This is a genomic window from Dorea sp. AF36-15AT (assembly GCF_003477705.1).
Classification (GTDB): domain Bacteria; phylum Bacillota; class Clostridia; order Lachnospirales; family Lachnospiraceae; genus Claveliimonas; species Claveliimonas ammoniilytica.
The window spans coordinates 57,672-173,014 of record NZ_QUDV01000004.1 but is presented as its reverse complement, the minus strand read 5'-3'; the positions used below and the strand labels follow the sequence as shown (position 1 = coordinate 173,014).

The 115,343-nt window shown below is 43.1% G+C and carries 103 protein-coding genes, 3 tRNA genes, 3 pseudogenes and 1 other annotated feature (2 of these 110 cut by a window edge); of the genes and pseudogenes, 17 read left to right on the top strand and 92 right to left on the bottom strand.

Annotated features, from left to right (window positions below; genetic code table 11):
* The 6 genes in view from DWZ93_RS08195 to DWZ93_RS08170 are tightly spaced (at most 14 nt apart) and all read right to left on the bottom strand, a layout consistent with a single transcriptional unit that may run on beyond the window.
* Positions 1–75, bottom strand: partial view of a V-type ATP synthase subunit I gene (locus DWZ93_RS08195; protein ID WP_118452543.1) — the 5' end (the start) only. It extends 1,767 nt beyond the left edge of the window; 75 of the gene's 1,842 nt are visible here — the first part of the coding sequence; it begins with the start codon at positions 73–75; the stop codon falls past the left edge of the window.
* Entirely contained in the window at positions 72–686 is a 615-nt protein-coding gene (locus DWZ93_RS08190; protein WP_118383988.1) for a V-type ATP synthase subunit D, read from the bottom strand. The genes DWZ93_RS08195 and DWZ93_RS08190 overlap by 4 nt, the downstream gene beginning before the upstream one ends.
* A gap of 12 nt (positions 687–698) precedes the next feature.
* Entirely contained in the window at positions 699–1,994 is a 1,296-nt protein-coding gene (locus tag DWZ93_RS08185; protein WP_118383989.1) for a V-type ATP synthase subunit B, read from the bottom strand.
* Between the two features lie 12 nt (positions 1,995–2,006).
* A complete protein-coding gene (locus tag DWZ93_RS08180; protein ID WP_118452542.1) occupies positions 2,007–3,737 on the bottom strand; it encodes a V-type ATP synthase subunit A in 1,731 nt (576 codons plus the stop codon).
* 14 nt (positions 3,738–3,751) lie between these two features.
* Positions 3,752–4,273: a hypothetical protein gene (locus DWZ93_RS08175; protein ID WP_118452541.1), complete on the bottom strand. Its 522-nt coding sequence runs from the start codon at positions 4,271–4,273 to the stop codon at positions 3,752–3,754.
* A gap of 12 nt (positions 4,274–4,285) precedes the next feature.
* On the bottom strand, positions 4,286–4,846 hold the full coding sequence (locus DWZ93_RS08170) for a hypothetical protein (RefSeq protein WP_118383991.1): 561 nt from the start codon (positions 4,844–4,846) through the stop codon (positions 4,286–4,288).
* A gap of 310 nt (positions 4,847–5,156) precedes the next feature.
* Positions 5,157–5,396 (top strand) — a binding site (T-box leader).
* 81 nt (positions 5,397–5,477) lie between these two features.
* On the opposite strand from DWZ93_RS08170, the gene DWZ93_RS08165 reads away from it, so the two are divergent.
* Positions 5,478–6,503: a bile acid:sodium symporter family protein gene (locus DWZ93_RS08165; RefSeq protein ID WP_118452540.1), complete on the top strand. Its 1,026-nt coding sequence runs from the start codon at positions 5,478–5,480 to the stop codon at positions 6,501–6,503.
* A 233-nt stretch (positions 6,504–6,736) separates the two neighbouring features.
* Here DWZ93_RS08165 and DWZ93_RS08160 read toward each other — a convergent pair whose 3' ends face one another.
* The 5 genes and pseudogenes from DWZ93_RS08160 to DWZ93_RS14720 form a co-directional block, all read right to left on the bottom strand.
* Positions 6,737–8,359: a phosphotransferase gene (locus tag DWZ93_RS08160; RefSeq protein WP_118452539.1), complete on the bottom strand. Its 1,623-nt coding sequence runs from the start codon at positions 8,357–8,359 to the stop codon at positions 6,737–6,739.
* Between the two features lie 11 nt (positions 8,360–8,370).
* Positions 8,371–11,586 (bottom strand): carbamoyl-phosphate synthase large subunit, encoded by a 3,216-nt coding sequence (gene carB, locus DWZ93_RS08155; protein WP_118452538.1) that lies wholly within the window; start codon positions 11,584–11,586, stop codon positions 8,371–8,373.
* Between the two features lie 190 nt (positions 11,587–11,776).
* Entirely contained in the window at positions 11,777–12,940 is a 1,164-nt protein-coding gene (locus DWZ93_RS08150; RefSeq protein WP_118452537.1) for an RNA-guided endonuclease InsQ/TnpB family protein, read from the bottom strand.
* Positions 12,870–13,209 (bottom strand): annotated as a pseudogene (locus DWZ93_RS08145) (MerR family transcriptional regulator). The gene DWZ93_RS08150 and the pseudogene DWZ93_RS08145 overlap by 71 nt, the downstream one beginning before the upstream one ends.
* Before the next feature lie 579 nt (positions 13,210–13,788).
* Entirely contained in the window at positions 13,789–13,947 is a 159-nt protein-coding gene (locus DWZ93_RS14720) for a hypothetical protein (RefSeq protein ID WP_158574298.1), read from the bottom strand.
* A 108-nt stretch (positions 13,948–14,055) separates the two neighbouring features.
* Between DWZ93_RS14720 and fliB the strand changes: the two genes are divergently transcribed.
* A complete protein-coding gene (fliB, locus tag DWZ93_RS08140) occupies positions 14,056–15,159 on the top strand; it encodes a flagellin lysine-N-methylase (RefSeq protein WP_118452536.1) in 1,104 nt (367 codons plus the stop codon).
* A gap of 81 nt (positions 15,160–15,240) precedes the next feature.
* On the opposite strand, the gene DWZ93_RS08135 is transcribed toward fliB, so the two are convergent.
* The 27 genes and pseudogenes from DWZ93_RS08135 to DWZ93_RS08005 form a co-directional block, all read right to left on the bottom strand.
* Positions 15,241–16,767 (bottom strand): sel1 repeat family protein, encoded by a 1,527-nt coding sequence (locus DWZ93_RS08135; protein WP_118452535.1) that lies wholly within the window; start codon positions 16,765–16,767, stop codon positions 15,241–15,243.
* Positions 16,768–17,058: 291 nt separating this feature from the next.
* Positions 17,059–18,297 carry a nucleotide sugar dehydrogenase gene (locus tag DWZ93_RS08130; RefSeq protein WP_118452534.1) on the bottom strand — a complete coding sequence of 413 codons (1,239 nt, stop codon included), beginning with the start codon at positions 18,295–18,297 and terminating at the stop codon, positions 17,059–17,061.
* 45 nt (positions 18,298–18,342) lie between these two features.
* Entirely contained in the window at positions 18,343–19,368 is a 1,026-nt protein-coding gene (locus tag DWZ93_RS08125; RefSeq protein WP_118452533.1) for an AbiH family protein, read from the bottom strand.
* A 498-nt stretch (positions 19,369–19,866) separates the two neighbouring features.
* Positions 19,867–20,583, bottom strand: coding sequence for a hypothetical protein (locus DWZ93_RS08120; RefSeq protein ID WP_118452532.1), 717 nt, complete (start codon positions 20,581–20,583; stop codon positions 19,867–19,869).
* Positions 20,584–20,690: 107 nt separating this feature from the next.
* Entirely contained in the window at positions 20,691–21,308 is a 618-nt protein-coding gene (locus tag DWZ93_RS08115) for a VanZ family protein (protein ID WP_330421746.1), read from the bottom strand.
* Positions 21,309–22,211, bottom strand: coding sequence for a sugar phosphate nucleotidyltransferase (locus DWZ93_RS08110; RefSeq protein ID WP_118452531.1), 903 nt, complete (start codon positions 22,209–22,211; stop codon positions 21,309–21,311).
* 16 nt (positions 22,212–22,227) lie between these two features.
* Positions 22,228–22,659: pseudogene (locus DWZ93_RS08105) on the bottom strand (glutamine--fructose-6-phosphate transaminase (isomerizing)); the annotation flags it as partial.
* Positions 22,604–22,921: pseudogene (locus DWZ93_RS08100) on the bottom strand (phosphoglucosamine mutase); the annotation flags it as partial. The pseudogenes DWZ93_RS08105 and DWZ93_RS08100, both read right to left, overlap by 56 nt.
* Positions 22,922–22,995: 74 nt before the next feature.
* On the bottom strand, positions 22,996–24,150 hold the full coding sequence (locus tag DWZ93_RS08095; protein ID WP_118452530.1) for a Coenzyme F420 hydrogenase/dehydrogenase, beta subunit C-terminal domain: 1,155 nt from the start codon (positions 24,148–24,150) through the stop codon (positions 22,996–22,998).
* 31 nt (positions 24,151–24,181) lie between these two features.
* The gene (locus tag DWZ93_RS08090; RefSeq protein ID WP_118452529.1) at positions 24,182–25,285 is read right to left on the bottom strand and encodes a polysaccharide pyruvyl transferase family protein; all 1,104 of its coding nucleotides are present in this window, start codon (positions 25,283–25,285) and stop codon (positions 24,182–24,184) included.
* Between the two features lie 6 nt (positions 25,286–25,291).
* On the bottom strand, positions 25,292–26,791 hold the full coding sequence (locus DWZ93_RS08085; RefSeq protein WP_118452528.1) for a lipopolysaccharide biosynthesis protein: 1,500 nt from the start codon (positions 26,789–26,791) through the stop codon (positions 25,292–25,294).
* Between the two features lie 268 nt (positions 26,792–27,059).
* On the bottom strand, positions 27,060–28,169 hold the full coding sequence (gene wecB, locus DWZ93_RS08080; protein WP_118452527.1) for a non-hydrolyzing UDP-N-acetylglucosamine 2-epimerase: 1,110 nt from the start codon (positions 28,167–28,169) through the stop codon (positions 27,060–27,062).
* 14 nt (positions 28,170–28,183) lie between these two features.
* Positions 28,184–29,440 (bottom strand): hypothetical protein, encoded by a 1,257-nt coding sequence (locus DWZ93_RS08075; protein WP_118452526.1) that lies wholly within the window; start codon positions 29,438–29,440, stop codon positions 28,184–28,186.
* A 58-nt stretch (positions 29,441–29,498) separates the two neighbouring features.
* Positions 29,499–30,653 carry a glycosyltransferase gene (locus DWZ93_RS08070; protein ID WP_158574297.1) on the bottom strand — a complete coding sequence of 385 codons (1,155 nt, stop codon included), beginning with the start codon at positions 30,651–30,653 and terminating at the stop codon, positions 29,499–29,501.
* Between the two features lie 38 nt (positions 30,654–30,691).
* Positions 30,692–31,867 carry a glycosyltransferase gene (locus tag DWZ93_RS08065; RefSeq protein WP_118452524.1) on the bottom strand — a complete coding sequence of 392 codons (1,176 nt, stop codon included), beginning with the start codon at positions 31,865–31,867 and terminating at the stop codon, positions 30,692–30,694.
* A gap of 30 nt (positions 31,868–31,897) precedes the next feature.
* Positions 31,898–32,821, bottom strand: a complete 924-nt coding sequence (locus tag DWZ93_RS08060) for an ATP-grasp fold amidoligase family protein (protein WP_118452523.1) — start codon at positions 32,819–32,821, stop codon at positions 31,898–31,900.
* Between the two features lie 2 nt (positions 32,822–32,823).
* Positions 32,824–33,909 (bottom strand): glycosyltransferase family 4 protein, encoded by a 1,086-nt coding sequence (locus DWZ93_RS08055; protein ID WP_158574296.1) that lies wholly within the window; start codon positions 33,907–33,909, stop codon positions 32,824–32,826.
* Positions 33,906–35,078, bottom strand: a complete 1,173-nt coding sequence (locus DWZ93_RS08050) for a glycosyltransferase family 4 protein (RefSeq protein WP_118452521.1) — start codon at positions 35,076–35,078, stop codon at positions 33,906–33,908. Before DWZ93_RS08050 ends, DWZ93_RS08055 begins: the two co-directional genes overlap by 4 nt.
* A gap of 18 nt (positions 35,079–35,096) precedes the next feature.
* A complete protein-coding gene (locus DWZ93_RS08045) occupies positions 35,097–36,347 on the bottom strand; it encodes a nucleotide sugar dehydrogenase (protein WP_279220009.1) in 1,251 nt (416 codons plus the stop codon).
* Positions 36,348–36,397: 50 nt separating this feature from the next.
* Positions 36,398–37,471, bottom strand: coding sequence for a GDP-mannose 4,6-dehydratase (locus tag DWZ93_RS08040; RefSeq protein WP_199665909.1), 1,074 nt, complete (start codon positions 37,469–37,471; stop codon positions 36,398–36,400).
* 145 nt (positions 37,472–37,616) lie between these two features.
* On the bottom strand, positions 37,617–39,068 hold the full coding sequence (locus DWZ93_RS08035; RefSeq protein ID WP_118452519.1) for a sugar transferase: 1,452 nt from the start codon (positions 39,066–39,068) through the stop codon (positions 37,617–37,619).
* Positions 39,069–39,360: 292 nt separating this feature from the next.
* Complete coding sequence (locus tag DWZ93_RS08030) at positions 39,361–40,008, bottom strand: LPXTG cell wall anchor domain-containing protein (RefSeq protein ID WP_118452518.1); 648 nt, start codon at positions 40,006–40,008, stop codon at positions 39,361–39,363.
* Positions 40,009–40,034: 26 nt separating this feature from the next.
* Positions 40,035–40,796 carry a class B sortase gene (gene srtB / locus DWZ93_RS08025; protein ID WP_118452517.1) on the bottom strand — a complete coding sequence of 254 codons (762 nt, stop codon included), beginning with the start codon at positions 40,794–40,796 and terminating at the stop codon, positions 40,035–40,037.
* 14 nt (positions 40,797–40,810) lie between these two features.
* Positions 40,811–41,788 carry an LCP family protein gene (locus DWZ93_RS08020; RefSeq protein ID WP_118452516.1) on the bottom strand — a complete coding sequence of 326 codons (978 nt, stop codon included), beginning with the start codon at positions 41,786–41,788 and terminating at the stop codon, positions 40,811–40,813.
* Between the two features lie 3 nt (positions 41,789–41,791).
* Positions 41,792–42,475 carry a polysaccharide biosynthesis tyrosine autokinase gene (locus DWZ93_RS08015; protein WP_118452592.1) on the bottom strand — a complete coding sequence of 228 codons (684 nt, stop codon included), beginning with the start codon at positions 42,473–42,475 and terminating at the stop codon, positions 41,792–41,794.
* Between the two features lie 37 nt (positions 42,476–42,512).
* Positions 42,513–43,235, bottom strand: coding sequence for a YveK family protein (locus tag DWZ93_RS08010; protein WP_118452515.1), 723 nt, complete (start codon positions 43,233–43,235; stop codon positions 42,513–42,515).
* Entirely contained in the window at positions 43,236–43,991 is a 756-nt protein-coding gene (locus DWZ93_RS08005; RefSeq protein ID WP_118452514.1) for a CpsB/CapC family capsule biosynthesis tyrosine phosphatase, read from the bottom strand. It lies immediately after the preceding gene.
* Positions 43,992–44,425: 434 nt separating this feature from the next.
* Here DWZ93_RS08005 and DWZ93_RS08000 point away from each other — a divergent pair, with 434 nt between their 5' ends.
* The 3 genes from DWZ93_RS08000 (at position 44,426) to DWZ93_RS07990 (ending at position 47,441) form a co-directional block, all read left to right on the top strand.
* Complete coding sequence (locus tag DWZ93_RS08000; protein WP_118452513.1) at positions 44,426–45,565, top strand: glucose-1-phosphate adenylyltransferase; 1,140 nt, start codon at positions 44,426–44,428, stop codon at positions 45,563–45,565.
* A 1-nt stretch (position 45,566) separates the two neighbouring features.
* Entirely contained in the window at positions 45,567–46,679 is a 1,113-nt protein-coding gene (gene glgD / locus DWZ93_RS07995; RefSeq protein ID WP_118452512.1) for a glucose-1-phosphate adenylyltransferase subunit GlgD, read from the top strand.
* Between the two features lie 105 nt (positions 46,680–46,784).
* Entirely contained in the window at positions 46,785–47,441 is a 657-nt protein-coding gene (locus DWZ93_RS07990) for a YkgJ family cysteine cluster protein (RefSeq protein ID WP_118452511.1), read from the top strand.
* A 46-nt stretch (positions 47,442–47,487) separates the two neighbouring features.
* Here the strand turns inward: DWZ93_RS07990 and DWZ93_RS07985 are convergent, their stop codons facing one another.
* The 5 genes from DWZ93_RS07985 to DWZ93_RS07965 form a co-directional block, all read right to left on the bottom strand.
* A complete protein-coding gene (locus DWZ93_RS07985) occupies positions 47,488–48,477 on the bottom strand; it encodes a hypothetical protein (RefSeq protein ID WP_118452510.1) in 990 nt (329 codons plus the stop codon).
* Positions 48,478–48,986: 509 nt separating this feature from the next.
* On the bottom strand, positions 48,987–49,187 hold the full coding sequence (locus tag DWZ93_RS07980) for a hypothetical protein (protein WP_118384539.1): 201 nt from the start codon (positions 49,185–49,187) through the stop codon (positions 48,987–48,989).
* 10 nt (positions 49,188–49,197) lie between these two features.
* Complete coding sequence (locus DWZ93_RS07975) at positions 49,198–50,076, bottom strand: phosphoribosylaminoimidazolesuccinocarboxamide synthase (RefSeq protein ID WP_118384540.1); 879 nt, start codon at positions 50,074–50,076, stop codon at positions 49,198–49,200.
* 181 nt (positions 50,077–50,257) lie between these two features.
* A complete protein-coding gene (locus DWZ93_RS07970) occupies positions 50,258–51,400 on the bottom strand; it encodes a mannitol-1-phosphate 5-dehydrogenase (RefSeq protein WP_118384542.1) in 1,143 nt (380 codons plus the stop codon).
* A gap of 58 nt (positions 51,401–51,458) precedes the next feature.
* A complete protein-coding gene (locus DWZ93_RS07965; protein WP_118452509.1) occupies positions 51,459–53,327 on the bottom strand; it encodes a PTS mannitol transporter subunit IICBA in 1,869 nt (622 codons plus the stop codon).
* Positions 53,328–53,550: 223 nt separating this feature from the next.
* Here DWZ93_RS07965 and DWZ93_RS07960 point away from each other — a divergent pair, with 223 nt between their 5' ends.
* Positions 53,551–55,614 (top strand): PRD domain-containing protein, encoded by a 2,064-nt coding sequence (locus DWZ93_RS07960; RefSeq protein ID WP_118452508.1) that lies wholly within the window; start codon positions 53,551–53,553, stop codon positions 55,612–55,614.
* Between the two features lie 97 nt (positions 55,615–55,711).
* Here DWZ93_RS07960 and galE read toward each other — a convergent pair whose 3' ends face one another.
* The 10 genes from galE to DWZ93_RS07910 all read right to left on the bottom strand — a co-directional run bounded on the left by galE (position 55,712) and on the right by DWZ93_RS07910 (position 65,273).
* Positions 55,712–56,728 carry a UDP-glucose 4-epimerase GalE gene (gene galE / locus DWZ93_RS07955; protein WP_118452507.1) on the bottom strand — a complete coding sequence of 339 codons (1,017 nt, stop codon included), beginning with the start codon at positions 56,726–56,728 and terminating at the stop codon, positions 55,712–55,714.
* A 19-nt stretch (positions 56,729–56,747) separates the two neighbouring features.
* On the bottom strand, positions 56,748–57,668 hold the full coding sequence (locus DWZ93_RS07950) for a sugar phosphate nucleotidyltransferase (protein ID WP_118383029.1): 921 nt from the start codon (positions 57,666–57,668) through the stop codon (positions 56,748–56,750).
* A gap of 41 nt (positions 57,669–57,709) precedes the next feature.
* The gene (locus DWZ93_RS07945; RefSeq protein WP_118452506.1) at positions 57,710–58,888 is read right to left on the bottom strand and encodes an aspartate aminotransferase family protein; all 1,179 of its coding nucleotides are present in this window, start codon (positions 58,886–58,888) and stop codon (positions 57,710–57,712) included.
* Positions 58,889–59,088: 200 nt separating this feature from the next.
* A complete protein-coding gene (locus tag DWZ93_RS07940) occupies positions 59,089–61,218 on the bottom strand; it encodes a hypothetical protein (RefSeq protein ID WP_118452505.1) in 2,130 nt (709 codons plus the stop codon).
* Positions 61,219–61,725: 507 nt separating this feature from the next.
* Positions 61,726–61,992 carry a 30S ribosomal protein S18 gene (gene rpsR / locus DWZ93_RS07935; protein ID WP_118383032.1) on the bottom strand — a complete coding sequence of 89 codons (267 nt, stop codon included), beginning with the start codon at positions 61,990–61,992 and terminating at the stop codon, positions 61,726–61,728.
* A gap of 44 nt (positions 61,993–62,036) precedes the next feature.
* Complete coding sequence (locus DWZ93_RS07930) at positions 62,037–62,486, bottom strand: single-stranded DNA-binding protein (RefSeq protein ID WP_118383033.1); 450 nt, start codon at positions 62,484–62,486, stop codon at positions 62,037–62,039.
* A gap of 18 nt (positions 62,487–62,504) precedes the next feature.
* Positions 62,505–62,792: a 30S ribosomal protein S6 gene (rpsF, locus tag DWZ93_RS07925; RefSeq protein WP_118383034.1), complete on the bottom strand. Its 288-nt coding sequence runs from the start codon at positions 62,790–62,792 to the stop codon at positions 62,505–62,507.
* A 153-nt stretch (positions 62,793–62,945) separates the two neighbouring features.
* On the bottom strand, positions 62,946–63,134 hold the full coding sequence (locus tag DWZ93_RS07920; RefSeq protein WP_118383035.1) for a DUF951 domain-containing protein: 189 nt from the start codon (positions 63,132–63,134) through the stop codon (positions 62,946–62,948).
* A gap of 29 nt (positions 63,135–63,163) precedes the next feature.
* The gene (gene srtB, locus DWZ93_RS07915) at positions 63,164–63,955 is read right to left on the bottom strand and encodes a class B sortase (RefSeq protein WP_118452504.1); all 792 of its coding nucleotides are present in this window, start codon (positions 63,953–63,955) and stop codon (positions 63,164–63,166) included.
* Between the two features lie 37 nt (positions 63,956–63,992).
* Complete coding sequence (locus DWZ93_RS07910; protein WP_118452503.1) at positions 63,993–65,273, bottom strand: L-cysteine desulfidase family protein; 1,281 nt, start codon at positions 65,271–65,273, stop codon at positions 63,993–63,995.
* Positions 65,274–65,448: 175 nt separating this feature from the next.
* Between DWZ93_RS07910 and DWZ93_RS07905 the strand changes: the two genes are divergently transcribed.
* From DWZ93_RS07905 to DWZ93_RS07895, 3 genes are read left to right on the top strand one after another with little or no spacing between them, the layout of a single operon-like run.
* Complete coding sequence (locus DWZ93_RS07905) at positions 65,449–65,844, top strand: hypothetical protein (RefSeq protein ID WP_118452502.1); 396 nt, start codon at positions 65,449–65,451, stop codon at positions 65,842–65,844.
* An 11-nt stretch (positions 65,845–65,855) separates the two neighbouring features.
* Complete coding sequence (locus tag DWZ93_RS07900; RefSeq protein ID WP_118452501.1) at positions 65,856–66,704, top strand: DUF5685 family protein; 849 nt, start codon at positions 65,856–65,858, stop codon at positions 66,702–66,704.
* Positions 66,701–67,459, top strand: coding sequence for a DnaJ domain-containing protein (locus DWZ93_RS07895; protein WP_118452500.1), 759 nt, complete (start codon positions 66,701–66,703; stop codon positions 67,457–67,459). Before DWZ93_RS07900 ends, DWZ93_RS07895 begins: the two co-directional genes overlap by 4 nt.
* Here DWZ93_RS07895 and DWZ93_RS14715 read toward each other — a convergent pair.
* The 13 genes from DWZ93_RS14715 to DWZ93_RS07835 form a co-directional block, all read right to left on the bottom strand.
* Positions 67,456–67,602: a hypothetical protein gene (locus tag DWZ93_RS14715; RefSeq protein ID WP_158567092.1), complete on the bottom strand. Its 147-nt coding sequence runs from the start codon at positions 67,600–67,602 to the stop codon at positions 67,456–67,458. The two genes, DWZ93_RS07895 and DWZ93_RS14715, sit on opposite strands and share 4 nt — an antisense overlap.
* A 2-nt stretch (positions 67,603–67,604) precedes the next feature.
* Positions 67,605–68,210, bottom strand: coding sequence for a protein adenylyltransferase Fic (gene fic, locus DWZ93_RS07890; protein WP_118383040.1), 606 nt, complete (start codon positions 68,208–68,210; stop codon positions 67,605–67,607).
* Positions 68,211–68,376: 166 nt separating this feature from the next.
* Positions 68,377–69,441, bottom strand: a complete 1,065-nt coding sequence (locus tag DWZ93_RS07885; RefSeq protein ID WP_118452499.1) for a sugar-transfer associated ATP-grasp domain-containing protein — start codon at positions 69,439–69,441, stop codon at positions 68,377–68,379.
* Positions 69,410–70,432, bottom strand: coding sequence for a sugar-transfer associated ATP-grasp domain-containing protein (locus tag DWZ93_RS07880; protein WP_118452498.1), 1,023 nt, complete (start codon positions 70,430–70,432; stop codon positions 69,410–69,412). The genes DWZ93_RS07885 and DWZ93_RS07880 overlap by 32 nt, the downstream gene beginning before the upstream one ends.
* A gap of 5 nt (positions 70,433–70,437) precedes the next feature.
* Positions 70,438–71,514, bottom strand: a complete 1,077-nt coding sequence (locus DWZ93_RS07875; protein WP_118452497.1) for an NAD/NADP octopine/nopaline dehydrogenase family protein — start codon at positions 71,512–71,514, stop codon at positions 70,438–70,440.
* A gap of 9 nt (positions 71,515–71,523) precedes the next feature.
* Complete coding sequence (locus DWZ93_RS07870; RefSeq protein ID WP_118452496.1) at positions 71,524–72,399, bottom strand: ATP-grasp fold amidoligase family protein; 876 nt, start codon at positions 72,397–72,399, stop codon at positions 71,524–71,526.
* Positions 72,396–73,271 (bottom strand): glycosyltransferase family 2 protein, encoded by an 876-nt coding sequence (locus DWZ93_RS07865; RefSeq protein WP_118452495.1) that lies wholly within the window; start codon positions 73,269–73,271, stop codon positions 72,396–72,398. Before DWZ93_RS07865 ends, DWZ93_RS07870 begins: the two co-directional genes overlap by 4 nt.
* Positions 73,268–74,146 carry a glycosyltransferase family 2 protein gene (locus DWZ93_RS07860; protein WP_118452494.1) on the bottom strand — a complete coding sequence of 293 codons (879 nt, stop codon included), beginning with the start codon at positions 74,144–74,146 and terminating at the stop codon, positions 73,268–73,270. Before DWZ93_RS07860 ends, DWZ93_RS07865 begins: the two co-directional genes overlap by 4 nt.
* 31 nt (positions 74,147–74,177) lie before the next feature.
* Positions 74,178–75,017 (bottom strand): polysaccharide pyruvyl transferase family protein, encoded by an 840-nt coding sequence (locus tag DWZ93_RS07855; protein WP_118452493.1) that lies wholly within the window; start codon positions 75,015–75,017, stop codon positions 74,178–74,180.
* A gap of 22 nt (positions 75,018–75,039) precedes the next feature.
* A complete protein-coding gene (locus DWZ93_RS07850) occupies positions 75,040–76,095 on the bottom strand; it encodes a sugar-transfer associated ATP-grasp domain-containing protein (RefSeq protein ID WP_118452492.1) in 1,056 nt (351 codons plus the stop codon).
* A gap of 24 nt (positions 76,096–76,119) precedes the next feature.
* A complete protein-coding gene (locus tag DWZ93_RS07845) occupies positions 76,120–77,202 on the bottom strand; it encodes a sugar-transfer associated ATP-grasp domain-containing protein (RefSeq protein WP_118452491.1) in 1,083 nt (360 codons plus the stop codon).
* Between the two features lie 68 nt (positions 77,203–77,270).
* Positions 77,271–77,831, bottom strand: coding sequence for a nuclear transport factor 2 family protein (locus DWZ93_RS07840; protein WP_118383052.1), 561 nt, complete (start codon positions 77,829–77,831; stop codon positions 77,271–77,273).
* Between the two features lie 2 nt (positions 77,832–77,833).
* A complete protein-coding gene (locus DWZ93_RS07835) occupies positions 77,834–79,756 on the bottom strand; it encodes an oxidoreductase (RefSeq protein ID WP_118383053.1) in 1,923 nt (640 codons plus the stop codon).
* A 459-nt stretch (positions 79,757–80,215) separates the two neighbouring features.
* Between DWZ93_RS07835 and DWZ93_RS07830 the strand changes: the two genes are divergently transcribed.
* The 7 genes from DWZ93_RS07830 to DWZ93_RS07800 all read left to right on the top strand — a co-directional run bounded on the left by DWZ93_RS07830 (position 80,216) and on the right by DWZ93_RS07800 (position 89,749).
* The gene (locus DWZ93_RS07830) at positions 80,216–82,210 is read left to right on the top strand and encodes an oxidoreductase (protein ID WP_118383054.1); all 1,995 of its coding nucleotides are present in this window, start codon (positions 80,216–80,218) and stop codon (positions 82,208–82,210) included.
* A 222-nt stretch (positions 82,211–82,432) separates the two neighbouring features.
* Positions 82,433–83,677, top strand: a complete 1,245-nt coding sequence (locus tag DWZ93_RS07825) for an AraC family transcriptional regulator (RefSeq protein ID WP_118452490.1) — start codon at positions 82,433–82,435, stop codon at positions 83,675–83,677.
* A gap of 61 nt (positions 83,678–83,738) precedes the next feature.
* A complete protein-coding gene (locus DWZ93_RS07820) occupies positions 83,739–84,341 on the top strand; it encodes a hypothetical protein (RefSeq protein WP_118452489.1) in 603 nt (200 codons plus the stop codon).
* Positions 84,342–84,680: 339 nt separating this feature from the next.
* Positions 84,681–85,448, top strand: a complete 768-nt coding sequence (locus tag DWZ93_RS07815; protein ID WP_118452488.1) for an SDR family NAD(P)-dependent oxidoreductase — start codon at positions 84,681–84,683, stop codon at positions 85,446–85,448.
* Positions 85,449–85,500: 52 nt separating this feature from the next.
* On the top strand, positions 85,501–87,066 hold the full coding sequence (baiB, locus tag DWZ93_RS07810) for a bile acid--CoA ligase BaiB (protein ID WP_243061205.1): 1,566 nt from the start codon (positions 85,501–85,503) through the stop codon (positions 87,064–87,066).
* Positions 87,056–88,336, top strand: a complete 1,281-nt coding sequence (locus DWZ93_RS07805; RefSeq protein ID WP_158567094.1) for an MFS transporter — start codon at positions 87,056–87,058, stop codon at positions 88,334–88,336. Before baiB ends, DWZ93_RS07805 begins: the two co-directional genes overlap by 11 nt.
* A 48-nt stretch (positions 88,337–88,384) precedes the next feature.
* On the top strand, positions 88,385–89,749 hold the full coding sequence (locus DWZ93_RS07800; RefSeq protein ID WP_158567095.1) for a CaiB/BaiF CoA transferase family protein: 1,365 nt from the start codon (positions 88,385–88,387) through the stop codon (positions 89,747–89,749).
* Positions 89,750–90,002: 253 nt separating this feature from the next.
* Here DWZ93_RS07800 and DWZ93_RS07795 read toward each other — a convergent pair.
* The 16 genes from DWZ93_RS07795 to ilvD form a co-directional block, all read right to left on the bottom strand.
* Positions 90,003–90,073, bottom strand: a tRNA-Cys gene (locus tag DWZ93_RS07795).
* 54 nt (positions 90,074–90,127) lie between these two features.
* Positions 90,128–91,087: a carbohydrate kinase family protein gene (locus DWZ93_RS07790; protein ID WP_118452486.1), complete on the bottom strand. Its 960-nt coding sequence runs from the start codon at positions 91,085–91,087 to the stop codon at positions 90,128–90,130.
* 71 nt (positions 91,088–91,158) lie between these two features.
* Positions 91,159–91,797, bottom strand: a complete 639-nt coding sequence (locus DWZ93_RS07785; protein ID WP_118452485.1) for a lactate utilization protein — start codon at positions 91,795–91,797, stop codon at positions 91,159–91,161.
* Between the two features lie 9 nt (positions 91,798–91,806).
* The gene (locus tag DWZ93_RS07780) at positions 91,807–92,937 is read right to left on the bottom strand and encodes a PucR family transcriptional regulator (RefSeq protein WP_118452484.1); all 1,131 of its coding nucleotides are present in this window, start codon (positions 92,935–92,937) and stop codon (positions 91,807–91,809) included.
* A gap of 490 nt (positions 92,938–93,427) precedes the next feature.
* Positions 93,428–94,621, bottom strand: coding sequence for a bifunctional phosphopantothenoylcysteine decarboxylase/phosphopantothenate--cysteine ligase CoaBC (gene coaBC, locus DWZ93_RS07775; RefSeq protein WP_118452591.1), 1,194 nt, complete (start codon positions 94,619–94,621; stop codon positions 93,428–93,430).
* 23 nt (positions 94,622–94,644) lie between these two features.
* Complete coding sequence (locus DWZ93_RS07770; RefSeq protein WP_118452483.1) at positions 94,645–95,184, bottom strand: nitroreductase family protein; 540 nt, start codon at positions 95,182–95,184, stop codon at positions 94,645–94,647.
* 155 nt (positions 95,185–95,339) lie between these two features.
* The gene (locus tag DWZ93_RS07765) at positions 95,340–96,239 is read right to left on the bottom strand and encodes a zf-HC2 domain-containing protein (protein WP_118452482.1); all 900 of its coding nucleotides are present in this window, start codon (positions 96,237–96,239) and stop codon (positions 95,340–95,342) included.
* A 2-nt stretch (positions 96,240–96,241) separates the two neighbouring features.
* Positions 96,242–96,751, bottom strand: coding sequence for an RNA polymerase sigma factor (locus tag DWZ93_RS07760; protein WP_118452481.1), 510 nt, complete (start codon positions 96,749–96,751; stop codon positions 96,242–96,244).
* 96 nt (positions 96,752–96,847) lie between these two features.
* On the bottom strand, positions 96,848–98,626 hold the full coding sequence (locus DWZ93_RS07755; protein WP_118452590.1) for a glycoside hydrolase family 2 protein: 1,779 nt from the start codon (positions 98,624–98,626) through the stop codon (positions 96,848–96,850).
* A gap of 172 nt (positions 98,627–98,798) precedes the next feature.
* Positions 98,799–100,184 carry an SLC13 family permease gene (locus tag DWZ93_RS07750; RefSeq protein ID WP_118383066.1) on the bottom strand — a complete coding sequence of 462 codons (1,386 nt, stop codon included), beginning with the start codon at positions 100,182–100,184 and terminating at the stop codon, positions 98,799–98,801.
* A gap of 70 nt (positions 100,185–100,254) precedes the next feature.
* Complete coding sequence (locus tag DWZ93_RS07745; RefSeq protein ID WP_118383067.1) at positions 100,255–101,034, bottom strand: sulfite exporter TauE/SafE family protein; 780 nt, start codon at positions 101,032–101,034, stop codon at positions 100,255–100,257.
* Between the two features lie 368 nt (positions 101,035–101,402).
* The gene (locus DWZ93_RS07740; protein ID WP_118383068.1) at positions 101,403–102,386 is read right to left on the bottom strand and encodes an ornithine cyclodeaminase family protein; all 984 of its coding nucleotides are present in this window, start codon (positions 102,384–102,386) and stop codon (positions 101,403–101,405) included.
* A 48-nt stretch (positions 102,387–102,434) separates the two neighbouring features.
* Positions 102,435–103,469, bottom strand: coding sequence for a proline racemase family protein (locus DWZ93_RS07735; RefSeq protein ID WP_118452480.1), 1,035 nt, complete (start codon positions 103,467–103,469; stop codon positions 102,435–102,437).
* An 18-nt stretch (positions 103,470–103,487) separates the two neighbouring features.
* On the bottom strand, positions 103,488–103,715 hold the full coding sequence (locus DWZ93_RS07730; RefSeq protein WP_118383069.1) for a tautomerase family protein: 228 nt from the start codon (positions 103,713–103,715) through the stop codon (positions 103,488–103,490).
* Between the two features lies 1 nt (position 103,716).
* Positions 103,717–104,598: a sulfite exporter TauE/SafE family protein gene (locus DWZ93_RS07725; protein WP_118383070.1), complete on the bottom strand. Its 882-nt coding sequence runs from the start codon at positions 104,596–104,598 to the stop codon at positions 103,717–103,719.
* Positions 104,599–104,648: 50 nt separating this feature from the next.
* Positions 104,649–106,328, bottom strand: a complete 1,680-nt coding sequence (gene ilvD, locus DWZ93_RS07720) for a dihydroxy-acid dehydratase (RefSeq protein WP_118452479.1) — start codon at positions 106,326–106,328, stop codon at positions 104,649–104,651.
* 287 nt (positions 106,329–106,615) lie between these two features.
* Here ilvD and DWZ93_RS07715 point away from each other — a divergent pair, with 287 nt between their 5' ends.
* Positions 106,616–107,491: a LysR family transcriptional regulator gene (locus DWZ93_RS07715; RefSeq protein WP_118452478.1), complete on the top strand. Its 876-nt coding sequence runs from the start codon at positions 106,616–106,618 to the stop codon at positions 107,489–107,491.
* Positions 107,492–107,570: 79 nt separating this feature from the next.
* Here DWZ93_RS07715 and DWZ93_RS07710 read toward each other — a convergent pair whose 3' ends face one another.
* The 10 genes from DWZ93_RS07710 to DWZ93_RS07665 all read right to left on the bottom strand — a co-directional run.
* Positions 107,571–108,578: an ATPase P gene (locus DWZ93_RS07710; RefSeq protein WP_118383073.1), complete on the bottom strand. Its 1,008-nt coding sequence runs from the start codon at positions 108,576–108,578 to the stop codon at positions 107,571–107,573.
* Positions 108,579–108,612: 34 nt separating this feature from the next.
* On the bottom strand, positions 108,613–110,058 hold the full coding sequence (locus tag DWZ93_RS07705; RefSeq protein WP_118452477.1) for a carbon starvation CstA family protein: 1,446 nt from the start codon (positions 110,056–110,058) through the stop codon (positions 108,613–108,615).
* Positions 110,059–110,143: 85 nt separating this feature from the next.
* The gene (locus DWZ93_RS07700) at positions 110,144–111,331 is read right to left on the bottom strand and encodes an MFS transporter (protein WP_118452476.1); all 1,188 of its coding nucleotides are present in this window, start codon (positions 111,329–111,331) and stop codon (positions 110,144–110,146) included.
* A 129-nt stretch (positions 111,332–111,460) separates the two neighbouring features.
* A tRNA-Cys gene (locus tag DWZ93_RS07695) sits at positions 111,461–111,531 on the bottom strand.
* A 26-nt stretch (positions 111,532–111,557) separates the two neighbouring features.
* Positions 111,558–111,629 (bottom strand) — tRNA-Glu (locus tag DWZ93_RS07690).
* 103 nt (positions 111,630–111,732) lie between these two features.
* Positions 111,733–112,722 carry a DUF3810 domain-containing protein gene (locus tag DWZ93_RS07685; RefSeq protein WP_118452475.1) on the bottom strand — a complete coding sequence of 330 codons (990 nt, stop codon included), beginning with the start codon at positions 112,720–112,722 and terminating at the stop codon, positions 111,733–111,735.
* A gap of 5 nt (positions 112,723–112,727) precedes the next feature.
* Positions 112,728–113,114, bottom strand: a complete 387-nt coding sequence (locus DWZ93_RS07680; RefSeq protein WP_118383075.1) for a hypothetical protein — start codon at positions 113,112–113,114, stop codon at positions 112,728–112,730.
* Positions 113,111–114,079 (bottom strand): alpha/beta hydrolase, encoded by a 969-nt coding sequence (locus DWZ93_RS07675; protein WP_158574295.1) that lies wholly within the window; start codon positions 114,077–114,079, stop codon positions 113,111–113,113. Before DWZ93_RS07675 ends, DWZ93_RS07680 begins: the two co-directional genes overlap by 4 nt.
* Before the next feature lie 88 nt (positions 114,080–114,167).
* Entirely contained in the window at positions 114,168–115,016 is an 849-nt protein-coding gene (locus tag DWZ93_RS07670; RefSeq protein WP_118452473.1) for a carbohydrate ABC transporter permease, read from the bottom strand.
* A gap of 3 nt (positions 115,017–115,019) precedes the next feature.
* Positions 115,020–115,343 carry the end of a carbohydrate ABC transporter permease gene (locus tag DWZ93_RS07665; RefSeq protein ID WP_118452472.1) on the bottom strand. Its footprint extends 558 nt past the window's final position, so only the last 324 of its 882 coding nucleotides appear in the window; the start codon falls outside the window, past its right edge; it ends in the stop codon at positions 115,020–115,022.

The following is a 115,343-nucleotide window of genomic DNA, read 5'->3' as shown; positions in this document are numbered from 1 at the left end:
ACGAAGTCCTTCGAGCATCTCGTCTTTTCTGGAGACGGATGACACGACATAGACCATTTGCATCTTTTCTATCATTGTGCCGCCTCCGTTAATTTTTTCTTTGAAATCTTTCCGCGTACAACTGCCGCTGTCTGCTGATCTCCGAGGAATACACCGATCACGCGGATATTCTCCTTGGCTTCCGGAATCTTGACCTTCTCAAACAGATTCACTCGCTGTGAGGTAGAACGAAGTTCCTTCTCAAGGAGTGCCTCCTGCTTGCGGAGCGTCGATACCAGAGCATCCAGACGGGCAATCTCGCGAAGCTTTATAATCGCAGTATCAACCCACAAAGGATAGTCGTCAACGTCATAGCTGATATCTTTGAATGTCAGCTCCTGAAATGCAGGAACTGTCACGCCGGCGATATTCTCATTCTTACAGATAACGGTATCCGGCTGCACCAGGTAATCAAGCTTCATGTCCTCATCGAAGATTTCATTCTCCGCGAACACTGCTACCCAGTCATCCAGATCTCCGATCATCTGAGCACGTTCGACTTCCTTCTCATCCAGTTCAGCCTTGGTCTTCATGATCACTGACTGCAGCTGCTGCTTCTTAAGCTGCAGTGTCGGAAGATAACGCTGATACTGTTTCAGGCGGTCTTTCTGCACCTTCTGCTCATTTTTAGTAAGTTTGATAGCCATTAGCTGCTCCTTTTATTTTAATGCATCCTTATCCGGCCATCTCTCCTGCAGAAGACTTGTCTTCAAACCGGTCTCATTTGGCTCAAAGCACTCTGCAAGGATCTCCCAGCCAAGATCAAGTGCATCTTCAAGTGGAATGTTCACACTAAGATCCATTAATTTCGTCTCAAATAACTCGCCGTACTTCAGAAGCTTCTCATCCCATTCACTCATCAGGAATCCCATGGATTTCTTCTCAAGTGCTTCCTTATACTGAGAATACAGACGGATCATACCATCCATCAGTGCACGGTGGTCATCTCTCGTCTTACCATTTACATTCTGTTTCAGACGTGACAGAGATCCAAACGGTTCAATGTGTCCATTCTTCAGATAATACTGACCTTCTGTAATATAACCTGTATTATCAGGTACCGGGTGCGTAACATCATCACCAGGCATCGTCGTAACACCAAGGATCGTGATAGATCCGGCTCCCTCGATATCAACGGCCTTCTCATAACGGGATGCAAGACAGCTGTACAGGTCTCCAGGATAACCTCGGTTCGAAGGTACCTGTTCCATAGTGATCGCCATTTCCTTCTGTGCATCTGCGTAGTTCGTCATATCGGTAAGAAGTACCAGTACTTTCTTACCGTTAAGCGCAAACTGCTCTGCAACAGCAAGTGCCATATCCGGCACCAGCGTACACTCTACGGTCGGGTCAGATGCGGTATGGATAAACATAACCGTATGGCTCATAGCGCCACCTTTTTCCAGTGTATCACGGAATGCAAGGTAATCGTCATATTTTAGTCCCATACCTCCAAGTACGATCACGTCTACTTCCGCCTGCAACGCAATACGCGAAAGCAATGCATTGTAAGGTTCTCCGGAAATAGAGAAGATCGGAAGCTTCTGGCTCTCTACCAGTGTATTGAACACATCGATCATCGGAATACCGGTACGGATCATATTCTTTGGAAGAATACGCTTCGCCGGATTAAATGACGGTCCGCCGATCGGAATCATGTTCTCAGTAAGTGCCGGGCCGTGGTCTCTCGGTACACCGGCTCCGTCAAATACACGTCCGAGCAGGTGATCTGAGAAGGATACCATCATCGGTCGTCCAAGGAAGCGTACCGGATCGCTGGTTCCTACACCCTGCGCACCTGCAAATACCTGCAGAGATACCACATCTTTATCAAGTTTAATTACGTTCGCATAACTGTCGCCTACCAGAGCCAGGTCGCCAAGGCGCACATCCTTCGCTCTGACAGTAACAACGTTACCGACGATTGATTCAATTTTTGTATATACTTTCTGCACGCTAACATCCTCCTACTCAACAGCTTTTGATTTGTAGAATTCTGAGATTTTCTTTTCCTGTGCGTAGAATTCCGGTGATTCGAATTCTGTACCATGCCAGTCAAGGAACTCCTGTCTCAACTGATTGAAGAAACCTCGGATCTCGTTTTTGTCATCCAGATCATAGGATGCCATCAATGCATCGTAAAGGACGCCAAACTCTTCCCGCTGTCTGTCTGGAGAGCATGCCGCATCAATCGGATCGAATGAGTTCTGCTGCAGATATACGGAATCAAGAAGCTCACCCTTCTGATAAATGATATAATCTTCTGCGGAAGTTCCTTCCTCACCAACAACCTTCATCATCTGGTTGATCTCATTTCCTCTGTGCAGAATAGAACGTGCTTCCTCCACACGAGCCATATCTACAACTCCATCGTATTTGGACCATGAATCCATCGGATGGATCGCAGGGTACTTACGTGCATCGGAACGCTCTCTGGAAAGTCCGTGGAATGCGCCGACTACCTTCAGTGTTGCCTGTGTTACAGGCTCTTCAAAGTTACCACCGGCAGGTGATACGGTACCACCGATCGTAACGGATGCAATCTTGCCATCCTTAAGTCTTACCTTACCGGCACGCTCATAAAACGATGCGATCGTAGACTCCAGATATGCCGGGAATGCCTCTTCACCAGGAATCTCTTCCAGACGTCCTGACATCTCACGCATGGCCTGTGCCCAACGGCTGGTAGAGTCTGCAAGAAGAAGTACATCCAGTCCCATCTGTCTGTAATACTCAGCCAGTGTTACAGCCGTGTAGCAGGAAGCCTCTCTGGCAGCTACCGGCATAGAAGATGTGTTACAGATAATGATGGTTCTCTCCATCAGAGATCTTCCGGTCTTCGGGTCTTCCAGTTCCGGGAACTCTTTTAAGATCTCTACAACCTCACCGGCACGCTCTCCACAAGCTGCCACGATAACAATATCTGCCTCACCATTCTTAGCTTCCATGTGCTGAAGTACGGTCTTACCTGCTCCGAAAGGTCCAGGTACACAGAATGTTCCGCCCTTCGCTACCGGAAGGAACGAATCGATACAACGGATCTGTGTTACCAGAGGCTCGTCCGGGCGAAGTCTCTCTTCGTAGCACTTAACAGCCTTTTTGATCGGCTGGGTAATAACCATGCTGAGTTCTTTTTCTTCTCCATTGCCATTTTCAATGACACAAATTGTCGCTCTTACATGATAAGAACCTTTTTCTTTGATTGATTTAACTTTCCAGTCACTGCCTTTCAGCGTGAATGGAACCATAATCTCATGTGTAAATAATCCTTCAGGAACACTGCCGATTGAATCTCCTGCTTCTACAGCATCTCCCACTTTTACAGATGGTGTAAATTCCCATTCTCTGTCCGGAATCGGATCAAGATATACACCTCTCTCAAGGAAGAAACCACACTGCTCTGCAAGATCCGGCAATGGATTCTGAAGTCCGTCAAATACCTGGGTCAACAGACCTGGTCCGAGTTCTACGCTCATCAGTTCACCGGTGAATTCTACCGGATCTCCAACCTTGATACCGTTGGACATCTCGTAGATCTGCATGCTGGCAACACCGTTGTTAATACGGATAACCTCTCCTTTCAGACGTTTTCCATCAACAAGGATATAACCCACTTCATTCTTATGAACTGAACCATTAAAGCTGACATTCGCCAGATTTCCATTAATACCAGTTACATATCCTGTTACTGTTTCCATCAAATTCTCTCCTGTTATAAGCTATAGACGCGCTGCTGCACCTGATCAAAAAGACGTTTGAATTCCTTCTGTCCCTTTGACTGAACAAAACAGCTCTGGCGCTCAAGCAATTTTAGTTTAATCGCATACCCGAATAAATATCTGTCATCGAAAGTATGCAGGCCTACCAATGAATCAAGATTATCAAATTCGCACTCCAGCAGGATCTTCTCTGCCTCCAGCGGATTCTTCGCAGCCATTGCAGCTCCTGCGACCTGTGCGATCACTGAATCCTTATCATAGGATGTCAGATACGGTCTTCCCAGACTCACGCTCCTCTGATAATTAAGCTCACCCATAAGATTCTTATAAAAAGCTGACCACTCTTTTAACAACGGTCCCTCTTCAGACGAAAGGGTGAGATTCTTCAACAATTCATACTTTGATTCACTTACATTTGACTGGCACATGTCAAGAAACTCATCGTAAGTCATCGGCATGTCACCATCTGTTCTCAGGTCCGGCAGGCTGGATATCAAATAATAATATGAAGCCATAAGCACCTCCTGCTAGAAATCAAGATTTCTGAAATATGGCATCAGCATCTGCATGATCTCTTCGTCAGAACAGTCGAAATAACCCGAACCATCTTTAGCTGCCAGGCGGAATCCCGCACGCACACTCTTGGTCGGTTTGATCTCAAGACCATTCTTAATTTCTTCTGCAAGTTCTGCTTTGAGCGAATCACTCACCTCAGCAACTTCAACGGAATAATTCTGTACATCTTCATCTGCCACAACAGCCTGGATCAGCTTGCCAAGTGCAGCATCTGAAAGGTTATTCTTAATCTTTGCAGAAAGGATCTTTTCAAATTCAGCCTGGACCTCATTCTTAAATGCAAGCATAGCATCGCGCTTTGCCTGCTCAGCACTAAGTGCTGCACTCTCTTTCAGAATGTTGATCTCTTTTTCTGAAGTCTCCTGAATATTCTTAGCCTCAGCCTTCGCATCCGCAATAATCATTTCAGCCTTTTTCTTAGCTTCTGAAATAATTGCTTCTGCTTCCGCATTCGCCGCATCAATGCCGTCCTTGCGGATTGACGAAACTAAGTCTTGAATCTGTAACTCCATAATTTCACTTCCCTTCATTTTTCAATTGTACTATTTAAGAAACAATTCACGTTTAATTATAATACATACTTCTTATATAAACAAGAATTATTTCCAAGCATTCTGACACATTTAATATTTTGTCCAGATTTTGGGAAATTGTCTAACAATTGTCATTTTCCATCTTGTTAGTTTCTCCTGTTTTGTCATTTAAATTCATGTTCACCCCATTTCCGATTTATTTTCATGGATTTATAATTCCACAAAAAAATGCTTGACATTTGAAATAGCAGGTCTATAATAATTTTTTGTAAAAAAGAATATCGTTCACCGAAATTCATTGATGAGAACAACGCCTTGTTTATCGCTCATTCACAGAGAGCCTGCGGCTGGTGGAAGCAGGTAATGGCAGAATAAGGATATCCTCTCTAAGAAGCGGGTTGAAAGTAATATCAGTAGACCTCGCCGTCATCCCACGTTACAGGGAACGCGTATATTAGTACGTAAGAAAGTGTTGCAGGAGTATTTCTGCAGAATCAGGGTGGTAACGCGGATAGATTTCGTCCCTTTTCAGTTTGTTCTGAGAAGGGATTTTTTATTTCTTTCATATCGAATCCGGTGAGCAGTAATTACCAAAAGGAGGAAACACGTAATGAAAGCATTACAGAAAGCAAGCAAATTTTTATCAGACTACACCTCGGTCGTCGTAATCGCAATCGCAGTAGTCACATTTTTCCTTCCATCTATGATGGGATGGGTGAATCTGGCACTATTCACGGATATGGTGGCAAATAAATTCACCTGCCAGTCTATTATCATCGGAATCATCATGTTCAGCATGGGGCTTACCCTTACAACAGAAGACTTTAAAATTCTGGCACAGCGTCCATTTGACATCTGCGTCGGTGCGATTGCCCAGTACCTGATCATGCCATTCCTGGCATTTGCAATTTCAAAAGCATTAAATCTGCCAGACGGAATCGCACTTGGACTGATTCTCGTAGGATGCTGTCCTGGCGGCGTATCTTCAAATATCATGTCATATCTGTGCGGCGGCGATGTAGCATTCTCCGTAGGAATGACAACCGTATCCACATTGCTTTCACCAGTCATGACTCCGCTGTTGGTATCTTTCCTGGCAAGTGGTACACAGATTACGATCAAAGGTCTTCCAATGTTCGTATCTATCATCGAAACGGTAATCCTCCCTGTAGGTGTCGGATTCTTATTAAATTATCTTCTCGGAAAGAAACAGACATTCCGCGAACTTCAACAGGTAATGCCTGGAATCGCAGTACTTGGTCTTGCATGTGTAGTAGGAGGCGTTGTATCCTCACAGGGAGCCAAATTCTTCCAGTCAGGTGTTGTAATCTTTGTTGCTGTACTGCTTCACAATGGATTCGGATATCTGTTGGGATACGGAGCCGGAAAACTGGTTGGAATGAACACATCAAAGAAGAGAACCATCTCCATCGAAGTTGGTATGCAGAATGCAGGTCTGGCAACAAACCTCGCAACAACAACCGCACAGTTTGCATCCACACCGGAATCCGCAATCATCTGCGCTGTATCCTGCACATGGCACTCCATCTCAGGAACCTTACTTGCCGGAATGTTTGCAATGCATGATAAACACAAAGAGAAAGCTGCTGAAAACGTAACAGTTGCAGCACATTAATTCAAGAATGCCTCGGCATTCTTGCTGCGAGGTGCGCGTCATGCAATTGCATGACATACTTCTACTGCGCACCTCTGCAATCCTGCCGGAGGCTATATCAGCTGGGGGATTGACTCCCGCCGCTGATACCAGCTTGTTTCTCACCACCTATAGAGGTGGGAGTCATCTCCCATCTGATATATCTATTATAAAGAAGGCTCTCAGTTCATCTAAACACTGAGAGCCTTCCTGTATTAAATATATTTTTTCAATATCTCGTTCATCTGATCAAACTGTTCTTCCATCTCTTTCACCAGTCGGAACTGCGTTCTCGCACGTACCAGGTTGTGCTCCGGATAAGCCGTTTTAAAATATACATCTCCCTGCAGATAATCTGCCAGGAAACGCATACCGCACTCCAGCGTCATAAGTCTGGCGCCCCATGGAAGACTCGCGATCTCAGCCGGTGTCAATACATCCTTTGCCATCTCCAGATATCCCTTGGTATAAATATCGTAAAGATTGATATCAAAATGTACTTTATCCAGATCCGGCTCATCCTCTTCCGCCGTAGACGCACCGAATCGAATGGAATCACCAAAATCATTAGCTGCAAGTCCCGGCATGATCGTATCCAGGTCAATAATGCATAATCCTTCATCTGTATCTGCATCAAACAGAATATTATTCAGCTTGGTATCGTTATGCGTTACACGAAGCGGAAGCTTTCCTTCCTCCAGCTGCTTCATCAGTACGCCGCAGTCGTCTTCACGTGAAAGCACAAATTCAATCTCCGGCTTGCACTTGCGCGCTCTGTTCTTCACATCTTTGCGCTGTGCATCCTTAAAATCTCTGAGACGTTTTACCGTATCGTGGAACTGTGGAATGGTCTCATACAGACTCTCTGCCGGATAATCACCCAACTGCTTCAGAAAATGTCCGAAGCTTAATGCTGACTGATAGAACTGCTCCGGTCTCTCCACCTGCTGATGGCAAATGGAATTCGCCACATAATGCAGGCATCGCCACGGCTGTCCGTTATCATCCTCAAAGTAGGTCTCGCCGGATTTGGTCTTAATGTAAGACAATGCCTCGCGATCCAGATCTCCGCCTTCCTGACGGATGATATTACGCAGATATTCGGTTACGCCAAAGATATTGTCCATAACCTGATCCGGATTCTTAAATACATTTACATTAATACGCTGAAGCACGTATAACGGCACATCGTTGCCATTCTGATCCGGCATATACACCGCATATGTCTCATTGATATGTCCTTCTCCAAACGGCTTCACATAGCTGCACAGTGGTCCAAAACCGAATGCATACACTGCATCTTCCAGACTCCGGCTGTCCACACCTTCGATCTTTCTTCTTGTAGAGAAGATGACCTCTCCTGCTTCTACTTTGCGTCCGGATTCAATCGTACAATTTGCTTTGACCACACTGCCAAGTCCGACATGCGCGCCCGCACATACAACGGAATTATGATCTACAACCGCGCCGCTGTTCACCAGTGCCGCGCGTTCAATCTTTGTATTCGTATTCACTACCGATCTCTGCATGATAAAACAGCCTGGCTCCAGAGTCACACTCGGACTTACCACTGCTGACGGATGCACAATCGCAGGAACTTCATATCCCTCTTCCAGCAATTTATCCGTCCAGAACAGACGCGTCTTATTATTGCCAAATGCAGCAACCGCAACCGGATAGTCCTCGTGCTTAATCACATAGTCACAGCACATGCCGATCACATCGTCTTCCTTTACCATATCATCCAGAAACACTATCTCTTCGTATCCCAGTGCCTGTGCAGTCTCCTTGATCATATGACCAAAGCCGCCGGCTCCAAGGATTAATAAACTCTTCATATGTCTTGCTCCTATTTAATCCTACCATGCAACTCCTGCAGGGATGCAATCTTGCCGCCGTCATGATTATTGACTGCATGGATTCCTGTTGCCGCTGCCATAGCCGCTGCCATTGTCGTGCAGTACGGAATCCTTCCCTTAATCGCAGCTTTTCTCAGGTAGCTGTCATCATATACACTGTCTTTTCCAACCGGTGAGTTCACGATGATATCCACCTTTCCATTCGTGATCTCGTCGAGTACATTCGGGCGTCCCTCACACAGCTTCTTTACTTTTTCAGCCGGAATGCCAGCTTCATTGATCAGCTGACATGTGCCTTCTGTTGCAATGATGCGGAAATTATTCTCATGGAACAGTTTCGCAACCTCTACAACTTCTGCCTTATCTTTGCGGTTTACAGAGATCAGCACAGTTCCTGACAGCGGAAGTTTGGACTGAACTGCTTCCTGTGCCTTGTAAAATGCCTCTCCGTATGATTCAGAAAGTCCCAGTACTTCTCCGGTAGATCGCATCTCCGGTCCTAACAGCGGGTCTACTTCCGGGAACATGTTGAATGGGAATGCTGCCTCTTTTACTCCGTAATATGGAATCACTTTCTCTTCCAGTGCAGGTACCGGACTCTCCTTACCGGTCAGCTCACGCGTAATGATCTCCGTTGCGATCGGCACCATACGCACATTACAAACCTTTGACACAAGCGGTACGGTACGGGATGCTCTCGGGTTCGCCTCAAGCACAAATACCTTGCCATTCTCGATGGCGTACTGCATATTCATCAGTCCCTGTACATGCATTTCTTCTGCGATCTTTCTTGTATATTCCTTAATGGTCTCCACATTTTCCCTGGAAATGTGTACCGATGGGATTACACATGCAGAGTCTCCGGAATGTACACCTGCAAGCTCGATATGCTCCATAACCGCCGGTACAAATGCGTTGGTTCCATCACAGATCGCGTCAGACTCACACTCCAGTGCATGATTCAGGAAACGGTCAATCAGGATTGGACGGTCAGGTGTTACACCAACTGCTGCCTTCATGTAGTCAGCCATTGCCACATCATCGTAGACTACTTCCATTCCACGTCCGCCAAGTACGTAAGATGGGCGAACCATAACCGGATAACCGATCTTGCCTGCGATCTCTACTGCCTCTTCTACGGTTGTAGCCATTCCCGCTTCCGGCATCGGAATCTCCAGTTTATCCATCATTGCACGGAACTGATCTCTGTCCTCTGCAAGATCGATAACAGACGGTGCGGTTCCAAGAATACGAACACCATTCTTCTCCAGATCTGCTGCCAGATTCAGCGGTGTCTGTCCACCGAACTGTGCGATCACGCCAAGCGGTTTTTCCTTTTCGTAAATGCTCAGCACGTCTTCCAGTGTCAGCGGCTCAAAGTATAACTTGTCAGAAGTATCGTAGTCTGTCGAAACCGTCTCCGGGTTACAGTTCACGATGATCGTCTCAAATCCAAGCTTCTTCAGCGCCATTGCCGCATGTACACAACAATAATCAAACTCAATACCCTGACCGATACGGTTCGGTCCACCGCCAAGGATCATAATCTTACGGTTATCAGATACCGGATTGGCATCCTCTGCATTATATGTAGAGTAGTAATATGCACTGTCCTTCGTACCGCTTACATGTACACCTTCCCACGCCTCTACGACACCAAGTGCTTTTCTCTTATTGCGGATATCAGCTTCCGGAACTTCCAGAATCTGGCTGAGGTATTTGTCAGAGAATCCGTCTTTCTTAGCCTGTGTCAGTGCTTCGTCTGATGGCAGAGCCCCTTTGGATTCCATCAATGCATTTTCTTCCTCCACCAGTTCCTTTATCTGCTCCAGGAAGTAATGTTTTATTTTCGTGATCTCATGAATCTCCTCTACAGTCGCACCTTTTCTGAGTGCTTCGTAGATCAGGAAATAACGCTGGCTGGACGGAGTGATCAGCTGTTTCAGCAGGTCTTCCTTCGTGCGAGAATCAAAATCCTTCGCATGACCCAGACCGTAATTGCCATTCTCCAGGCTTCGGATTGCCTTCTGGAATGCTTCTTTGAAATTCTTACCGATACTCATAACCTCGCCGACTGCACGCATCTGTGTGCCAAGCTTGTCCTCTACACCTTTGAACTTCTCAAACGCCCAGCGTGCAAACTTGATTACCACATAGTCGCCGTCCGGAACGTATTTGTCCAGAGTGCCGTATTTGCCACATTCAATATCCTTCAATGTCAGTCCGCATGCAAGCATCGCAGATACAAGCGCGATCGGGAATCCGGTTGCCTTGGATGCCAGCGCAGAAGAACGGGATGTACGCGGATTGATCTCAATAACGATAATTCTGTCTGATACCGGATCATGCGCAAACTGCACGTTCGTTCCACCGATCACCTGTACAGAATCTACGATCTTATACGCCTGTTCCTGCATTCTCTTCTGACATTCTTCCGAAATCGTCAGCATCGGAGCAGAACAGAAGGAATCTCCTGTATGCACGCCCAGTGGATCAATATTCTCAATAAAGCATACCGTGATCATATTGCCTTCTGCATCACGAACCACCTCAAGCTCCAACTCTTCCCATCCGAGAATAGACTCCTCTACAAGCACCTGTCCCACAAGACTTGCCTGCAGTCCTCGTGCACATACAGTCTTCAGTTCTTCCTTATTATAGACAAGTCCGCCGCCGGCACCGCCCATAGTATAAGCCGGACGCAGTACCACCGGATAGCCCAGATTATCAGCAATCGCAAGTGCTTCGTCTACAGAATACGCAACCTCGCTTCTCGCCATTTCCACGCCAAGCTCATTCATCGTCTTCTTAAACTCGATGCGGTCTTCCCCACGTTCGATTGCATCCACCTGCACACCGATAACCTTTACATTATATTTGTCAAGAATTCCTTCTTTGTATAATTCAGAGCAGAGATTCAATCCGGACTGTCCTCCCAGATTCGGAAGCAGCGCATCCGGTCTTTCTTTTGCAATAATCTGTTCCAGACGATTCACATTCAATGGCTCAATATAAGTAACATCCGCAATCTCCGGATCCGTCATGATCGTTGCCGGATTAGAATTCACCAGCACAATCTCATATCCCAGTTTTCGAAGGGCCTTACAAGCCTGTGTTCCAGAATAATCGAACTCGCACGCCTGACCGATGATGATCGGGCCGGAACCAATAATCAGTACTTTCTTAATATCTTCTCTCTTTGACATAGTATCTGCCACTCAAAATATGATTAAATATACTCACATCGAGATAATGTAAGTTCTCACGAACATTACTTACTATTTCATCGTGTATGCTTTGGATTGACCGAAATCATATCTACTCACAAGTTCTTGTACACTCCATAGTCGTAAATTCCCGAAATAGCCTTCGGTACATACCTACGTTTGCGTTTATTTATGCAACTTCGTAAGTTGTAGCATCTCGCAAATTAAGTGCAGCATTGAAATCTCTGTCTTCGATATAACCACAATCACATTTGAAAATTCTATCTGAAAGCTTTAAATCTTTTTTGATATTTTTGCAACAATGACATGTTTTAGATGATGGAAACCACCTATCTACAACTCGAAGCTCAATTCCGTTTTCATTGCATTTAGCTTGAAGCTTTGTTCTAAATTCATTAAACTTCTGCGAAGCAACTGCCTTTGAAAGATGTTTGTTCTTCATCATTCCTGATATATTTAAATCTTCAATCGTTATATAAGATGGTTTGGTTTTCACTATCTCTGCGATTGTTTTATTTATGTAATCAGTACGAATATTGTCAATTCTATGATGAAGTTTCTGTACCTTAAGCCTTTGTTTTTGTATATTTGGTTTTTGAGCGGACTCTCCTTTCTTTAAATTTTCATACTTTCGAGAAAGACTTCTCTGTTCTCGAATAAGCTGTTTTTCAAGTTTCTTTAATTTTGCAGATTTGTTAATGTTCTTATAAGTTTTACCATTAGAAACAATGGCAAAATCCTTCAATCCAAGGTCAATGCCAATTCCTGCATTGGAATTATTGGCTATCTTGACATTTGGGATTTCTATAAGAACTGACACATAGTATCTGTCAGCTTTTATTGAGACATGACCGCTTTTAATTACGTATCCATCTTTTGTTGTGGGAATATATCCTTTTTCTTTGATGCGAACCCAACCAAGTGACGGGATATTGATTCTGTGTCTTTCACAACGACAATCTTTTGGATTATTCTTTACGAAATACATTTTTACATCAGATTTGCCTTTCTTTTTAAAATTTGGAAAGGAGCTCTTGTGATTAAAGAATCTTGTAAATGCGGTTTGTCCGTTATTTACTGCCTGTGTTACCGCTTTTGAATAAGCTTCCTTAATCCAAGAATATTCTGGATGGTTCGGAAGATACTCATTGTTAAGCCAGACTCTAAATTTGTTACTGCTCATAAACTTTTCCCCATTTTTATGAAGTTCCTTATTATGAGCAAGATAGAAGTTATAGATAAATCTACAAGTACCTATTGTTTTACGGATTTTGACTTTCTGTTCCTCTGTCGGATTTATTTCCGTTTTGAAGCTCTTTAGCAATTTCCTCATCTCTTTCTATTTGTTTCTTATACTTACGAAACCCATACAGCCTACAAGAGAACACATGGCGTATTGAAACAATGTCCTGCATGAGTTCTTTTTGTGGTGATAGTTCTTCATTGTTTGCTACTGAATTGTAGATACTGATCATAAGTGTAATAACACCTATTAGTTGGAGTTCGGTTTGCTTTTAAAGTTCCTTCTCTGTCCCAACGTTGTAATGTCTTAACAGATACGCCTAAAAGTTCGGCAAAATCTTTTGGTTTATAATTTTTGATGTTTGATGTGTTCATTTTAATGCTCTCATTTGAGTATGTTGAAACACATTTAATCACAATAGTCAATATATTCAGTTACTTATGTTTTCCTCCTCTCCGCTGAAGCAGTAACATTTTTTCACAATATAATTTACCATAAAAGCATGGGGTGACGCAATCCTTTCTATTCCATCTTTTCCTGTCCATCCAGCAAATCTATATGTTTTATAAGTAAGAAAATGATACTTACAATTTTTCTATTAGCTCTTTCAAACTATTACATCCCCGTTGTTGAAGCAATTTCATCTATAACTCAACAAAAAAGGATCCTACTTAAATTTGGAAATAATTCTTTGGATACGAGACGAGGGATTCTGAGGTTCGTTTAATGGAGGCAAGATTGCCGACATTAATCGGTTCTCAGAATCCATTGGCTCGACTCTAAACATCGACGTATGTCGACCAAATTTAACCAAATCTAACTACCTTATCCTCAAACGCTGAGGAGGCTGTATGCCGTACTAGGATCCTCTTTCATGTTATCATAAAACTCCTAAGCTTTCAAACGCTTTGCAGCTCATAAAATATTATCTCTTTTCATCACGCTTTGCAGTTGTATACATCCTGCTTATTTGTCAGCACCTGCTTGTCTTCTACCTTATCAAGTGCAAAAAGCATATATTGACTCTGCCCTATTCTAATATAATACTGCTTTTTTTGTTCTTCATAATATGCTTTTATCAAAGCTTGAATTTTCATCTCTTCATTGCGCTCCACTATTCAGAGTGCTATACTCCATATCGACACATCATATAAACACTAACATCTATCAGGCATACCATTTTGCCTGACAACAAAGGAGCACACATGCAATACAGCATCCCTGATTATTATAAAGAATTTCACTGCATCGCCGGCCAATGCGAAGAAACCTGCTGCGCCGGCTGGCAGATTATGATCGATAAGAAATCCCTCAAGAAATATATCCACACGAAAAGTCCATACAGATGGACACTGCTTCGTGGAATTGATTTTCTCCACGGCGCATTCCGTCAAAAAAAGGAAAAACGCTGTTTCTTTTTAAATGAGAACAATTTGTGTAATCTGTATTCGAATCTTGGGGAATCTGCGCTTTGCAAGACATGCAAGAATTATCCAAGACACATTGAAGAATTTGAGGATGTACGCGAGATCACGCTGTCCGTTTCCTGTCCGGAAGCAGCAAGGATTCTGTTGTCCAAAACAGAACCGGTTCACTTCCTCACCTATGAGAAGCCAGGCACGGAAGAATACGATAACTTCGATCCATTTCTCTACTCCATGCTGTTAGACTGCCGCGAAGAAATGTATCGCATTTTGCAGAATCGTTCTCTTTCCCTCTGGGCAAGAACCGTGCTTATCCTCGGAATGACACACGATATCCAGACACGTATTGATCAGGAAAATGTATTCGACTGCCAGAACGTAATAACCCGCTATCAGAATCCGGGTGCTGCAAAAAAAGCAGCCTCCATTCACTTTGGCGAAGCTGCATTCTCTTTCCGGCACAGTATGTTAAAATCACTTCACCGATTAGAAGTATTAAACGAACACTGGCCGAATCTCCTGTTAGAAACTGAAGCCATCCTCTACATGAACGGAACCGGACATTACAAAGAAGCCTGTCGCGCATTTCTGGATAACAAAGTCATGATCCAGCTCGAACAGCTTCTTGTATACTTCATCTCCACCTATTTCTGTGGAGCTGTATATGACGGTGAAGTCCTCGCCAAAGCACAGATGTCCGCCGTCTGTACCGGACAGATCTTCGACCTGTGGCTCGCACGCTACATTGAAAATGGGAATGTCATTTCCGAAGAAGAAAAAATCGAATTGTTATATCGATACTCCAGAGAAATCGAACATTCCGATGAGAATTTAAAAATGATAGAAAAGATTATGGTCGGGCATAAGGTGCCGTGGCTACAATGAAATACGCCGGAATATGATATGTACCCTCTTTACTGGACAACCAGTAAGGAGGGTACATATCAATATCATCCGGCATTTTAATTACATATGAAATTTTCCTACGATCATCCCCAATGGTGAGCATGTCTCCTCCGGATATAACGGATTTGCATATTTTGAGAAAAATGAAAATTCCACTAATTCCCAGGCTCTTCCCACATCTTCTATAAAGACATCCACTAATTCCGGATCCCACTTCGTAAATACTATCTCATCATCCAATAATTCTTCTATGACACGACGCTCCATCGTTGCTGCAAAATATGCTTTTCCCTGCCATAAACATACCTCAACCGGAGCTTCAGAACGCAACTCGTCCAGTTCTGTCACATTCGACCCAAATATCGGAATCTTATACAGCTCGTACGTCTTCCAATCCTGAAATGTGTCAATGCTCTCGAAATAACACAGCCTTAACTCGCAATCAGAGCCTGTATACGCTATATTATACGCAGTGCATTGCAGATCAAGATAACACTCCGCATGATCCGGACCTTTTATCTGACGATCCGCATATCTTTCTGCGATCACTTTTTGCTCCAGGAATTCAAAGTCTTCTTTCTCCGGCCAGTAACCTGAAAAATAAGAAGAAACAAAGGTCAGCTTTTCATCCTGCGGATTCCATCCGACCGTCAATATACCAGACTCGCTAGTTTCAAGTTCACGCACAAACATTTCCACCCATCTTCGCCCCGGCACGTTTTTCACTAATTTGCGAGATAATACTAAAAAGGCACTGTCACGTATATGAATGACTTTTCCCAACTCAGGAATGTACGGATTATTACGGATAAATGCTTCCTCTTTCGCATCGTTTTTAATCTGCTCCGCAGTCTCCGCCAGATGTTCCGGGTCATCCTTCATCCCCTTTCCGATCCAGTAGAGCGCCTTTTCATAACTCTGTGGCACCTCTTTTCCCTGTGCATAGCATAGTGCTATCGCTTCCATAGCCAACGGGTTGCCCTCTTTAGCTGCCTGATAATAATAATGAACCTTTGCAAATTCATTTTTCTCTTCCAAAGCATCTAATCCTTCTTTCAGACATCTCCGGGCAGTCTCATACGAATATTCTGATTCACTGCTTTTATCATTTGTCAACATCCCGTCTGTATTTGGGGCAGATAAATTCTCCTCCCCGGTTCCCAATATAAGCTTCAATGCAGTCACCAGAAATCCTGTATAAATAGACCCACACACGCTCTCTCTGCGTCCATCTTTATAACATAAGCACATATAATCTGCCGAATCCCCTACAACAGATACATCGCTCAACTCATCATAACATATCGGCTGCGGGATTGGATTTTTCTTTCTCAAATAATCAAACATGCTGCCATATAGCCCTTTTTTCGAAAACAGGAATCCCTTTTTACCATTTGAAAATGCACCTGTATTGCAATAAGCCTCTATATCCTCCTCCGCACACCCTGTTGCAAATCCCCGAAGCGCATTCTCAATCTGCTTTGTTTTCATCTCCTGACGGCTCAATACATGATTGGGCAATGTATGATGCTTGTAATCCTTTACCGACTCCTGTGTAATTCCCGCTACTTTTGTATAAATATCCATGACCCATCTCCTTCACCGAATAATAATTACATCTCTGAATTCTTCTATTTTTCTATCAGCTGCATATAATTTATTATACCATTTTATAGGAGTATTGCTATGTTAACTATTCTTTTTCTATTATATTGTGCCATAAAGACGAATACCCTCTATGATCTGTACACAAGTGACGAGGAACAACTACAATTTATCCGCCAGTGGAATCGTGAACATTCTATATAAATAAACACAGAAGCCACGGTCTCCCGTAGCTTCCCTTACAAATCTGCAAACAGATCTGCTTTCTATCTTCTAATCTCTACCATACAAATCTCTTGTATATACCCTATCCTTCACATCATCCAGACAGCTATCGTATCGATTGGCAATGATCGCCTGGCTCTGTTCTTTAAACTTTTCCAGATCATTCACTACCTTGCTGCCAAAAAATGTGCTGCCATCTTCCAATGTCGGTTCGTAAATGATCACTGTTGCACCTTTGGCTTTGATACGCTTCATTACTCCCTGAATCGATGACTGACGGAAGTTATCGGAGTTGGACTTCATGGTAAGGCGATATACGCCAATCACTACATTCTTCTCCATAGATGCATCATATGTATTTTCATCGCCATATGCATAGTATCCGGCTTTCTGCAGTACACGATCTGCAATAAAATCTTTTCTGGTCCGATTGGACTCCACGATTGCATTAATCATGTTCTGTGGCACGTCTTCATAATTAGCCAACAACTGCTTGGTATCCTTCGGCAAGCAATATCCACCATAACCAAATGATGGATTATTATAATGTGTTCCTATACGCGGATCCAGACATACACCATTGATAATCTGCTGTGTATTCAGACCTTTCATCTCCGCATACGTATCCAGCTCATTGAAATAGGATACCCGGAGTGCCAGATATGTATTGGCAAATAACTTCACCGCCTCTGCCTCGGTGAATCCCATGATCAATGTATCGATATCTTCTTTAATCGCACCTTCCTGCAACAGCCCGGCAAATGTATGAGCCGCTTTCAACAGTCTTGCATTCTCTACATCTGTTCCCACGATAATTCTGGACGGATACAGATTATCATACAACGCTTTGGACTCTCGCAAAAACTCCGGACTAAAAATAATATTGTCACAGTGGAATTTTGCACGAACACTTGCGGTGTAACCAACCGGAATTGTAGACTTAATCACCATGACTGCATCCGGATTGTACTTGATAACCAGCTCAATCACAGACTCTACCGCTGATGTATCGAAGAAATTCTTCTTACTGTCATAGTTCGTCGGTGCAGCAATTACTACAAAATCCGCATCCTTATATGCCGCTTCTGCATCCAGTGTTGCTGTCAGATTCAAATCCTTTTCCGCCAGATATTGCTCAATATATTCGTCCTGTATTGGACTGATCTTATTATTAATCTTTTCTACTTTCTCTGGAACGATATCAACTGCCATTACCTCGTGATGCTGCGATAGTAACGTCGCTATTGATAATCCCACATAACCGGTTCCGGCTACTGCAATTTTCATTTATATATCCCATCTTTCTGTGTCATATTCTGCTGCACTCTTGCATCAATCATCGCTTTCCCTGACTACATTGATATTAAAAATCGGACTATCAAATTGCACGCACACTTTACTCTTAATTGCCTGCCATTCATCTTCCGAAATACCAGCATTCATCTTCAACTTATTCAAAACTTTATCCTGATTCATAAAAAGCTGTCGATTAGTAATACGCTTTCCTCTCTCTCTACTTTTGACAAATATAATCAATCGTCGTCTAGTCGCTCCCATAAGCCATTTACAAATATATTCCCACCACATCTGATCTGTAGCTCCAATTGACATGCCAAACACACAGATTATAGTGCTCCCATCAATCAGCATTTTCGCATCTCGCATCCTGTTCTGACCTAAACGTTCATTTGCTTCAGACTTTATCATACACTGACGATTCAATTCCTTAGTGCAAAACCTTTCATTATCCACCTGAGTTTCATCATTAACGGCAAGAATTAGTCCTTCCTTCGTCGTTCCATGAATATGTAATACATCCCCGAGTGAATCAGCATACACAGTTGTTCTACATTGATGCTTACCTATAGTTACAGGTAATCTTTCTTTTGCCATCTGTATACATCTATCTAATGTATCTGTATAATTGAATGAAATAAACGAGTATACAACACTTTCCTCTATTGTTGCAATCACATTCTTAATATCTTCATATTGGACATTCGGGAATCCTTCATAAAAATGCAGTATACTATTCTGCATTTCCTTAACAATATTATCAGCATTCCCATCTGCAATCTGTATCCGACTCACCTGTTCTTCCAGATAATCCGCAAGCGCATTCTCAATAAGGTCTTTGCTATCAAGAAAAAGTTCTTCATTCGACTCTGTTATCTCTTTTGTATATTTTCCCAAACCAATCTCCAGATCAGACCAGAAATCATAATCTGCCCGAATAGTTTTCGCCAACATATCCTCCGGATATTGATCGAAATAATACTGATAAAAATCAGAGTATCTCGTATCTAATCCAGCATTAATATCAAATCCATTTCCAATTAAAAATGTAATTCTACTCATTGCTTATGTTCATACTCCTTCATTATCTTTTGACATAATCTTCTACTACTTCTATTATATGGTATGAACATTTGTTCGTCAATCATTGTCGTTTATTCTTTTCTTTTTTTGCTTTGGCTGCTTTTAGGATATCCACAAGATTGTCTCCGTTCAGAACATCCGGGTAATCCTCCTGAAACTCCAACAAAATATCCTTATTCTGCATTTCATCTTCGCAAATTTTCTCATATAGCACCGAAAAATCCGGGGGTTGGTAAACTGCCTCGATGAAGGTTCTCGATGATTCCGGTAAACTCTCATACCCCTCATACAATTCATCCGCAGCTCGTTTGATGTTATCTACGCTAATTTCTTTTCCCTAAGAAGTTCATCAATAATCATGTATCATCAACTCCTTTCTCTTATACTGTATCGGTGTGCCAAAGTATAGTCAAGGGTGTTTTACAAATGGTCAGCAGGTAGAAGTCAGCAATGCTGATACCGAGCAGGGATTTATCTCTACTTTCCCATTTTCTTCTCTATTGCTTCCGGCACTCTTATCAGACCAAATCGCCACAGTATCGGATAAACATACGAAACTCCTCGAATGTCTCCAAGTGCTTTCGGTTTCTTCACTTCTTCTGAAATCCTCTTACTATTTTCAAATGCCAGCACCACACTACTCCAGGCGAGACTCTTACTCTTCTCTCTCCGGTCTATCAGCAGCTCTCTGTTATACTCCCCATTTTTACCAACTTTTAATTTATATCGAAATGGTAATCCTGTTGCCGTTTTAAATGGATAATCCTGAAATGCAATAACAGCCTGCCATAGATGTTCCTCTGATGGTATGTCCTGTAGTAAACGAACCTGCTCTTGCCGCATCTTATATGTCCGGCATCGCTCCGCATTGAGACTTATCTCTGCTGCATTATAAAGTCCCTTCGTGTAGGGCAAATAGGAATGAACCGACGCTCTGGAAAGACCTGTTACTTTCATAATCTCCGGAATCTTTTTTCCCGAACGGTACAGAGCATTGATTTCTATACATATGTCTGAGGTGAATGCATCGGCAGTAATAAGCAGCTTACGGAGTTTAAGCAGACTAATATTTAACTCATCTGCCAGCGATCTTAAGGAATCTGCTTCTTCATAGGCATCTCTTAACTCTTGAAGAAAATGATTAAATTGAAGTTCCGGATTATATTCTGGTTTCTTTTTTGGTCTTCCTGCCATTTTATAACTCCTATTTCCATGTGAATCCAATCATCTTACTCCTAAAACAGAGGACAGCTATCCCTCTAATGCTCCGATAGCTGTCCTCTGTTTCTTATTATATTCTTTTACAGACGCTTTCTTGCCTTCATAATTCCGTAGTACATTAAACCGCCAATCAATCCACCGACTGTGTTGTAAAAAATGTCTGATAGCTGGAACGTACCCAAGCGAAGCAATAATTGCAACATCTCTATCGTCAAAGAAAAGCAAAACGCTATCTTTCCGCTATACCACAGTATCTTCTTCCAACCCTTTCCTATCTTTTCTTCGAATGTCCACATCACTACCGCTGAAAACGGCACCATCATAATCACATTCTCTATACACTCGGTAGTCATCTGTCTCTCTCCATTCACAGTCTCCCAAATGCCCCAACCGCCTATAACATCAGATAAAGGATTCATCCACAGATTCCGATTCAATAGCGTTCTGAATAAGATCATTGATGTCACAAAAGCCAGTAAGAACAACTTCCGAAAGAACACGCTCTCTTTGAACTTCTGATACCATGTTACTATGGCATTTTTCCAGCCTCTACCTGCTGCGGCAGGCTCATAAGCATATAGATAGAAGAACATAACCAAGAAGGAAAGCAGGAGCGCAAAACCAAACGGCTCATAGAGAGCAGTCAGTATATTTGTGAGGATCTTTCCGAGTAAATCAATCGTTTCTTTCATCATCATTTACAGATCACTGAACAAGTCAGCCTTGTACACCCCGTTCTCCAGCATCTTCTTGAAGCTGTCCTTTACAGCTGCGACATCTTCGTGGTAGGTCATTCCGTACCAGGTATCATTGGTCTTCAGAACCTTTACGGACATCTTGCCCTGCTCCAGCAGCTCTCCGATGAAGATTGGAATCAGATATTCTGCCTTTAGCGGATTACCCGGCACTTCCTTCTCGAAGAATTCTTTAAAGCCTTCCTCCAGTACACCCAAGAAATCAGGAGTTAACCCCCACATATTCATGGAAACCAGAGAATTCACGTCAACAGACACGCCATTTGCTTCTGCTCCAGTTGCTGTCTTTACAATGTTCTTTGTTTCCACAACCTCGGTCAGATTGTTCTTCTCGTCCATCTTGCAGATACCACGGGTCACACCACCGTTATCGGACAGCGTGTTCTTCAGCACAAAGCCTGCCATGCAGGACTCGCCGCCATTCACCAGATACTCATGGACGGCCTTAAAGCCTTCCTTACCATAGTAATCATCTGCATTGATCACAATGAATGGGGTCTTGATGACCTTCTTCGCTGCAAGCACAGCCTGTCCAGTTCCCCACGGTTTTGTACGGCCTTCTGGCAGAACGCCAGGGATATCGTTCATATCCTGGAAAGCGTAGTCGACAGTCACATTATGTGCGGAGCAAATAGCGGCAATGCGATCACCAATGACCTCTTTAAACTCCTTCTCGATATCCTTACGGATGATAAATACTACATGATTGAAACCAGCTTCAATCGCATCATGGATTGAGTAATCCATGATGATATGTCCAGCATCATCCACTGGCTCCAGTTGCTTGATTCCTGTTCCGAAACGACTGCCGATACCGGCGGCCATAATAAGTAGTGTTGTGTTCATCGCTTTTTCTCCTTTACTTATTTGTCATTTCTGTGTCTGTCTGGCTGTAAAAAATATATCCGCGCTTCAGCAATTTCTCCTTCAATTCGGTGTAATTCTCAATAATACCATTATGTACGCCAACAATTTCTGATTCCACTGCACCGCATCCAGAATGAATACAATTTCCAGAAACAAGAGGATGTACATTCGTCTGGCTAGGCTCACCATGGGTAGCCCAACGGGTATGGCCGATACCGCAGGTTCCTTTCAACGCCTTGCCGCCATCTGTTTTCTCGATCAGCTTTGACAGGTGCCCCTTCGCTTTCACGATCTGTGCCAGATTTTCTGCGTCACGAACAGCCAGTCCGACCGAATCATATCCTCTATATTCCAGCTTTGACAGACCATTCAACAGGATCGGTGCCAGACTCACGCACCAGAATACGACCGGTATCGCCCAGAGCATCCGCTACTGTATTTACAGCTTCCTGCACTGCCGGGTCGTTCTGTACTGCCTTCTTATCCGTTACGCGGACATTTTCTAGCACCTGCGGATAGATTTTCAAAGGTGCTGCCAACTCACTCATCGGCTTTTTCTTGGCCAGCATGACTTCCATCATCTTCAGGCTGGTCAGGATACCATCACCGGTACTAGCGTACTTGCTGAAAATAATGTGACCACTCTGCTCATCGAATGGCTTCCCCGCGGAAACCATCGGTTCCAAAATATTTTCCCATTTTACTTTTTCTTTCATTCAATATGGCAACTTACTCTGAGCACATTTAATCGAATCGCATATTTTCATTTATGGAAGCAAGCTTTTATGATGTTTTTCATCCATATAATAGGATACTCCTTATGATAGCGCTTTGTAACTTTTTCATAAACTGTAGCCTTTAATGCAGCGTCCATACCAGATTTACAATAAGTCTCCCAAAACAAACTATACTGGTTACTTTTTTTCAAAGGACCCTGAAGTTGCGAGTTCCCGGAAACCGCCTCGTTCCAATTTCTCTCCTCTAAGACCAACGATGTACATTCCTGCAAAAATCGACTTCCTCTTTCACTGTTTACTCCTATCACAGAAACTTTTCTGTCAGGCTTATGAAAGGGAGCTTCTGAGCCAATTCCCCAAAAATCTCCAATCGTAAGATCTGAGCATCTTTTTTCATGTGCAAATGGGCATTCAAAACAAGCATCACTATTGATAATGCCGGAATTAAATGCCTCCAAATATGGATCCCAGCACATCCTCCGATGCCATACATTTTTCTTACCATCGTTGAGGATCATCTCCTCGCCCCAAGATGATCTGAAAGAAATTTTTTGAATTTTACTTTTCTTTTTTACCTCAACCCATTTGATATAATCGCGTAAAACTTTATATGATGGAACTCCATGACAAATCAAATCAACCGTCAATAGCCTTTCTGCGTTGTCCATTGCAATGCTACGAGCCGCTTCACATTCACACGGCGTCCCAATGAACAATACATTCTTTCCTTCTTTCAAAACGCTCTTTACTTGATTTAATGCATCGACTGGATACGCTTGAACATATTTACTTCCTTTAAATTGTTCAATGTGCTGCTTATCACAGGAAAGCTCCATTCTGGCCTTAAAGTTGGAGTCCATAATCGTTCCCACAATCGCCCAGTTCTTATCGATTGCCAACTCATAAAAAGCTGCTGCTACACCTCCGGAACTGCTTCCATTTTGCTTTTCCGGATCCGTTCTATACGCTGCATACGTTACTGTATTATCTTTGTACTTATACTCGCTATTTGCAGGACAATGCTTAGAACACAAACCGCAATCTACACATTTTCCCTGATCGATGACCGGTCTAAGATGCCCCGTTGTTTCATTTTCTTTCAGTGATATCGCATCCTTAGGACACACTGTACAACACGCGCCACAACCGTAGCATTTTTTATTTTCACAAATTTTTTGCATATTTTCCACCAAACTTTCTGCGACGCACAAATTATTGCAATGCGCTTTGCAAAAATTCTTTTGAAGATTTTAATAATGTACTTTTTCTTTCATTTACTTTACTATAATTTATATCACTTTCGATCAAACCATCTTCCTTTGTGGTGACAAATCGATCTGCTAACCCCATCACATTCATAATATTATCCAATCGAGAATTGTATTTGTCACGTTTCAACGCCACAAACTGTCTTTCCATATTGATTGAAAAAGACACTCCATGAAAAGAATTTGTAACCACAAACGAAGCATGCCGGAATAGCCAAATATACTTATCCGGAGTTGCGTCCGAAACGACTAGGTCAACGCCATAATCAATTTTGCTATATACTGGCCGGATTAAAACTGTATGCAGTCCTTTAGCAACAGCAATCTTTTTTGCCAATTTTACAATATCTTCTCCTCTTGTATCCAAGAAGTAAATCAACAAATATTTTTCCGGGCATCCCACAACTTCTTTTTCATAGTTCTTCCATTGTGCTCTGCTGAAAAGGAACGTCGGATCCAGCACAAATTTGCAATTCTGAATCCCATGTTCATCCATAATTTTAGCTGAAGATTTTTCTCTCAGGCTGATCGCCGAAAAACCCTCAAGAAACTTACAGATTTTATTCCAATCTTCGTTTGAATATTCCTCTTTGCCACAACTGGCCGCATATGCAATTTTCGTTGTATTCTCAGAGGCAAAGCCAAGATAGTACATTGCATCAATGCCCTGATTATATTCACTATTCCAAATTTGGTCACTTCCTGCAATCAAATAATCATAATCACCAAATTCAGTCTTTGCCTTCTCCATTGAATAAATCGGCTTAGAAACAGAGGTGTTTTCTTTCAGATAAGATATGTATTTTTTGTTCGTTTTTTCAAACCGGCTCATTCTAATCAAGCCGTGCATAAAATATTTTGCACCATAACCAGATATATTCTTCAATCGGTTTATTCTTTTGAATCGTTTCGGAATATAATTAATAACATCAACGCATTCAAATTCAAAATTCTGTTTTAGATACTGGGACAATGCTATCGCTTGCAGTGCTGATCCAAAGTTGACGCCATAATGTATCGATATTATCCCTACCTTTTCTTTGCGCATAATATATCACCCTTTTCTTTTTCTGACAGCTTTCTTGCATACGTTCAAGAACAGCTCTTTATCAAATGCAAAATTCAAAACAACAGTAACTGCACAGTATACGCCAAAACACAACACTCCATTTTTGACCCACAAAATCAATGTAGACGATCCCGTCGTATCTAATACCGACACAATGAGACAAGAAATCACAATCGTGCTAATCGAAAGGCTCAATCTTTTAACGATATTAAAAATCGGATAAGGCATAATATCTTTATTTATAAACCAGACCAGATATATCATTCTGTACAGCATACCAATAAATGTTCCAACAGCAATTCCCTCCAAGCCAAATTTAAAGACCAATATAACAGAGAGAACGATGTTGATGATTGCCTCTATATAAGCACTATTGGAAGTCTCTTTGAATTTACCTGCCGCGTATATAACCGATACATAAGGATCGCGAATACAATAAATATACTCTGCAAAAATGATTATGGTTGAAAAAATCACTCTATAATAATTGGTATCTGTCACGCCATGTGTATAGATCAACACAAAACTAGGCAGCAAATAGATACAGCATCCAAATATTATAGTCGCGACATTAGATACAACAAACTCATAAGTTTCCATATACTTGCTTGCTTGTTTATAATCGTTTACTGCAATCGCCTTTCCGATCATCGGATTAAACGCATTGGAAAACGACTTAAAAAGGTTTTGCAAATTTTTTACGACTAACAGATAAACCGAATAGACCGATACCGCTTTCAAGTCGCTAAAGAGCGTCAGCACAACCACGTCTGTATTACTGTGAATAAAATAGGCAAAATTCTGTCCAAAGCAAGCCCATCTTTGAGCCAACGAGTTTTTGTCTGGTTCCACATCCTTATACAGTTTATAGTGTTTTTTTACGTAATTACTATAAGCCACCGGCTGTATTGCAAACAACAGCACGCTGCACAGCTTTACAAAATGCAACTCCGGAAACAGCTTAATCGAAACAACGACTGCGATGATGTTCAACAATGTAATCAACGATTGCCACAGTTGAACAATATACATTTTCTGATCTGCCTGCAGCAAAAGCTTGTACGTAATAGAAAAAAAGTATTGTATAAACAAAGTAAATGACAAAATCACAGTCAACGAAGCCACATAAAGCCACGAAAAGCTCGATTTGATAACAATCGGATACACACATGCCAATGCGATGGTGTAAACCACAAATATAGATGCAATCTGTCTGAAGAAGTTCTCGGCCGCTTTCAATACGCTGCTTATTTTTCTATCATCTTTCTTTGCAAGTGGTCCATATAAAGCTGTAAGAACCACACTGCCAATTCCACCTTCAACCAATGCAATATAATTCAAAAACTGCATTATTGACGATACCAGTCCATTCGCTTCTGAGCCAAAGGTGCTTAAAATCAATCGTGGAACGATCAATCCACTTATAAATGTCACCAACTGACATAGCATAGTGCAGCCTACATTTAGCATTACTTTTTTCTTCATTCAATTATCTCCATTTGAAACCTTTCATTAAATATCCTACTTTTAACTTATCCTTCATTTTCAATTCTCAATTTTCTCTTGTATTTAGGAATTTTCTTAAAATTAACGGATGAAGTGAATTTAAAATCGAATTCACTTCATCCATCAATTCTACATGTGCCTATAAAATCAATTTCGTTCCTTTATAGAATACATTTTACTAATTGAGAGTATCTATTTTTTCGAGTTAAAATGATACTATCTCAATACAGTCATTTCCATGCAAACATCAAATAGAAGTATATCCTTTTTCCAAAATGTCTGCAATTCTTTCACAAGCATGGCCATCTCCATACGGATTGGCAGCATGTGCCATCTTTGCATATTCTTCTTCATTATCGAGCAGTTTTGTAAACCACTCATATATTTTTTCCTCACTGGTCCCAACTAATTTCAATGTTCCAGCATCAACGCCTTCCGGACGCTCCGTAGTATCTCTCATAACAAGAACCGGTTTTCCGTAGGAAGGGCATTCCTCTTGGATTCCACCAGAATCTGTAAGGCACAAAAAGCATCTAGCTTCAAAATTATGACAATCGAATACCTCAATGGGATCAATGATATGGATTTGGTTACAATCTCCCAGCTCTTCATCGGCAGCTTTTCGGACGATCGGATTCATATGGATCGGATAAATAGCTTTTACATCCGGATGTTCATTTAAAACCCGCCGAATCGCTCTGAACATATTGTGCATCGGCTGGCCAAGATTTTCTCTTCTATGCGCAGTAATAAAAATCATCCTACTGTCGCCTACCCAATCCAATTCCGGATGATGGTAATCCGCAATTACTGTATGCTGCATGGCGTCAATCACGGTATTCCCCGTCACATAAATGGATGTTGCATCTTTCCCCTCGTCCAACAAATGCTTTTTTGCCAGTTCAGTGGGAGCAAAATTATACTTACTGATAATTCCGACTGCCTGACGATTGAATTCTTCTGGATACGGGCTGTAAATATTGTAGGTACGCAAACCGGCCTCCACATGTCCGACCGGAATTTGCAAATAGAAGCAAGCCAATGCTGTTACAAAGGTCGTCGTGGTATCACCATGAACCAAAACGATATCAGGTTTCACATTCTCTAAAACCGCTTTGATTTTTTCCAAAATACCAGTCGTAATATCAAACAATGTTTGACCCTGTTTCATAATTGCCAAATCATAATCCGGAACAACATTAAAAGTTTCCAGCACCTGATCCAACATCTGCCGGTGTTGACCTGTAACACAAACGATGGTTTCTAAGGTTTCTCTTTTTTTTAGTTCATTTACCAACGGACACATTTTTATTGCTTCTGGTCTTGTACCAAAAACTAACATCACTTTCTTTTTCATACAATTACTCCTTTTTATTTATTACTTTTGAGTGAATTTTTTGTAAAATATACAATGCTTAAATAAAATGGCATACACCACATTCGTTGTGTATCAAAAATATTAAGCAAAATGCAGGATAGTATCATATACACAACAATACATTTTTTAAAGCAATCATCTCCACCCTCAATCTTCCTAATTCTATGAGAAGTAAATGTTCTTTTCATTGAATCAAAAAACAATTTTCCGTATAATAACAACGATAAGATTCCATATGTAAAAATTCCACCCAAAATCCCAATATCTTCCAGCCAAAATCTATCTGTACCGGATCTTCTTAAAATACTAAACGCCTTATTAGTATATGCTGATAAGAATCCTACTCCTAAAATGGCATCCTTTTCTTTAATCAAGCTCCAATAATGATCGATCGTTAGTAATCTTGCTGCTGTAGAACCTCCGTCCATACCATTAAGCGAAAACAAATTCAGAAAATAATCTAAGCCTCCAAAAAGGATAAACGCAATAATAATAAATGAAATCGCCACCAGTTTGACGTTCTTTTTTCTGTTGGAATCTGTTGAGCAATAATATCCATATGCCGTTAAAATAATCGTTACTATTATCTGAAACCTATATTGCGTCACAAAGATCAAGTATACATATAAGAACGCCAAAACAAGCCAATACAACAACTGTTTTTTCACAAAACAATAGTAAAGGGTCACACATAATACAATGCCAAATAACGCCCCTGTATCCATTCGCATAAAGCCGTTTCGTGTCCATCCCTCAGAGTACTGGAATAACAACCCCGAAAAAACTGTCATTCCCTTGAAATTATACAAATACCATGTAATAAATTTAATTCCAAGAAGAAACATTGAAGTCCAATATATTGTTTTTGTGAATTTATACATATCGTCATCCATAGTAAAAATATAGATGATTGGATATGAATAAAAAACATAAAAATACTTTCTGATGATTATTAATAGCTGTACAATGTTATATTCGTACGCAATCACCGAGTAGATCATTTCTATTAAAATAATCACTAGGTAAATCATCAAATAGTTTGATAATGCTTTGCACTGCATTCTTAAATTCATATTTGAGCGAGTCTTATTTTTCACGTATAGTGCTAATAAAACGCCTATCGCTGCAATTAAAATCTCATAGACAAAGGAGCTTCCTGGCAACGTAATTATTTTATCAAACCCTAATGTATATAATGTCACTGCGCAAATAATCACTTTGAACAATTGTGAGATCTTAACTTTTCCCATATCTATTTTCTCCTATCCAATGAATAACCATCGAACAACATCAGCCTCCTTCAATATTTCAATCATTTACTATCGAGTTTACAATGTAATCCAAATCAACACTATCAAAAAAAGCTTTTGAGTTTTTAACCATTTCATCATGGTTGGCATCCACGTATCGAATTGCATCTATAATGGTTTCCGGCTTCAAATCTCTACAGCAAACACCGATATTATACTTTTCAAACGGTTCTCTTAATCCCAATACATCTGTACCTATCATCGGAATATTGCAGCCTGCATATTCGTAAATTTTATTTGGTGCACAATACAGCGCATTCAGAATTGTAAAGCCACTGCCTTCGATTTCTCCCGGCTTATAAGGAACCAGCGCAATATCCGCATATTTTAAAAACTCCAAATGTTTCGGCGGATTGAAAAATCCCATATATTTTAAGGAAGAATAACCATCGCACAGCTTCTTAAATTCTTCTGCGCCATCTCCTCTGAACTTGCCGAACAAATACAGGCAATAGTCCTTTTTTACTCTTTCGACAGCTTCTGCAAAGGATTGCAAATCTCTATCTGCACTGATAACTCCCAGATAAATGATTTTTTTACGTTTTTCCCTTTTCATCTCCTCAATTACAGGAAGCATATCTTCTTGTACTTCGCCACTCTTGAGATAGTACGGTTTATTGGGCAAAACATAGGGGAGCTTTTCCAAATTCCAGCCGACTTTTTGTATATATGCTCTATTTTCTTCTGGAACAACAATTTTCCATGCCTCTTGAGCATAATGCTTAATATTAAATTTTAAAATTTTTGCGCCTCGGAACATTGGATATGTATCTGTCAATTCCATTAGCTGCATTACATGTCTGTCACTATATTCTAGCAATTCTTTTCCCAAAGTTCTTACAACGCTCGGATTAACAGTCCACACGATATCTCCATCCATAGTATCTTTCAGCGCCGCTCGATATCCTTTGGTTTTTACGCCTCTTTTTTTCAAGCGCAAAAATATGTTACTGTTTTTGACCGCCTTTATTTCTGTATACGAAAATTGTCTATTTTCTTTAATTATTGCTGGAAGATCCCGAACACCCTCAGCCACCAAATGCACTTTATAGCCATTGTTCAAAAGGCATTCTATCAAATTGATTGTTGGCGGATACAACATAACATTTTCATAAATAAAAATTCTTATCGTATTTTTTTTCTTGTCAAACATTGCAATACCTCTCATATACTTTAAACTGTTTTCCGCTTTTATTGCAAATTGAAAAGCTGATAATATCCCTCAATTTCTTTTTCGTTTCCATACTCATGCTGAGATAGGTATTCCGAATACTGATGAGGATCTTTCAATATTTTTAGGATACCATCAGCAATTTCCTTGCCGTTCATTCCTACAATAACGCCTTCATCCTTGTTGATCTGATCATATACCGTAGGATAATTTGTTGTAACAATCGGGCAGCACAAAATTTTTCCTTCATCTAAAACCACGGATTTTCCCTCAAAGCGAGATGTCTGAACTAACACATCTGCATTTTTCATGTATGCGTAGGGATTTTCCCGTGCCCCTATAAATTCAAAACAGTCTTGCACTCCCAATTCTTCTCGTTTTTCTTCTAATTCTTCCTTTAAACTTCCGATTCCTAAAACAACCCAATGAAACTTCACTTTGGATTTTTTCAATTCCAAAGCTGCATCCAGTGCAAATTCAAATCCTTTTTGCGCGTTCAGTCTTCCAATTGATACGATATTCAACATATCTCTTTTAAATTCAGGCGGATAAAATTCTTTTGCCAAGCTTCTTATAACCTGAGAAGATGTCAGGTTAGGTAAAACCACAAATTTTTCTGCGATGCTCGGGAAGTTTTTCTTCAGGTCTTTGGCACACAAATCAGATATCGTTACCACCTTGTCTACTTTTTCAAAATACTCAAGGTCCATTTCTTTAAAATGCCCAAGCTGAGAATATTCATTATGCACCCATGTAATCTTCTTTGCAGCTTTTACTTTATCTACAAGGAAATATGTTTGTTCGCGCTGCATATAAGCGATTGCCACATCGTATTCTTTTGTGAGTTCTGGTACAATTTTTTTGTAAAAATGCTCCCACCTGTATTGGCGACTTTTCGCAATAGAGTTTGTTTTTTTGCGAGAGATAAAAGTTCCTATCATATGAACAGCCGAAAGATATGGATGTTTCAACGCCTCTGCTTTGTTGTTATCATACAGTGTATACAATTTATTGCAATTCGAGATGATATTCACCGCTTTGGGAACTTGCTTTAAAAACATTCCCTCATTCTGAAACAGCAGCAGATCCACATTATACCGATCATAGTCCAGCAACTGTAATAAGTTTACCAGACTTCTCTCAGCTCCACCATTTCTTAGGCTACTCATTACAAATAAAACGTTTCTTTTTTTCATTACTCCTGCTCTTGCCTCCCCATTCTTCTTTTATTTTGTTGGCAAGGTAATCCAAGAGCCAAATTTTTTATCCCATTCTGCCGGTTCAAAGCGTTCGAATCCGCTCCAATGGAAAAAGGTAATCTCTCCGAAATACACTTTGCCATTGATGTCGTAAAAGTCGATCCGCGCTTCCGGCAGTCCCTTCGACAAGATCTCCGCATATTTCTTCATTTCATCCAGTCCCTTAGGACGTTTGATCTTATCCCACTCTTTGGAGTTCGGATGACCATTCGTAAATGGCAGATGGTTAAAATCCATATCAAAGAAATCAAACTTTGTCTCTTCGTTCAGATTTGTGCGATCCGATGCAATAAACATCGCCTTTGCTTCACCATCAAAAGCAAAAATCTTATAATCCTTTAACTCATAGCCTGATTCATCGACCATGTATTCTTCTGCGATAATTCTACGCTTTACATTTTTATATGGCCACTCTCTGTTTTGCATATAATAGTCATTTTTCAGACTCTTCTCTATTTTTTTCTTTGCGGCAGCTATATTCAGTTTTGATTTATCGGTGCAAATAACCAATCCACCCGAATCATGCGTGCATTTTAGGACAAACTGTTTCGGAAGCTGTGAAAAATCAATATCATCAAAATGTTCCCATACTCCCAGCGTCTTGATAATATGTTCATTACCAATTTTAGAAGCCACATACTTCTTTACTTCATACTTATCCACCATCATGGTGTATTCCGGTTTTCTATCGTACAGTTTCAGCCACTGAAGCCTTTCGCTGTATGTTTTCGGATTTTCCAAATTCAGCGGATACCCGAAAACATTCTTGAATTGCATCTTCAGAAAATCCTCATCGCTCATATTCTTGAAAAATCCATGTTGCGCCAATATAATCGTTCTTTTTTTAGGGCTTTTTAACACGCCAATTACTTTTTTTACAATATTACTCATACTTATTGAACCTCTCCGCTCACTCGATAAACAAGTTCTCTCCACTTTTTGCAGATAACTTCTCTACTCAACCGCTTCGTCGATTTTTCAGCTTCTTCTCCTATCGTTTTGCGTAAGTTTTCATTTTCTATCAATACTATAATCTTTTCCGCCATCTGATCTATATTGCCAATTTGTACCAGGAACCCACTTTTCTCATTATCGATTAGCTCAGATGGACCGCATTCACATTTTGTTGAAATGCACGGCAATCCCGCATGCATTGCCTCGCAAAGTACGTTTGGAAACCCCTCATAAAAAGACGAAAGCACAAAAATCTTCGCTTTTTTCATTTCAAGGAATGGGGTGTGCGTCACACCACATAATTTGACATTTTCCGTTAAGTTTTCTTGCTCAATCAGACTTTGCAGCTCATCTTTACGGTTGCCTTGCCCAAAAATTTTCAATTTCCAATTCGGATACGATTTGGCCACCTTTTTATAAGCTTTAATCAGCGTAACAAAATCCTTTTGTTTCTCCAATCGTCCAACCGAAATCACCGTATTTTCTTTTTCAGGATTGTGCCCTTCACACTGTGCCGCCATCTCATCAAAATCCAGCGGATTTTCCAAAACCACAATCTTTTTTTGCAAATAGTGCGGATAGAATGCTTTCATCTCATTGGTCTGCACACAAACAATATCAGCAAACCGATACAGGAAGCAGGTCATATCAAAAACATATTTTGGATATTTTCGCAGCAGATTATTGCGATCACAGACAATGATCTTTGTTTTAGAAAACAAGCCTGCTAGAATCAGCATAAAATTACATCTACTCAAGAAAGAAATTGCAACGTCTGCCGTTCTTTCCCTCAAATGCTTTTTCGTGGCGCGAAAATCGCAAAACCATTCTGCCAACTTGCTCTTATTTGTGAAGTTATACTTATTAAGCTTCACATTCGATGCAACTTCATAGAACTGTGGGCGTTTCTCGTAGGATGTTATACTAACATCCATATCATTCGCTACAAAATTCGCTGCCAGATTCGTCAATACGTGTTCTGCTCCTCCACTAGAGAGACTACTGATATAAAAATCTACTTTCATCTTTTTCCCCCACTGTTGCATTCTCTTTCCTGCAATACCGTATTGTAATCTACAACATCGCCAGCATAGACTCGTAGCATCTGGTCAACAACAATATCCCAATTATATTTTTCCAAGATGTACGGAGTTGCTTCTATTTTATATTTTTTTACAAGTTCCGAATCACCCAAAAGCGTCTGCAACTTTTTTTGTAAATCTACAGTATTGCCCTTTTTAAACCACATTGCCTTTTCATGAACCACTTCCGTATTTTCCGGAATATCACTAATCAGGCAGCAATTCCCATAACTCATTGCCTCCAACAATGCATTCGCCATTCCTTCCAGGTTGCTCGGCAACGCAAAAATATAAGCATTGCTATAAAGTTCTTGCACTTCCTGACCATATACATAGCCTGTAAAAATGATTCTCTTATCGCCATTTGCTAGTGCCAACAGCTGGTTATAATAATCCTTGTTAGACTCCGATCCACCGGCGATCACTAGTTTTTTTTCAGTCTTACAGTTTTTGAATGCTTCGATCAGATACTGTAATCCCTTTTCCGGAACAATTCTTCCCAAGGATAAAATATATTCATCCTTTTCCAATCCGTATTTTTCTTTAATGATTTCAGGTATATGACTTTTGGGCTTATCGATACCATTCGCAAATAGAATCGAATTCACTCCATATTTTGTGTCAATATATTCTTTCATGTTTTTGGAAAGCACCAAGCACACATCTGCTTTTGTTGCAGCCATTCGCTCTCCAAATTCAAGGTATTTTGATGCAAACCCGCCCCACTTATCTCTTTGGCTATCTATACCATGTAGCGATGCCACTACTCGTAACCCAAAAAGTTTAGCAAGTGGAATCATAGCACATGATCCTGATGCACGGAAACTCACACAATCATACCGGCTGAATGCTGCATGAATCGTTGCAAGAAACGAATAAATTGGGACTGAGGCAGCCCCCTTTGTTGTTGGAATCGTTACAATCCGAATACCCTTGTATTCTTTTTGCTTTTTACAGTCAAATTCCTTTCCAAACACATTATGGCCACCGCGATTATACGCAGTTACGCCATGCCCTCTTTTGACCATTCGGACCGCATGTTGCTCTACGCCCTTCTCTATTCCACCTTCGTTTGACGGTATACGTTTATGTCCAATTATTGCAATTTTCATTACTCCACCCTCAACTAATTAATCTCTCTGGAAAATGTCTCTCGTATAAACCTTCTCTTCCACATCATCAAGACACTTATCATATCGGTTTGCAATAATGGCCTGACTCTTTTTCTTGAACTCGTTCAAATCATTAACCACAACGCTGCCGAAGAACTTTTCACCATCTTTCAGAGTCGGCTCATAGATAATAACCGTTGCGCCTTTAGCCTTGATACGTTTCATGACCCCCTGGATAGAACTCTGACGGAAGTTATCGCTGTTGCTCTTCATCGTCAAGCGATAAACGCCAACCACAACATCTTTTTCTTTGCTCTCATCCCAGCTATCATTTGCTTCGTAAGCACCCGCAATTTCAAGCACACGATCCGCAATAAAATCTTTACGAGTGCGATTGGATTCAACGATTGCTTCAATCAGATTTTCCGGCACGTCGGCATAATTTGCGAGTAGCTGTTTAGTGTCCTTGGGCAGGCAGTACCCGCCGTATCCGAAGCTAGGGTTATTGTAATGAGTACCGATACGAGGATCGAGGCAGACACCATTAATAATCTGCTGTGTGTTCAGTCCCTTCATTTCAGCATAAGTATCCAGTTCGTTGAAGTAGCTGACGCGTAGAGCTAAATAAGTATTGGCAAACAACTTAACAGCTTCCGCCTCGGTAAATCCCATGAACAGAGTGTCTATATTCTCCTTAATAGCGCCTTCCTGCAGAAGATCCGCAAAAGTGTGTGCTGCCTTTACCAGACGAGCATTCTCCACATCGGTACCAACGATAATACGGCTCGGATACAAGTTGTCATACAGAGCCTTACTCTCACGCAAGAACTCTGGGCTGAAAATAATGTTGTCGCAGTGATACTTTTCACGAACGCTTGCGGTGAATCCAACAGGAATCGTTGACTTAATCACCATAATAGCTTCCGGGTTATACTCAATAACCAGTTTGATAACCGCTTCAACCGCAGAGGTGTCAAAGAAATTTTTCTTACTGTCATAGTTGGTAGGAGCTGCAATAACAACGAAATCGGCATCCGAGTATGCTTCTTTTGCATCCAGCGTTGCTGTCAAATTTAACTCTTTCTCCGCAAGATATTTTTCAATATAGTCATCCTGAATCGGAGACTTTTTGTTGTTGATTAGTTCCACTTTTTCAGGGACAATATCTACAGCAGTCACCTGATGGTGCTGAGACAGCAATGTCGCAATAGAAAGGCCTACGTAACCAGTACCAGCCACAGCAATTTTCAAATCTTCAAAATTTCTCATGATAATTATCTCCTCTATACATACACTCAACAAAACTTTTGATATGAAACTTATTTATAGAACTTTGCATACCACTCAGCGAACTTCCGCAAACCCTCACGCAGACTAGTAGATGGTTTATATCCGAAGTCATGCTCCAGTGCACTGGTATCTGCATAAGTCACAGGCACATCCCCCGGCTGCATTGGAACTAGCTTCTTATGTGCTTCAAAATCATAATCTTCTGGCAAAACACCAGCACGAATCAATTCTTCCTGCAAAATCTGTACAAAATCCAAAAGATTCTCCGGGTTCTGGTTGCCGATGTTATAAACTGCATACGGCGGAACCGGCAAACCATCTCCGCCATTCTTGCGCTCCGGCGCACCTTGCATTACACGAACAACACCCTCGACAATATCATCCACATAAGTGAAGTCGCGCTTGCAATTACCGTAGTTGAAAATCTGAATCGTTTCGCCCTTTAATAGTTTGTTAGTAAAGCCAAAGTAAGCCATATCAGGGCGACCAGCAGGACCATATACTGTGAAGAATCTCAAACCAGTAGAAGGAATATTATACAACTTCGAGTAGGCATGAGCCATCAGTTCATTAGATTTCTTGGTTGCCGCATACAAAGATACCGGATTATCAACCTTGTCATCCGTACTGTAAGGCACTTTCTTATTACTTCCATAAACCGAAGAACTTGACGCATAAACTAGATGCTCCACCGATGTCTGTCCCTCATCATAAGAATGACGGCAGGCTTCCAGAATGTTATAGAAGCCAATCAAGTTCGCTTCTACATACGCATCAGGGTTTGTAATAGAATAACGAACGCCAGCCTGCGCACCGAGATTCACAACGATTTCCGGTTTATACTGCTCAAAGATAGCTCCAATCACAGACTTGTCTGCCAGATTACCTTTTACAAAACTGAAATTTTCAAACTGCTCCAGTTCATTCAGTCGAGCCTCTTTCAGCCGAACATCATAATAATGATTCATATTATCCAGACCAACGACCTTAATCCCCTCCACTGTGGAGAGCAACCGCTTCGCAAGGTTAGAACCAATGAAACCCGCCGCACCTGTAATGAAAACGCTCTTATTTTTTAGATCAATTTTTGTCTTATTTTCCATCATTTCTTCTTATTCTCCTTGTTGAATCACCCTGCTTACTTCACCGCACATGATCCTTCTGCCTGAAAATGCACTACATCATATTTTCCAAACGCTTCTGCCAACACTGCAAAAAAGAACCATTCAATGCTGTTGCTTGTAGCTTTTACATCGAGCCATCTTTTCTAAGAACTACCATTACTGTTTTTAACAATATTTTTATATCTAAGCCAATGTTCCAGTTTGTGATATACTCTTTGTCAAGACGAACCACTTCTTCAAAATCAGTAATGTCGCTTCGTCCACTTACCTGCCACATACCGGTGATCCCCGGCTTAATTGCCAGCCTTGCACGATGGTGAAGCTCATACAAGTTCGTTTCTGAGATGAGAGGTGGGCGAGTACCTACAATCGACATATCGCCACGTAACACGTTAAAGAATTGCGGGAATTCATCCAAGCTTGTTCGTCTGATAAAATCACCGATTCCTCTCTTATGTGTCCCATCCGGAAGTGTCTTATTTCCGATAACACGAGGATCAAAGTCCAGTTTAAACATCTTGCCATCCCCAAGTTTGTTATCTTTCATCAGTTCAGCCTTACGTTCTTCTGCATCCATATACATGCTTCGGAATTTATACATTTTAAATCTTTTTCCATTCTTTCCTACACGTTCCTGTGCAAAAAAGATCGGTCCCGGTGATGCTATGTAAATTGCCGGAGCAACAAATATACACAAGATTCCGGTAATCAGGCATCCTGCCAGACCTCCGGCAATATCCATCAGTCGTTTCAGCATCAGATCTCTTGTAGATGCATAGTTAATGCTGGTAGTCAGTACTGTATAATCTCCAACTTTTTCTACAAATTGCTTTTTCCCCGGCGCGCTCTGTACCTTTGCAAGATTCAGATGCATGGTTACTCCGGTTTCCGTAAACTGCTCGATCAGTTCTTCGGGATATGGAACTACACCGGATGTCACAATCAGAACTTCATCAATCCATTCTTTGCAGACAAACTCTGCTACGTTTTCCATATTGGCAACTACTTTCACGCCATCTATATACTTTCCTGTCATTTCCTTATCTATAACAGCAATTCCGGCGATCTTATACCTGGCATAATTATGCTCTTTCATACTCTCTACTACTGCACTCACTACATCTGCCGAAACAACCAGAAGTAAGGAACGATCTTCACCATCTTTCATTTTCTTCCTAAGCAAAAGTTTCCACAGCTCTCTTACCAGATAAGTAAGTGGGATATAGATCACAATATTCAGCACCAATGCCAGTCTGGAATATCGCGGCCCTTCCTGAAGCATAAACAAGTATAGTATCATAATTGCCCCAAGAATCACTCCATGCTGTGCGGTTACAACAAAATCTTTATAATGTCCTCTTTTCAGAACGTTTTTCAACGTCCCCATTACAAACAGCACTACCAGATCTGCTACTTCCATAAAGATAGCCATATTTCTATAAAGAATTAGCTGGTATGGATTAGCTCCATATCCGCTGAATGCATACGCCAGAACAAACGCCACCTGCAAGCAGATCAAATCCAAGATGATAAAATCCACATGTTTTATCCATCTAACAGAATCTTTTCTATACATACTTTTCTTTCCTCTTTTCTCATTTCCCAGATCCTATTACGTTCGTTTTAACTAGCTGTTACACTCCTCCGACTTACCAACGAACAAAGCCTTTTTATAAGAAATACAAAGTCCGCCACAGAGCTTTGTATATTACATTCAATACTACTAAGAAACAATCCCGTATGGAATTTTTTCCATTTATTTAAATTATCATCAATCACACATACTGCTTTCGCTTCAATTAAGAAGCTGACATACCAGATATCTTATGCCAGCTTCTTACCTTTTCGGATTATCTCCGAATATTATCTTACACTCTTTTCTTTTTGAATGTCAGAACTGCTGCTGCCATAAGAACTACTGCTGCACATCCCCATGCCATCCATGAGTTGTTAGCCTCTACTCCTGTCTTCGGAGCTGTTCCTGTGGCATTGTCAGCTGCCTTAGAAGCATCTACCTTAGCGATAACTGCTACTGGAGACAGATCTTTGAACGAAGCTGTAACTTCTTTGTTCTCCAGGTCTACGCTGTCCGGTGTAATAACTTCCCATGTAGAACGTGTTGTACTATAGTGAACTATAGCCACATCAGACATTCCACTTGTCAGTGCAGGCACAGAAATTTTAACACCCTTTACATCAGTTGTCGGAGCACCATTCTGTGCTACCAGATCTTCAAACGATGTGATCAGGCTCTTGCCTTCCAGATCAGAAGCGATCTCCGGTGCTGCCTTTCCCAGATCGTCAAGAGTCTTGGTTCCTGCATTGATCTGACTGATCAGGTCTGCAACATCGGCACTAAGTCCTGTTGCCGCCGACATATCTTCAAATGCATAAGACTCCTTCGAATCACCTGTAACTGCCATTCCTGTAGTCTTGCTTCCTGCTGCTGACACACCCATAACCTGCATTGCTGCTAATGTTACGAGCATCGCCATACCGATAAGTTTCTTCTTCATTGGTATCTTCCTCCTTCTATCATCGTTTAGTTTTCCTCTGATACGAGCACTGCCTGCACCAGATATCTTTTATCGCTCATCCCCCCATAACAGGTGGACAGCGTGATGATCTTGTCTTCTGCCGTCACGTTCATTGACGTATCGACTGCTGCCTGCATATCCCGGATGTTAAACACATTGTCCAGATATGCCTGAAATATCTCTTTATTGTTAAAGTTGATGCTCTGCATCAAATGCCGGCTATCATACAGATACGCTGCAAATATCTTATAGTGCAATATCTTATCCGGCATATATATGATAATGTCCCGGTTCTCGTCAAAGTAACTGCGGTCCATATACTGATGCAGTCCATTGAACATCGTGCCATTGGTCATACCATGTCCATAGATGACCGTATTGGGATCTTCGAATGTCTTTGTATTATAATCTTCGGTAAATATAGCTCCGGCTGCATTATCCTTATTTTCCGCGTCGTGAGTCAGATAATACGCATTGTCTGTATCACTTTGTACGATCGGATAATCAATGACTGATCCCGGTATACGGATCCACGCATAGATCTCCGGATTCATACTCTGCAGCTGTTCAAAATCGATCGGTATGTCCAGAGGCGTCTTTTCTTCTTCCTCCGGCTCTTCCTCCTGCTTTTCTTTCACCACTTTTTCTTTTAAGTCTTCGTACTCTTTGCCCGCATGTCTGTCCTGATAGTACTGATAACCTGCCACACCTGCACATATGATTCCTGCAAGTGCCAGAATGCCGGCAATCACGGTACGCTTCTTCATAGCCTGATGCTCCTTTACTTTACTTCCTTGTAGAAGGTATGTATGATCTGTTCATACAGTGCATCATCATCCACATGATATTCATCATAGGATTCTCCTTCCACGCCTTCTCCTGGAATCGTCCATTCCTCATATCCTTTATCCTGATCAATGGACTGGACTAATTTGACCAGACGGTCCTGACTGATATTTGTCACCATATATGGTGTGAGTGCCTGATACAGCTTCGCTGCATAGCCCGCATCTTCTGCGTATAACTCCTTTGCCTTATCCACAAATGCACGGATATATATCTTCTGGCGTCCCAGTCTGGCGATCGCGCTCTGACTGGTCTCGGTATCTCTGCTTCTTACGAAGATCTCTGTGTTACCCTCATCCAATGTCACTTCTGTACCCGCTGTAAACTCCGGATGCTGGTCTACCAGACTGTCATCCGGCACAGTCACTGTGATACCTCCCACACTTTTACTCAGTTCCGGCAGTCCGTCCAGATTCAATGCAAAAAAGCCCTGGATCGGTACGCCATACATCAGATTCTCAACTGCTTCCTGGGTCAGCTTACAACTCTTCTGACCTCCGTCTCCATATCCGTATGATAAACTGATATGGTCTGTGGATGTTCCCAGACTGTTGCCTTCCAGATCAAAGCTTTCTACTGCCGTCATCGTATCCCGCGGAATCGAGATCATGGTCACTGCTCCGCTTTTACGGTTCACCGACAACAGAAATAACGCATCTGCCTGTCCGGCATCTGTTCGTCCCACACGCGTGTCTGCCTGTTCTCTGGTATCAACTCCTACAAACAGGTAATTGCTGATATTCTTGTTATATTCCCATTTCTTGCCCTGCCACTGGATGGTCGGTTCACTTTCTTCGTTGGTCTTATCCGACTTGGCGGATGTCTCTGTGCTTTTCTTCTGACATCCCACTGTGCCAAGTGTTCCACACAAGGCCATGACCAGCATCCCAATGATTACTCTTCTTGCTTTCATCGTCTAATACTTTCCATACCTTCCGTATTTGCTATATTTGCCATACTTGTCATACGAATAGTACTTGCCTTTTTTCATTTCTACCTTATTAAGCACCGCCCCAAGCACACGGCTTCCACTTTTTTCCAGCTGTGCCTTGACCTTCTGTGCTGTACGGTATCCTACCGTTCCATCTTCTATTACAAGTATTGCTCCGTCACACACACCGCCAACGATCGCAGCATCGATCACGCTCGCCATCGGTGGAGTATCGATCAGGATGTAATCATATCTCTGGCTCAGTCCTTCTACCAGATGTGCAAACAACTTGCCTTCCAGAAGCTCCGATGGATTCGGTGCTACCGGGCCGGCAAAGATAATGTCTACATTCTCATAGTTTGTTGTATAGAGGATATCTCTGACTGCGACCTGTCCGCTGAGGTACTGGGATAAGCCCTTGACCTCTCCCTCGATCTGGAATCTCTGGATAAATGCCGACTTACGGATATCCGCATCCAGCAGCAGTACCTTCTTGCCTGCTTTTCCCATCTCTTTGGCAAGCTGTGATACGATATCGCTCTTACCTTCATTCGGATAACAGCTGGTTACCAGAATGGATGTAATCTCTGCTCCGGCAAACTGTATATTGGTACGCAGTGTCTTCAGCGCTTCTTCATAATGATAGTTCTCTTTGCGCTGATCTACCATCGTGACGCTCGGTCTTACTCTTGTCTGTTGACGTGCATCACTTCTTTGACTTCTTCTTTCCTGTTCCATTTATATAATCCTTTCTGTCCGGGATCACGCTGAGCGTGGATAATCCCAGATATTTCTCAATGTCTTCTTCTGAGCGGATTGTGTCATCCATCAATGCTCTTACTACCACCACGCCTGCACAGAGGAGCATGCCAAGCAGGATACCCATAGCTGTTGTCTTCGTCACACTCGTATCCGAACGGACAGTCGGCACTTCGCCGGTCTCGATGATCTTAGGTGGTGCAACCTCCATCTGTTCTCCGATATATTCTGATGCCACATTTGACAGTTCATCTACGATGTCTTTTGCTTTCTTTGCATCCGGATACTGCACCGCGATCTGCAGGATACGTGTATCGTCCTGGTTCGTTACTGTGATACAGTTTTTCAACGCCTTATAGTCCATGTCCAGATCCAGGTTATCTACCACCTCGGTAAGTACCGGGCGGCTGGTTATTAAAAGCGAATAATCCTTTGTCAGCTGAGAGCCGATCTGTAAATCGGCCAGCGAACTAAGAGTTGTCTCCTTGGTGAGCACCAGCATCATGGAAGATGATGTGTACTGTGGCGTAACCAGATATTTGGCATAGCCAAATGCCAGACCGCCGAATATAATGCCGCACATCAGAATTGCCAGAATCTTAGACCGCAGCACATAAAAAAGCTCCAGCAGGTCTATTTCCATTTCTTCGTTTTCGTATCTTTTTTCCATTTATCTCGTTCCTTTGTCTGATTTTAATTTCTTTCGTCTCTTCTCTTCTAAGATCTCTCTGGCACTTCCATGTACCAGCATACGGATATACTCCGGTTCCAGATGCTTCTGCATCCACTTTTCCGCAGCTTCTGTGTCCGGACTTCGGTGCAGCGGATCATGCATATCCGTAGATAAGAAATGCACGTTCTGCTCTTCCAGCTGCTTTCTACACCATCTGGTGGTCTTGCTGTACCAGCTTCCGCCTACAGAACTGTAATTAATCTGAATCTTTGCTCCGTCATGGATCAGTTCTTCGATTCTTCCATCCTCCCGCAGTACATGATACCGCTCCACATGTGCCAATATCGGTACATATCCAGCCATCCGGAGTTCACGTACCGCAGCAAATAATGTCGAATACGGTACCTCTGGCATAAACTCCACCAGCACATACCGGGTGTCTGCCAGTGTCAGTAGTTTTCCTTCATCCAGAAGTCTTCTGATATCGGATGAATACAGGATCTCCTGTCCCGGAAACACCGGAAATATCACATCGAATTGCTGCTCTGCCTTTGCCCGGAATATCCTGCACAGCTTGCGGATCTTTTCTGTCCGTTCACGAGAGGCATCCCTGGCAGAACCATGTGGCGTAACAATCGCACCCACGATCTCATGCTCCATAGCAATATGCAGCATCTGAAGGCTCTGTTTCATATCTTCAGCACCATCATCGATCCCCGGAAGGATGTGACAATGCATCTCGACTTTTTTCATAGTTACTCCCCATCTTTATAGTCAATAAAAAAGGCAGATTGCGCAATACTACTTCATACAATCTGCCTTACCTTATCTATATCATCTATATCATTCTGTCTGTAACCTCTTATGTCTTTCATAACCATACTCCTCTGAATCGATGGCCATTCTCATCCTTGCATTCGTTGTAGTACTTTAGAATTAGGATAATTTTAGCAAATCCTTGTATTATTTTATCGTTTCCTTTACCGCTTGTCAATACCCCCCCCCCCCCCGAAATTTTTTCACTTTTTACCATTTAACACGATCTTTATGTATTCTTTACCATTTTTCGATATGTAAATATTCCACCCCTAAATTTAATGGTTTTATTTCACAATTTCTATAGAAATAAACCTCAGAAAGTTGTACAATATTTCTATAGTATTATTGAAAGGAAAGGGGTTATTTTTATGAAGCACAACGAAATGTTAGCGATGATCCTGGCCGGCGGCCGTGGTTCTCGCTTGCACGAACTAACGAATAAAGTTGCCAAACCCGCAGTAGGCTACGGTGGAAAATATAGAATCATCGATTTCCCGATTAGTAATTGTGCCAACAGCGGTATTGATGTAGTGGGAGTATTAACACAGTATGAATCCGTTATCCTGAACAGTTATGTGGCTGCAGGCGGTCGTTGGGGACTAGATGCCAAGGACAGTGGCGTCTTCGTATTGCCGCCGCGCGAGAAAGCGGATGCCAACCTGGATGTATACAGAGGTACGGCAGACGCGATTTCCCAGAATATCGACTTCATCGACGGTTTCGGTCCGGAGTATCTGCTGGTGCTTTCAGGCGACCACATTTACAAGATGGATTATGACAAGATGCTTTCTTATCATAAAGAGCATAATGCCGATGCGACCATCGCGGTTATTGAGGTTCCTATGAAGGAAGCCAGCCGTTTCGGTATTATGAATACGGATGAAGATGGACGCATTATTGAGTTTGAAGAGAAGCCGCCGCAGCCGAAGAGTAATCTGGCTTCGATGGGTATCTACATATTTAACTGGAAGCTGCTTCGCAAGATGCTGGTAGCTGATATGAAGAATACCGAGTCTAACCATGATTTTGGTAAGGATATCATTCCGGCACTTCTGGCAGATGAGCGTAAGCTGATGGCTTATAAGTTCAAAGGATATTGGAAGGATGTTGGTACGATCGATTCTCTCTGGGAAGCCAACATGGATCTCATAGAGGCTCCGAGTCCGCTGGATCTGAGTGATCCGACCTGGAAGATCTACACAGAAGATACCAATTCTCTGCCACAGTATATCGGTGAGGATGCAAAGATCAGCCATGCGTATATCAATCAGGGCTGTGTGATCGAGGGAGAGGTCAGGAATTCCGTGCTCTTTACAGGCTCACGCATTGCCCCGGAAGCTAAGATCATTGATTCGGTGCTGATGCCGAATGTTATCGTAGAAGAAGGTGCCGTAGTCACCCGCGCTCTGATTGCTGACGGCGTACGGATCGGTGCCGGTGCAGTTGTAGGTTCTCCTGACAGCGAACACATCGAATTAATATCAAAACGTGTAAAGGGGGACGAATAATATGAACAGTGCACTTGGTATTATTAATTTTGCCAGCAATCATACAAAAGTAACCGGTCTGCAGGATTACCGGTCTGTCGGCGCTATCTCTTTCCTGGGCAGATACCGTGTGATCGATTTCCCAATCTCTAACTTCAGTAACAGCGGCATGGAAAACATCCACGTATACACACGCTGGAAACCGCGTTCACTTGCCGAGCATCTGGGAACCGGGCGTCAATATAATATCAACTCCAAGCGTGGCAGGCTGCATCTGCTCTTTGCAGAGGATGAACTGGACAGTCTGTATAGCAATGATATCTCTGCTTACATGGACAATATCGAAGTCATCGAAAATTCCTGCCATGATTATGTGATCGTCGCCTCCAGCTGTATGATCTTCAAGCAGGATTTCAAAGAACTGCTTGACCAACATATCGAGTCTGGTGCAGACATTACCCTGCTGTATCACTCTACCGATAATGCAAAGGAACAATTCTTAACCTGTCAGACACTGGAATTGAATCGTCAAAAAGGTGTACTTTCCATTACACCAAACCGTGGAACAGCGAAGAATCGCCAGATTTTTGCAGGAACCTATGTCATGAGACGTGACCTGTTCATTGATATGATCAAGAAGGCTCATAACACATCTGCTATGTACTCTCTGATGGATTGGGTGAATCTCATGTGCAATGAAATGGATATCCGTGGCGTGGCTCATCGTGGTTACTTTGGATCTATTACTGATTTCAAGAGTTACTATGACACCAGCATGTCTCTGATCGATCTCAAGACCGCTCGCAGCCTGTTCGATCCGGATTGGCCGATTTATACACGTACGAGCGATAGCTGTCCGACACAGTATCTGGAGGGTGCAGATGTCAAAGCATCTGTTATTTCCAACGGATGCCGCATCGAAGGCACGATTGACCACTCCATTCTGAGCCGTGGCTGTATCATCAAAAAAGGTGCTGTAGTGAAGAACTGCGTAATCCTTCCGGATGTAGTCATCGGTGAGGATACCGTTCTGGAGAATGTAGTTGTAGATAAGCATGTACGTATCAATCACATCAAAGAAGTGAAGGGTACGCCGGAGCATCCGGGTTATGTGAAGCGCGGCGATCACTTATAAAAATATTAAGCAATACCGGTTTTAATGCGATATGGCATTGCAATTTCAAAGAAGAAAAACAGGCCTCAGTATTGTCTGAGGTCTGTATTCATGTAAAGGAGTACTATGTTACGAAATGTAGATCTGTCGGAGATCTCCGACGGCAAATTATATGATGCGAATGATATGGTAAAGGCTGACTGTAAGGGCTGTGAAGGATGTTCCGCCTGCTGCCGGGGCATGGGTAAGTCTATCGTCCTCGATCCGCTGGATGTCCACCGCCTTACTACAGGGCTTGGTGTTCCATTTGAAGCGCTTTTATCCCAGCATATAGAACTGAATGTCGTAGATGGATTAATCCTCCCCAACCTCAAGATGACCGAAAGCGCCGATGCCTGTCCATTCTTAAACGGGCAGGGTCGATGCAGCATCCACGCATACCGGCCTGGCATCTGCAGGCTCTTCCCTCTGGGACGCTTCTACGAAAACGACAGCTTCCGGTATTTCCTGCAGGTGCATGAATGTCCGAAGCCGTCCAAAGCCAAGATCAAAGTCTATAAATGGCTGGATACCGATGATATACGCACCTACGAGCAGTTCATCAGTGACTGGCACTATTTCCTCAAAGCGCTTCAGGAACGGATTGCCGGAATGGAGGATCAGACACAGATACGTTCCATCTGTATGTACGTACTGCAGCAGTTCTACCTCGCGCCTTGCGAAGACTTCTATGAAGCATTCCACGGAAGACTTAACGAAGCAAAGCGGTACTTTCATATGTAAAATATGAGCCCCTCTAATACAAGATTAAAGGGGCTCGGGATTTATATTATTGTCTCCACTCGCAACTATTGATAATCTTTTCTATCTCTTCTACAGGCTCACCAAGAAAATTCGCGATCTCTGCTATTGTTTTTCCATCGCTGTATACTTTTAGTATCATCTCTTTACGACCTTCTTGCCTGCCTTCTCGTATGCCTTCTCGTATGCCTTCTACTCTTCCCTCTGCCATTCCTTTCTCCATACCTTCTGACAGCCCTTTCTCCATACCTGCCATTCTGCCTTCCTCGAATCCCTCTTCTCTCGCTTCTTCTCTCTGAACTTCCATATCTAATTCATAATTGTAGTCTGCTATTAACATATTGCATACCTCGCTTCCTTTTCTTTGTAAGTACTCTTTTAGTATTCCTTGACTGATACATTCCTGAATTGCTATTTTGTATGCATCTTTCTTCCCTTGACACTGGTTATCACGTATCATTGCCATTAATTGACTATATTCTTTAAGTATTGGACATTTTTCCAAAATTTCATGCTGCTCTTCCAGATTAATATTAATAACACGAACTATGAGTTCCAGCATAGCTTCTGAATTCCGATTCTGTTTATACGAATCTGATAAGCGAAGTATTGTTTCTTTTATATATTTTTCCTTACCGTTATAAAATGTATAAAACTCTGGATATGGAAGTGCAATTCGTTTTTTCCTATAACGTCCTCTGTCTGGCACCAACTGTTCATATGCTCTTCCTGCATACAAGAAGCTCCTCAATGGCATATTCTCATTAATCGTCGATTGATGTTCTGCAAATATCATCGTTTTCCCATCCACTTGAAAAGCCACATCATTGCGCAAAGTCATGTATATGACATTATCTAACTGCATCCATTCGACTCTCGTCCCTTCTGGCAGTGTTTCTTCATGAAGTGCATTATATAAAGAAATGACATTATCTTCTGCCGTCCGGTCATAACAAAACAAGTCAATAAATACACTGTTCTTTACCTCTCGGTTTTCTTTAGTCTGAATCATATCCATAAATGTATCATATTCCTCCCTTCCGCGCAGAAAAGAGGTTCGTTTGTGATACTTCTATAATCAATATACTACAAATAATTCTTTTCTGCAACCGTTTTAAGCATACAAACTTCAAGGAGCCTGTAGCTTTGACACTTTACCATTTTATTCACTTGGTTTTTGAGTATTGGCGACTTTACCATTTGACGTCTTTGACCATTATATTTTGCTCGAGCGAGCGATTACAAACGCTTGTATAGATTACATATGATATTATCACTACTTTAATTATATGTCAACAGTATCGGACGGAGATTTTTAAGTTTTCAATATTTTTATAGAAGTGCTGAAAGAAGTAACTGAGACAGCGGCTATTGTAGTGAAAAAAATCTGCTGTTTTTTTAAAGAGCATAGTATAGAAAGTTATATCAAGCTGCAGGACCATGAGCCGAGAAAGACACGCGCTTACAAAGAAAATAGCGGAAGAAATCGGCATTAGCCGATCTCCCCCGCATTTCATTTCAATATTCTTATAAGCTCATTTCTACCAGTCTTGCTACAGCCATGTCATCATCTTCCTGATAACCCTGCAGGCAGAGCATGATAGCACTTACATATTCTTCTGATACACCCAGCTGATTCTTAATATCCTGAAGCATCGTTCCGCTGGATGCAAGTTCACGGATCACCTTGATGTCCGCAGCCATTTCTTCAATTGATTTTTTCTCCATAGAGTTCTCCTTACGCGAGGGATTTGCCGGTCAGCAATTCATATGCCTGAAGATATTTGCCAATGGTCTTATCTACGATATCCTGTGGCAGTGTCCAGTCATCATGTGGATTAGACTTAAGCCAGTCTCTTGCAAACTGCTTGTCAAATGATGGCTGGCCGTGTCCCGGCTCATACCCTTCTAATGGCCAGAATCTTGAGCTGTCCGGTGTAAGCATCTCATCGCCGATGATGATATTGCCATCCTCATCCAGACCAAATTCAAACTTGGTATCTGCGATAATGATTCCACGACTCAGCGCATACTCTGCACACTTCTTATACAGCGCAATGGTATACTCTTTTAACTTGGTTGCGTATTCTTCACCTTTGCCAGGGAAGCGTTTCTCCAGATACTCGATACTCTCTTCAAATGATATATTCTCATCGTGATCACCGAGTTCTGCTTTTGTAGATGGTGTGTAGATTGGCTCCGGCAGCTTGTCAGACTCTTTCAGTCCTTCTGGCAGCTCGATACCACATACCTTTCCGGTCTCTTTGTAGCTCGCCCATCCGCTTCCTGTAATGTAGCCACGCACAATACACTCTACCGGCAACATATTCAGCTTCTTACAAAGCATGCTGTTACCATCGAATTTCTCCTGCTGGAAATATTCAGGCATATCCTTAACATCTACAGAAATCATGTGATTTGGCAGAATGTCCTGTGTCAGATCAAACCAGAATTTGGACATCTGAGTAAGTACGGTTCCTTTTTTGGTTACGGTATTGTGAAGAATCACATCAAAGCAGCTGATTCGGTCTGTAGCAACCATAATCATAGTATCACCATTATCATAGATTTCTCTGACTTTTCCTTCTTTGATCGGTTTCATTTCCTGTACACTCATCTTTCGCACCTCGGTATTAAACTTTTTTAATCATTCAGAGACAACAAAAATGTCTCCATACTTTTCCTGTAACTATATAACCGTACCATTACTTCCAGTCATTTGTCAATGGCGAAAAAAATCGCCAGCACCGACTCTGTCGGTAACTGGCGATTTTCGCTCAGGGATTTTTCAATCCTTATTAATTCAGTTTTTCGTATTCTGCTACGATTGCGTCAAGCAGTCCTTCATCTGTCAGTCCTGTGATCTCTGCCGCAGCGGCACGTACGCCCTGGGCTCCTATCTTCTCCTGAAGTTCTACACTCTGCTTGTCGTTCGGATTATCATAATGCAATGCTGCACCTGCTCCGATTACCAGATGATCTACCGGAAGTCCGTATCCTGCTGCTGTCATCATAGGCTTGATCAGACGGTCTGTCGGGCTCAGCTTACGAAGAGGCTCACGACCTACTCTTGTTACATCATCCTGCAGATATGGATTCTTGAATCTGCCGATGATCTTTTTGATGTAAGCTGCATGCTTCTCTGGATCAAAGCCATACTTCTTGATCAGTCCAGCTCCGCTTTCTTTCATAGCTGCTGATACGATTCCGAAGATTTCTTCATCTGCGATTGCTTTATCGATGGTCGGGATTCCACGCAGATTTCCAAGGTATGCGGTAATGCAGTGTCCTGTATTCAGTGTGAAGAGCTTACGCTCAATGTATGCCATCAGATCATCGACCAGTGTCATACCTTCGATCTGTGGAAGTTCTCCCTTCAGTCCTGACTTTTCTACGTCCCACTCAAAGTATTCTTCTACTACTACGTCGATGAAGTTCTCGCTCTTAACCGGTGGTACGATACGGTCTACTGCACAGTCAGCGAATCCTACATACTCATCAGCATATGCTTTTCCGGCATCGCTCAGATTCTCATATACTGCTTTTTTCAGCTGAGAGGTTCCACGAATGGCATTCTCGCAGGCGATCATGTTCATAGGCTCTTTCACGCCATTTTCCATACGTTTCTCAATAGCCTGCGCGATCGTCGGTGCGATGCGCGGAAGAATCACAAGACCTACTGCTGTAGTTACCAGGTCTGCGGATGCGATCTCATCAATCGCCTCTGGCTTTGTAGAATTCACACCGCTGATATTTTCGATTTTCTGATCTTTACAATCTACGTCCATAACATGAACGGTATAAGTCTTATCCTCGTTGATCTTGTCAATGATTGCTTCTGCTACGTCGGCAAATACCACCTGATATCCTGACTGGCTGAGTAATGCTCCGATAAATCCACGTCCGATATTGCCGGCACCAAACTGTACTGCTTTTTTCATGATGCTCTCTCCTTCTTTTTATATATGATGCTGGGGGCAAAAGCCCCCGATTGTGGCATTAGCCAAATGTTTTCATAATTGTATCTGCGTCTGCGTTCTTCTTCAGGTTCTCAAGAAGTGCTTCATCCTCCAGACTTCCTGCGATATTTGCAAGGATTTCCAGATGTTCATCACCCACACCTGCGATACCGATGATCAGGTTTGCTTTCTCATTACCAAACTGTACTCCATCCGGGTACTGCATAACTACGATACCAGATTTCTTAACGGTCTCTTTCGCATCAGATGTACCATGTGGAATTGCTACTCCCATTCCCATGTATGTAGTAACGATCTTCTCACGCTCTACCATTGCATCGATATAATTAGCATCTACATATCCCAGATCACACAGGAGCTGTCCTGCTGCACGGATTGCTGTTTCTTTATCTACGCTTGCACATCCTGTCTTGATTCCTTCCGGAACAAGGATTCCTGCTTTTGTCTCTTTCTTTTCTTCAGCAGGTGCTTCTGCCTTATCTGCTTCTGCTGTCTTACCTGTTGTCAGTGTTTCCAGTTCTGCATACAATGCATCCAGATGTGGATCTGCAAGGAAGTTCTCCAGAGTGATCAGTCTTGCCTGCGGTGCGCTCTTAGCTGCACGATCCTTGAGGATCTCCTGACATACAACTACGTTAGCGTCTGCCGGTACATTGTCTACAGATGTGTTCGTTACGGTAATGCCAAGATTCAGATCTTTAATTCTGTTTCTGAACTTAGTAGCTCCCATTGCGGATGATCCCATACCTGCATCACATGCAAATACGATTTTCTTGATATCTTTTGCCTGTACATCGGCTCCGGATACTGTTGTAAGTCCCTTCGCTTCTGCTTTCATGCTGTCCTTCTTTGCCTGTGCGTCTTCCAGACTCTTGTGATCTGCCATCTTAACGATTGGTGATGCAACCAAGAAAGATACTGCTGTTGCAATTGCTACTCCAAGGAATGTGATAACCATTCCCATTCCCTTTGGAGACATTGACATGAATGCAATGATGGATCCCGGTGATGCAGGTCCAACCAGTCCGGCACCTGTGATGGAATAGAATGTAATTGCACAGATATTACCTACGATTGGTGCGATGATCACAACCGGATTCATCAGGATGTATGGGAAGTAAATTTCGTGGATACCACCCAGGAAGTGAATGATGATTGCTCCTGGTGCGGAATCTTTTGTTGCTTTATCTTTGCTGAATGCCCAGTATGCAAGCAGAACTCCAAGTCCCGGTCCCGGATTAGCTTCCAGCATATACATGATTGACTTTCCGGCCTGTTCTGCCTGAAGTGTCGCGATCGGTGTAAAGATACCATGGTTGATCGCATTGTTCAGGAACAGAACCTTGGCAGGTTCAATAAAGATTGCTGCCAACGGGAGTAATCCGTGATTAACCAGTACGTCAACTCCGGCTGTCAGTACAACCAGTACACCAGCCATGAATGGTCCGATCAAATAAGAACCGATGATTGCAAGGATCATACCAAGTATACCGATTGAGAAGTTATTGATCAGCATCTCAAATCCTGCAGGCATATGACCTTCCATTGCCTTGTCAAATTTCTTGATCACCCATCCGCCAACAGGTCCCATTACCATAGCACCCATCAGCATCGGATAATCCGGTGCACCTACGATAACACCAATAACAGCGATGCCGCCGATAACGCCACCACGGTCTCCTCCGACCAGCTTACCACCCTGATAAGCTACCAGGATCGGCAGAAGGTAGTTTAACATTGGTCCGTTCAGTGCTGCCAGCTTTGCATTTGGCAGCCATCCTGCTTCAATAAAAAGTGCTGTGATAAATCCCCATGCGATGAATGCTCCGATATTCGGCATTACCATTGCGCTCAGGAATTTTCCAAAACGTTGGATTTTGTTTTTCATAGTTACAGTCTCCTTTCATTCCATAAACAGATAACATCTTGTTTCTATGCTTTTATATTAAAATACCTCTGGGTTATTTTCAAACAAATGATATTGCAACTTTGGCGCAAACACTTTGTGACAAACCGCCTTTTTCCCTTTGTCATTATGTCGGTTATAGGTTATACTATATGTAACGAATGAAAGAACAAAACTAAGGAATGAAACGAGGAGGACGTTCGTTATGCTGCTCACCAAGCGTTCCGGGGATATCATCCGGGTACTGATCCGCTTTCCACAGGACAAGCCGATCACAACCGCGATCATCTCCGATGAACTTCATATCAGCAGCCGTTCCATCCAGAGGGAACTCCCCACTGTGGAAAAATGGCTCACCGCTAAGGGTTTCCGTTTTGTCCGTAAGCGCAGTGTAGGTCTGTTCTTAGACGAACCAGACGACCGAAGGAGAGAGCTTCTTACTCTGCTGGATGCCACAGGCACTGATATTCCATCCGCTGACGACAGACACAACCGTCAGCGACAATTACTGCACGCCCTGTTATTTGCCAGAGAACCGGTCAAGTCTCTGACTTTCATGGATCAGTTCGGCATCTCCGAAGGCACACTTACCAGCGACCTGAATCAGATTGAAAAATGGTTTGACAAATATCATCTGCGCCTGGTACGCAGGCAGGGGCTTGGCATCTTTCTTACAGGCAGCGAAACTGCCAGACGCCAGGCCGTTACTTCACATTTAAAAGATCAGAAAGCGATTCCGGAAGCTGAGATTTCCGAATCCATTACTGACAGCGTAGCGCAAATCGTCAGCGACGGAGCACGCACATTGCATCTGAATCTGTCTGACAACGGCTATCTTCGGCTCAACATGTATCTGTCCTACAGTGTCTGCCGGATCCGTCAGGGAGAATATATTACCGCAGAGGAAGCTGCTTTTGAAGACCTGACCATGGAACCGGAATTTGCTGTGGCAGAATATCTGATGCAGAAGCTACGACAGACGTTTCGGCTGCCGATCATCGAGAGCGAGACCAGATATCTTGCCATCTTCCTTACCGGAATCCGGATCTGGTCAGCGGAGCAACGAGATCTGACCAGCAAGCGCGACTTTGACGTACACCAGATTACCCTTGCCCTTATCCAAAATGTCAGCGAGATTCTGGATATTGATTTTGGCAGTGATCCGCAGCTCGCCAGAGAACTTGGCATGCACATCCAGCCGGCTATCGGACGTATCCGTGCCGGCATCCCGATCGAGAATCCACTGTTAGAGGATATACAGAACCGTTACGATGAAATATATCAGGCATGTACCGCCGGATGTATCTCGCTTTCCGCAAGCTATGGGCTGCCGTCTTTTCCGCCAAGCGAAGTCGGATTCATATCCATATATTTCTCCATGGCACTGGACAGACGGGCGAAGCTTGCCAGACGCATCTCGGTTATCATCGTATGCCCGACCGGTATCGGAAGCTCCAGACTGCTTGCCGAGAATCTGCACAAGGCTTACCCGGATCTGGATATCCGCGGCACCACATCAGCGTTCCATATCGAACCGGAAGAACTGGCGCAAAACGACATTGATCTGATTATTTCTACGGTCAGATTAGATACTACTTATCGCTATATCTATGTCAGCCCACTGCTGAACCGTCAGGACCGGATGCTGTTAGACTCCAAGTTCCAGTTGATCCTGTCACAGAAAAGTGATCGCAGACCACATGCAGAGAAGAAAGTACCGGAGACCTCTTTTACACGCAAGGATATTCATTTCGTCTCCCGTACAGGTGCAGAGATTGAGTATCTGTTGGATCACATACGGATCGGGCGCGCACCGGTGCTTCAGGAGCGTCACGAGATTCTTGCATACGCCGCATCACTATTTTCTGATACTCCGGAAATGGAATCACATTTTTATGAGATCCTGAAGAAGCGAGATCAGATTGCCGACACATATATGAAGCCGTTCCATGCTCTGCTCCTGCATGGCAAAAGTCCGGATATCATGCATCCATGTTTTGGCTATGTTCACCTGGAACCACCAATTTATGAGAATGCGCGGATTATTCTTGGTGCAATTGTAACCTTTATCCCGGAAAATGACCCGGATCAGGTATCGGCTCCGATCGTCAGTGAGATCATCGGCTCTCTCATGGAACAACCGGAACTTCTGAAAGCATTAAGGGAAGATGATGACGAACGTTTCACCCTGTTACTGGAAACGTCATTGATGAAATTCTATAAAGAAACGGCTGCTGACCGGCTGAAGCTGTCAGCGCAGGACAAATAAACTGAGGATATTGATATCTTCTATCCCTCCAAAAAAGGCGCTGTGAAAGTCTTATGTTCAAGCTTTCACAGCGTCTTTAAATTCTTAACAATATAGATTATGCATTGTATCCGTCTGGATTCTGCGACTGCCATCTCCAGGCATCCTCACACATCTCCTTCAGACCACGCTCCGCCTTCCATCCAAGCACCTTCCATGCCTTGGCAGGATCTGCGTAGCATGTTGCAATATCGCCTTCTCTTCTCGGCTGGATCTCATATGGAATCTCTTTGCCGCAGGCTTCACCAAATGCCTTTGCCATCTCAAGTACAGAATATCCTCTTCCTGTTCCCAGATTGATGATGTCCAGTCCCGGTTTGGTAAAGATATAATGAATTGCCTTTACATGACCGATTGCCAGATCCACTACATGGATGTAATCACGCACGCCGGTTCCGTCCGGTGTGTCATAGTCATTGCCAAACACACCAAGTTTCTCACGCTTGCCGACCGCCACCTGTGAAATGTAAGGCATCAGATTGTTCGGAATACCCTTCGGATCCTCACCGATGCGTCCGCTCTCGTGTGCGCCTACCGGATTAAAATAGCGAAGCAGGATCACGTTCCATTCCGGATGTGCTTTCTGCAGGTCTGTCATGATCTGTTCCATCATAGACTTGGTCCAGCCATACGGATTGGTACACTGTCCCTTCTGGCAAGACTCCGTGATCGGAATCACTTCCGGATCACCATATACGGTAGCAGACGAACTGAATACGATATTCTTGACGCCTACTTCGTCCATAACCTTCAAAAGTGTCAATGTTCCTGTAATATTATTCTGGTAATATTCCAACGGCTTCTTTACCGATTCTCCAACCGCCTTCAGTGCCGCACAGTGGATCACTGCTTCGATATCCTCTGCTGCAAACATCGCTTTCAATGCTTCTTCATCCAGGATATCCCCTTCATAAAATGTAATCTTCTTGCCTGTCAGTTCTTCCACTCTCTTCAGTGACTCTCTGGAAGAATTACACAGATTATCATATACCACTACGGAATAGCCGTCATTTAACAGCTCCAGAGCTGTATGGCTTCCGATATAACCTGCGCCTCCTGTAATTAATATACTCATAGGTTTGATCCTCCTTATCTTACTTCCACAAATGCTGCGGATATACCCCGTTATCTTTCATCTTCTGCATTGCTTCTACCACAACCGGCTTATCCTCTTTGTAGGTAATTCCATACCATTTATCATGAGACTTAAGTACAGATACGGTTGCGCGGTCTTCCTCTAACAGTCTGCTGACTACCGCCGGAAGGAAATACTCGCACTTCATCGGATTCTCTTTGATGCCCTTGTCAAGAAAAGCTGGGAATCCTGCCTTGATCTCATCCAGAATGCTGCGGGTGAATCCCCACATATTCATAGATACGATCGTATCTGCCGGAAGCTCTGTCCAGGTCTCGCCGTCATCCTCTGTAAATGCGATACCGCCATTTCTCTTCTCGATCTTGGTACGCTCAGTAACCTCTACCAGTTCATGCTGATCGTTGGTCGTACATACACCACGAGATACATGTCCATTGTCGGTAACGGTATTACCAAGAATATAGCCTACCATGGTATAGCGGAATTTATCATCATCCTGATGTGTTGTCAGGTAATCATAGATCAGCTGGAATGCCTCTACCCCGTAATAATCATCCGCATTGATGACTGCAAATGGTCCATTCACCTGATCGATGCAGCTAAGTACTGCATGTGCCGTTCCCCATGGCTTCACTCTGCCCTCTGGCACGCTGTATCCGTCCGGAAGATTATCAAGCTTCTGATAAGCATAAGATACTTCCATATATTCCGACACACGGTCTCCGATTGCTTCACGGAATGCCTGCTCATTTTCCTCTTTAATAATAAAAATTGCTTTCTCGAATCCCGCTCTTTTTGCATCATACAGTGAGAAATCCACAATAATGTGTCCTTCTGCATCCACCGGGTCGATCTGTTTCAGGCCACCGTAACGGCTTCCCATACCCGCTGCCATAATTACCAATACTGGTTTGTCCATAGTTGCTTCCTCCATATCCTTTTATTCTTATATCTATCCATTTAACCGCGCAGCACTTCTGCAAGAATCTCCATACCGCGGTCAATTTCCTCTTTGCTGATGGTAAGCGGCGGAAGAAATCTGAGCTTTGTCTTCGCTGTCAGTACCAACAGACCTTTCTCTGCACATTTCGCTGCTACTTCTCCGGCCGTCATATCCTCCGGAAGTTCTGCGCCAAGCATCAGACCCAGACCTGTCACTGACCTGATCTGAGGCATCGCATTCAGCTTCTCGATCATGTATGCAGACTTTTCATTAACTGCTTTTAAAAATGTCTCATCCATAACATGATCCAGTACATATTTGGCACCTGCACATGCTACCGGATTACCGCCAAATGTAGAACCATGCTGACCAAATCCCAGCACTCCGGATGTCTTCTCATTCATCAGTACTGCGCCCATCGGAAGTCCGCCACCGATACCTTTTGCCATAGTTACTACATCTGGATGTACTCCAAACTGCTCATAGCAGAAGAATGTACCTGTACGGCTCACGCCTGTCTGGATCTCGTCTACTACAAATACCAGATCCTTCTCTTCACAGATGTGTGCGATCTCTTTCACAAACTCAGAATCTACCGGAACTACTCCTCCTTCACCCTGGATCAGCTCAATCATAATACCGCAGACCGTATCATCAACAGCTTTCTTCAATCCTTCAATATCTCCTGCATCTACAAAACGGAATCCCTCTGTAAACGGGAAGAAGAACTGATGAAACACATCCTGTCCTGTCGCTGAAAGTGTAGTGATAGTACGCCCGTGGAAAGAATTATTCAGCGAAATGATTGTATTACACTGGCTTCCATGCTTCTCCATACCATACTTTCTAGCCACCTTTACAGCACCTTCATTCGCCTCTGCGCCGGAGTTGCCAAAGAATACTTTGGAAAACCCTGTGTACTCGCACAGCTTCTCAGCTACCTCTACATCCGGCTGTGTACTGTACAGATTCGACGTGTGCTGCAGCTTGTGTGCCTGTTCAGACACCGCATCTGCCCACCCCTTATCTGCGTAACCCAGGCAGTTCACACCGATTCCACTTGTGAAATCAATGTACTCCTTTCCTTCCGGATCTTTCGCGATCGCTCCGCATCCCTCTGTCAGAGTGACCGGAAAACGCTTGTATGTATTTGCAATATATTTACTGTCTTTGTTCTGAATGTCAATAGAGTTCATGTCACATCTCCTTTCAACCCTGCTATTTCAAGTATAACACGACCACATATCCCCCGCAATGACACATTTGTCTAAAACTTTGCACAATCTGCGATAAAAAAACACATGCAGTTTTGCGAATGCAGGTGGTGGGTCTGACGCACTGAACCACCCATAAACTAAAAAAGGACAGAAACCTTTGTCCCTGTCCTCATTCTCGCTTATCTGCTTCTTCTACGCTTAAAGAACAATGCTGTCATCACTCCTGCAAGAGAAATGACTGCCACCATGCTCCACAAGAGGATATTTGTACTGTCGCCTGTTTTTACTGCTGTATCTGGCTTTGTTGAAGCAGTAGGCTGTTCTTTGTCGGAAATCATAGAAATGACCGCTGTTTCTTTATCATCACAACGTTCACAAACACGTTCTTTTATGCCTGTTTCTATGGTCGTTGCTTTCTTAATGACTTTCCATGCTCCCCACGTATGACCTAACTCATCTACTTCGTTTCCTCTGTAGCTATAGCCACAATTTCTGCAGTTATATGTCGTATATCCTTTCTCTGTGCAATTTGGTGGTGTAACGACTGCAACATAATCATGTTCGTTTACAGTAAACTGTAGCTCCGTTGTTGCTATTTGAGCATTAGCTGCTGTTACAGTAAGCGTTGCCCGATATATACCTGTTGCTAAACTGTCTTTTGGTGCTACTGCTACTTTTAGAGTGTCGTTTGGCTGGATGGTTGTAGTACCATCACCACTCAACTCGAACTTATCCTTATCTGTACCCGTGATAGATATATCTACATTCTCTAAATCAACATTTCCGCTATTTGTAATCGTAAATTCCTTTGCAGTAATTGGTTGATATCCTACGCAAGTTCCTGTAAATGTTCCGTCACCACTTAAAAGCATGCTGTAAACTGCCTTTGTTGCAGGTGGCAGTGTGATATTCACATCACTTGCTGGCGTACCTAAAATGGTAAAACCGTTTTTAGTGATATTTGTTACTGTCAATCCGTTCAAGCCCTGGATACCATCCTCATAACCATCCGGAAGAAAATATCCGTCAACAGCTTCTACTATAATATTCGTAATTGCCGTGTTTGGAACAACTTTCTGCACACCATTTTCCGATGTGATATTCAATCCCGCACCCGCAGCAATATTCACAGCAGTTTCTTGTTCTTTCTCTGCCAAAGCCGCATATGTGATTCTATTTGCTGTATCTGTTGTTTCCAGCCATATCTTGCAATTCGCAAAACTATCTAAATTCATACCACTTGCAGAAACTTCTGTTTCATTCGTAATTTGTTTCGCATACGCACCATTGCTGTTTTGTGCAACCAGATATGTACCATTTGGAACATCTGTTAAGATAACCTTGCTATCATCATAAGAAATTACGGCTGAACCTAGGTTCTTACTATACTTACTGGCGTCATAGCGTAATGTAAACGCTCCATCTCCATCCGTATCCTGCAGTGTTAAATTACCTGTGGATGTTGCTGACGGAACAGCCGATGCAAAAAGAATCGTTGATGAATTCAGTTCAAAAGCAGGCCTTATTTTTTCTACATTGCTTGTTTGAGCTCCATTAAAAGCAGGATAATTCTTAGAAGGCCACGCAGTCAAAACATCATGTCCATCATTCGGATCATCATTACTAACAAATGGTGAACGAATCCAAAATAAATCAAGAACAGATTTTCCCCAATAACTTGGATCAATACGAAGACCGTCATTCAAATCATTTGCGCTGTTCTTTCCCACAGTAATGTGATTATAATCTTCTTGGTCTCCATAAGCCAAATATAGCTTATCCGTCGTGGAATAGACGCCGTTGTTTTTCGTATCATCCGTATAAATCGTTGTTTTATTTATCAGTGCCTGTTCTGAACCTGTAAAAAAAGAAGCTTCCATCTCTTTTAAGGTAACATTCCTTATATAGCTCGCACCGTAGTGATTCGGGAAAACTTCTGCCGGCTCTCCATCAGGATAGGTACAGTTCCACTTATCATCATATGTTTTATTGTCCATATAATTTGATTCAAATTGTACATCATCTCTCATAGAACTTGCAGAAAATAACGTTATGCTATCATTACCTTGACTTCCTGCAATCCACCACTGTTGATTGTTATTTCCAAAATAGACTTTTGCAGGGTTTTTCTCTCCGTCATTATCATTTGTGTCATAGCTTTTTAATTCTTCAACCGTTGAAAACTGCTCTTTCGTTGGCGATTGATTTTCCTCTGCATGAACGCTGGTACTAAACGTCGGAAACATAGTCAATACCATTGCACTTACCAGCAAAAATGAACAAGGCTTTTTCAAATATCTTTGTTTCATATTTACTTTCTGCTCCTTTCCTTGACTTTTCTCAAAAGGTACACCTGTTAATAGCCACTATATCATTATCTAGTATAGCTGAAAACGCCTATTTATTCAATGATTTATCATTTAGAACAGCTCTGAAGATGTTATTTTTTTGCTAAAATTACCAGATTATATTTTTTGTAAAAGGTGTGTTTTTTTAGAGTTTGGAACATATTATTTCTGTTCTGCCAAATTTTGCACCTTTTGCCTTTGTCACCGCTATGCCGCGCACCTGCATTGTAAAATTGAATCCTTAAACCAAAAATATTGTGATCATCTTATTTTGCTTTACTCCATTCTTCTCCACTGTTTTTTACACCATGCTTATTCCATACACCAAATTTTACACCATTTTCCTAAGAAATCCTAAGAACTGTTAAGAAAATACAAGACTTCCTGGATACAGAAAAAAGCCCTTAAACACCGGATTTCCGGTATTTAAAGGCTTTTCTTTCATTCACTCATACTCGACTAATTAAATTAGTCCTGAACGTATGGCATCAGTGCAATGTGTCTTGCTCTCTTAACTGCAACTGTAAGTGCTCTCTGGTGCTTTGCACAGTTTCCTGTGATTCTTCTAGGAAGAATTTTACCTCTCTCAGAGATGTACTTTCTCAGTTTTGCTACATCCTTGTAATCGATTTCGTTATTCTCTTTACCACAGAATACACATACTTTTTTTCTTCTGCGTCCGCCGCCTCTTCTCTTGAAGCCGCCTTCTGGACGATTGCTTTTATCGTAAGCCATGATTATTACCTCCTGAAAAATAATTTGCTGAAAATATATTCAGCCTAGTTAAACGGTAATTCTTCATCAATTCCGTCTGGAATGTTCATGAAGCCGTCACCAGCCGGTGCGCTAGGTGCCGGTGCTGGAGCCGCCTGGAAACCGCCGTTCATGTGAGACTCGCTTGCTGCTTTGCTCTCTGCGAATTCCTGATCTTCTACTACAACGTCTGTTGTGTAAACTCTCTGACCATCTTTGTTCGTATAACTTCCGGTCTGAATACGACCTGTAACGATCACCTTAAGACCCTGGCGGAAATACTTCTCTGCGAACTCTGCGCTTCTGCCGAATGCTACGCATCCGATGAAGTCTGCTGTCTGTTCACCGTCATTATTTCTTCTGAATCTTCTGTCAACTGCAAGTGTGTATCTTGCAACTGCCGTTGAATTCTCACCTGCTGAGTAGCGTACCTCTGGATCTCTGGTCAGGCGTCCCATCAAAATTACTTTATTCATTCTTTTACCTCTCTTCTTCTATGCCTCGTCTTTTACGCATAAATATCTGAGTACGTTGTCCATGATGCGAATTCTTTCTTCAACTTCGCCTGGAACTGTAGCGTCAGATTCGAAGTGGATGAAGTAATAATATGCTTCTTTCATCTTCTGAATTTCGTAAGCGAGTCTTCTCTTACCCCATTCATCAACGTCTGTCACATTACCACCGAAACGAGTAACTAAATCTTTTACCTTTTCGATTACCTGTGCTCTTTCGTCATCTTCGATTTTTGCATTGACTACAACAGTTAATTCATACTTATTCATGTAGTGTGCACCTCCTTCTGGTCTTTTGGCCCCTGTTTCTTCCCAGGAGCAAGGATAGCCCTGTAATTGGGCAAAACAATATATCACGAGTTAGAATGATACCATATAACCAGCTATAATGCAAGCACTTTCTTCTTTTTTACCTTACCTTTTTTACTCTGGTTTGCGAAGTCCCTTCGTATTCTTCTCCACCATCTTACGCGGTGTCATAATCTGATGTCCGCATCCGGTGCATTTCAGACGAAAATCTGCGCCCACACGCAGGATCTCCCACTCGAAACTGCCACACGGATGCTTCTTTTTCAGTTTTACAATGTCTCCGACTTCATATGTATATGCCATGAATATTCCTCATTTCCATCTTTTCTTCATTACTTTTTTACCACATCTTCAGATTCGATCACGCCTCTTACCACCATACGGTTATCATCGCTTGCCGCCGTACAGGTAGACAATGTGACCACGCGCTGATCGGCCGTAACCTCCACACCTGTATGATACGCTCCGGCGCGCTTCGTATCATCCAGAAATGCCTGATATTCTTCATCAGATGCAAACTGCGTCAGGTACGTACTGGATGTATCCTTCACAATTCCTGCGGAATAAATGTGACAGGTCAGCTTCCGTCCGTCCGGTGTATAGATATAGAAATAAGGATTCTCTTTCCAGAAAGATTCATCCTTGTATTTCTCCAGATCATGAAACATGGAATGATCCCTCATACGGTGTCCGTAAATGATCGTATTACGGTCACTGAAATCCGATGCGTTGTCACAATTTACAAAGATCGCGCCTACTGTATTCTCATTCGCTGAAAATGTCCGATTCAGATACAGATCGTTGTCCGTTGTCTGCACCAGCGGATAACTGATCTGCGACGGCTCCGGATAGAAGCGGATCCATCCCACTGTATCTGCATTGATCTTCTTCAATTCATCAAAATCTACCACGAATCCATCTTCATCCTTGTCATCGCCATGTACCGCCACTTCCCGAACCTTGTCGTATTCGGATTTACCCTGATGATATCCACCGAATATCTTATATAGCTGATAACCTGACACGCAGAACACAGCAATCGCAATGATCAATATCAGTGTACTTATGATGCCGCCCTTTTTCTTTTTCCTGCGTCCGCGGTGATACGTCTTTCTCTCCCCCATGTCAGTTCTCCCTTTATTTCTGCTGTTTTTCAGAGTCTCACTTATTCTTCATGATATCTACGATTACTTCTTCTGTCTTTACCATTCCAGGTGACGCGATCCTGCCCATATTACGCATGGTATCTTCCGGCGTCCGGCCGTTAATGCCATGAATCGCATCAATACAGACATTCTGCATTGCCATATCCACTGAACGAAATGCCGCGTCCACAGCCACCATGCCTTTCATCGCGCATCCCTGATTACCGCCGTCACAGATCATACCGGTGAGTCCCGAGGCCATATTCTGAATGATCATCGTCTGCTGTGCTTCCGATGCACCGCGCAGATATCCCAGTCCACATGCCATCCCGGTTCCCGCTGCGATGCCACATCCACAAAAGGCAGACAGTCTTCCGGAATATTCCTTAATGTACATGGTAATAAGGTAACTGAGTGCCGTTGCCCGAAGAAGAATATCATCATCGATCACTTCATAATTCACCTCGTAATAGGCAAATAATGGCATGGTTGCGATAATACCATGTGCTCCGCTTCCGGTAATACTCATAGCAGGACTGGATAACCCCAGTACCCGCGCCTCGATCGCACCATTACACATCAGCTGTGCTGTCTTGCGGGCATCTTCGGATATAATCTTACCATCATTGGCACGAAGAAGCATCGGACCGATCGTCGTTTTCTTAGAATGGATTCCTTCTTCCAGAAGCTCGATATTCATGGAAAATGCTTCTCTGATGAAGCTGATCTCCTTCGCCGGCACCTGTTTCACGTATTCCAGAATCTGTCGCAGAGTATAACGGTGAATGACCGGTGTCTCTGCTTCCTCTGATTCTTCCTGCTGCTCTGTCTTTTCTCCAAATACGATCTCGCCATTCTTCTCTATCCACTGGATATGCGTGTGCGTTCCCCTGATATGGACACTGCAGGTATCGGTCTCTGTGCACACCGTCGCATCAATGGTGATCTCTGATCCCATATGATCCAGTGCAACATGCACCCTGCCATCCCGAACCATCTTCGCCGCAGCTTCATTATCTGCATCTGTAATACCATCCAATGATTCCAGCCCTTTCGCCGGGTCTGCCGCTACTACACCCAAGGCTGCCGCCTGGAGATTCCCATACGCATCTGAGCCTGGTATACCACAGGTATATGCATTCTTATACATGCCGGAATTCAATGCCACATCCACACGCAGCACTTCTCCCTCGGTCTCTGCTTTCGCCCGTGCTGCCGCAAATGCGATCGCACCCGGTTCCGTCACTCCCAATGCCGGTTTCATGTCCTCACGGATCAGTCTGGTCAGTTCTTCCATACACACCCCTCCCTACGCTCTCAATGTTCTTTTAGAATAACACATCTGCTTCATTTTTTATAGATTTTTAAGAGGAAGTTTATTGACTTTCCGCAGATTCAGCGTATCATTTTAAAATAGAAAATTTATATGAGGGCAGACTCTTAAAAGAGTCTCTACGAAAGGACGTGAGATCATGCGCGAAAAGTTTGCACGCTTCATGGCTGGTCGATATGGTATGGATACTATGGGACGTTTTACCATCGGACTGGCACTTTTTTTAGTTGTTATCAACTACATTTTTACCAGCCGGATTATTAATCTACTGGTGTGGATTCTTCTAATTCTGGCATATTACCGGATGTTCTCCCGCAATGTATATAAGAGATCTTCCGAGAATCAGGTGTTTCTGAACAAAACATATAAGATCCGTCACTGGTTCTACACCCAGAAGATCCTGTTTGGTCAGAGAAAGACACACCATATTTACCGTTGTCCATCCTGCAAACAGAAGATCCGTGTACCAAGAGGCAAGGGCAAGATTGAGATCCGCTGTCCAAAGTGTAACACCACATTTATCAAAAAGAGCTAAGGAGTCATCCCATGTTCGGATACATTGCAATTAATAAAGCGGAAATGAAATTCCGCGATTTTGACATTTATCATGCTTATTACTGTGGACTCTGCAAAGACTTAAAGGAACGTTACGGGCGAAGCGGTCAGATTACATTATCCTATGATATGACATTTCTCATTATCCTGCTTTCCGGCTTATACGAGCCGCCGGCAGAAGATTCGATCCGTAACTGTGTGGCACATCCATTTCAGAAGCATGCCGCACGCACCAATGAGATCACGCAGTACGCCGCAGATATGAATATTGTTCTCTCTTATTATAAATGTCTGGACGACTGGACAGACGAACATAAGAAAAAAGCCTGGATCAATTCCAGGCTTCTTCGTTCCAAGGTGAAGCAGATTGAAAAGACTTACCCGGAAAAAGTTAAGCTCATCCGCGATATGCTCGCCCAAATCTCTTCCTGCGAAAAAGCGAATGAGCAGGATCTGGACAAGATGGCCGGTCTGTTCGGTGAGATCATGGCTGAAATCTTCGTCTGGAAGCAGGATATATGGAAAGACTCCCTTCACCGAATGGGATTTTTCCTGGGCAAATTCATTTATCTGATGGATGCTTATGAGGATATAGATGACGATATTGCAAATGCGTGTTATAATCCTTTTATGCGCTTCAGAGAACGCGAAGATTTTGATGATTACTGTAAGCAGATCCTTACGATGATGATTGCCGAATGTTCTCGTGAGTTTGAGAAGTTACCGATCCTCACTCATGCTGAGATTCTTCGCAACATTCTCTATTCCGGCGTATGGTGCCGATTTGAAGCAATCTGTGAAAAGCGCCAATCAGTTAATAATCAGGAGAACAAATCATGACCGATCCATATCAGATTCTGGGGGTATCCAGAGATGCCAGTGACGACGAGATCAAGAAGGCTTATCGTACGCTGAGCCGCAAGTACCACCCAGATGCGAATATCAATAACCCTAACAAAGACCAGGCAGAAGCCAAATTCAAAGAAGTACAGCAGGCTTACCAGCAGATTATGAAAGAACGTGAATACGGCTCTTCCGGCAGCTATGGAGCCGGAGGATATGGAACAGGCGGTTACGGAAGCTACGGTAGCGGTCAGAGTGGGGATCCGTTCGGAGGCTTTGGCGGTTTCGGTGGATTCTGGGGAGACTTCGGCGGTGGCTACAGACAGCAGGCCGGTCCCGAAGCTACGGATAACGAAGATGTCTTACATCTGCGTGCTGCTGCCAACTTTATAGGCAGCGGTCACTATCAGGAAGCACTGAATGTGCTGAATGATATGAAAGACCGCAGTGCACAGTGGTACTACTACAGCGCTATGGCGAATTCCGGACTTGGCAATAATGTAGCTGCACTGGAGCACGCCAAGGCTGCTTATCAGATGGACCCGAATAACATGCAGTATCAGGTACTCTTACAGCGTCTGCAGAGTGGCGGAAGCTGGTATCAGACCAGGCAGAATCCTTATCGTCCTTACTCGATGGGCGGCAGCGATTACTGCATGAAGCTTTGCATTGCCAATCTGGTATGCAACCTCTGTTGCGGCGGAAGCGTCTGCTGCGGTGGTCCGGGAACCGGTGGCGGACGATACTTTTAATGAAACAGCTCATCAAGTGAGATCCGGCAGTCTTCCTGATATATGTGTACCGGAACAGATTCCGTATAATCATATACTCTGGACTTGCCTGGATCTTCCAGCAGAAATAGCTTTACGGTTCTGTAATAATTGGAACATGACATAGCTACAGTTCTTCCGCCTTGTACACCACATAGCCCTCATAGTAATAGCTATGGTCTATACCTTTCATATAAACTTCTCTATCGTTAATCTTTTCTGTCAAAGCCTGTTTTAAAATATATTTTATCTCGATATCTTTGATCGGACTTCTTTCCATCGCCAACAGATAATCTTCTTTATCCACAACACTCCAGTCAATAACTTTGTTCAACTCTCTTTTCATAATTATATCCAGCCATATTCTGGTGCTTCGGCCGTTCCCTTCACGAAATGGATGAGCTATATTCATTTCAACATATTTTTCAATAATTTCATCAAATGTTGACTGCGGCATCTTCTCAATATTATCAATTGCAGCTTGCAAATACATAACAGGAGCAAATCGAAAGTTTCCTTTCGAAATATTTACACATCTCACGTCTCCCGCAAAATCGTATATTTCTCCAAATAGATATTTATGAATGGCCGCAAGCATCTCAAAACTTCCTGCTTTATAGTTATCCAAATATCCATTTTCAAATAGCTCTACTGCTTTTTTCTTGCTTATCTTTTCTTCCATTCTCGCAAGTTCTGTGGAATCTGTAATATTAAGCTTATTTTCTAATGCCATATGCTTTCCTTTCCAAATAGAGATTAATACATTTTATTTTTAACCATTTTACCACAGCCAGTATTATTCATACAATATACTCTATGAACTCATAGCAGAACTTTCCATAGTTGATTTCTGTGCAAGCAAAAGGATCCCGCCACCAGACGGAATCCTCCCTTGTATCTTATATGTACTGTTCCGGATCACCATAGTAATCCAAAAGCATAGATTCAAATTTATCATGCACACCGTGCTTTGCCGGTGCCTGTACGATATTCATTCCCGGACTGTGATTGCCCTCGATCAGCTCCAGTCTTCCATCGGAAAGGATTGCCACATCCCAGCCTACCACACGCAGACACGGAAGTGCCTGTGACGCTTCCTTACACAGCGCACAGATTTCCTCCCAGAATGGAATCTGCACACCTCGGAATTGCATACCGGTCATTGGATGTGCGATATAGGTATTGGCACATTCATCGATCCCGTCTGTGTTGATAATACCGGTCTTCGGATCGATCTCGCAGAAAATTCCGCCTCCGTGAGCGTTATCCACATGGAGTCCGTTATTGCCCACACGTAATCCACATCCGAATACTTCAAACCGATCCTCGTTACGGAATGTGATCACGCGCAGCGTGTTCAGTGATGATGGATGGAATACTGCCAGTGATTCATGAGACTCCACAAACTCTTCTGCCAGATATCTTCCCTTGATCATCTTCTGATAGAATTCTTCTTTATCTTCTTTCGCGTCAAACTCTTCCTCTGTCAGACGGATAAATCCGATTCCCCAGCTAGAATACTGTGGCTTCAGCGCAACCACATGATACTTGTGCACAAATGCATCGAACTCTTCATAGCTTGCTTCCGGCACATAGAGCCATCCCCTGCTGACAAACTGTGTAAAATTCTTCAAAAAGCTTAATTTGTCTTTCAGATATTTTTCAGATTCGTTATTATATGGACGCATCAGTCTGGTCGCCTCGATATCTGTCAGATATCTTTTCTGTTCTTCCGGACTTAAGCCATAGAAGCCGAAGATCATATACTCTGACTGAGACACTCGTTTTTCCGGATTGTTTCTGCGCACCTTCAGATAATCATGGAATAACTTACGCTTGGTAAATCCTTCCGGCAGTTCCTTTGTCCCTTCTATATAATGCATGAATTTCTTCTTCAGAACCGGATATGCTCTGAGATTCTTCACAAGATAATTATCCAATAATATGTTTTTCTTCTTTTCCATCTTCCTCTGCTGCTCCCTCTAAACACTTTTGTATCTGTGGATATTTGCCAATCCCATCTAACTGTATAATATTGCCGCCAGGCCAGTGACAGTTCCCTTCGATCAGTTCACAACCATCCGGTGTCACTGCAATGTCCCATCCCACGTAGCCAATTCCCGGCATTCTTTCCATTGCTTCATTTACCAATGTCCTGATCTGCTCCCAGTGTGGAATCTGCAGTCCAGGCATATAATAATCGGTTCCCGGATGTCTGTCGTAGTCCCGGATCTCTGTATTATTTCTTCCAGGTCCCGATACGCATCCTCTGTCAAGATCCAGCGGATATGCGATACCGCCGGAGTGAAAATTATCCGCCACTGCTCCTGCACCACCACATTTCAGACAGGCACCGATCAGATGTATCTGGCCTTTCTGGTCTCTGGCTGTGTTGATCCGAATGGAATTCACACATCCCGGACGGACGTGTTCCAATACTTCATGCTGCACGATACATTCTTCGACCAGCATATCATTTTTCCTGCATTCCTCATAGAATGACGGAATATCTTCTATTTCTTTTGTATGGATCTTACGGATCCCATGCCCCATGATTCCCCGGCTCGGCTTGCATATGATGCATTCATGACCCTTCAGAAATGCCTCAAAGTCTGCCGGTTCCGTATCTGGCACATATCGATATTCCCGCTTTACCAGTCCTTCAAACTGTCGGTAAAACAGATGCTTCTGTGCCATGATCCTGGCATCTTCCTTTGACAACCGCCGGTTCAGCTCCCGGTCTGCCTTGGATGACCTGCCGGAAGTCAGATACTGATAACGCTCTGCATCTTTCAGCTCATAGAAGCGCAGTACCAGGTAATTCTCAGGCGATGCGCCGTGCCGGTAGCCACAGCCTATGGCATCCAGAAAATACCGCATCACAAGCCCTCCCCGCTGTCTGCGGAGACTCTCTGCCATCTTCCATGTTTTCTTAACAGCATTCCACTGTGACATGTCCGTTACTCGCCTTTCCGTTCCTTCAATATCTGCTGCACATTCTCTTCTCCCAGACGTTCCAGGGTACGGCCACCGGCACGGAAATCCGTACCCAGTGCTGCCGATGCGATCTCGATCAATGATGTACACACCGGAACCGGAATATCCAGCACATGTCCCAGTGATTCCATCAACACCAGTCCCTGTGGAATGTCTTCCGTAATATATCTGGAGTTCACGGATGTTGGTCCCTTCGCACGCTCTGGCATTGCCGCATACGCAAAGAATACTTCCTTCGCATCACTCTCATCGTCCAGACTGTTGCGGTATTTGCACATTTCCACATATGGAACCGGCTTCAGTCCAAGATGTTCTAAGATATTCATTTTCTCCTGATCCAGTGCTTCCAGTATCTTCCACGCTGACGGAGTAAATACTTCATGGTACATGCAATAATCACCACCAGTCGCTTCAATCCGCGGAATACTCATGACTGCCCCAACTGTGTGAACAATCATGTTCGGATTGTGAAGCGCCGTCTCGATCACGCTGTCTGCATAGGCAAACGGCGTGCCGAGCTGATCTAATTTGGAAACAGCATAATCTTTCTGATGCATCGGATAGATACCGATCGGATTCCTTACATTGCGAAATCCCACCTTAAATCTTCCCGGTTCCATGATCCGTCCATCGATGAAGCTGCTCTCTGCCTCTGCGATGATCACGCCTTTCGGAATGCCACTTCCAATGGCATAGGCCGTTGACAGATATCCAGGGTTCACTACCACAATCTGCCCCGCTTCCAGATGTGGGAGTATCTTTGCCAACACATCCTGATGATAGCCTGTCTGCACGCAGACAAAGACCACATCCTGTCCTTTTACTGTTTCTATCTCTCTCGTCACATGGGCAATGTGACTTACTTTTTCTTCCCCAAATTCATCCAGCACCATCCTGCCCTGATTCTCAGACAGATACCGGAAGTTATCATCATGCATGGCATGCGATGTCTTGATCAGCGTCACCTCATGACCTTTACCGGCATAGTCTGCTCCAATCGCACATCCGGTATTGCCCGCTCCTACAATTGCTACTCTCATATCCCTCTCCTACATCATGCTTCCAAAGAGAAGATCTGTCTCCGGAAGTCGTTTATTATCCAATGCTGCAGCCGGCGTGAATGTCATTTCCCCGAATCGGACTCCCTGCTCTGTCAGGTACAGATCCACTCTGACAAATGGAAATCCTTCACTCAGCCGGTCCGCTGTCTGAAAGGCTTCTTCCAGTCCCGCAGGTCTGGGAAGCGCAAAGCCTTCCGGTGCATTTTTCGAATCTCTGTTAATACGCATCAACTTAAAATCCCGGTCAAAGAAATAGAACTTCGGCCAGCCTTCTTCTCTGCCTGCGCATACCATCACACAGTACGCTTTTCCATGAAAGCAGTAGAATTTGTAATCCTCCGGAAGTGATCCGTCTGATCCGCCGATATATTCTTCTACGATGATCTTCTTCTCAATCTTCCGATACTGAAGCTCTGAAAAATACGCCCAGAACGGTTCTTTGCCCCATTTGCGGAGTTTCTCCACCGTCGCCGGGATATCCAATTCCTTCTTAGACTGGCAGATGATGTTATATCCACATCCAAAGTTCCATTTCATGGCAAACTGCTCCGGAAGTTTGTCCCATTCGATCTCTTCCGGTGTATCATAGACTGCGATCAGCTTGTTCAGGCAATGCTCCAGTCCACAGTTATCAATGTATTCCCGGACGCAGTATTTGTCTGCGCACTGTCTGACCAGTGGATCCCTGCCATAAGTCTCAAGCTTTAGCTTCAGGATTTTTTCATTTAATGTCTTTGGATCCTTCAGATCCGGAAAACGTCCGAATTTTTTCAGAAATAATAACTTCGTATTCAATCTCGGAGACAGATAGGAAAGCGCTATGTAAAAAGCCTTGGACGCTTTGCTTATCTTCTTCTTTTTCATGCCTCTGCCTCACTTTCCAGGATCAGTTCTTCTGCTGCCGTCAGAGAATCAAGCAGACAGTCGATCACGAACTTTGACCGTTTTACGATCGAACGGTATTCCTGTTTGGAGGACACATACTGGTAGTGCAGCACTTCAATTGAAGGATCGTAACGCACCACACTTTTATCTTTTCTGCACAGCCAGTCCAGAATCTCCATCTCAAAATACATATAGGTCTTCGGATAAAATGGCTCCGGATGCTTTTTCAGATAGCGTTTGGAAAAAATCACGCAGGAACCATGCAGTACACTTCCCTCCGTAGGGATACTGCTGTCGATACACTGTTTTGCTCTTCTTCTGCGCTGTACTCTCTTCCAGATTGCCGGGCTGTTCTTTTCTCCGCTGCTGAGTAACAGCAGGATTGGGTTCTTTGTACGCGCTACCTTTTCCCGTTTCTTTCTTACGGATTCCAGTGAATATCCGTGAAGGCTCTTCGGATTCTGGTGAATACCGGAAAACACTGAGATAATATCCGGCCCCAGCACATCAAACGAATGTCTGCGATAGATTGTTTCCACCTTCGGGCAGAAATCTTTCTGCAAGATCTCCACGTCATTGTTAAGTACCACTACGAAATCCGCCGGCACATTCTCCTGTACCCAGCGCACTCCCATATTATTACCTTTTGCAAAGCCGGAATTTTCCGGATTCAGAATGACTTTAATCTCTGAATCTTCTGTATATTCGTCTAACAGTTCCTGTCCTGTTCCATTCGGCGACGCATTGTCCACGATCACGATCTTCTTGTCGCCTTCCAGTGCCTTGATTCGTTCCACGCATTTTCTAGTCATATCCGCTGCACGATAGTGCAGGATTACAAATGCTATCATTCCGAAACCTTCCTTTCTCTTCCGTTCACACTGCTTCTTATGCTGTCCATAATCCAATATTTCAGATCATATGGATTCTTACTTAATTTCAGGCTCTTTTTAAAATGCTTTGCAGCAAGTGCCGGATCTGTCGGATGCACACGCTTACCCATTCTCCGGTTCATCACTGCCATACTCTTCGGATACTGTTCGTACAGATCCAGATGCTTCTTATATAAATGCAGCAGATGCTGATAAGACGCAACTCGCGCTGAGATACTGTCTGCACCCACTTCCGATTCTACCAATGCCTCTGGCATATACCCCAGGTCAAATGTATTCGCCGCACGGATACCAAAATCCCAATCCTGATACCGCTTGATATTCTCATCAAAGCGCAGTGTCTCCCAGACCTCCCGCTTCATCAGCATGGTCTGTGTACTGGCTCTGTTCTCCGCGAGGAATTCTTCCACCGCATGTTCCTTATGAAAATCATGCACCGGAAAATGAAACTGATTGCCATTTGTCGCTATCCTGTTCATTCCGCAGAAACACATATCCACCTGTGTCTCTTCCAGAAAGTGCACCTGCTTCTCCAGCTTGTCCGGATGCCAGGTGTCGTCACTGTCCTGAAATGCGATCAGTTCACCATCCGAGCGTTCCGCGCCATAATTTCTTGCATAACAGGCGCCATGATTCTCTTCGTATCTGAGATACTTCACTCTAGGATCGCTGATCTCACGGAATAATTCTTCTGTCCCATCCGTCGAAGCATCATCCACTACCAGCACTTCGATATTCTGATAGGTCTGCGCAAGCACACTGTCCACGCAGGCCGGCAGCTTTTCTTTTCTATTATATGTAGGAATAATTACCGAAATCTTCTTCGCTTCCATTAGATATATCCTTCTGTATCTTTCCGTTTTATTACCTGTTTTTTACCGGATATGGAAATGCTGCCTTCATCTGCCGTTTCTTCTCCTCCACCATCTCCGGTAAGATCTGATACTGTTCTTCTATCTCTGTTAACTCCGGCGCCTTCTCTGTGCGCAGATCTCTTGGCTGCGCTTCCACACCGTACGCCGAATAATAATCTTCAAATTTATAACCGTCTCCTAACAGACGGTCTCCAAATACCAGATACATATTCGGGATTCCCAGACTGTCTGCAACGATCAGTCCATGCAGGCTGCTGGAAATAATGTATCTGCACTCTGCAATCTCCTTCACTACCTGTAAAGGATCATCTTTTACATTAATAAACTTTGCGTTATCATAGGATGCCAGCAGCTTCTCCACCGCCGGGTCCTTCAGATCACACAGATGAGGTACAACGCCCACATCATAACATACCTCCGGCCGTTCTTTCAATAACTCTGACGCCAGAATTCCGGCATCTGCCATCGGAATGTCCATTTTCTTTCCCGTCATGCGCTCTACATTCTTTCTGGTAAGCTCTCCTCTGACGGCGCAGAATTCCATATTCCGCTTAAAAAACTTCCCATCCGCATCCGAATAATTGATAAAACCGGTCCCCCACACATACACATGGGGCTTACGGATCCCGTTGATTCGCTGCTGCAGACGCATCATTGCCGAACCATGCAGCGTATACTGTCCCAGACAGCTTCCGATCCCGCAGATCTCCCCATCCAGAAAAGAATGGCGTTCTGCCTCATATCCAAAGCATTCCTTTACGATCAGCTCATTCAGACAGTCTCCCATATTCCGCAATTTCGAATAATACATCTTAATCTTGTCCGGCATCTGTAATTCCTCTACTATCTTACTATTCCAATCTCATAACTACTCGTTCATATCTTCCGTCATCTGCAAACGGAATGTCATTGACCGCATCAAACAGCGGCTGATATCCATAACCATCTGTGATCCATCCATATCCCGCATACTGAGCGGTATTAAATCCCGGAATGGTATTGGCCTCGATCAATACCGGTCCATCCTTTGTGATTGCCACATCCCAGCCGATATTAGAGATCTTCTTGCCAAGCGGCACAGCCCGCTTCAGCATTTCCAGTGTTTTATCCCAATGATTTAGCTGCAGCCCCTTGAAAGCCACGCCCGTCATCGGGTGCACCGTATATTCTTCCATCTTGTTCTGATCCACAGCATCTGTGAGCACTTTTCCCGTACGGATATCCACTACCGCAGTCAGCGCATCCTGGCAGCCATTGGCGATATCTTTGTGCAGTGCCGAAGTCAGCACCGGCGCAAACAGATGGGTTCCGTATGGAGACGTTACCGAATAAAATCGCACCACACTCACTGCACTTGGATTCAGTTCACTCAGCACATTATCCTGGCAGATGTATTCTTCTATGATTCCGTTGCCGCCATTCCGAATGTGATCAAGTGCATCTTTTATATCTTCTGCACAGGTTACCGGCAGGACACGGACACCCTTGCCCATCCCCTTGCAGTTTGGCTTATATACAACCTTGCCGGTTCCTTCCGCCAGCTCTTTCAGTACATCCTCCGTCACATCGGAAGCCTGCACACATTTTCTTCCATAAAATTCATCAAATACTTTGGAAAATATATATTTATTCATCAACATACCGATATAACGTCGGTCTGTAAATTTCTTACGAAATTCCATACGGGACCAGAGTGTAGATACCGTCTTCTTCTGTTCCTGTGTCAGATCATAGAATCCGGTCCATGCATATTCGCCAAAAGAAATGTGATTGTATTTCTTTGCCTGTATAATATCCTTCTCTACTTCAGATGCATTCAGTCCATGCTCTTCGGCATATTCTCTGGCATATAATCTGATATGCTTTCTCGAATTGATAAGTCTTGTAAAACTATTTGTCTGTCCCATATGTATCCTCTTTCTAATTCATCGTTACATTTGCTTTATCAGCTCTTCCAGTTCGTACTTTCTTCCGGTCTTTGTCACCATCTGCATTGCACCCATCTGTGCCGTACAGTTAGCTTCCACCATGCACCAGCCGTGGTCTCTGCTGTAAGCCAGATCCCATCCGCAATAATGATTGTCCGGGATCATCATAGCTGCTTCTTTGACCATAGAGACTGCCTCATCCCACTTCGGAATCTGGAATCCCTTAAATCTGATACCACTGTCCGGATGGCACTCATACGTGTGTCCTTTTTTGTCCGCTCCATCAGTATAAATGACTCCTGTCTCTGCGTCAATGAGTGCACTGACTCCTCCCGCACTAAAATTATCCACAAAGCTATCTCCCCGGCCCATTCGGATCGATGGATGGAATAATTTTATCTCCGGTTCGCCCTCTTCATTCTTAATGATGGCGGTTGGAATACGCAGAGTATTCACGGATCCTGCATGAATCTTCGACAACGCTTCACCCTGTACGATCACTTCTTCGATAACCGCGCCGCTCTTACTGTACTCCTGATGTGCCTCTTCTACAGAATCATACATACCAAGATTCTCTACTCTGACACCGTTGCCAAAAGCTGCATACACCGGTTTCACCACATAGTTCTCATGCCGCTCCGCAAATTCGCGAAGTTTTGCCAGATTCTCTTCGGTCGGTTTTTCATTTTTCAAAATGCGGATAACTTCCCGCTTATACATATCTTTGAATTTCTTATAGGTCCGGTACTTGTTCTCCAGGAGATCGGTATTCTTTCGCTGATTCATGCGCGGATAATAACTCAGACGGATGCCCTCTGTAATGAATGAATTACGATACTCTGCGTCCTGTCCCTCATATCCAAATGTAAAATACTCACTGTAATAAGAACCATATTTAAACAGGCAGCGGATCATATCCCTCTTTAATTTTTTCACATATTTCGGATCGGCAAGTTCCTCCGGCTCCTTATATTTAGCAATGATCTCATCCATTTTATCCTTTTTACATTTATAATAGTACGCTTTGCGGTACCACGGTACGAAACGGTATTTATAATGAAATTTTCTAAGATATTTGCGCAGCACTTTACTTTCCTCCTGGCATGATAAATGCCGCCATGCCAGACTGGCACAGCGGCATCTCTCGCTTTACTTTACTGCTCTTTCTTTACAGCAGCTGTCTTCTTTTTCTTAACGACTTTCTTTTTCTTTGGTGCGAACATGTTCTTGCGGATACGATGTGTCTCATCACGCATGAACTGCTCTTCATAGATACGGATATATCCTGTATCCTGGATCAGCCATTCACCATCGATTTTAACATATTTATCTGTGTAGATTGCAGATCCTTCTACCTGAAGTCCTTCATATGGATCACCCTTAGCGAAGATCAGTCTGTCTTCCAGATACCATTTTCCGTAAGCAACTGTGTCGCTCTCAAACCATACCTGTGGGTTATGTCCCTGATGAAGTGTAATCTCTGTCTTAGGCATAGATTTCTTGAAGTAATCTGTGATTTCCTTTGGTCCGTGGAATACCAGCTTACCATTAGAATATGCTGTCTCGATATCCGGTGCCATTGTAGTCTCAAGTTCATCCCAGTTCTTTGTATCAAGAGCCTGGAAATATTTACTCTTCAGTTCTTTAATTGCCTGTACATCTTTAATCTGCTGTAATTCTTTTTCCAAAGCCTCAAGGCGTTCTTCTACTGTCATTTTTATACCTCCATACCTACTTTATATGCATCAGCTGTTGCGTCAATACCCATACGTACTTTCTTAGCATCGCCGATTACATTGTAAGCGATTCCAAGCTCATCACATTTAGCTGTCAGGTCTGCTGTCGGACGAGACTTAGCTCCTGTAGCAAGTACTAATGTATCGAAGCTACGTGATTTATTGCTTGTCTTCTTGAATTTATCTGTGAACTTGTAATCTACTGTGTGATCACCAATTGCTGTAACCTTGCTGCGGTTGCTCTTCTGGATTGTCTTTCCAGGATATTCGATATCAAGGAACATGCTACGAAGCATACCCATTGCTTTACCAACACGTCTGCTGTCCATGATACGAACATTCTTCTCACCCTTGTTGATCAGGTATGTTGCTGTCTCGCATCCTACCAGACCACCACCAAGGATCAGGATCTCACCTTTGGCTTCTGCCTTACCAGCCAGAACATCCTCTGCTGTAACAATGTCAGCTCCATCTACGCCCGGAAGATCCGGTGTAGCGAACTCAGAACCGATAGCTACTACTACATGATCCGGTTTGATCTCAGCGATCATCTCTGGTGTAACAGTTGTATTTGTCTTGATCTCGATGCCAAGTCTTTCACATTCTTTGATCTCCCAGTCAACAGCTGCTTCAAATTCCTGTTTCTTAGGAGCTTTACCAGCTAATCTGAATCTTCCACCTGCTCTCTCAGATGCTTCGTAGATTGTCGGATTGTGTCCACGTTTCTTCAGGATCTCTGCTGTTACCAGACCACCGATACCTCCACCGATGACCATAACATTCTTAGCCTTTTCAGCCTTTGGCATACCTTTGTATTCCAGGCAGAGCATTGGATTACGTGTACATGTGATATGTGTAGCCTTTGGATCGATAACCTTGTCGTAGCATCCTTCTGTACATCCGATACAACGACGGATCTCATCCTCACGACCTTCTCTTGCTTTATTACACCACTCTGGATCAGCCAGCTGTGCACGTCCAATAGAGATCATGTCGATCTCGCCGTCTTCGATCAGCTTGTTAGCAAGTGCTGGCATGTTAACACGTCCAACACCGATTACCGGGATGTTAACTGCTTTCTTGATCTTAGCGATGTTTTCCATATTGAAACCTGGCTCAAGGTTATATGGCGGTACTTCGTATACTGTTGCAAGGCTTCGTGCATTACCTCTTGAAAGGTCGATTGCATCTACGCCTGCTTCTTCTGCCCAGTTAACGAACTGGATAGTCTCTTCTACAGTTGTATTCTTAGGAAGTAACTCATCTACTGCATCCAGACGCATAAGCAGTGGCATATCCTCTGGCATGTTAGCACGCATCTCGCGGATAACTTCCAGATTGAAGCGGCAACGATTCTCCAGGCTCTGGTTACCATACTCATCTGTACGGTTGTTCAGAGACGGATTCATAAATTCGTGTGGAAGATATGTATGTGCTCCATGGAACTCCAGTGCATCAAATCCAGCTTCTACAGCCAGTTTAGCAGACTCTCCGAACTGCTTAATGATCTCATGGATACGCTCTACTGTAACTGTATCCGGTGTCTCTTCTACGTTTGTCTTGTCAAAGAAGTCAGCCGGTACGAATCCTCCGTGCCAGATCTGAACAGCTGCCTTACCACCATTTTCATGGATTGCTTCAGTTACTTTCTTCAGTTCATCTCTGTCTGCTTCACTATACAGTCCGAAATATAAATACGCATGACATTCTTTACAAATAGATACCAGCTCTACAATGTTCAGTCCGCATCCACCTGCTGCACGTGCTGCGTGGTACTGAATCATATCATCTGCTACGTGATGTTTGTCCTTAACCATCTTGGTATTCATACCAGGAAGTACAATTCTGTTCTTCAGTTCAAGACCTCTCAATTTAATTGGAGAAAACAATGCATCATAACTCATTTTGAAATCGTCCTCTTTTCTTTCATTATTAAATAGGTTAATAGGAGTCATCGTTCCGCCATACGATCCAGACCGGTACGGGAATCACTTGTCTGAATATATAATCGGAAGCTGTTCGTTATACGGTAGTAAATAGTATCTCTAGCTTTACCTTCCCTTTAAAAGCTTGTCTAAATTTTAACACGAGCACATACTATGTGTCGGAACAAATTCCCAAATATAGTGCACAAGCAATGTACAAAAAATCAATTTTTCCTATCACATTTTTCTAATTAATCATTTTTTCTTTTTTATGCTTGTAGTGTTTTTGCATTTTTTGTCTGCATTTGCAGAAGTGAATTGTCATGATTTTTTCGAAAAATGTAGATTATTTAACAAAAAAATGTGAAACACCGTCTTCGAGATTCGTTTATACTATGCTCAACAGATAAATTTTCGATATGTTCAGGAGGGAACAAAATGATCACAGATATGAAAGATGCAAAGATCTTCCAGCCTCTTCAGCTTGGAAGAACAACTTTAAAAAACCGTATTGCAATGGCTCCAATGAGCATGCATTATGAAGCAACTAACGGAACTGTACCAAAACAGTTGGCAGACATCTTCGTCCGTCGTGCAGAAGGCGGCGCAGGATACGTAGTAATCGACGCTGTAACTGTTGACCACAAATATTGGTATATTGGAAAGACTACTGCTCTTGATAAGGACTCTCTGGTTCCTCAGTTCAAGAGATTCGCAACTCGTGTAAAAGATGCAGGAAGCGAACTGATCCCACAGATCATTCACCCGGGTCCGGAATCTATCTGCGCCATGAAAGGTATTACTCCGATCGGACCATCTATAAATACAAATGCAAATGGTGATGTTTCAAGACCGGCTACTATTAAAGAGATCCAGAAGATCATCAAACAGTACGGAAAAGCTGCACGCCGTGCAGAAGAAGCAGGATGCGGCGGTATCGCATTACACGCAGCACATGCTTACATGCTTCCAGGTGCATTCCTTTCTCCACTGCGTAACAAACGTATGGATGAATACGGCGGAACAATCGATAACCGTGCTCGTTTGATCCTTGAGATCATTGAAGAATGTCGTAAAAACGTAAGCGAAGACTTCCCGATCATCCTTCGTATCTCTGGTTCAGAGCGTATCGAAGGTGGTAACAGTCTGGAAGAAATGTTATACCTTGCTCCGAAGTTCGAAGCAGCCGGCGTTAATATGTTAGAAGTATCCGGTGGTGTTCAGTACGAAGATATGCAGGATATCATCCCATCACACAGCAAGAAGATCGGACGTAACGTATACGAAGCTTCTGAGATTAAGAAAGTTGTTAATATCCCTGTATTCGTTGTTGGTAAGATCAACGACATCCGCTATGCTGCAGATATCGTAGAGCGTGGACTGGTAGACGGTGTTTCTCTCGGACGTCCGTTACTTGCAGATCCTGATCTTCCGAACAAAGCCCGTGAGAACCGTTTTGATGACATCACACCATGTGCTTCATGCGGCGGACGTTGTGTAACTCCTAAGGATCCACAGCATCCGGTATGTCAGTGTCACATCAACCCATTGGTTGGTCACGAATACGATTATCCATTTAACCCGGTTGATACTCCGAAGAACGTACTGGTTGTCGGAGCAGGTCCTGGCGGAATGTACGCAGCCGTAATCGCAGCAGAGCGTGGACATCACGTAACTGTTTGGGAGAAGAATTGTCAGGTCGGCGGACAGCTTGCACTGGCTGTTGTTACTCCTGGTAAGCAGGAAATGTGTAAATGGTTATCACACCTTACATACCGTGCTAACAAAGCAGGTGTTACATTTGAATTCAACAAAGAAGCTACTGTAGATGATATTAAGGAATTTGCTCCTGATGCAGTTATCGTAGCTACCGGTGCAAGACCGTTTGTTCCACCATTCATCAAAGGTCTGACCGATTACCCTGTAACTACTACTCATGATATCCTGAGCCGTAAGGTGACCGTACCGAAGGGAACTGTATGTATCCTCGGTGGTGGAGAAGTTGCCTGCGAGACAGCTGAAATGCTGATGACAGACGCTCGTCCGGCTTCCTTTGTAAAAACAGGAAGCATCGGTGATGTAGAAGTAACTCTGGTAGAAATGATGCCACAGCTTATGACAAATGTATGTCTGCCGAACCGTAATGTACTGATGGACAGCCTTCACAGATCAGGTGTTAAGAGCTATGTTAACGCTAAGGTTCTGGAAGTTACTGATCACGATGTTAAGATCCAGTACACAACAGACGGAAGAGAAGAATGGCTGAGAGGTTTCGACCATATCGTAGTCGGAATGGGCTCCAGAAATTATGATCCATTCTCTGAAGAACTGAAGAAGTTCGTACCGGAAGTAAGAGTTATCGGAGATGCTGTAAGAACAGGTCTTGCAAGCAAAGCTCTTCATGAAGGATACTTCGCTGGATACGAGATTTAATAAAACATATTTCCCTCATACTTTTATTAAGATTGCAGATGCTTTTTTCAGTGTCTGCAATCTTTTTTTACCTCTTTTTCGACATGTTGTAATTTTTCATTTTTTGTCCTGTCAAAGATTTGACATTCTCCGTTGACTTCGATTTTATTATATGATAGTCTTAAATCAAATGTTTGTATAAATGTTTGTATTTTTGTACAATTTTTGAGGGAGTGAGCCATATTGAAAAACAGAATCCGCCCTTTATGTGAGACACCGCGCGACGGCATATTCTGCGGTCCTGACAAATATCTCACATTACAGGAACACACCATAACCAGCGAGATGTTTCCGGTGATGGAATACGACAGTTACTTTATATTGGTAAAAGAAGGACATGGTAATTTTGTGATCAACGGAGAAGAATTTTCCGTCGAACCTGGTTGCGTATCCTGGATCCAGTGCTCTCAGGTACTCACTGTCTGTCCTGATTTTGGAAATAATCTCGTACTCTGGATCTGTCCTTACGACTACCAGCTTCTGAGCTATTACTCATTTAGCAATATTGCTCCAACTAAAGAACTTGAGATTGTCAATAATCTCCCGGTGATCGGCCCTGATGGTGATGAGGTAAAAGAGATTATCCACTTATTCCATCAATATCGGAAGCTTTCTAAAAGACATTCTCACGGCTCTTCAATTATTCGAAGTTCCTATCTTCGCAGAATCGAACTTTTATATAACCGGTTTGCCAAAAGTATGAAGTCCCATTACAAATTCAGCAACCTGCCGCTGAGCCGCAAGGTCAGTCTGTATATTGCAGTGCACAGCACAACTGCACTGACCTGCGCAGATGTAGCGAAAGCAGTTGCGCCATCAGTCAGTGAATCAGCCCTGAATCATGCGCTCCTTGTTGCAACAGGTCTGAATTTTAATCAATATCTGAACCGGCTGCGGATTGCGCATGCGATGTCGTATTTTCTCTATGACAGTCTTCCGTTTGACTACATATCCTCGATATCAGGATTTAATATGGAGATTACATTCTTCCGACGTTTCAAATCTCTGATCGGTGTGACACCGCAGACTTATATGAAAAGGACGCTCAGCAACGGAAAGCATCACCCTGTATACCGCACCACTATTATGAACGAAACTCTGATCTCCGCGATCAGCTATCTGTACGAAAACATGACAGATCCTATTGACGCCGAAACACTTACCAAAGAACTGTACACTTCAGAGAATATTCTGCGTGTCCAGTTTAAGAACCGTCTGAATTCCAGTTACAAACAGGTGCTGTCCCAGTTCCGCGTGCGTTATGCCGAAGCACTGCTCACTACAACTTCACTGCCGACAGTGGATATTGCTATCGAATCCGGCTTCGGCTCAGACCGCACCATGGCGCGGGTATTTTATAATATCAACGGCATATCTCCGGGAGAATTCCGCAAAGCCAGAAAACTCCCTCAAAAAGCCGGTAAATAGCCAGCATCTGCGTCTGACCTATAAGATTACACTCAAACTATACACAGGAAGGCGATAAACTATGCAGAAAGATATACCACAGTCTGTTGACCCTGATGAGCCAAAGACTCCCGGGCACGCCATTTTTTCCGGCGCCCATGACTACTTTGTAAATAATGTCCTGCCTGATACGATCCAGGCGCATGTGAGTCGTTATCAGACTCCTACCTCTTATGCCAACAACCGGGATCAGACATTTATTCTTGTCCGTTCCGGCAAGGGAAAAGCATTAATCAACGGTCTGGAATATAACTTGAGACCCAATACACTGATCAATCTCGGTCCATTTCACCGTTACCGTTTTCTACCATCCAAAGGAACTCCCTTGGAAATTGCAGAAGCACGTATGAACAGTTCCACCTATGTATATATGATCGCTAATCCTTACCTGAAATGTGAACAGTTGACTGTTCCGTCTCAGCCTCCGGTCGTATATCTTAAAGGTCTGTCGGCTGAAATTGCCAATGAATCTATGGACGGACTGCTCCACGAAGCCATGAATGATTCAACAGACCGTATCCAGCTCTGCTTCTGTTATATGATGAATTTTCTTGGAATCATCACAGATCAGATGCCAAAAGCATATTTCGCATCAAGTACGATGCATAACAAGGATAAAAAGTAATTTCTTTAACAAAGTCAATTATTTGAGAAAGGTTTTCGTTATTTGTTAATTATAACCAAGCCTTTCTCTTTTAGTCCCGATATTTTAACCATTTTCTACAGATAGTTTTATCTTTTTTCACTTTGTCACTCATTTTGATTATAAATGTTAATTTTTTGTCGGTTTGTTCTGAATAAAATTTACACTCTGATACCGTTTAAAGCCTGGTTTTGCTGTTAAAATATTATCAGTCATTGATATGACGTATCGGTAGTAAATTTTCGAAGGAACGGGAAACTTTCGGAAAACAACAAAAAACCAAAGAGAATATCAAGAAAAAAAGAAAGGGGATTCATTCAAATGTTTGAAAAAGAATTCGAAGGAAAAGTTGTATTAGTAACAGGCGGAAGCACAGGTATTGGTTATGCAACCGTTAAATCATTCCTTGCAACCGGAGCTAAAGTATACTTCTTAGGAAAACCAGGTGAGGATTTAACAAAACAGACAGAAGAGCTGAAAGCTATCAATCCTGATTACGACTTTGCGTCAAACACAATCGACCTTTGCGATTACAAAGCAGCTCAGGCACTCTATGCTGAGATTGAAGAAAAATGGGGTCGTCTGGATGTTCTGGTTAACAACGCTGGTGTAGACAGCAGTTTACCGATCCACAAGATGAAACAGTCTCAGTGGGATTACGTCATGAACGTTAACCTTAAGGGAATGTTCAACCTTACAAAATACGCTATCAAGTACCTTAAGAAGACAAAAGGATGTATCGTTAACACAGCATCCGTTGCCGGTATCTACGGTGCAGGATGCGGATGCCCATACCCAGCTTCTAAGGGTGGTGTTATTGCTTTCACTAAGTCTATGGCTTGGGAGCAGGCATACGCCGGAATCCGCTGCAACGCAGTAGCTCCTGGTGTTATCGATACCAACCTGCTTGCAACAGTTCCTCCATTCGCTAAGAAGAACCTTGCAAAACAGATTCCTCTTGGATATATTGGAGCACCACAGGAAATTGCAAATGCGATCCTGTTCCTGTCTTCAAGCGCAGCACAGTATATCACAGGTGTTACACTGCAGGTAGACGGTGGATATGTTCCACACAACACAGTAGGCTAAGCCGAATTAAGCCAAATAAGAATTTAAGCAGATACACAAAGGAGACGTCATTGTGAGTACCAAGCACTTTAATATATTTAATACTGGCGAAAGCAGTTTTTTTACACCGGGAGTACAATTAGCTAATATAGCAAGAGTCAAACCGGATGCTCCGGCCATCGTATATATTAATCCGGAGAACAAAGAGTCTGTCATGACCTGGCATTCTCTCGAAGTGCTCTCCAATCGTATCGCGTGGTATCTGCTGGAACAGGGAATCAAGCCGGGCAAGAGCGTCATTGTCGCTCTGCCCAACATTCCCACCCACATTGCTCTTGCTTTTGGAATCTGGAAGGCAGGTGGATGCTATGTACCGGTTTCTCCGCGAGTACCCCGCAAAAATATGATAGAAATATGCGAATGTGTATCTCCATCACTGGTTATCACCAATCGTTGGAAACCAGAAGGATGCTTAAGTCTCAGTTCTTCCGAACTCAAGACGATCAGCGAAGATTACCCGGAGCATATGCCTCCTGACATTATGGCGGTTCCAAATCTTGCTAACTGCTCAGGTGGTACTTCTGGCAAGACAAAAGTTATTGAGCAGGATATGGCAGCCGGTGAAAGCGATGAAGGTCTCAAAACCTGGTTTGCAATCTCCGGTATGCGTTTTGAAATGCGCCAGTTACTTGCCGGTCCATTATTTCATGGTGCACCGCATTCTGTAGCATTTAACGGGTTATATTGTGGCAATACATTATATATTCCTTCCTGCTTTGACGCAAAAGCAATTGTAGCATTGATCAAAAAATATAAAATCGAATATGTACAGATGGTTCCTACTCTCATGCAGAGAATTATCCGTCTTCCGGATTTCAACCCGGAGGATCTGCAGAGCCTCGAAGTATTCTGTCACACCGGTGGCGTCTGTTCCGCAGACTTAAAACGGAAGTGGTTTGACATCCTTCCCCCGGAAAAGATCTATGAGATTTACTCTATGACAGAATGTGTCGGTATGACATCTATCCGGGGCGATGAGTGGCTGGCTCACGAGGGTAGTGTAGGTCGAATGCCATGCGGAGAAATTGCGATCCGCGACAGCGAAGGTCACAATCTTCCAATCGGCGAAACCGGGGAGATTTTCATGTCCTGGGGGCCGAACAAGCCAAAGGTTACATATAAGAATATAACCCCTCTGGAAAGTGATGAAAATGGCTTTCGCAGTGTGGGCGACATCGGATACGTAGATAATGAAGGGTATCTTTATTTCAAAGACAGGCGCAGTGATATGATTGTCACTGGTGGCGAGAATGTCTTCGCTGCTGAGATTGAATCTGTCCTGAAGAAACATAAAAAAGTAAATGACGCTGTTGTCGTCGGACTTCCTGACAAAGAATGGGGACATCGCATTCATGCCTTTGTCGAAACAACAGAACTCGTCAGTGATAAAACACTGATCAAATTTGCACTGAATTATCTGCCTCCATATAAAATACCAAAATCATTTGAACACACTGACCACATCCCACGGAATGAGAGTGGCAAAGTCGTCCGCAGTCAACTGGTCGAGGATTATTTGAAACGACATGCGGACACGTGTTCTTCTTCAAGTACGAAAGGGGAAAAACATGGAGAATAAAAAATTCAAAGGCTGGGGAGTCTTAGCTGCAGCCTTTATCATGTCATTTATACCTACCGGAATCATGAGCAACTGTTTTTCACTGTATATGGCTCCGGTATGTGAAAACCTTGGATTCAGCACAACCAGCTGGTCAATGGTTAACCTGATCGCATCCTTTGCAAGTGCCATCGGTGCTATGGTCATCGCAGGAATGTATCAGAAGAAAAATATGAAAATCACTATGGTTATCGTTACAGCCGGTACATGTATCTGTTGGTTTGTAGCAACACTCTGCACAGCCATCTGGCAGTTCTATCTGGTATTTGCGCTGTCTAACATCTTTATGGCCGGTCTTACACAGCTTCCGATCTCTATGCTGGTTACAGCATGGTTTGAAGATAAGCGTGCTACTATGATGTCTATCGCTTACGCAGGCGGCGGACTCGGCGGAGCTGTATGGGCTCCTGTAATTTCCCGCTTCATCTCTGCAAGCGGTACAGGCTGGAAGACAGCTATGCTGTTCTCCGCTGGTGTTGTTGCTGTAGTTATGATTCTTACCGCTCTCTTCCTGGTAAAACGTTCACCGGCAGAGTACGGAACAGAGCCATATCGTACAGGTGACAGCAAAGAAAAGGAAAAAGAAGCTACACAGAATTCCAACGCATGGATCGGTGTATCTAAGAAGACTGCTACCAAATCTGGTGCATGGCGCTGCATAATCGGTGTTGTAATGTTCACTGGTATCCTTTCAGCCGGTGTAACTACACATGTACCTAACTTTGTAACTTCAGTTGCTCAGGACGGCGGATCACTTCAGGGAACAATCCTCTCTGTATACTCTATCGTATCTATCATCGGTATGGTAGCAGGTGGTGCACTGATGGATAAGATTGGTATCCGCAAGACAGTTCTTGGCGCAGCTGTTCTGGTAATCATCGGACTTGCAAGCTTATATGCATATTCTGTAACCGGTACTACAGCAATCGCATTTGGATATTCTATCTTCTTTGCAATTGCAATGTTCCTGCCTAAGGTACTTCCGTCAGTACTTATGTCTAAAGTATTCGGAACCAAAGACTACGGTGCTATCTATGCATTTGCTAACCTGTTCTTCCTGATCGGTGCTGCATTCGGTTCCGTACTGACATCTATCATTCAGGGAATCGTTGGATACGGCATCACATGGATCGTTTACATGTTTGTTGCTATCGCCCTGTTCCTGTGCGTATCCGGTGCAATCAAGGGCGGCGAGAAACTGCAGGCTAAGTATCCTCAGGGAGATAACTAAGAATTAATTATGCACTTAATGCAATTAATTTAAGAAAGGATGAATAACATGAAAGAGATTAACAACAAATTAACTCAGAAATTTGACGAATACCCAACATTTGGTGTTCTTCAGGGCGTAAAGGTATTCGTTACGGGTACTAATATCGCCGGACCTTTTGCCGGTTCTCTGATGGCTGAAATGGGTGCTAAAGTACTTCAGGCAGAGGCACCTTCTATTGCATGCCAGACAAGAGGTACTCTTGCATGGTCTCAGAATCATCGTAATGAGTATTCTATCACAATCAACGTGGCTAAAAAATCAGGACAGAAAATCTTCCTGAAATGTATCGAATGGGCAGATATCTGGATTGAAGCCGGACGTCCGGGTTCCTATGCTAAACGTGGTCTGACTGACAAAGTTTGCTGGGAGCACAACAAGAAGCTGTCTATCGTTCACGTATCTGGTTACGGACAGTTCGGACCATCGAAAGACAAACCGTCTTACGACGTATCCGGACAGGCAATGGGTGGATATATGTACATGAACGGTGTATCTCCTACATCAGGACCGTTGAAAGTTAATCCTTACCTTTCTGACTACATTACAGCTTACAATGCTTGTATTGCAGCTATGGCAGGATATATCGGAGCACAGAATACAGGCGAAGGAGATTCTTGTGACGTAGCTCAGTACGATACCATGTTCCGTCTGCTGGACAACTACCCGGCAAACTGGTTCAACAAAGGTTACCCGAAACAGGGCGAGCCGGTTCCATATCGTACAGGTAATAAGAGTGATATGGCTTCATGCTTCTCATTCTACGACACCAAGGACGGCGGTGCTATGTTCGTAGCTATCGTTGGACAGGGACCTGTAAAACGTGGATACCCGATCATCGGAATGGGCAAACCTGGTATCACAAAAGGAATTCCGAAGAACTGTACCGGATTCCCTCTGTTTGACCCACGTGGAAAACAGGCAGATGAGCTGTGTGCAAAATTCTGTGCTGAGCGTACATGTGATGAACTGGAAGAAATCTTCAACAAAGCTGCTATCCCATGCCAGAGAGCATATGGACCGGCTGATATCGAAAAAGATCCTCAGTACGAAGCACGTGAGAACATCGTTGAATGGGAAGATCAGTGCTTCGGTAAGATGAAAGGTATCGGACTTACCAACATCTTCAAGAAACATCCTTCACAGATCGTTGCTGCTGCTCCTTGCTTCGGTGAGCACAACCGCGAAGTACTCGAAAGCTTCGGATATACAAAAGAAGAGATTGATGCTATGTATGATAAGGGAGATCTGGTAACATGGACACCTGCAGATACAGCAAGAATCAAAAACTTCGTAGAGTGGAACTTCTTCTGGGATCCGGAAAATCAGGCAAAACGTATTGGTCTGGAATATCCACCGAAAAAAGACAAATAAGAAATTAATTCATTCCTTATATGAACCGACTGCAGAGCAATCTGCAGTCGGTTTTATTTAATGAGAAAATCAAGAACTTAACCGCCCGGCGCAATCGAGTAGGCCAACACCTACTCGACGTGCAATCAATGTCATCTCGCCTGTCGGCTCGATGAACATTGGCCGCCATATAGAAATTCGTGCAAGCACGATTTCTGCATAGCGGCTTATTGCACAAAAAAAGCCTCAGGTACTTCCTGAAGCTTTTTTCAAAAGGCGCCAACCAGATTTGAACTGGTGATAGAGGTGTTGCAGACCTTTGCCTTACCACTTGGCTATGGCGCCATACGATATATGAGTGCTCTTCCCGAGACACTCATATATTATACCATTCTTTTTCTATTTCGTCAACATTTCTTCGACCTCTTCTTGCTCTGGCATGGATCGGATTGCACCTTTTTTAGTAGTTACGATCGCTGCTGCAGCATTCGCAAAATCAAGGATTTCGGTCAGATCCTTCTCGGTCAGATTATCAATGCCTCTTTCCAGCACACCATTCAATGCACTTCCACAGAATGTATCTCCGGCACCTGTCGTTTCCACGGTATCCACCCGGTATCCTGCCTTTTCTACACGCATACCCTTATAGTATGCACGGCTTCCATCTTTACCCATTGTAAGGAAAATAAGCGGGATATGATACTTCTCCTGCAGATACTGGATTCCTTCATCATAATCTTCTTTCCCGGACACAAACTGAATTTCATTATCGGAAATCTTCAATATATCACAATATCGGAACCCATATTCCATCATCTTCTTTGCTTCATCCAGAGACTTCCACAGCGGTGGTCTGAGATTCGGATCCAGTGAAATCAGGCATCCAGCCTCTTTTGCCACTTCTAATGCTTTTTTTGTTGCGCTCCTGACCGGCTCATCTGTCATCGATAATGTTCCAAAATGAAAAATCTTTGCCTGACGGATCACATCATAATCGACTTCTTCTTCCCGGAGCATCATATCCGCTCCCGGCTTTCTGTAGAAAGAAAAATCGCGATCTCCATCCGGGAAAGTATGTACAAATGCAAGCGTGGTCGGAATCTCTTGATCCATCCGAAGTCCTGTCGTATCTACTCCCACCTCTTCTATTGTTTCTTTCAGTAATTTTCCAAACTGATCTTCTCCGACTTTACCAAGGAATGCTGTCTTTCTGCCAAGCTTTCCAAGCATGGCAAGCACATTACACGGCGCCCCTCCCGGGCATGCCTCAAAACAGTTATTTCCCTGTTCACTCTGTCCATTCATTGCAAAATCTATCAACAGCTCACCCATGGCCGCTACATCATATTTCTTTTCCATCGTCTCTTCCTTTCATACAGTATTTTCACATAGTTCTATATTCTTACATACCACCTATATACATCTTCTGATCAATATCCCAGATTATCATTCACCAGAATCACCTTGATTCGTTTCGGTGCCTTGGAATAACGGGTTACCAGAAACTGGCTGCAAATTGTATCCGGTGATTTGCAGTCTGCGCAGGAACCTGTCTTCTTACACGGTGTCTGAATATCAAATCGCTGTGCGTTAACTGGTGCCGCCAGGTTGCGCGCTCTCGCCCATGCATCGTCCAAATCCTTAACTACTTTATTCATCCCAACAATCATCAGCACATGTTCCGGCCCCCAGGTAATCGCTGCCACACGATTGCCTTTGCCATCGATATTGACCAGTATTCCATCTTCTGTAATAGCGTTTGTACTGCTGAGAAAATAATCGCACCCAAGACACTGAAGTTCTACGCTTCTTTTCTCTTCCGGCGTACTACATGCATCTCTGTTATACACCGTATAATCGCCGGAACAGACTGCATCCTTCAGCCCGATATCTGCTATCGATACAGATCCTCCCCAGCCAACGCCGCTGCCAGCCGGGATCAGCGCAAGTGCAATCTTAAGCGCTTCTTCCTTCGTCTCCGCATAGTGACCTTCCATATTTCTGGATTCCAGTCCCCTGATGACCTTCTCAGCAAGTTTTCTGTTTCTCTCCGATATCATTTTATTCATAATATCCTCCTATCCTCGCATTTTCATAAAATACAATGCCACCATAATCCTCGTACGATTCTCGTTGCTCATTATATCGTATCCCAGAATTTCTTTCACTTTATTCATTTTATAATTCATCGTATTCTTATGGCAGTACATTGCCTGTGCCGTATGCACAATGCTGCATTCATTTTCAAAAAATGCTTTTAATATATCCAGATAATCTGTGTTTTCTTTTTCATCATAGTCTATCAACTCGCCCAGCACCTCTCTGATAAATGCTTCTCCGGTGTCTTCATGTCTCAGATCCGACAGTACTTTATATACGCCCAGTTCATCGTATACCAGAAGATTTGTCGCAATCGCTGTCTTTGTCAGCTGATATGCCACCATCGCATGTTCGTAGCTGTCTTCCAGATCCTGCAGACGCATTACCATATCGCCAATTCCCACATAGACCTGCATATCCTGCTTACAGATCTTCTGGAATATACGCCAAACCTGCTTTACTGTCTTATCTGCTACCATGATCAGAAGCCTGTCCTCATCTGTCACGACAACTCCTCGAAAATCCGAATACTGAAGCTGTTTTGCCAGTTCCTGAAGGCGCTTATTCTCTTCACCATCCCGGTAAGCATGACAGCTCAGGATTGCCATAATATAATGCATATTACGATAAAATCCATTATGCTCAAAATGATGCAGATATGCCGCCTCATGCCCCGGATAATAGATCGCATTCTTAAGTGCCTCATTCAAATTCGTATCCCGCTGTTCATTCTCCAGAAGAATAGATGCAAATATGCGCATTACATCAAGATACGGTGTCTTCCATCCACTTGAGAATAATGGAAACTTTTTCCTATTACAATAGTCCACAATCCTCTGCGGATAGCAACTTCCTTCATGAAGTGACAATACCAGTCCTCCTGTCCCGGCCTCAATCAATCTCTGCACAAAATCCATCAGCCATTCCTCAGACGTATACTGAATCCCCGCACTGAATATCAGTTCATCGCCATGCAGCAATTCGATAAACTCCGGATTTTCTACAATGTGCGTCCATCCAATCACCTTATGGAAACAGCTCTTTGTAACCAGGTGCATATCATACATCGGCTCAACTTCCCGATACAGTTCTTCCAATGCAACCGCCATATCTTACCCTTTCTGTCAATAAATTCAATTTTACCGCCATAAAATCATACACTTTTTTGTCCTATCACTTCTATTTTATCAAAATTGTGCTCGAAGCACAATTAAAATGATATTTTCTGTAGCAAAAGGATATGTACCATTACCATATATCATGATATATTGTTCATGAACACAAATGCATGATATTCATGCATCCCCCGAATCGTGTTCACATTCAATCTCCAGATTGCTAAAAGACTGCGTAACCACGCAGCCTTTTTTAGTTCAACAGACAGTTATTTAGTCTATGGTATAGAACTGCATATCGTTGTGCTTGCACATAAGAATATGCAGTTCTATACCATTACGGCTCTGAATAGAGCTGCCGCCTGTCTATGAGTAAAATATACGCAGTTTTGCTGCGTCTGACATCGTTAGATGGCAGATTTTACGAATAGTCCGGGCGGGGCTGAATATCTTCCCAGCAGGCAGTAACTCCGCTGCCGCCCGTCTATCCTATCTTTTCTATAATCTTATCAAGTATTACGCCTGCCACTTCTTCTTTTGACATGAGTTCCTGCTCTTCTGCGCCATTCTTAGTTATCAGCGTTACCACATTCGTATCTCCTGCAAATCCGGCTCCTGTCACCTTCAGATTATTGGCCACGATCATATCTGCATTTTTCTTCTTTAACTTTTGGGATGCATTTTCCAACAGATCCTGCGTTTCCATAGCAAAACCACACAAAAACTGTCCATCCCTCTTGTGCGCCCCGAGATACCCAAGTATATCCTGCGTCCGTTCCAATCCGATAGACATCTGATCATCCGACTTCTTGATCTTTTCCGAGCTGACAGCTGCAGGTCTGTAGTCCGCTACCGCCGCTGCCTTGATAATAATATCTGCCCACTCACTTCTCTCTGTAACTGCCCGAAACATATCTTCTGCACTGGTCACGCTGACCCGCTCCGCAAAAAGCGGTGCCGCAAGTGCCGTATGTCCACTGACCAACACGACCTCCGCGCCTCTGAGTGCACTGATCTTTGCAAGACTATATCCCATCTTACCGGATGAGTGATTGGTAATATAGCGTACCGGATCCAATGCTTCCTGTGTTGCGCCCGCTGTTACCAGCACATGTTTCCCTGCCATATCTTTTTCAAATGCACAGGCCATCAGAATATACTGAAATAATTCTTCTGGCTCCAGCATCTTCCCCTTACCGATATCTCCGCAGGCAAGGTGTCCGCTTGTCGGATGTGCGATCGTCATACCATATTCTTCCAGCTTACGCATATTATCCTGCGTCACCGGATTCTCATACATGCGAGTATTCATAGCCGGTGCTACGATCTTAGGACAATCGCAGGCAAGAACAGTTGTAGTCAGCATATCGTCAGCCATACCATGTGCAATCTTTGCAATAATATTCGCCGTAGCCGGCGCGATCATCACTACATCAGCCTCTTTAGCCAATTCTACATGCTCCGTACTATATTCGTGATTCCTGTCAAACGTATCCGTCAAACATCTTCTCCCTGTAAGCGACTCGAACGTCAGCGGAGCAATAAACTGTCTGGCGTGTTCTGTCATGATTACCTGTACCTGCGCTCCTGCTTTTACAAGAAGGCTTGTAAGTGTTGCACTCTTGTATGCTGCAATACCTCCTGTTACACCAAGAACTACTGTCTTCCCCTTCAACATAGCCATATTCTTATTCTCCTTCATTAACAGATCACCGCCACATCTTCCACAGACTTTCTCTTTGGCATATCTGGTGATACAGTTCCATATCCCACACCAATCACAGATACTACCATCTGCTCCTCCGGGATACTCAAAATCTCATGCAGCTTCTTCTCATCGCGGATTCCCATAACCAGCGTTCCAATTCCCATCTCAGCCGCTTTCAACAGCAGATTTTCATTCGCCAGTCCAAGATCATAGATCCCCCAGCCATTGCCAAGTTCATTCGTTGGCTCTCCACTTCTTTCATAACCGGAGCGATTCTTAACCACTGCTGTAACGATCAACGCAGAAGCTCCCTCTACATTATTGGCATTAAATTCCGGCAGGCACTCAGTACGTACCTTTTCAAACATATCCTGAGAAAGTACACAATAATATCTTGCTGTCTGGCTGTTCTTCCATGATGGCGCATAAATTGCTGCCTGAATCATTTCCCTGATCTGTTCCTCTGACACTTTCTTTTCTGCGTCATACTTTCTAATGCTGCGTCTTGATTCTATAACTTTCTGAAATTCCATACTGCCCTCCTGCTCTTCTGTCAAAATGATTAAGCTGTATTCTTATAATGCTAGCCTTATTTTAACACATGTCCCTGATTGAGACAATGAATTTTAGTTTACAGAGTCCGCAGGTGAATCTTCTTTATTTCACCTGCGGACTGCTTCTTTCAAATCTATTTTTCATTCACCAATATCGGTACACCTGCATCCTCGTACATTCCACCCTGTGATGTCTGTTTCCCGATTTCTGCGATAATTTTGGCACTGTCCCAGCCCAGGCTCTCGCATTCTGCATATGCCTTTTCCACATTGCCATTCTCCAGATATGCACGAATTGCACGGTATTCAATTTCATCCGGTGCTTTTGCGATATCCTGGCCTTCATTCCAGATCACCTTTTTATCCGACATTGTCTTACCATAAAATACAACCTGTTTCGCATAACAAGTATACTCCTGCTTGGTTTCTTCTGATATTCCTTCTAATCTGACCGGAAATATGATGGTACTCTGCTTAATCTCCGGTTCAGAGACAGTCTCCCAGAAAGTTCTTCCTCGCATCCGATATTCCAGCGTCTGTTCTTCATTCTGATCGCTTAACTCTGCCGGATCCTTAAGCCCTGTCATGGATTGTATTCCAATACTCTTACTGCTCTTTAATATACAATATATATCACCACCTGAAAGCTGATACAATTGGGTTACTTCTACATCGCCGGACGCAATACCATAGAGCATTTCTGAATACCCCCACTCGCTATCCGTTATATGGTTGCAAAAAACATGTCCACCGATTATAACTGCCACAATCAATACGATACCGATAACTGCTTTCAATGTTGTTCGTCTTTTTATTTTTTTCATAATTTGAGACGCACTTTTCTGTATCTGAAGATCTGATTCTGTCTGGGTCTGCACCTGTATATCCTGCATTTTTTCAGACGCTTCATAGACCCATCTGCACTCCTGGCACTCTGCAATATGATCCTCTACCATTTTTCTGCTCTCTTCCTGCAGGCAGTCATCTTCATATAACACCAACATATCCTGTACAATCGCACATTCCTTCTTCATATTCACCGTCCGCCTTTCTGCATCAACTGCTGAATCTTAATCTTTGCTCTGTGAAATGTCACCCTCGCCCAGCCTTCTTTTCGTCCGAACACCTCACCGATTTCACGGTATGACAATTCTCCTAATACCCGCAGAGTAAACACTTCTTTATATGGCTCTTCCAGGTCGTGCAGTATCCGGTAGATTTCCATGGATTCCTGCCGTCTCCCCACCTGCTCATCCAACGCTCTCTCTAACTGATTACTCCTCAGCCTGTCCTCTTCCAGCTCTTTCGGACTATCGCTTATGACTTCACGCCTATGTTTTTTCTTCCAGGAAAAGTAAGTATGTTTTGCAATCTGACACAGCCATGTTCCCAACTGGCATTCCCCTTTAAACTTATGAATGGCTTTCATTGCACGAAAGAATGTTTCCTGCGTCAGTTCTTCCGCAGTCTCTCTGTTTCCATCCAATGACAGCAGATAATAATACACTTCTTTATAATATCGCGCATATATTTCTTCAAATTGCATCTCCTCACCCCCTTTGCCAATAAGACTCCGCACACAGCATTTCGTTACAGCAAATATAAATTTATTTGATTTTTTTAAAATCTGATATCCGAAATTTTATACCCGATCAATCTTCCTGATTTTCCTGTCATAGGTATAGACTCCATTCACTTCTTCTTCGATATCTGACCACTGCGTATAAACGCTGGCACAAAGTCCTTCTGAAATCAGTTCCCGCATCTTATCTGCCCGTTCTGTACAGCGTTTATTTAGCTCTTCTCTGGTCTTACATGCTCCATATCCGTATTGTTTTTCACACGCCGTATGTCCGCTTACCGGATAACTGTATCCTCCGTATTCCGATAATGCTGATGCGCGCTTTCTTTCCGGACGAATAAATAGTCCAAAGAAATAATTATGCAGGCTTGAGAAATCTCCGCCACCCTGATCAAACCACCCGCTCGCCTGATCGATCAGACGATCCGGATCCATTTCACGCAGAAGCCTTGTCATATCCTCCGTCTGGAACTGTCCCCAGCCTTCATTGAAGATTACCCAGGATGCGATGCTCGGATGTCCTTTCAGTACATACACCGTCTCACGCATTTCCCGGACAAACTCCAGACGTCCGGCCTTATTCTTTCTGGAAAGCAGGCTCGGATAAATGTCTCTCATCGGAATCTTAAGCCACGACATTACCGTTGCGAGGTAAGTCACAAACCAGTGCTTATATCGTTCCCCGCCATTTACCATATCCTGCCATACTACGATGCCAAGGCGGTCACAATGATAATACCATCTCTGCGGTTCGATCTTAATATGCTTGCGTACCATGTTAAATCCAGTCTTTTTCATTTCTGTAATATCAAAGATAAATGCCTCATCACACGGTGGTGTATACAATCCCTCCGGCCAATATCCCTGATCCAGCACACCATTCTGAAACTGTTCTTTTCCATTCAGACAGATACGTGGAAACCCTTCTGTCTCTGCATCCGGCTCCAGTGAAAACTTCTGCATGGCGAAATAACTGATTATCTGATCTTCACCCATTGTTACTTTGTAATAATACAGATACGGTTCTTCACATGTCCATAATCTGGCATCCGGAACAGGTATCTCAATCCATGCACTTGTGTTCCCTTTAGTTTCTGTTATCACCGTCTCAGGTATTTCAAACATGTCAAAAACATCTTCTGAACATTCCATTGCCTCCGGATAAATCGCCGCTTGATGCACTGTAATCCGGCACTTCTGCTCCGGTTCAGACGCGTGAACACAGATTCTTACCACGTTCCGATCTATATCCGGTATTGCTTCCAGTTCTGTTATATATACTTCCGGTACGTATTCCATCCATACGGTCTGCCAGATACCGCTCTGAGCCGTATAAAACATGCCACCTGCTTTTATTTTTTGCTTCCCTTTGGCGTGATAAGATGTATCACTGCGATCTTTCACAGCTACTGTAAGTTCATTTGCCCCATCATGCACAGCATCGGTAATATCCAGTTCAAACGGAAGATATCCTCCCGTATGTCTGCCAGTCTGATGTCCATTCACATACACAACACATGCTTGGTCCACTGCTCCAAAGTGAAGAATCAGACGATGCTTCTTCAACTGTACTTCATTCACATCTATGGTACGCTTGTACCACAGATATTCCTCCGGCTGCAATTGACGATTCACTCCTGACAGTACTGCTTCCGGTGAAAATGGCACCAATATCTTTCCATCGTATTTCTCCGGCTTCTGAAAAGCATCCGTAAATGCATACTCCCAATATCCGTTCAGATTGATATATGAATCTCTGACAAGCAACGGTCGCGGATACTCCGAAAGTACATGTTCCGGATCTATATTCTTTCCCCATCTGGTATATAACTGCTTCATAAGCCATCCCCTTTCCCTGACATTTGTATATTTACTCTCATTATAATAACGCAGCTTCTCTGCATCAATCATAAATCGAACAGGTTGACAACTACCCAACGTACATAAAAAGAGCCCTTTATTCTTTCACAAAAGAACAAAAGACTCTTTCAAGAGAATATCTAATTATAATTTACAAAAATCCCATTAATTTCCACATCGGATACATCACTACAACAAATCCGACAATCATAATAACAGCTTTTAATGTCATTTCCTTTACAAAACGTCCCATAGACATCATTCCAAACTCATACATGATCAGATTACCAGCTGACTCATATGGGAAGAACAATACTTCGCAAGAGTACAGAAGCAACATACATGCTGTAACCGGACTCATTCCCAATGAAACTGCCATCTGCGCAAATGGGAGTGACAAACCTCCGAGCATCGCATACGGCGTCATAAAAAGATTTGCGATCATTCCGATAATGATAAATGCCAGACATACAAACAACATTCCTTTTCCCTGTAATGCAGGTACCGCAATTGATGTAAGGAAATCTCCGAATCCAACGGCAGCTCCCGCAATACCAATTTCCAGACAAGATGACACAAAAAATACCGTTGTAAAGTTAATCTTTTTAACCGTTCCTTCATTTCCAATACCGATTCCCGGTAAAAATACAAGTACTGATATTACCATGAATCCATATGCTGCCGGAAGACCCGTGATTCTTGTAGAGCAAAGATACACAAGAAGAATCAGCACCAGAATAATACCTCTTTTTTCTTTGCCAGTAATATGACCGAGACTTTTATAATGTTCTTCCAGTATTTCCTTGCCAGCACTAGTCTTCAGATCCTTGGTATGATATACCTTCATCAGGATCAAGATACAAATAATACACCATAGGATGAACCATCCATTGTATTTCAACGAAGAAGTCATTGTCATAGTATAGTCCGGAATAAACTCGCGCACAGATCCTTCTATGATAGAAAAGTATCCTGGATAATACAGACACACGGTACATCCAGTTGCACCGATTGTACCAGCAAAACACAACAGTGCAGATTCTTTTGATGGCTTTAATCCCATTGCTTTACATACACCATATACCAGTACACTGGCAACCAGCCATCCATTACAGAATGTAATCAGGTTCAGGATAATGCCTATTACAAAGCAGGCAAATACTGTTCCTACATATGTTCCTCCACATTTTGTAATGATAAAATATGCAATTCGTTCCAGAAGTCCACATTCCTCCAATACAGCACTGAACACCAGTCCACCAAGTACCATCCAGACGGTAGTATTGGTCCATGAGCCAAATGCAACTTCCACCGGTGCCAGACCTGTAACCAGATATAACGTTGGCAGCAAAATCGAAGCAGCCAGTTTCGGTATCAACTCAAACGCTATAATCAAAATTACAAACACCGTAATCATAAAGAATTTTCTAAGATCCTCTGTAAACATTCCCTGCACAGGGATTACTCCAATGATCAGTGGCAGGAGGATTGTCACCCCCCAACCGATGATCGTTTTTTTATTTGTATTTTTTTCCATCGTCTCTCAATCCATTTCTAAATTTTTTACATGATTTTGTATAACTTAGAAATCTGCCATCAGGCAACTATTACAGCGCAAGTAAGCTTGTGATCAGCATGTTTGCTCCAACAAACAGCAATACACAATATACGATACGCAGGAAAGTCTCTTTATTAATTTTCTTCAGGAATGCCATACCCACAAAGAAACCAACTGCTGCCATCGGTGCACCAACCGCAAGTGCACTCCACAAATGCGGTGTAACTACGCCGCTTCTGAACTGTGAGAATGCATTCCATGTATTCAAAATAACCCATACCATATTCATAGTATTTCTGAATTTTTCTTTTTCTTTTACAGCAGAGATCGTATATACTGTAATCAGTGGTCCTCCAATGTTGAACGCACCGTGTACAACGCCACCGAGAATCAGACATCCATAACGAAGCACTTTCTTAAATGTTGTATCTGCTTCTTCTTCCTCATTCTTCTTCAGAACAAGCGGCTTGATAATATGTTTGTAAATATTCATCAATGCAATAAAAGTAACCATTCCACCAATACAGATTTTAGCTACTACAGGACTGATCGCATGGAACAGATAGTTTCCTACGAGAATACCCGGCATACACAATACTATGATCTTGGCAAGATCCTTCCATGAGACTTCTTTAAATGCCTTAATACCAAGAAAATATAAGAATGGAAGTGTGATCAATGTTCCGTACGGAACACCTTCTGTCGTTCCCAGTAAACCATTTGTAACTGCCGCAGCGATTACGGTACATCCAAACCCTGTACATCCCTGTACAAAGAAACCTACAATTTGCATCAAACCAACAAGTACAAAATTAAATTCAAAAGTCATAATTTACCCCCTAAAGTTGTTTAATTTATTATGTGTTGTCTTTACTATCCTCCTTTTGTTTTTCTTTTGTTTGAATTCGCTATTCAATTCCTGTTAAAAGAATATCAAACAATCCTTTCTCAGAAAAGTAGCTACTCGGGTGGGATTCCATAGGGAATATTACCCATTTTTCCAGGTCGTTTATAAGAATTAGGTAATTTACCCGATATTTTTTTAACACAGTGCTCCGCTTTTATCATATATTTTCTCTTATTCAACCTTTTTTTGTTAAATATCTTTACATGCAAAAAGCAGATGACAAATATCATCTGCTTTCAGCACACACTATTTACAATTTTATTCACCTAATCTGTCATAGTTAACCGGGCTTATCCCCAGACAAGTCCTTTTCCTGCTTCTACGGCCTTATCATAGATTACCTTTGCAGCCACCAGATCCTGTGCAGCCACTCCGACAGTCTCATATACAATGATCTCGTCGTCATTCTCTCTGCCTTTAATCTTGCCATTGATCACATCTCCAAGGCTTCCCTGGATATCATCTTCTGTAATAATTCCGTCAGCAATCGGGATCAGCAAGTCTCCTGTCTCAGACAGCGCTGCTTCTTTGGAATCACAGATAATCTTAGATGCTCTTGGCAGGATAGCCGGATCCATCTCGTGTTTATGAGGCTCATAGGTACCTACGCAACTGATTGTTGCACCGGCCTTTACTTTTGTTCCGTCAAACACCGGCTTTGGTGAAGGTGTAACCGTAATGATCAGATCTGCATCCTCGATACATTCATCTGAGCTTGCTGCAGGAAGGATCTTGGCGCCATAAGAAGCTAGTTCTTCCTGCATCTGTTCTGCAAATGCCTTACACCTCTCCTCATTCAGGTCAAAGATCTTCACTTCTTCAAGCTTCCTTGCCGCAAGCATTGCCTCAAGCTGAGTCGCTGCCTGTCCGCCTGTACCGATCATAGCTCCTTTTTTGCAGTCCTTCTTAGCCAGCAGATCAAACGCCGCACCAGAAGACGCACCCGTTCTGAGCTGTGTCACATAAGTACCGTCAAGCATCGCGATCACGTAGCCTGTCTTTCCATCAATCAGCATTACCTGCGCCGGTGACGTCATAAGTCCATTATCAATATTGTGTGGAAAAATGTTAATGACCTTCATTGCTGCTGCATCCATCTCTGGTGCATATGCCGGCATAAACAAAAATGCTCCGTCATATTTACCGTTGACAACTGTACGAAGCGGTGTATCCACTGTACCGTCCACTACCATTTTAAAGGCCTTTTTATCCGCTTCGATAATATCCTTCATTGTAATTACACTTTTAATATCTTCTCTGGAAAGCAATAACATAATAATCTAATCCTCCAATTGCAATATCATCCATTTTGTTATCTGTTTTTATCCGATCAGGAATCCATACTTCAGCGGATCCTTGCCGTCGATCAGATAGGTAGCCACGCCGGTCAGATAACAGCTTCCTGTTACCTTCGGCACTACTGCATCATAATCTGCCACCTTGGTCACTTCTTTGATCTCACCCTTAAACAGTGAACCCATGAAGCTCTCGTATACAAATGGCTCACCTACGCCAATCTCACCCCACTTATATAGTGTTGCAAGTTTCGCACTCGTTCCCGTACCGCATGGAGAACGATCGGCCTGCGCATCGCCAAAGATAACCACATTACGCATATCTGCTTTATCCGGATTCGGTGTCGGGCCGTAGAACTCTACCAGATCCACAGTATCAATATCCAGTTCCGGATGTTTAACCGGAATCTTCTCATTGACTTCTTTCAGTATTTTCATACCAAGTGTTGTATATGCAGGAACTGTCTTTGCATTGATCGGTCCGATATCCAGCTGTTCGCTGTCTACCAATGCGAAGAAACTTCCACCAAATGAAATGGTAAAATGAATCTCTTTGCCGTCAATCGTTACTGTCTGATTCTCCAGATATACAAATGCCGGCACATTAGTCAGAGTTACACTCTCTACCTTTCCATCTTTCACCATGGCTTTTGTTCTTACGATACCTGCCGGAGTATCCAGCACAACCTCATTCTCACCCTCATGGGACTCAATCATACCCGCCTCGATAACAACCGTTGTTGTACCAATTGTACAGTGTCCGCACATATTCAGAAATTCACCTGTCTCCATGAATACAACGCCAAAATCCGCTTCCTCATGTACCGGCTCGCAAAGTACTGCACCAAACATATCATGATGTCCGCGCGGCTCTAACATCAATGCTGTACGGATGTAATCGCAGTTCTCCTCCAGCCATTTTTTCTTTTCAATCATCGTGTTGCCTTGCGGTTCCGGGATACCGCCTACCAGAATTCTACAAAACTCTCCCATGGTATGCGCATCCACGACCTTCAGTTGCTCCTCAAACCGGTCAAAATTGACATTTATCTTGTAATCCATTGCCGTGTGCCTCCAAAATCACTTAAAATTAATATATTTTGAGTCGATCAATAACTCATCCTTTTTGAAGCTTGCTTTCGTCTCTGCTTCAAACTTGTCCGGTGCAATTTCTTCCATAGATACGGAAATATCGTCCGGTGACCATACACCTGATTCCTCAGCAAGTGCCTTTCTTACTGCCTTTGCCAGATTCTCTTTCATTTCTTCACTTTTTCCTGGATATAATTTTACACTGATATGTGGCATATTAATTTTCTCCCTTTTTCTTCTCTTTCTGATTTGATACAACAAAGCTGATTGCCATGTAGATCAGTACTACTGCAACGATATATGTCAGAATTGTTGTTGGCATAGATTTGACAATAAAATACGCGATCAATACACCAATGACACCGGTAATGCTCATGATGACTGCTGCATCTCTATTGTATCTTCCAGACTTCACAAATTCGAGACTTGCAGGCGGCATCAGCAATGCGCAGGAACCCATCATAATCGGAAATGCAACAGTAATATTCATTCCCACTAATGCACAGAGCGCCATACATGGTGCATAAAGACCTACACCCGCACACATCAGCATGCCAAGGATAAAGTTAATAGCAACTGACAAGATCAACTTGCCGCCACTGAGTCCTGTTGCCGTTCCTAACATGCCGAATGGTCCAAATCCATTGACTTTCATTACCAGCAGTACTGCCACACACGGAAGCGTTACTGACAGAATCATACGGATCTTTTGAACCGGAAGCTTTGTAATTACTTTTGATCCCACAATGCCGCCAAGCATTGCTGCTATCAACATAGAGAATAATGTGACCGGCTCTACTTCCACGATTTTCAGAAACAGCAGTGCTTCCACACCTACCGGAATGGCAAAGATAACATTGCCATTACCCGGAAGTTCTTCATCCGGACTAAGCTTGGTAAATTTGAAAAATGCTGCCTGTGTCGCATTACTTCCAACTCCCAGCGTATCCAGAAGATTTAGTATAAACCCCATAATTCCATAAAGAACTTTTGTCTTCATCGGAACATCCTTCGAGCCATTTTCTCTGCCGTCTTTCACCAACAGATAGAAAAACCATACAACAAACACTACGATTGCTATTCTTAATATTGTAATCATACCCGTTCCCCAATCTATCCTTTCTCACTATGCGTAATCGTTAACAGTAACTATTCGTGATGGTAACCATAATCTGCATCCAGTGCCCATGGCTGCATTGCTCCGCCTTCTTCCGCCGGTCTGCAGTTCTGAGCATAGATGTTCAGCACACCCTTCTGCTGCTTGAGTGGTGGACGCACCCATGATTTTCTTCTTTCAGCCAGCACCTCATCAGATACCAGAAGATTTACAGTACCTCCTGCAATATCCATCTCAATCTCATCACCATTCTCTATCAGTGCAATCACGCCGCCATCATATGCTTCCGGAGAAACATGACCAACAATTGCTCCATAATTAAATCCAGAGAAACGTGCATCTGTGATCAAACCAACTTTCTTATCCAATCCAAGTCCGATCAGTGCATCAATACTGAGCATCAGCTCCTTCATACCAGGTGCTCCTTTACAGCCTTCGTAACGGATAACCAGAATATCTCCCGCCACGATCTCGCCAGCCATGATTGCCTTATATGCATCCTGGTCACATTCATATACTTTTGCTGCGCCTTTAATATACATTACTTCTTCGTAGACAGCTGTCGGACGTACAATTGCTCCTGCCGGAGATATGTTGCCGCGGAGAATCTTAAGTCCCGGCTCCTTTGCTACCGGATCTTCCATCGAATGGATCACCTTATTCGGCTCACTCTTAACCGTATCCAGAATCTCACCCCAGGTGTTTCCATACATGGTCGGCGCATCTGTATGAAGCTTACCGGCAAGCTGTTTCATCACCTGCTTTACACCGCCCGCATAATGGAAATCTACAACCGTATACGGACCACTTGGGATAACCGCGTTGATACAGTAAATCTCTTTTGCGTATTTTTCAAAATCTGCTAATGTGATCTTAATTCCCAACTCATATGCATATGCCAGAATGTGGAGCACCGCATTGGTAGATCCGGCGACTGCCATATCAAACATGATCGCATTTTCCAGAACATCTTTCGTGATCAGCTCTTTTGGTGTTCTTCCAGATTTGGCAAGCTGTACCATATATTTTCCGGCTGCTCTTGCGGCACGAAGTCTTGCATTATCCGATGCAGGAATTGTAGATGTGCCAGGCATTACAAGGTTCAATACCTCTCCCAACATCTGCATGGTATTGGCTGTTCCCATGGATGGACATGCACCAAATGATGGGCATACACATTCTTCCATATCAAATAATTCTTCTTCAGATGCCCCAGAGAATCTTGCCGCATCGAGGTCCGCTTCTACAACTGTCTTTCCACAGTGATTACCGGCCTGCATAGATCCACCGGTCACTACCATAGCCGGGATATCCAGTCTGCACGCTGCCAGATAACATCCGGCAATGATCAGATCACAGGAAGCCACACAACAGATAGCGTCAAAGTTATGTATTCTGGACACAAATTCAATGGACATTGCTACGATATCTCTTCCTACCTGTTCGTACTTCATCTCATCAGCACCATTGGCCACATTACCACAAGTAGCCGGAATTCCAAATTCTACCGGAATTCCTCCTGCTGCCCAGATTCCTTCTTTCACAGCCTCTGTCACCTGTCTCAGATGTGCCGTTCCCGGAGAACCTGCCATATAGGAATTCGGTACTCCGATGTGTGGTTTCTTGCGGATATCCTCATCTGAATAACCTGCTGCCTTCATCATAACTCTTCGATGCGCTGCTTCTGCTCCGTTCCAATAACTGTAACCCATGTGATTACCTCCTTAAGATTTGTATTTTTTACGTCCGTACGGTTTTATCTTCTGGTCACATAGTATGCTATTTTTTTAACATTGAAAAGCTCGCAAAAATAATATAACAATTCAGTTTTCCTTAAGTTTAATGAATTCCCCTTATTTATGCTCTATTTTTCAGTTATTTTAATATCATCATTCAGAAAACTTAACGAATAATATCGATAGATGAATTGATTATTAATGATATTTTTTATAAAATATGATAGAAAGATAACATTCTTCATCAGAACGGAGGTTCTTACATGTCAAAATACGATATAATTCTCGATGTTTACGAGAATCAAAGCATTTCAAAAGCAGCAGCCAAACATAACTACACACAATCCGCCGTCAGTCAGACAATCCGTAATTATGAAAAAGAAATCGGGCTTAAATTATTTAAGCGTTCCAAAAACGGAATGGAACCACTGCCCGGAACAGAACCTATTTTTACCGAGCTGAAAAATATGCGTGCCTGCAATGAACGTATCGGGCAGATTGCAGCCAATATCAACAATTTAAACAGCGGTTTTATACGCATCGGTACGATTCAAAGTATTGCTTACCACTGGCTTCCCGGTGTATTGAAGAATTTTTCATCCGAATATCCAAACATCACATTCCAGCTTTATGTAGATAGTTTTCAACGGCTTACTGAAAAAATCCACAAAAAAGAACTGGACTGTATTTTTGTTTCACAATACGTAGCCAAAGATCTTCCATGCCTTCCTATAGGAATAGATGAGCTTGTGTTGGTTACTTCTCTGGACCACCCACTGGCCAATAAACTGACTGTATCTTTCGCTGATATTGACGGTCAGGATTTTATCCTTTCGGCAGATGACTTTGACTACGAGACCGGTAAATTATTGCGCATGAACCACATTATACCTAATATAAGATTCCGCATTAACGAGGATTACACTGCCATTAAAATGGTAGAACAGGGTTTCGGCATTACCGTACTTCCAAAACTCTTATTGCATAACATTCCGTTCAACGTCTGTGTCCGTCCATTTACCGAACACTTGCGCAGGAACCTGGTCGTTGCCTATTCCGAGACTCCTGAACCGACCCCTGCACTGAATAAATTCCTAACATTCGCCACCAAAGGAAATAACGAATGTAAATTAATATAACAGCAACATAACGGCAAACAAAAAAAGCCTGAGACCACATGACCTTATACCTCATGTAATCTCAGGCTTTTCATTTACATTACTTATAATCCATTACGAGAAACATTGGTTTGATTGCAATAATCTCCTCATATTCCTCCTGTTCAACTATAACACTTGAATTCAACGCTTTCAGATCTTTTTTCAGAATCTGCAATGCTTCCGGAATCGTTCTTGCACGTCCTGTTCTCAGAATCATCTGCATCCTTTCCAACACGATCGGATGCGCATAATGCGCAGGCACCGGAAAATCCGGATAATCCTTAATATAATCTTCCATCGCACGAATAGAATCTGCCAATTGCTTTTCTATATAGTTGCGGTTATTTCTGGATGTAGGAAGCACATTTGCTCCCGCAAACAGGAAGATTGCCGCCAGACCAAACAACAGGAAATACATTCCGAATCCCGCATGCGTCAGCAACGCCCAGACACCATATACGAATGCACCGGCACCCATAATAACAACGGCAAGTGCCACCCATTTATATGCCGGATTGCTTCTGTCATAGATTCGCTTCTTCTTAGCAGACTGGCTGAGATCCACATAAATATCAGACTGATTTTTCAGAAACTTTTCTGCCTGTTCCAGTCTGTCAAGACACTTCCTTGTCTCTGCAGTTACATTGACCTCTCGCTGTCTTTCCGCAAGCCTTCGTTCTTTCTCTGCCAGCTTACGTTCTGCCTCCACACTATGCACCGGGATGTCCGGATACGCTTCCTCTATATAAGCAAGGAACCGGTCCACATCTTCTTCGTGTTTGAAATTGCATTGCTTTTCCTGACCATTGCCATATGCAACCACAAGATAGGATAATGTTCCAAATACTCCTTTTCCCGTGAAGCCGCCTTTACTCATTGCAACCCTTTTAAAAATCCTCCTTACAGAACGGATCGGTATGTAATATATTCTGTCAATATAAAAACTATTCAAATATAACGCTTTTTCACCAATTCCACAAGGTCCGATCTTTCTACAGTTCTTCTTATCAATCAGTAATTCGTCATCCGGAATGGATATCTCTCCTAATCTATGTGGTTTAAACATATTATCATCTCGTTTCTATCTTATTCTTATGCTCTTATGCCTGCTCTTTCATCGGCTTCTTTGTCGCATGGATAAAAATACCCAGGAACAATACTGCAAATATAATACCTGCCGGATAAGCTACTGCTGTAGATAATCCCAGACACTCTTCTGCACAGGTGAAATAAGTTACAGAAACCGCGCTCATAAATGTTGCCGGAACTGCTGTGATCCAGTAATTCTTCTTCTCACGGAACAGATACATGCTGGCTGTCCACAGAACGATCATAGCCAGTGTCTGGTTGGTCCAGCTGAAGTATCTCCATACGATGGAATAATCCAGATGTCCGACAAATGCGCCAACAGCAAGAAGCGGAACACACAATACCAGTCGTTTCTGCATCTTACCCTGATCAATCTTGAACCAGTCTGCAAGTACCAGTCGTGCGCTACGGAACGCTGTATCACCGGAAGTAATCGGACAGGCAATAACACCAACCATGGCAAGTGCAACACCTGCAGTACCCATTGTCTTGATACATACATCATAGATAGCTGCTGACTGTCCATTAGCAAGAATATCATTCAATCCTGTGCTAAGTCCACCTGTCACTTTGTAAATAGCACATCCTGCTGCTGCCCAGATCAATGCGATTACACCTTCAGCAACCATGGCACCATAAAATACGAAATGTCCCTGCTTCTCAGACTTCATACACCGTGCCATAAGTGGTGACTGTGTTGAATGGAATCCGGAAATAGCTCCACACGCTACTGTGATAAACATAAAGCTCCAGATTGGCTTGCCTGCCGGATGCATATTGGTAAAATGGCTCCAAATCTCAGGAATCGTGTAACTTGGATTTGTAAAGATACCAAAGATAACACCAATTGCCATGATAATCAGGCAGATACCAAAAATCGGATAAATACGACCTATAATCTTATCAATAGAAATAAATGTTGCAATAAAGTAATATGCCAGGATGATCCACAGCCATACTTCCGGATTAGCAAATGCACCGGTAACTCCTTTATTGCTAAGCAACGTAACAATCAGTCCTGCCGGTCCTACTGCAAATACCGTACCAACCATAACCAGAAGTACTACACTGAATACACGCATGACATTCTTCATTACATTTCCAAGATAAATACCACATACCTCTGAAATAGATGCTCCTCCATTTCTTTCAGAAAGCATACCTGAAAAATAGTCATGTACACCACCGGCAAAGATTGTACCGAATGTAATCCATAAAAATACAACCGGTCCCCACAATGCACCTTGCATTGCTCCGAAGATTGGTCCCAGTCCTGCGATATTAAGCAGCTGTACCAGGAACAACTTCCACTGTGGCATTACCACATAGTCAACACCATCATTGATCCTGACTGCCGGTGTCTCTCTGTCATCCGGCGCAAATGTGTTTTCTACCACTTTTCCATAAACGAAATAGCCTCCTATAAGAAGCGCTAAGCAAATGATGAAACTAATCATACAAACACCTCCAATGTTCTCTAATTCTTAACATTTTCTTAACCGATTCTTATTATAGGCTTATTTCATAAAAATTCAAGTGATTTTATAAAATTTTCGTTAATTTTCTACAGTTTTCTGCATCCTTCTTTGTCACCGTTACAAATACAAGCACTGTTCCCGCCAATGCCATAACGATACCTGCCCCAAGCATTGCACTTACACCCCAGTTCAAAAGCTGTCCTCCGGCAAAATTACCTGCCGAGCATCCCAACGCATAAGCCGCTGTCATAAATGCCTGTCCCTTTATCATATCGTTAGCTTTTACTTTCTCTTTTGCATAATACACCTGAGCCGGTGCCAGCAATGCATAAGACGATATCTGAAGCACTTCCAGCAGATAAACGGTTGTTATATTTCCGGCAAAATAAAAGCCAACTGCTTTTATAAGAAAAGAGACTGCCGCAACCTTCAGCAGATTCGTGTCACTCGACAACTTTCGTATTTTATAATAAAAGAAAATTGCAGGTGCTGCCACCGCTCCCTCAATAAACAGGGCAATGCCTACGTGACTGCTATTGCCGCCCAGTGCATTCATAATCACGATCAGATAGTTTTCTGTCATTGCATGGAACATTCCCAGAAAAGCTATTCCAAGCAAAGATATACAGTACCAGCGATAATGAATAAAGAACTCATAAATGGAAAGACTTTTCTGTTCTTCTCTGACCAGTAATCTGCTTTGTTCGATCTGTGGGAATCCCACCAGCACGATCACGCTCCCAAGTCTTACTGCCAGCAAAAGTATCAGCATCCAGGTTATACCAAATTTTACGATCACCCATCCCACGATCAGACTCGACATAGCGCTTGCCACCGCCCCAACTCCACGGGCTGCGCCATAATTCACAAAATATCCTGCATCATTGTAAGCAACACTAATCGAATTTAACAACGGAACCATCGTATCACTGCTCCAGATGCCGACCATATAAAACACGGCCATTAACATCACCGGAATTCCCGGAATCAATTGCAAAATAAAGCACACGCCGCATAATGCAGACATGATAATCATCATCTGCGTTAATACAAACTTTTCTGTCCGATCCGCAAAAGATGCAAGAACCGGCTGTGTCAGACAGGAACAAATTCCTGCCAACGCCAACAAGACACCCACCACACCAGAATGGATCCCTTTATCTAACAGATATGTCGTCGCAAAGACCGCAGCTCCCGTCGATGACGCCCAGTGTGTAAACTGTATCGCACTATATCGGTAAGTAAGATTCATACATTTCCTCCCTGATGAGAATTTTCTTTCATTCTATCATATTTCACCCGGCTTATCACAATAATCGAATAGGCTGACACCTGCTCGACGTACAAAAAAACCTCAGGAAATTTCCTGAGGCTTCTTAAGAGGCGCCAACCAGATTTGAACTGGTGATAGAGGTGTTGCAGACCTTTGCCTTACCACTTGGCTATGGCGCCTTAACATATAATGCACTCTTGTGCAGTGACTCCACCGGGAATCGAACCCGGGTTACCGCCGTGAAAGGGCGATGTCTTGACCGCTTGACCATGGAGCCATATCGTCACCGCTCAAGCAGTGACCGTTAATTATATTAACATAGCTTTTTATAAAATGCAAGCGTTTTTTCTTTTTAATTTAAATATTTATGTTCGGAGTTTTTATTCTTCCCACAGATAATACGCTACTACCAGATCCGCCATCCTTCCGTAACTCTGTACGCCATCTTTTTGTCCATTCGCCTTGAGGTAATTATCATTGATCTGCTCCGACACTTCTGCCGCAGCGCCGTCCCATTTGTCCCAGAATTTGCTGTTTTCCCTCAGATCTACGTCTGCTTCCTCTGACAATATTTCCCGAATTTCTGACCATGCCGCCCGTTCTTCTTCATACAGCACATTCATACAATGAATCCACGCCAGCATACTGCCACTGTACTGCAGTTCTGTCTCCGGCGCATCTTTACATGCCAGCCATGCGATAAAATTCGCTTCTTCCTCCTGCATAAATCCTCGCAGATGGGACAATTCATGACATGCCGTAAATGGAATATTATACGGCGTCATATCCTGATTATAATTCGCCTCTACCGTAAACGGCGAATAAATCCCTGTCAGATTCTGCACTGACAGAAACGCCGAAAAAGCAAGCGGCTTTGGCTTTGGATAATAACCTGCCAACACGTCCCACTTTTCACCCAGACGCTCCATTGCAGCAACCGCTTCTTCTCGCTCATTACCGCTCAGCACCATCACGCCATCCGCATCTCGTTCCACTTGTCCGGCATATGTATTAACTCGTTCTGTCAGCTCCATACACACGCCTTTTAACTCATCCACCGTATAAGTGTCTGCTTTTAGTCCGATACTCTCCGCGAAGGAATTCCTGTGATAATTAATCCCACAGTTTGTCATATATAAGGCCGCCAGAATCAGTGCTATTATGCCAAGCCTCCGTAAATACCGGAGTCCTTCTTTTTTATCTGCTTTCTTCTTTATTAACCGGTATATGATCCGCACTAACGATCCAACAAGCAACAAAATCCCTGCATATAACAAAAACTCTGCCACGGAAAATGGAAATATACCAAAGAATCTTCCTATCAGCGATACAATCCACGGATAGATATGTTCCGAATACCACTGTGCCATACTCGTTACTCCACCGCTGCTACAGGTTCACATCCGCACACCTGAATAAAGAAGCGGTAAATCTCCGGCTCCTGATTGGATGTAACGAATAAGCTTTTCTCTTCTTCTGCTTCTATCAGCAGATAATTTCCTGTTTTCCCCTGTTCAAACCAGAGTCTGTAATTCACAGGACGATGCTTGCCAAGCTGGTATGGTATCTTCGTAATGGCAAATGTATATGTACCTGTATTTTTCTCAAATGTATATTTGATATTGTCCTCAAACCTCGGATGCTCCAGCAGTTCGACAATCTCACTTGCAGACTTATCAAGGCGGAATACCAGTCTCTTCTTTTCTTTCTTTAAAAATGCCACTTCCGGCACCTCCTTCATAGGATTTGTGCTGTCGATCATTCCGACCTCTCAGTTTCTCTGTCAGTTTCGCATCCGATTTTCTTCATAAATGCAGATACCGTTTCCCGATATCCCTCATAATCTACCATATAGCTCAAGGTATGTCCAGCCTCTGGTACAGTAAAGATCATCTTTTCAGATGCACATGCTTCATAATTTCTCCGGCTCATCTCGCATGGTACCAGACGATCATCCTCGCCATGGATAAACAATACCGGAACCTTACATTTTCGAAGCGCTTCCTCTGTATTTCCGTCTTCCAGATCAAAATGTCCAAACAGCTTCGCCCCCAGCCTTGCCAACGGATACATGATCTTCACCGGTAGTCCGCGGTCTCCTGACACCTTCTGTACAATCTCTTTCGGAGAGGTATATCCACAGTCTGCCAGAATGCCTTTTACTGTATTCGGCAGATCAAGCCCTGCTGCCAACAATACGATAGCAGCTCCCATGGAAATGCCGCCAAGCACAATTTTCGTGTCTTCCCCAAACCGTTCTGTCGCATACTTTGTCCATTCCAGACAATCGTATTGTTCTTTGATACCAAAGCTTAAAACTCTTCCTTCACTTTTTCCGTGTCCGCGCTCATCTACAAGAATCACATTATGTCCTGCCTCTCTGGCAAGCCAGAATCCACCACAAAAATCGCGTTCTGCCGCACCATGATAACCATGGAACAATATCTCCAACGGTGCGCCTGGCTTCTGTTCATAATACTTGCCATACAATTTCAATCCATCCTGCGACCTAACACTCACCTCTTCATACGGAAGTTCCCTGATTTTCTTCCTCAGTTCCTCTGCCTGCTCTTTATACGGCTGATACTGAGACCCTAACGGGAATTTCACCTGTTCCGGTCTTTTCTTTGGACACACGAATACCTGCCTGTAAATCAATGCTGTCATCATGGCTGCACTTCCTGTCACTCCTGCCAGCACAGCCCAGATACCTTTTCGCGCTTTCATAACATCACTCCTGTCATATATCATTCTATAGAAAGCGGGCGGGATACGCTCCATATCCCGCCCTAATATGTTTACTTTCTATTATATTTTATCCCTTTACACCACCAGCAGTCAATCCACTTGTCAGATTCTTTTCAATTCCCATGAACAGAATTACAACCGGAAGAATCGCAAACAGTGATGCTGCAAATAGATACTGCCACTCAATCATATTATATCCATTAAAGATATTGATACCGACTGTTAATGGCTTGCTTGTGTCGGTAGAAATTAATGTCAATGCAACCGTATATTCGTTCCATGCATTGATGAAGATAAAAATCAATGTAGTAACGATACCAGGTGCAGCCACCGGAAGCAGAATACGGATCAATGCCTGGATTCTTGTACAGCCGTCAATCGTTGCCGCCTGCTCCATCTCCGGTGAAATACTCATAAATGTACCACGCAGCAACCAGATCGTAAACGCCTGATTAAATGCCGCATTTACAAATATCAGTCCGACAATACTGTCCGTAAATCCAAGAACTGCCATAACCTTATAGATACCGATTACCAGTACCACCGGCGCAAACATCTGCGATACGATTACGAAACCAAGGAACGCTGTTTTTCCCTTAAATTTCATACGTGACAACGCATATGCAGCCGGAATTCCGCAAAGCATTGCAAGTAATGTAGATCCTCCGGCAATCAGCAGTGAATTAATTGCATACTGTGCCAATGGAGCTCTTTTCCAGACATCAATAAAGTTAGACCACATCGGTTCAACAGGTAAGATCGTACCATTGACAGAAAAAATTTCCGCACGGCTCTTCAATGCCGAACAAAACATTGCAAAATATGGATATAATGTAAAAATACATATATCAATCACCACAAAGTAAAGGAGAATCTTTAAGATGATCTGTTTTGTTGTTAATTTCTTTGTATACATATCTTAATCTTCCTCCTTTCTGAGTACTGATATCATATAAACACTTGAACATACCAGTAGGATTAGGAAACCGATTACAGAAACTGCAGCTGCCTCTCCTTTCTTACCATTGTAAAATGCCAGTTTGTACAGGTATGTAACAATCGTATCTGTCTTGCTCGCCGGATCTCCCTTAGTCATTGTCCAGATGATCGGGAATGAATTAAATACATAGATAATATTTAAGATCGTGCTGATTGTCAACTGAGGTTTCACCAGCGGAATCGTGATTTTAAATAACTTCTGCCAATAATTACATCCATCCACTGTTGCTGCTTCATAAAGAGT

Bases quoted from the DNA above. Each gene is read 5' to 3' on its own strand.
- DWZ93_RS07950 (WP_118383029.1), bottom strand. From the start codon at position 57,668: ATGGACAAACCAGTATTGGTAATTATGGCAGCGGGTATGGGAAGCCGT.
- ilvD (WP_118452479.1), bottom strand. From the start codon at position 106,328: ATGGGTTACAGTTATTGGAACGGAGCAGAAGCAGCGCATCGAAGAGTT.
- DWZ93_RS08170 (WP_118383991.1), bottom strand. From the start codon at position 4,846: ATGGAGTTACAGATTCAAGACTTAGTTTCGTCAATCCGCAAGGACGGC.
- rpsF (WP_118383034.1), bottom strand. From the start codon at position 62,792: ATGAATAAGTATGAATTAACTGTTGTAGTCAATGCAAAAATCGAAGAT.
- DWZ93_RS08075 (WP_118452526.1), bottom strand. From the start codon at position 29,440: ATGGGAAAAGTTAAGATCTCACAATTGTTCAAAGTGATTATTTGCGCA.
- DWZ93_RS07990 (WP_118452511.1), top strand. From the start codon at position 46,785: ATGTTACGAAATGTAGATCTGTCGGAGATCTCCGACGGCAAATTATAT.
- DWZ93_RS07755 (WP_118452590.1), bottom strand. From the start codon at position 98,626: ATGAAGCAGTTATATACCAGATGGGGAAAGAATATAGATCCGGAACAT.
- DWZ93_RS08190 (WP_118383988.1), bottom strand. From the start codon at position 686: ATGGCTATCAAACTTACTAAAAATGAGCAGAAGGTGCAGAAAGACCGC.
- DWZ93_RS07675 (WP_158574295.1), bottom strand. From the start codon at position 114,079: ATGAAAGCGCGAAAAGGTATCTGGGCTGTGCTGGCAGGAGTGACAGGA.
- DWZ93_RS08030 (WP_118452518.1), bottom strand. From the start codon at position 40,008: ATGAAGAAGAAACTTATCGGTATGGCGATGCTCGTAACATTAGCAGCA.
- DWZ93_RS07770 (WP_118452483.1), bottom strand. From the start codon at position 95,184: ATGGAATTTCAGAAAGTTATAGAATCAAGACGCAGCATTAGAAAGTAT.
- DWZ93_RS08135 (WP_118452535.1), bottom strand. From the start codon at position 16,767: ATGGATATTTATACAAAAGTAGCGGGAATTACACAGGAGTCGGTAAAG.
- DWZ93_RS07895 (WP_118452500.1), top strand. From the start codon at position 66,701: ATGACCGATCCATATCAGATTCTGGGGGTATCCAGAGATGCCAGTGAC.
- DWZ93_RS08120 (WP_118452532.1), bottom strand. From the start codon at position 20,583: ATGGCAGGAAGACCAAAAAAGAAACCAGAATATAATCCGGAACTTCAA.
- DWZ93_RS07930 (WP_118383033.1), bottom strand. From the start codon at position 62,486: ATGAATAAAGTAATTTTGATGGGACGCCTGACCAGAGATCCAGAGGTA.
- DWZ93_RS08005 (WP_118452514.1), bottom strand. From the start codon at position 43,991: ATGAAAAAAGTCGAGATGCATTGTCACATCCTTCCGGGGATCGATGAT.
- DWZ93_RS07975 (WP_118384540.1), bottom strand. From the start codon at position 50,076: ATGAGTGTACAGGAAATGAAACCGATCAAAGAAGGAAAAGTCAGAGAA.
- DWZ93_RS07805 (WP_158567094.1), top strand. From the start codon at position 87,056: ATGGAGAATAAAAAATTCAAAGGCTGGGGAGTCTTAGCTGCAGCCTTT.
- DWZ93_RS07750 (WP_118383066.1), bottom strand. From the start codon at position 100,184: ATGGAAAAAAATACAAATAAAAAAACGATCATCGGTTGGGGGGTGACA.
- DWZ93_RS08130 (WP_118452534.1), bottom strand. From the start codon at position 18,297: ATGAAAATTGCAGTAGCCGGAACCGGTTATGTGGGATTATCAATAGCG.
- DWZ93_RS07765 (WP_118452482.1), bottom strand. From the start codon at position 96,239: ATGAAGAAGGAATGTGCGATTGTACAGGATATGTTGGTGTTATATGAA.
- DWZ93_RS07840 (WP_118383052.1), bottom strand. From the start codon at position 77,831: ATGACAGTAGAAGAACGCCTTGAGGCTTTGGAAAAAGAATTACAGCAG.
- DWZ93_RS07740 (WP_118383068.1), bottom strand. From the start codon at position 102,386: ATGTTATTGCTTTCCAGAGAAGATATTAAAAGTGTAATTACAATGAAG.
- wecB (WP_118452527.1), bottom strand. From the start codon at position 28,169: ATGAAAAAGAAAGTGATGTTAGTTTTTGGTACAAGACCAGAAGCAATA.
- coaBC (WP_118452591.1), bottom strand. From the start codon at position 94,621: ATGTTGAAGGGGAAGACAGTAGTTCTTGGTGTAACAGGAGGTATTGCA.
- DWZ93_RS08000 (WP_118452513.1), top strand. From the start codon at position 44,426: ATGAAGCACAACGAAATGTTAGCGATGATCCTGGCCGGCGGCCGTGGT.
- DWZ93_RS08180 (WP_118452542.1), bottom strand. From the start codon at position 3,737: ATGGAAACAGTAACAGGATATGTAACTGGTATTAATGGAAATCTGGCG.
- carB (WP_118452538.1), bottom strand. From the start codon at position 11,586: ATGTCAAAGAGAGAAGATATTAAGAAAGTACTGATTATTGGTTCCGGC.
- DWZ93_RS07860 (WP_118452494.1), bottom strand. From the start codon at position 74,146: ATGGAAGCGAAGAAGATTTCGGTAATTATTCCTACATATAATAGAAAA.
- srtB (WP_118452504.1), bottom strand. From the start codon at position 63,955: ATGGGGGAGAGAAAGACGTATCACCGCGGACGCAGGAAAAAGAAAAAG.
- srtB (WP_118452517.1), bottom strand. From the start codon at position 40,796: ATGAAGAAGCGTACCGTGATTGCCGGCATTCTGGCACTTGCAGGAATC.
- DWZ93_RS08055 (WP_158574296.1), bottom strand. From the start codon at position 33,909: ATGAAAGTAGATTTTTATATCAGTAGTCTCTCTAGTGGAGGAGCAGAA.
- DWZ93_RS07985 (WP_118452510.1), bottom strand. From the start codon at position 48,477: ATGGATATGATTCAGACTAAAGAAAACCGAGAGGTAAAGAACAGTGTA.
- DWZ93_RS07685 (WP_118452475.1), bottom strand. From the start codon at position 112,722: ATGGCACAGTGGTATTCGGAACATATCTATCCGTGGATTGTATCGCTG.
- DWZ93_RS08040 (WP_199665909.1), bottom strand. From the start codon at position 37,471: ATGGAAAATAAGACAAAAATTGATCTAAAAAATAAGAGCGTTTTCATT.
- DWZ93_RS08060 (WP_118452523.1), bottom strand. From the start codon at position 32,821: ATGAGTAATATTGTAAAAAAAGTAATTGGCGTGTTAAAAAGCCCTAAA.
- DWZ93_RS07790 (WP_118452486.1), bottom strand. From the start codon at position 91,087: ATGGAAAAGAAATATGATGTAGCGGCCATGGGTGAGCTGTTGATAGAT.
- DWZ93_RS07835 (WP_118383053.1), bottom strand. From the start codon at position 79,756: ATGAGTTATGATGCATTGTTTTCTCCAATTAAATTGAGAGGTCTTGAA.
- DWZ93_RS07785 (WP_118452485.1), bottom strand. From the start codon at position 91,797: ATGAATAAAATGATATCGGAGAGAAACAGAAAACTTGCTGAGAAGGTC.
- rpsR (WP_118383032.1), bottom strand. From the start codon at position 61,992: ATGGCTTACGATAAAAGCAATCGTCCAGAAGGCGGCTTCAAGAGAAGA.
- DWZ93_RS07905 (WP_118452502.1), top strand. From the start codon at position 65,449: ATGCGCGAAAAGTTTGCACGCTTCATGGCTGGTCGATATGGTATGGAT.
- DWZ93_RS07780 (WP_118452484.1), bottom strand. From the start codon at position 92,937: ATGGCGGTTGCATTGGAAGAACTGTATCGGGAAGTTGAGCCGATGTAT.
- DWZ93_RS07910 (WP_118452503.1), bottom strand. From the start codon at position 65,273: ATGGAAGAACTGACCAGACTGATCCGTGAGGACATGAAACCGGCATTG.
- DWZ93_RS08045 (WP_279220009.1), bottom strand. From the start codon at position 36,347: ATGAGAAATTTTGAAGATTTGAAAATTGCTGTGGCTGGTACTGGTTAC.
- DWZ93_RS07880 (WP_118452498.1), bottom strand. From the start codon at position 70,432: ATGTCACAGTGGAATGCTGTTAAGAAAACATGGAAGATGGCAGAGAGT.
- DWZ93_RS07725 (WP_118383070.1), bottom strand. From the start codon at position 104,598: ATGATTACAATATTAAGAATAGCAATCGTAGTGTTTGTTGTATGGTTT.
- DWZ93_RS08110 (WP_118452531.1), bottom strand. From the start codon at position 22,211: ATGAACACAACACTACTTATTATGGCCGCCGGTATCGGCAGTCGTTTC.
- DWZ93_RS07875 (WP_118452497.1), bottom strand. From the start codon at position 71,514: ATGAGAGTAGCAATTGTAGGAGCGGGCAATACCGGATGTGCGATTGGA.
- DWZ93_RS07745 (WP_118383067.1), bottom strand. From the start codon at position 101,034: ATGACTTTTGAATTTAATTTTGTACTTGTTGGTTTGATGCAAATTGTA.
- DWZ93_RS07850 (WP_118452492.1), bottom strand. From the start codon at position 76,095: ATGGGACAGACAAATAGTTTTACAAGACTTATCAATTCGAGAAAGCAT.
- DWZ93_RS07980 (WP_118384539.1), bottom strand. From the start codon at position 49,187: ATGGAGAAAAAATCAATTGAAGAAATGGCTGCGGACATCAAGGTGATC.
- glgD (WP_118452512.1), top strand. From the start codon at position 45,567: ATGAACAGTGCACTTGGTATTATTAATTTTGCCAGCAATCATACAAAA.
- DWZ93_RS07830 (WP_118383054.1), top strand. From the start codon at position 80,216: ATGATCACAGATATGAAAGATGCAAAGATCTTCCAGCCTCTTCAGCTT.
- DWZ93_RS08160 (WP_118452539.1), bottom strand. From the start codon at position 8,359: ATGAAGAGTTTATTAATCCTTGGAGCCGGCGGCTTTGGTCATATGATC.
- DWZ93_RS07855 (WP_118452493.1), bottom strand. From the start codon at position 75,017: ATGCCGGACAAGATTAAGATGTATTATTCGAAATTGCGGAATATGGGA.
- DWZ93_RS07670 (WP_118452473.1), bottom strand. From the start codon at position 115,016: ATGTATACAAAGAAATTAACAACAAAACAGATCATCTTAAAGATTCTC.
- DWZ93_RS07715 (WP_118452478.1), top strand. From the start codon at position 106,616: ATGTCAAAATACGATATAATTCTCGATGTTTACGAGAATCAAAGCATT.
- DWZ93_RS07820 (WP_118452489.1), top strand. From the start codon at position 83,739: ATGCAGAAAGATATACCACAGTCTGTTGACCCTGATGAGCCAAAGACT.
- DWZ93_RS07710 (WP_118383073.1), bottom strand. From the start codon at position 108,578: ATGTTTAAACCACATAGATTAGGAGAGATATCCATTCCGGATGACGAA.
- DWZ93_RS08125 (WP_118452533.1), bottom strand. From the start codon at position 19,368: ATGAGTAGAATTACATTTTTAATTGGAAATGGATTTGATATTAATGCT.
- DWZ93_RS07945 (WP_118452506.1), bottom strand. From the start codon at position 58,888: ATGAACTCTATTGACATTCAGAACAAAGACAGTAAATATATTGCAAAT.
- fliB (WP_118452536.1), top strand. From the start codon at position 14,056: ATGCAATACAGCATCCCTGATTATTATAAAGAATTTCACTGCATCGCC.
- DWZ93_RS08010 (WP_118452515.1), bottom strand. From the start codon at position 43,235: ATGGAAAAAAGATACGAAAACGAAGAAATGGAAATAGACCTGCTGGAG.
- DWZ93_RS08050 (WP_118452521.1), bottom strand. From the start codon at position 35,078: ATGAAAATTGCAATAATTGGACATAAACGTATACCGTCAAACGAAGGT.
- fic (WP_118383040.1), bottom strand. From the start codon at position 68,210: ATGGCATTAGAAAATAAGCTTAATATTACAGATTCCACAGAACTTGCG.
- DWZ93_RS07960 (WP_118452508.1), top strand. From the start codon at position 53,551: ATGCTGCTCACCAAGCGTTCCGGGGATATCATCCGGGTACTGATCCGC.
- DWZ93_RS08165 (WP_118452540.1), top strand. From the start codon at position 5,478: ATGAAAGCATTACAGAAAGCAAGCAAATTTTTATCAGACTACACCTCG.
- DWZ93_RS07865 (WP_118452495.1), bottom strand. From the start codon at position 73,271: ATGATAGCATTTGTAATCCTGCACTATCGTGCAGCGGATATGACTAGA.
- DWZ93_RS08150 (WP_118452537.1), bottom strand. From the start codon at position 12,940: ATGAGGAAATTGCTAAAGAGCTTCAAAACGGAAATAAATCCGACAGAG.
- DWZ93_RS07870 (WP_118452496.1), bottom strand. From the start codon at position 72,399: ATGAAAAAGAAGAAGATAAGCAAAGCGTCCAAGGCTTTTTACATAGCG.
- DWZ93_RS08035 (WP_118452519.1), bottom strand. From the start codon at position 39,068: ATGTATAGAAAAGATTCTGTTAGATGGATAAAACATGTGGATTTTATC.
- DWZ93_RS08175 (WP_118452541.1), bottom strand. From the start codon at position 4,273: ATGGCTTCATATTATTATTTGATATCCAGCCTGCCGGACCTGAGAACA.
- DWZ93_RS07700 (WP_118452476.1), bottom strand. From the start codon at position 111,331: ATGAATCTTACTTACCGATATAGTGCGATACAGTTTACACACTGGGCG.
- DWZ93_RS07970 (WP_118384542.1), bottom strand. From the start codon at position 51,400: ATGAAAAAAGCAGTACAGTTTGGTGCCGGCAATATCGGACGTGGATTT.
- DWZ93_RS14715 (WP_158567092.1), bottom strand. From the start codon at position 67,602: ATGTCATGTTCCAATTATTACAGAACCGTAAAGCTATTTCTGCTGGAA.
- DWZ93_RS07800 (WP_158567095.1), top strand. From the start codon at position 88,385: ATGAAAGAGATTAACAACAAATTAACTCAGAAATTTGACGAATACCCA.
- DWZ93_RS07885 (WP_118452499.1), bottom strand. From the start codon at position 69,441: ATGGAAAAGAAGAAAAACATATTATTGGATAATTATCTTGTGAAGAAT.
- DWZ93_RS07730 (WP_118383069.1), bottom strand. From the start codon at position 103,715: ATGCCACATATCAGTGTAAAATTATATCCAGGAAAAAGTGAAGAAATG.
- DWZ93_RS07940 (WP_118452505.1), bottom strand. From the start codon at position 61,218: ATGAAACAAAGATATTTGAAAAAGCCTTGTTCATTTTTGCTGGTAAGT.
- DWZ93_RS07815 (WP_118452488.1), top strand. From the start codon at position 84,681: ATGTTTGAAAAAGAATTCGAAGGAAAAGTTGTATTAGTAACAGGCGGA.
- DWZ93_RS07760 (WP_118452481.1), bottom strand. From the start codon at position 96,751: ATGCAATTTGAAGAAATATATGCGCGATATTATAAAGAAGTGTATTAT.
- DWZ93_RS08065 (WP_118452524.1), bottom strand. From the start codon at position 31,867: ATGAAAAAAAGAAACGTTTTATTTGTAATGAGTAGCCTAAGAAATGGT.
- DWZ93_RS07900 (WP_118452501.1), top strand. From the start codon at position 65,856: ATGTTCGGATACATTGCAATTAATAAAGCGGAAATGAAATTCCGCGAT.
- DWZ93_RS07920 (WP_118383035.1), bottom strand. From the start codon at position 63,134: ATGGCATATACATATGAAGTCGGAGACATTGTAAAACTGAAAAAGAAG.
- DWZ93_RS08095 (WP_118452530.1), bottom strand. From the start codon at position 24,150: ATGCAAAAAATTTGTGAAAATAAAAAATGCTACGGTTGTGGCGCGTGT.
- DWZ93_RS07705 (WP_118452477.1), bottom strand. From the start codon at position 110,058: ATGATTAGTTTCATCATTTGCTTAGCGCTTCTTATAGGAGGCTATTTC.
- DWZ93_RS08070 (WP_158574297.1), bottom strand. From the start codon at position 30,653: ATGTTTGACAAGAAAAAAAATACGATAAGAATTTTTATTTATGAAAAT.
- DWZ93_RS07680 (WP_118383075.1), bottom strand. From the start codon at position 113,114: ATGATCGACAGCACAAATCCTATGAAGGAGGTGCCGGAAGTGGCATTT.
- DWZ93_RS14720 (WP_158574298.1), bottom strand. From the start codon at position 13,947: ATGAAAATTCAAGCTTTGATAAAAGCATATTATGAAGAACAAAAAAAG.
- DWZ93_RS08090 (WP_118452529.1), bottom strand. From the start codon at position 25,285: ATGCGCAAAGAAAAGGTAGGGATAATATCGATACATTATGGCGTCAAC.
- DWZ93_RS08085 (WP_118452528.1), bottom strand. From the start codon at position 26,791: ATGAAGAAAAAAGTAATGCTAAATGTAGGCTGCACTATGCTATGTCAG.
- DWZ93_RS07965 (WP_118452509.1), bottom strand. From the start codon at position 53,327: ATGAAAAACAAAATCCAACGTTTTGGAAAATTCCTGAGCGCAATGGTA.
- DWZ93_RS08015 (WP_118452592.1), bottom strand. From the start codon at position 42,475: ATGGTAGATCAGCGCAAAGAGAACTATCATTATGAAGAAGCGCTGAAG.
- DWZ93_RS08020 (WP_118452516.1), bottom strand. From the start codon at position 41,788: ATGAAAGCAAGAAGAGTAATCATTGGGATGCTGGTCATGGCCTTGTGT.
- DWZ93_RS07735 (WP_118452480.1), bottom strand. From the start codon at position 103,469: ATGGATTACAAGATAAATGTCAATTTTGACCGGTTTGAGGAGCAACTG.
- galE (WP_118452507.1), bottom strand. From the start codon at position 56,728: ATGAGTATATTAATTACAGGAGGCGCAGGTTATATCGGAAGCCATACA.
- DWZ93_RS08115 (WP_330421746.1), bottom strand. From the start codon at position 21,308: ATGATGATGAAAGAAACGATTGATTTACTCGGAAAGATCCTCACAAAT.